Annotated in this window: 93 protein-coding genes and 1 pseudogene (1 of these 94 only partly in view); 39 read left to right on the forward strand and 55 right to left on the reverse strand. The window is 71.1% G+C overall.

Annotated features, from left to right (window positions below; translation table 11 throughout):
- From AC0VYD_RS21625 to gatB, 12 genes are all read right to left on the reverse strand, one after another.
- Positions 1-132: the start of a 3-isopropylmalate dehydrogenase gene (locus AC0VYD_RS21625; protein ID WP_475477242.1), read on the reverse strand. It extends 933 nt beyond the left edge of the window; the window shows 132 of its 1,065 coding nt (coding positions 1-132); it begins with the start codon at positions 130-132; its stop codon lies beyond the left edge, outside the window.
- A gap of 585 nt (positions 133-717) precedes the next feature.
- Positions 718-2,256, reverse strand: coding sequence for a glycosyltransferase family 2 protein (locus AC0VYD_RS21630; protein ID WP_475477243.1), 1,539 nt, complete (start codon positions 2,254-2,256; stop codon positions 718-720).
- A gap of 114 nt (positions 2,257-2,370) precedes the next feature.
- The gene (locus AC0VYD_RS21635; RefSeq protein ID WP_475477244.1) at positions 2,371-3,963 is read right to left on the reverse strand and encodes a glycosyltransferase family A protein; all 1,593 of its coding nucleotides are present in this window, start codon (positions 3,961-3,963) and stop codon (positions 2,371-2,373) included.
- Positions 3,960-5,804: a glycosyltransferase family 2 protein gene (locus AC0VYD_RS21640; protein ID WP_475477245.1), complete on the reverse strand. Its 1,845-nt coding sequence runs from the start codon at positions 5,802-5,804 to the stop codon at positions 3,960-3,962. Before AC0VYD_RS21640 ends, AC0VYD_RS21635 begins: the two co-directional genes overlap by 4 nt.
- Complete coding sequence (locus tag AC0VYD_RS21645) at positions 5,801-7,639, reverse strand: glycosyltransferase family 2 protein (protein ID WP_475477246.1); 1,839 nt, start codon at positions 7,637-7,639, stop codon at positions 5,801-5,803. Before AC0VYD_RS21645 ends, AC0VYD_RS21640 begins: the two co-directional genes overlap by 4 nt.
- Entirely contained in the window at positions 7,639-8,046 is a 408-nt protein-coding gene (locus AC0VYD_RS21650) for a hypothetical protein (protein WP_475477247.1), read from the reverse strand. The genes AC0VYD_RS21645 and AC0VYD_RS21650 overlap by 1 nt, the downstream gene beginning before the upstream one ends.
- 381 nt (positions 8,047-8,427) lie before the next feature.
- Positions 8,428-10,017 (reverse strand): phosphoglycerate dehydrogenase, encoded by a 1,590-nt coding sequence (serA, locus tag AC0VYD_RS21655; RefSeq protein ID WP_473038218.1) that lies wholly within the window; start codon positions 10,015-10,017, stop codon positions 8,428-8,430.
- A 549-nt stretch (positions 10,018-10,566) separates the two neighbouring features.
- Positions 10,567-11,562 carry a ketol-acid reductoisomerase gene (ilvC, locus tag AC0VYD_RS21660; protein WP_475477248.1) on the reverse strand — a complete coding sequence of 332 codons (996 nt, stop codon included), beginning with the start codon at positions 11,560-11,562 and terminating at the stop codon, positions 10,567-10,569.
- A 109-nt stretch (positions 11,563-11,671) separates the two neighbouring features.
- Complete coding sequence (gene ilvN / locus AC0VYD_RS21665; RefSeq protein WP_473038215.1) at positions 11,672-12,196, reverse strand: acetolactate synthase small subunit; 525 nt, start codon at positions 12,194-12,196, stop codon at positions 11,672-11,674.
- Positions 12,197-12,213: 17 nt separating this feature from the next.
- Positions 12,214-13,974 (reverse strand): acetolactate synthase large subunit, encoded by a 1,761-nt coding sequence (locus AC0VYD_RS21670; protein WP_473038214.1) that lies wholly within the window; start codon positions 13,972-13,974, stop codon positions 12,214-12,216.
- 669 nt (positions 13,975-14,643) lie between these two features.
- On the reverse strand, positions 14,644-17,349 hold the full coding sequence (locus AC0VYD_RS21675) for a putative bifunctional diguanylate cyclase/phosphodiesterase (protein WP_475477249.1): 2,706 nt from the start codon (positions 17,347-17,349) through the stop codon (positions 14,644-14,646).
- 357 nt (positions 17,350-17,706) lie between these two features.
- A complete protein-coding gene (gatB, locus tag AC0VYD_RS21680; RefSeq protein WP_475480335.1) occupies positions 17,707-19,200 on the reverse strand; it encodes an Asp-tRNA(Asn)/Glu-tRNA(Gln) amidotransferase subunit GatB in 1,494 nt (497 codons plus the stop codon).
- Positions 19,201-19,501: 301 nt separating this feature from the next.
- Here gatB and AC0VYD_RS21685 point away from each other — a divergent pair, with 301 nt between their 5' ends.
- From AC0VYD_RS21685 to AC0VYD_RS21695, 3 genes are all read left to right on the forward strand, one after another.
- Complete coding sequence (locus AC0VYD_RS21685) at positions 19,502-20,674, forward strand: thioester domain-containing protein (protein ID WP_475477250.1); 1,173 nt, start codon at positions 19,502-19,504, stop codon at positions 20,672-20,674.
- 397 nt (positions 20,675-21,071) lie between these two features.
- Positions 21,072-22,295: a thioester domain-containing protein gene (locus AC0VYD_RS21690; protein WP_475477251.1), complete on the forward strand. Its 1,224-nt coding sequence runs from the start codon at positions 21,072-21,074 to the stop codon at positions 22,293-22,295.
- Positions 22,296-22,635: 340 nt separating this feature from the next.
- A complete protein-coding gene (locus tag AC0VYD_RS21695) occupies positions 22,636-23,859 on the forward strand; it encodes a thioester domain-containing protein (RefSeq protein ID WP_475477252.1) in 1,224 nt (407 codons plus the stop codon).
- Between the two features lie 337 nt (positions 23,860-24,196).
- On the opposite strand, the gene gatA is transcribed toward AC0VYD_RS21695, so the two are convergent.
- The 8 genes from gatA to mnmA all read right to left on the reverse strand — a co-directional run bounded on the left by gatA (position 24,197) and on the right by mnmA (position 34,349).
- Entirely contained in the window at positions 24,197-25,693 is a 1,497-nt protein-coding gene (gatA, locus tag AC0VYD_RS21700) for an Asp-tRNA(Asn)/Glu-tRNA(Gln) amidotransferase subunit GatA (protein WP_475477253.1), read from the reverse strand.
- Positions 25,694-25,993, reverse strand: coding sequence for an Asp-tRNA(Asn)/Glu-tRNA(Gln) amidotransferase subunit GatC (gene gatC, locus AC0VYD_RS21705; RefSeq protein ID WP_191274162.1), 300 nt, complete (start codon positions 25,991-25,993; stop codon positions 25,694-25,696).
- A 162-nt stretch (positions 25,994-26,155) separates the two neighbouring features.
- Entirely contained in the window at positions 26,156-28,192 is a 2,037-nt protein-coding gene (locus AC0VYD_RS21710; RefSeq protein WP_475480336.1) for a putative bifunctional diguanylate cyclase/phosphodiesterase, read from the reverse strand.
- A gap of 176 nt (positions 28,193-28,368) precedes the next feature.
- Entirely contained in the window at positions 28,369-30,618 is a 2,250-nt protein-coding gene (ligA, locus tag AC0VYD_RS21715) for an NAD-dependent DNA ligase LigA (protein WP_475477254.1), read from the reverse strand.
- 61 nt (positions 30,619-30,679) lie between these two features.
- Positions 30,680-31,789: a methionine synthase gene (locus AC0VYD_RS21720; protein WP_475477255.1), complete on the reverse strand. Its 1,110-nt coding sequence runs from the start codon at positions 31,787-31,789 to the stop codon at positions 30,680-30,682.
- A gap of 69 nt (positions 31,790-31,858) precedes the next feature.
- Positions 31,859-32,509 carry an HAD-IA family hydrolase gene (locus tag AC0VYD_RS21725; RefSeq protein WP_475477256.1) on the reverse strand — a complete coding sequence of 217 codons (651 nt, stop codon included), beginning with the start codon at positions 32,507-32,509 and terminating at the stop codon, positions 31,859-31,861.
- A 9-nt stretch (positions 32,510-32,518) separates the two neighbouring features.
- Positions 32,519-33,112 (reverse strand): DedA family protein, encoded by a 594-nt coding sequence (locus tag AC0VYD_RS21730; RefSeq protein WP_475477257.1) that lies wholly within the window; start codon positions 33,110-33,112, stop codon positions 32,519-32,521.
- A 115-nt stretch (positions 33,113-33,227) separates the two neighbouring features.
- On the reverse strand, positions 33,228-34,349 hold the full coding sequence (mnmA, locus tag AC0VYD_RS21735) for a tRNA 2-thiouridine(34) synthase MnmA (protein ID WP_475477258.1): 1,122 nt from the start codon (positions 34,347-34,349) through the stop codon (positions 33,228-33,230).
- A 124-nt stretch (positions 34,350-34,473) separates the two neighbouring features.
- Here mnmA and AC0VYD_RS21740 point away from each other — a divergent pair, with 124 nt between their 5' ends.
- The 5 genes from AC0VYD_RS21740 to AC0VYD_RS21760 all read left to right on the forward strand — a co-directional run bounded on the left by AC0VYD_RS21740 (position 34,474) and on the right by AC0VYD_RS21760 (position 40,082).
- Positions 34,474-35,658, forward strand: a complete 1,185-nt coding sequence (locus tag AC0VYD_RS21740) for a DUF695 domain-containing protein (RefSeq protein ID WP_475477259.1) — start codon at positions 34,474-34,476, stop codon at positions 35,656-35,658.
- Positions 35,659-35,712: 54 nt separating this feature from the next.
- Entirely contained in the window at positions 35,713-36,222 is a 510-nt protein-coding gene (locus tag AC0VYD_RS21745; RefSeq protein ID WP_475477260.1) for a hypothetical protein, read from the forward strand.
- Complete coding sequence (locus AC0VYD_RS21750) at positions 36,216-36,506, forward strand: hypothetical protein (RefSeq protein WP_475477261.1); 291 nt, start codon at positions 36,216-36,218, stop codon at positions 36,504-36,506. The genes AC0VYD_RS21745 and AC0VYD_RS21750 overlap by 7 nt, the downstream gene beginning before the upstream one ends.
- 118 nt (positions 36,507-36,624) lie before the next feature.
- Positions 36,625-37,560: a VanZ family protein gene (locus AC0VYD_RS21755; protein WP_475477262.1), complete on the forward strand. Its 936-nt coding sequence runs from the start codon at positions 36,625-36,627 to the stop codon at positions 37,558-37,560.
- Positions 37,561-37,712: 152 nt separating this feature from the next.
- Positions 37,713-40,082, forward strand: a complete 2,370-nt coding sequence (locus AC0VYD_RS21760) for a tetratricopeptide repeat protein (RefSeq protein ID WP_475477263.1) — start codon at positions 37,713-37,715, stop codon at positions 40,080-40,082.
- 117 nt (positions 40,083-40,199) lie between these two features.
- Here AC0VYD_RS21760 and AC0VYD_RS21765 read toward each other — a convergent pair whose 3' ends face one another.
- The 3 genes from AC0VYD_RS21765 to AC0VYD_RS21775 all read right to left on the reverse strand — a co-directional run bounded on the left by AC0VYD_RS21765 (position 40,200) and on the right by AC0VYD_RS21775 (position 41,538).
- Entirely contained in the window at positions 40,200-40,517 is a 318-nt protein-coding gene (locus AC0VYD_RS21765) for a hypothetical protein (RefSeq protein WP_473038196.1), read from the reverse strand.
- 329 nt (positions 40,518-40,846) lie between these two features.
- Positions 40,847-41,353, reverse strand: coding sequence for a hypothetical protein (locus AC0VYD_RS21770; protein WP_475477264.1), 507 nt, complete (start codon positions 41,351-41,353; stop codon positions 40,847-40,849).
- Complete coding sequence (locus AC0VYD_RS21775; RefSeq protein ID WP_452547234.1) at positions 41,350-41,538, reverse strand: hypothetical protein; 189 nt, start codon at positions 41,536-41,538, stop codon at positions 41,350-41,352. Before AC0VYD_RS21775 ends, AC0VYD_RS21770 begins: the two co-directional genes overlap by 4 nt.
- A gap of 165 nt (positions 41,539-41,703) precedes the next feature.
- Between AC0VYD_RS21775 and AC0VYD_RS21780 the strand changes: the two genes are divergently transcribed.
- On the forward strand, positions 41,704-41,979 hold the full coding sequence (locus AC0VYD_RS21780; RefSeq protein WP_475477265.1) for a GntR family transcriptional regulator: 276 nt from the start codon (positions 41,704-41,706) through the stop codon (positions 41,977-41,979).
- Between the two features lie 114 nt (positions 41,980-42,093).
- Here AC0VYD_RS21780 and AC0VYD_RS21785 read toward each other — a convergent pair whose 3' ends face one another.
- Positions 42,094-42,984: an ion transporter gene (locus tag AC0VYD_RS21785; RefSeq protein ID WP_475477266.1), complete on the reverse strand. Its 891-nt coding sequence runs from the start codon at positions 42,982-42,984 to the stop codon at positions 42,094-42,096.
- Positions 42,985-43,541: 557 nt separating this feature from the next.
- On the opposite strand from AC0VYD_RS21785, the gene AC0VYD_RS21790 reads away from it, so the two are divergent.
- Positions 43,542-44,093 carry a thymidine kinase gene (locus AC0VYD_RS21790; RefSeq protein ID WP_475477267.1) on the forward strand — a complete coding sequence of 184 codons (552 nt, stop codon included), beginning with the start codon at positions 43,542-43,544 and terminating at the stop codon, positions 44,091-44,093.
- A gap of 20 nt (positions 44,094-44,113) precedes the next feature.
- Here AC0VYD_RS21790 and AC0VYD_RS21795 read toward each other — a convergent pair whose 3' ends face one another.
- The 4 genes from AC0VYD_RS21795 to AC0VYD_RS21810 are packed head-to-tail and all read right to left on the reverse strand — an operon-like array spanning position 44,114 to position 49,103.
- Entirely contained in the window at positions 44,114-44,878 is a 765-nt protein-coding gene (locus tag AC0VYD_RS21795) for a hypothetical protein (protein ID WP_475477268.1), read from the reverse strand.
- A 2-nt stretch (positions 44,879-44,880) separates the two neighbouring features.
- Positions 44,881-46,053, reverse strand: coding sequence for a C40 family peptidase (locus AC0VYD_RS21800; protein WP_475477269.1), 1,173 nt, complete (start codon positions 46,051-46,053; stop codon positions 44,881-44,883).
- 4 nt (positions 46,054-46,057) lie between these two features.
- Complete coding sequence (locus AC0VYD_RS21805; RefSeq protein WP_475477270.1) at positions 46,058-46,729, reverse strand: hypothetical protein; 672 nt, start codon at positions 46,727-46,729, stop codon at positions 46,058-46,060.
- 40 nt (positions 46,730-46,769) lie between these two features.
- A complete protein-coding gene (locus AC0VYD_RS21810) occupies positions 46,770-49,103 on the reverse strand; it encodes a TrbL/VirB6 family protein (protein WP_475477271.1) in 2,334 nt (777 codons plus the stop codon).
- A gap of 735 nt (positions 49,104-49,838) precedes the next feature.
- Between AC0VYD_RS21810 and AC0VYD_RS21815 the strand changes: the two genes are divergently transcribed.
- The 5 genes from AC0VYD_RS21815 to AC0VYD_RS21835 all read left to right on the forward strand — a co-directional run bounded on the left by AC0VYD_RS21815 (position 49,839) and on the right by AC0VYD_RS21835 (position 55,788).
- Complete coding sequence (locus AC0VYD_RS21815) at positions 49,839-51,155, forward strand: hypothetical protein (protein ID WP_475477272.1); 1,317 nt, start codon at positions 49,839-49,841, stop codon at positions 51,153-51,155.
- Between the two features lie 203 nt (positions 51,156-51,358).
- Entirely contained in the window at positions 51,359-51,865 is a 507-nt protein-coding gene (locus AC0VYD_RS21820) for a VOC family protein (RefSeq protein WP_475477273.1), read from the forward strand.
- Between the two features lie 273 nt (positions 51,866-52,138).
- On the forward strand, positions 52,139-52,915 hold the full coding sequence (locus AC0VYD_RS21825; RefSeq protein WP_475477274.1) for a MerR family transcriptional regulator: 777 nt from the start codon (positions 52,139-52,141) through the stop codon (positions 52,913-52,915).
- 355 nt (positions 52,916-53,270) lie between these two features.
- On the forward strand, positions 53,271-53,873 hold the full coding sequence (locus tag AC0VYD_RS21830) for a hypothetical protein (RefSeq protein ID WP_475477275.1): 603 nt from the start codon (positions 53,271-53,273) through the stop codon (positions 53,871-53,873).
- A 184-nt stretch (positions 53,874-54,057) separates the two neighbouring features.
- Positions 54,058-55,788, forward strand: a complete 1,731-nt coding sequence (locus AC0VYD_RS21835; RefSeq protein WP_475477276.1) for a serine/threonine-protein kinase — start codon at positions 54,058-54,060, stop codon at positions 55,786-55,788.
- A gap of 2 nt (positions 55,789-55,790) precedes the next feature.
- Here the strand turns inward: AC0VYD_RS21835 and AC0VYD_RS21840 are convergent, their stop codons facing one another.
- The 3 genes from AC0VYD_RS21840 to AC0VYD_RS21850 form a co-directional block, all read right to left on the reverse strand.
- Complete coding sequence (locus AC0VYD_RS21840) at positions 55,791-56,864, reverse strand: hypothetical protein (RefSeq protein ID WP_475477277.1); 1,074 nt, start codon at positions 56,862-56,864, stop codon at positions 55,791-55,793.
- A 320-nt stretch (positions 56,865-57,184) separates the two neighbouring features.
- Positions 57,185-59,647, reverse strand: coding sequence for an ATP-binding protein (locus AC0VYD_RS21845; protein WP_475477278.1), 2,463 nt, complete (start codon positions 59,645-59,647; stop codon positions 57,185-57,187).
- Between the two features lie 260 nt (positions 59,648-59,907).
- Positions 59,908-60,582, reverse strand: a complete 675-nt coding sequence (locus AC0VYD_RS21850; RefSeq protein WP_475477279.1) for a GmrSD restriction endonuclease domain-containing protein — start codon at positions 60,580-60,582, stop codon at positions 59,908-59,910.
- A 617-nt stretch (positions 60,583-61,199) separates the two neighbouring features.
- Between AC0VYD_RS21850 and thpD the strand changes: the two genes are divergently transcribed.
- Positions 61,200-62,105: an ectoine hydroxylase gene (gene thpD / locus AC0VYD_RS21855; RefSeq protein ID WP_475477280.1), complete on the forward strand. Its 906-nt coding sequence runs from the start codon at positions 61,200-61,202 to the stop codon at positions 62,103-62,105.
- 139 nt (positions 62,106-62,244) lie between these two features.
- On the opposite strand, the gene AC0VYD_RS21860 is transcribed toward thpD, so the two are convergent.
- The 3 genes from AC0VYD_RS21860 to AC0VYD_RS21870 all read right to left on the reverse strand — a co-directional run bounded on the left by AC0VYD_RS21860 (position 62,245) and on the right by AC0VYD_RS21870 (position 67,682).
- Positions 62,245-66,291: a TcpE family conjugal transfer membrane protein gene (locus tag AC0VYD_RS21860; RefSeq protein WP_475477281.1), complete on the reverse strand. Its 4,047-nt coding sequence runs from the start codon at positions 66,289-66,291 to the stop codon at positions 62,245-62,247.
- Between the two features lie 18 nt (positions 66,292-66,309).
- A complete protein-coding gene (locus AC0VYD_RS21865; RefSeq protein ID WP_475477282.1) occupies positions 66,310-66,633 on the reverse strand; it encodes a hypothetical protein in 324 nt (107 codons plus the stop codon).
- An 83-nt stretch (positions 66,634-66,716) separates the two neighbouring features.
- Positions 66,717-67,682 carry a conjugal transfer protein gene (locus AC0VYD_RS21870; protein ID WP_475477283.1) on the reverse strand — a complete coding sequence of 322 codons (966 nt, stop codon included), beginning with the start codon at positions 67,680-67,682 and terminating at the stop codon, positions 66,717-66,719.
- A 397-nt stretch (positions 67,683-68,079) separates the two neighbouring features.
- On the opposite strand from AC0VYD_RS21870, the pseudogene AC0VYD_RS21875 reads away from it, so the two are divergent.
- The 4 genes and pseudogenes from AC0VYD_RS21875 to AC0VYD_RS21890 all read left to right on the forward strand — a co-directional run.
- A pseudogene (locus tag AC0VYD_RS21875) lies at positions 68,080-68,376 on the forward strand (hypothetical protein); the annotation flags it as partial.
- An 8-nt stretch (positions 68,377-68,384) separates the two neighbouring features.
- Positions 68,385-68,669, forward strand: a complete 285-nt coding sequence (locus AC0VYD_RS21880) for a hypothetical protein (protein ID WP_475480385.1) — start codon at positions 68,385-68,387, stop codon at positions 68,667-68,669.
- 61 nt (positions 68,670-68,730) lie between these two features.
- A complete protein-coding gene (locus AC0VYD_RS21885; protein ID WP_475480386.1) occupies positions 68,731-68,895 on the forward strand; it encodes a hypothetical protein in 165 nt (54 codons plus the stop codon).
- Entirely contained in the window at positions 68,892-69,593 is a 702-nt protein-coding gene (locus AC0VYD_RS21890) for a hypothetical protein (protein ID WP_475477284.1), read from the forward strand. Before AC0VYD_RS21885 ends, AC0VYD_RS21890 begins: the two co-directional genes overlap by 4 nt.
- Before the next feature lie 413 nt (positions 69,594-70,006).
- On the opposite strand, the gene AC0VYD_RS21895 is transcribed toward AC0VYD_RS21890, so the two are convergent.
- The 3 genes from AC0VYD_RS21895 to ychF are packed head-to-tail and all read right to left on the reverse strand — an operon-like array spanning position 70,007 to position 71,696.
- Positions 70,007-70,309, reverse strand: coding sequence for a HigA family addiction module antitoxin (locus AC0VYD_RS21895; RefSeq protein ID WP_475477285.1), 303 nt, complete (start codon positions 70,307-70,309; stop codon positions 70,007-70,009).
- Entirely contained in the window at positions 70,296-70,577 is a 282-nt protein-coding gene (locus AC0VYD_RS21900) for a type II toxin-antitoxin system RelE/ParE family toxin (RefSeq protein ID WP_475477286.1), read from the reverse strand. The genes AC0VYD_RS21895 and AC0VYD_RS21900 overlap by 14 nt, the downstream gene beginning before the upstream one ends.
- Positions 70,578-70,610: 33 nt before the next feature.
- Positions 70,611-71,696, reverse strand: coding sequence for a redox-regulated ATPase YchF (ychF, locus tag AC0VYD_RS21905; RefSeq protein ID WP_475477287.1), 1,086 nt, complete (start codon positions 71,694-71,696; stop codon positions 70,611-70,613).
- Between the two features lie 282 nt (positions 71,697-71,978).
- On the opposite strand from ychF, the gene AC0VYD_RS21910 reads away from it, so the two are divergent.
- On the forward strand, positions 71,979-72,944 hold the full coding sequence (locus tag AC0VYD_RS21910; protein WP_475477288.1) for an FkbM family methyltransferase: 966 nt from the start codon (positions 71,979-71,981) through the stop codon (positions 72,942-72,944).
- 49 nt (positions 72,945-72,993) lie between these two features.
- On the opposite strand, the gene AC0VYD_RS21915 is transcribed toward AC0VYD_RS21910, so the two are convergent.
- Positions 72,994-73,692 (reverse strand): alpha/beta fold hydrolase, encoded by a 699-nt coding sequence (locus AC0VYD_RS21915; protein WP_475477289.1) that lies wholly within the window; start codon positions 73,690-73,692, stop codon positions 72,994-72,996.
- A 212-nt stretch (positions 73,693-73,904) separates the two neighbouring features.
- Between AC0VYD_RS21915 and AC0VYD_RS21920 the strand changes: the two genes are divergently transcribed.
- Together AC0VYD_RS21920 and AC0VYD_RS21925 are read left to right on the forward strand one after the other, a co-directional pair.
- Positions 73,905-75,242, forward strand: coding sequence for a DNA recombination protein RmuC (locus AC0VYD_RS21920; RefSeq protein WP_475477290.1), 1,338 nt, complete (start codon positions 73,905-73,907; stop codon positions 75,240-75,242).
- 192 nt (positions 75,243-75,434) lie between these two features.
- Positions 75,435-75,974 carry a DUF6542 domain-containing protein gene (locus AC0VYD_RS21925; RefSeq protein ID WP_475477291.1) on the forward strand — a complete coding sequence of 180 codons (540 nt, stop codon included), beginning with the start codon at positions 75,435-75,437 and terminating at the stop codon, positions 75,972-75,974.
- Positions 75,975-76,013: 39 nt separating this feature from the next.
- Here AC0VYD_RS21925 and AC0VYD_RS21930 read toward each other — a convergent pair whose 3' ends face one another.
- From AC0VYD_RS21930 to AC0VYD_RS21940, 3 genes are all read right to left on the reverse strand, one after another.
- The gene (locus tag AC0VYD_RS21930; RefSeq protein ID WP_475477292.1) at positions 76,014-76,256 is read right to left on the reverse strand and encodes an exodeoxyribonuclease VII small subunit; all 243 of its coding nucleotides are present in this window, start codon (positions 76,254-76,256) and stop codon (positions 76,014-76,016) included.
- 2 nt (positions 76,257-76,258) lie between these two features.
- Positions 76,259-77,668, reverse strand: coding sequence for an exodeoxyribonuclease VII large subunit (gene xseA / locus AC0VYD_RS21935; RefSeq protein ID WP_475477293.1), 1,410 nt, complete (start codon positions 77,666-77,668; stop codon positions 76,259-76,261).
- A gap of 97 nt (positions 77,669-77,765) precedes the next feature.
- Positions 77,766-78,497, reverse strand: coding sequence for a hypothetical protein (locus tag AC0VYD_RS21940; protein WP_475477294.1), 732 nt, complete (start codon positions 78,495-78,497; stop codon positions 77,766-77,768).
- Positions 78,498-78,794: 297 nt separating this feature from the next.
- Between AC0VYD_RS21940 and AC0VYD_RS21945 the strand changes: the two genes are divergently transcribed.
- On the forward strand, positions 78,795-79,766 hold the full coding sequence (locus AC0VYD_RS21945) for a 4-hydroxy-3-methylbut-2-enyl diphosphate reductase (protein WP_475477295.1): 972 nt from the start codon (positions 78,795-78,797) through the stop codon (positions 79,764-79,766).
- Between the two features lie 136 nt (positions 79,767-79,902).
- Here AC0VYD_RS21945 and AC0VYD_RS21950 read toward each other — a convergent pair whose 3' ends face one another.
- Both AC0VYD_RS21950 and AC0VYD_RS21955 read right to left on the reverse strand, forming a co-directional pair.
- Entirely contained in the window at positions 79,903-80,556 is a 654-nt protein-coding gene (locus tag AC0VYD_RS21950; RefSeq protein WP_475477296.1) for a DUF4245 domain-containing protein, read from the reverse strand.
- 110 nt (positions 80,557-80,666) lie between these two features.
- Positions 80,667-81,278 (reverse strand): TetR/AcrR family transcriptional regulator, encoded by a 612-nt coding sequence (locus AC0VYD_RS21955; RefSeq protein ID WP_191274648.1) that lies wholly within the window; start codon positions 81,276-81,278, stop codon positions 80,667-80,669.
- 160 nt (positions 81,279-81,438) lie between these two features.
- Here AC0VYD_RS21955 and glpX point away from each other — a divergent pair, with 160 nt between their 5' ends.
- Both glpX and AC0VYD_RS21965 read left to right on the forward strand, forming a co-directional pair.
- Positions 81,439-82,464 carry a class II fructose-bisphosphatase gene (glpX, locus tag AC0VYD_RS21960; protein ID WP_473038155.1) on the forward strand — a complete coding sequence of 342 codons (1,026 nt, stop codon included), beginning with the start codon at positions 81,439-81,441 and terminating at the stop codon, positions 82,462-82,464.
- Positions 82,465-82,656: 192 nt separating this feature from the next.
- Positions 82,657-84,390 carry a hypothetical protein gene (locus tag AC0VYD_RS21965; RefSeq protein ID WP_475477297.1) on the forward strand — a complete coding sequence of 578 codons (1,734 nt, stop codon included), beginning with the start codon at positions 82,657-82,659 and terminating at the stop codon, positions 84,388-84,390.
- 149 nt (positions 84,391-84,539) lie between these two features.
- Here AC0VYD_RS21965 and AC0VYD_RS21970 read toward each other — a convergent pair whose 3' ends face one another.
- Positions 84,540-85,361: an ABC transporter permease gene (locus AC0VYD_RS21970; protein ID WP_473038153.1), complete on the reverse strand. Its 822-nt coding sequence runs from the start codon at positions 85,359-85,361 to the stop codon at positions 84,540-84,542.
- Complete coding sequence (locus tag AC0VYD_RS21975; protein WP_475480337.1) at positions 85,358-86,284, reverse strand: ABC transporter ATP-binding protein; 927 nt, start codon at positions 86,282-86,284, stop codon at positions 85,358-85,360. Before AC0VYD_RS21975 ends, AC0VYD_RS21970 begins: the two co-directional genes overlap by 4 nt.
- A gap of 427 nt (positions 86,285-86,711) precedes the next feature.
- Here AC0VYD_RS21975 and AC0VYD_RS21980 point away from each other — a divergent pair, with 427 nt between their 5' ends.
- The 5 genes from AC0VYD_RS21980 (at position 86,712) to AC0VYD_RS22000 (ending at position 91,942) form a co-directional block, all read left to right on the forward strand.
- Positions 86,712-87,083: an RNHCP domain-containing protein gene (locus tag AC0VYD_RS21980; RefSeq protein ID WP_475477298.1), complete on the forward strand. Its 372-nt coding sequence runs from the start codon at positions 86,712-86,714 to the stop codon at positions 87,081-87,083.
- A complete protein-coding gene (locus AC0VYD_RS21985) occupies positions 87,080-87,523 on the forward strand; it encodes an RNHCP domain-containing protein (RefSeq protein WP_475477299.1) in 444 nt (147 codons plus the stop codon). The genes AC0VYD_RS21980 and AC0VYD_RS21985 overlap by 4 nt, the downstream gene beginning before the upstream one ends.
- 107 nt (positions 87,524-87,630) lie before the next feature.
- Positions 87,631-88,200, forward strand: a complete 570-nt coding sequence (locus AC0VYD_RS21990; protein ID WP_475480338.1) for a DUF1707 SHOCT-like domain-containing protein — start codon at positions 87,631-87,633, stop codon at positions 88,198-88,200.
- A gap of 138 nt (positions 88,201-88,338) precedes the next feature.
- Complete coding sequence (locus AC0VYD_RS21995) at positions 88,339-89,727, forward strand: class II fumarate hydratase (RefSeq protein ID WP_475477300.1); 1,389 nt, start codon at positions 88,339-88,341, stop codon at positions 89,725-89,727.
- A 130-nt stretch (positions 89,728-89,857) separates the two neighbouring features.
- Complete coding sequence (locus tag AC0VYD_RS22000; protein WP_475477301.1) at positions 89,858-91,942, forward strand: protein kinase domain-containing protein; 2,085 nt, start codon at positions 89,858-89,860, stop codon at positions 91,940-91,942.
- 110 nt (positions 91,943-92,052) lie between these two features.
- Here the strand turns inward: AC0VYD_RS22000 and AC0VYD_RS22005 are convergent, their stop codons facing one another.
- Entirely contained in the window at positions 92,053-92,718 is a 666-nt protein-coding gene (locus AC0VYD_RS22005; protein WP_475477302.1) for an aggregation-promoting factor C-terminal-like domain-containing protein, read from the reverse strand.
- A 44-nt stretch (positions 92,719-92,762) separates the two neighbouring features.
- Entirely contained in the window at positions 92,763-93,479 is a 717-nt protein-coding gene (locus AC0VYD_RS22010; RefSeq protein ID WP_475480339.1) for an aggregation-promoting factor C-terminal-like domain-containing protein, read from the reverse strand.
- 456 nt (positions 93,480-93,935) lie between these two features.
- Between AC0VYD_RS22010 and AC0VYD_RS22015 the strand changes: the two genes are divergently transcribed.
- Positions 93,936-98,795: an SCO7613 C-terminal domain-containing membrane protein gene (locus tag AC0VYD_RS22015; protein WP_475477303.1), complete on the forward strand. Its 4,860-nt coding sequence runs from the start codon at positions 93,936-93,938 to the stop codon at positions 98,793-98,795.
- 194 nt (positions 98,796-98,989) lie between these two features.
- On the opposite strand, the gene AC0VYD_RS22020 is transcribed toward AC0VYD_RS22015, so the two are convergent.
- The 3 genes from AC0VYD_RS22020 to AC0VYD_RS22030 form a co-directional block, all read right to left on the reverse strand.
- Positions 98,990-100,348 carry a PhoH family protein gene (locus AC0VYD_RS22020; RefSeq protein WP_475477304.1) on the reverse strand — a complete coding sequence of 453 codons (1,359 nt, stop codon included), beginning with the start codon at positions 100,346-100,348 and terminating at the stop codon, positions 98,990-98,992.
- Positions 100,349-100,654: 306 nt separating this feature from the next.
- Positions 100,655-101,416, reverse strand: a complete 762-nt coding sequence (locus AC0VYD_RS22025; RefSeq protein WP_473038144.1) for an isoprenyl transferase — start codon at positions 101,414-101,416, stop codon at positions 100,655-100,657.
- 93 nt (positions 101,417-101,509) lie between these two features.
- Positions 101,510-102,121 (reverse strand): sigma-70 family RNA polymerase sigma factor, encoded by a 612-nt coding sequence (locus tag AC0VYD_RS22030; RefSeq protein WP_473038143.1) that lies wholly within the window; start codon positions 102,119-102,121, stop codon positions 101,510-101,512.
- A 312-nt stretch (positions 102,122-102,433) separates the two neighbouring features.
- Here AC0VYD_RS22030 and AC0VYD_RS22035 point away from each other — a divergent pair, with 312 nt between their 5' ends.
- Positions 102,434-103,801, forward strand: a complete 1,368-nt coding sequence (locus tag AC0VYD_RS22035; protein WP_475477305.1) for a serine/threonine-protein kinase — start codon at positions 102,434-102,436, stop codon at positions 103,799-103,801.
- On the opposite strand, the gene AC0VYD_RS22040 is transcribed toward AC0VYD_RS22035, so the two are convergent.
- Positions 103,798-105,837: a thioredoxin domain-containing protein gene (locus AC0VYD_RS22040; protein WP_475477306.1), complete on the reverse strand. Its 2,040-nt coding sequence runs from the start codon at positions 105,835-105,837 to the stop codon at positions 103,798-103,800. The genes AC0VYD_RS22035 and AC0VYD_RS22040 overlap by 4 nt on opposite strands.
- A gap of 313 nt (positions 105,838-106,150) precedes the next feature.
- On the opposite strand from AC0VYD_RS22040, the gene AC0VYD_RS22045 reads away from it, so the two are divergent.
- Entirely contained in the window at positions 106,151-106,498 is a 348-nt protein-coding gene (locus AC0VYD_RS22045; protein WP_475477307.1) for a hypothetical protein, read from the forward strand.
- 152 nt (positions 106,499-106,650) lie between these two features.
- On the opposite strand, the gene AC0VYD_RS22050 is transcribed toward AC0VYD_RS22045, so the two are convergent.
- Positions 106,651-106,926 carry a hypothetical protein gene (locus AC0VYD_RS22050; protein ID WP_475477308.1) on the reverse strand — a complete coding sequence of 92 codons (276 nt, stop codon included), beginning with the start codon at positions 106,924-106,926 and terminating at the stop codon, positions 106,651-106,653.
- Positions 106,927-106,931: 5 nt separating this feature from the next.
- Entirely contained in the window at positions 106,932-107,810 is an 879-nt protein-coding gene (mca, locus tag AC0VYD_RS22055) for a mycothiol conjugate amidase Mca (protein ID WP_475477309.1), read from the reverse strand.
- 156 nt (positions 107,811-107,966) lie between these two features.
- Between mca and AC0VYD_RS22060 the strand changes: the two genes are divergently transcribed.
- From AC0VYD_RS22060 to AC0VYD_RS22070, 3 genes are all read left to right on the forward strand, one after another.
- Positions 107,967-108,383: a DUF4307 domain-containing protein gene (locus tag AC0VYD_RS22060; protein WP_452547190.1), complete on the forward strand. Its 417-nt coding sequence runs from the start codon at positions 107,967-107,969 to the stop codon at positions 108,381-108,383.
- 148 nt (positions 108,384-108,531) lie between these two features.
- Positions 108,532-109,032: a transcription elongation factor GreA gene (gene greA, locus AC0VYD_RS22065; RefSeq protein ID WP_191274028.1), complete on the forward strand. Its 501-nt coding sequence runs from the start codon at positions 108,532-108,534 to the stop codon at positions 109,030-109,032.
- A 161-nt stretch (positions 109,033-109,193) separates the two neighbouring features.
- Positions 109,194-109,796 (forward strand): RDD family protein, encoded by a 603-nt coding sequence (locus AC0VYD_RS22070; protein ID WP_475477310.1) that lies wholly within the window; start codon positions 109,194-109,196, stop codon positions 109,794-109,796.
- 31 nt (positions 109,797-109,827) lie between these two features.
- On the opposite strand, the gene AC0VYD_RS22075 is transcribed toward AC0VYD_RS22070, so the two are convergent.
- Together AC0VYD_RS22075 and AC0VYD_RS22080 are read right to left on the reverse strand one after the other, a co-directional pair.
- Complete coding sequence (locus AC0VYD_RS22075; RefSeq protein WP_475477311.1) at positions 109,828-111,213, reverse strand: hypothetical protein; 1,386 nt, start codon at positions 111,211-111,213, stop codon at positions 109,828-109,830.
- Between the two features lie 247 nt (positions 111,214-111,460).
- On the reverse strand, positions 111,461-112,615 hold the full coding sequence (locus AC0VYD_RS22080) for an FIST signal transduction protein (RefSeq protein ID WP_475477312.1): 1,155 nt from the start codon (positions 112,613-112,615) through the stop codon (positions 111,461-111,463).
- A 136-nt stretch (positions 112,616-112,751) separates the two neighbouring features.
- Here AC0VYD_RS22080 and AC0VYD_RS22085 point away from each other — a divergent pair, with 136 nt between their 5' ends.
- Together AC0VYD_RS22085 and AC0VYD_RS22090 are read left to right on the forward strand one after the other, a co-directional pair.
- Complete coding sequence (locus AC0VYD_RS22085) at positions 112,752-114,173, forward strand: sigma 54-interacting transcriptional regulator (RefSeq protein WP_475477313.1); 1,422 nt, start codon at positions 112,752-112,754, stop codon at positions 114,171-114,173.
- Entirely contained in the window at positions 114,173-115,327 is a 1,155-nt protein-coding gene (locus tag AC0VYD_RS22090) for a VWA domain-containing protein (RefSeq protein WP_475477314.1), read from the forward strand. Before AC0VYD_RS22085 ends, AC0VYD_RS22090 begins: the two co-directional genes overlap by 1 nt.
- Positions 115,328-115,343 lie beyond the last annotated feature (16 nt).

The following is a 115,343-nucleotide window of genomic DNA, read 5'->3' on the forward strand; positions in this document are numbered from 1 at the left end:
GTACTCGGTGGTCTCGATGGCCAGGTCGTACTGGGAGGACGCGGCCTCCAGCACCTTGAGGCCTTCGGCGACCACCTCGGAGCCGATCCCGTCGCCGGGGATCACGGCCAGTTTCACGGTGCGCGCTGCCATACGGACTGCCTCTAACTCAGATGCGACCCCACCATGACTTCTCAAATGGCGAGATCAGATGAACAGTAGGTGAGACAACTGTACCGGCCTCCGAGGACCGCCACCGCCGCCCCACCTCCCGTCCAGGACAAGGTGACGCGAACCGCCCCTAGTCGCGGCGGTTGATCGCGTCCTGGAGAGCGCGGGCGATCTCGTCCTCGGAGTCGGGCGTGGACGGGTACTCGATCATGTCGTACATGTGATCCTCCGGATGCGGTACGTGACCGGCGGCGCGTACGAAACGGCCGCGGAGCTCAGGAAACGAGAGGCCAGACCGCGGGGCCCGGTGGTCCCGGGCGGCGCGCTGGCCGCGTGGGCGGCGGTGGCCACGAAAGAGGACTGCCCACCCCGGCGCGGACCCGGTGGGGCCGTCGAAGCGGGAAACGGCGGCATCCGGCGGTGGAGCCGATGCCGCTGACTCTTAGGACGACAGAATATCGGATGTCCAACTATCTGGCCAGGACATCTCATATAGTGAGACTAATTTGCGTTTCCACAGCTCACAGCGGCGCAAGTAAAGCGACTTAACGGACTAATCGCCCGCGTTCACCTCCGCAGGCCCCGCGTGCCGCTCCGCAGACCACAGAGCAGCAGCCACCCGCAGCGCCCCTGCGTCAGCGCCCGGATCCGGCGCTCCCACCTGTCGGACTCCTTCCGCCACCGGTCCGCGTCCCGCTCCGCCCTGCGCATCTTCCTGTGCCAGCCCTTCGGCGGCTTCTCCCCGTCCTCCTCGGCGGCGAGGACCTCGGAGCGGTCCAGCACGTGGACGCCCCACAGTTCGGCCACGACGGCGTCGCGATCCGCCGCGCCCGCCCCCAGGTGTCGCGCCCGGGCGAAGGCCGCCGTGCGCTCCAACCGCAGGGGGTGGGACCGTCCGCCCGCACCCGGCACCCGGACGAGCCCGGCGCCCTCCCGGTCCGCCGCCCCCGTCAGGGCACGCACCGCGCTCCGCCTCGGGCGCACCCCGGGCGAGAGCAGCAGCCGGAAGGGGACGTCCGGGTCGGTCTCCGGCTCGGCCCCGGCGAAGACCACCCTCGGTTCGCACCGGTAGTTCTCGTGGATCAGCCGCACGTCCACCGCCGGATCGTCGATCGTGGCGTGCCGCCCCGGCACCACCAGCCGCCAGTCGCCCACCAGCGTGATCCGGATGTCGGCCACGTCACCGGCCAGCAGCCCGTCCACCGTCTCGGTCACGTCGTCGAACCGGCGGCCGACCGTGTCGACCACCACGTCGACGAAGGGCACCTGCCAGGTCCGGCCGGGGGCCCTGCGGCGGGTGTACTGCCGGGGCAGCCGGTTCTCCGCGAAGGGGCGCCGGTAGCGCGCCGCCTCCTCCCGGCGCCGCTCCGTCGTCGGCCGTCCCAGGTGCAGACCGTGGGCCTCGTGTTCGGGGACGAACACCGCGCCCCGTTGGGAGAGCCGGTACCCGAGTTCGCTGTCCTCCCCCATGACCAGGTCCGGCGACATGCCGCCGGCGGCCTCGAACAGTTCGCGCGGCATCGAGGCCGTGGCCCCCGTGAACACCTCCCAGGCCCGGTGGCCCGCCGACCGAAGACCGTCGGTCCGCTCCAGCACCTCGGTGATCCACTCCATGCCGACCGAGCCCCGGTCCAGGAGGTCGGCCGTCTCCGCCCGGCGCACGCGCTCGTACACCTCGGCGGGGGCGAGCCCGGTCCCCGGATCCTCGCTGTACACGACCCGGCCCAGGACGGTGAGGTAGTCGGCCAGGTGGTGCCAGCGCATCTGCGCCTCGACGTGTCGGCGGCCGACGACCACGTCGGCGTCCAGCCGCAGCACGACCGGCGCCGTACAGGCCGCCACCCCCGTCCGCACCGCGTGCCCCGGTCCCCAACCCCCTTCCGGAGCGAGGACCAGGCGCGTGTGCTCGGGGCGGATCGGCGGCAGCCGCAGCGCCGGATCGCTGCCGTCGTCCACCACCACGACCTCCGTCAGGTCAGCCGGATAGCTCTGCGCCGCCAACGAGGCCAGGGTCAGATCCAGCTTCTCCTGCCCGCCGTAGGCCGGGACCACCACGCCCACCGACAGCTCGGGCCGCCACTCCCCCAACGGCGGCGGCTCCAACACCGAATAGTCGTTGCGGCACAGCCTGGGCTGCCTACCGGGGCCCCTCCCCGTCGGCGCCCCGAAAACGGCCCCCGTGCCCCGTGCGTCATTGCTCGCCATGCGCTGCCCCCGTCCTCAACCGATCATCCGGCGCAGGAGCCGACCGGTGCGGCTCCTGGTCAACCAGTGGAACCGGCCCTCCAGCCGTTCGGCCCGGGCCCGGTGCGACTCGGCCCCGGCCTGGGCCCGCTCCAACAGCACCCTCCAGTCCGGCGGGGGCTCCTCCACCTCTTCCTCCGGGGTGAACAGCACCGACTCGCCGTCGATCCAGTGCACCCCGAAGACCTCGTCCACCACGGCCTCCAGGTCGCCCTCCCCGGCCCCCAGCCGCCGGGCGCGGGCGAAGGCCGCCGTGCGCTCCAACCGGGGCCCGCCCAGGTCGTCACCGGGCGCGGTGGCGCGTACCAGCCCCGCGTTCGCCTCGTTCGCCTTCGCGATCATCTGGCGCACCCCCTGCGGGGCCGGGGCCTGACCGGGAGCGAGCAGCAGCCGGAAGGGCACCTCCGGATCCGGTTCGGGCTCGGCCTGCACGAACTCCACCCTGGGTTCGCACCGGTAGTGCTCGTGGAGGAGCCGTACGTGCACCGCCGGATCGTCCAGGACCGCGTGCCGCCCGGGTGTCACCCGCCACCACTCACCCACCAGCCGTATCCGCAGGTCGCACACCTCACCGGTCAGCAGTGCGTCCACCGTCTCGGTCACGTCGTCGAACCGGGCCCCCGTGGCATCGACCACCGCGTCGACCCGCGGCACCTGCCACTGCCGCCCCGGCAGGGCCCGGTGCTCCCCGATGAGGGGGAGCCTGGTCCCGACGAAGGGGCGGCGGAACCGGGCTCCTTCGTCCCGGCGGCTCTCCATCTGCGGGAGGCCCAGGTGCCAGCTGCTGGCCTCCGTTTCGGGGACGAAGACCGCCCCGTGCTGGGCGAACCGGTACCCCAGGTGGGTGTCCTCGCCCAGGACCAGTTCGGCAGCGGCCCCGCCGGACTCCTCGAAGAACGCGCGACGCACCGACCCGGTACCGCCGATGAAGTAGCGAAACGCCGTGTGACCGACGGTACGCAGACCCTTGGTCCGCCTGTAGGCGCGGCGCAGCCACTCCAGTTCCTCGCCCGGCCCGTCGACCAGTGCCTCCGGCTCCCCCCGGCGCACCGCGTCGAGCACCCCGGCCGGTTCCAGCTCCCCGGGCGTGTGGTCGACGCAGCGCAGATGGCCGGTGACGGCGAGGTAGTCGGCCAGGTGGTGCCAGCGCATCTGCGCCTCGACGTGCTCCCGGAAGGCGATCATGTCCGCGTCGAAGAACAGCAGCACGTCGGCGTCGGAGGCCGCGGCTCCGGAGTTCACCGCGTGTCCGCGCGCCCAGCCGCCGGGCAGGCTCGGCACGATCCGGGTGTGCTCGGGGCGGATCGGCGGCAGCCGCAGCGCCGGATCGCTGCCGTCGTCCACCACCACGACCTCCGTCAGGTCAGCCGGATAGCTCTGCGCCGCCAACGAGGCCAGGGTCAGATCCAGCTTCTCCTGCCCGCCGTAGGCCGGGACCACCACGCCCACCGACAGCTCGGGCCGCCACTCCCCCAACGGCGGCGGCTCCAACACCGAATAGTCGTTGCGGCGGATGAGCGGGCGCGGGGCGGACAGCGTCCGCACGGGGCCGCTCTGTACAAGCGTCATCGGTCGCTCCCCTGTGCTGTCGGGTCAGGTGTCGTCGTGTCCGGTGCCGTGGCGTCGGGTTCCGTGCCGGGCACGTCCCCGGGGTCGGACTCCAGCAGTGCGCTGGGCCGCCAGCCGCGCCACTGGCGCTGGGGCTCCCGCAGGAAGTAGCCGGGCGCCTCGTGCCAGGTGTGGCCCGTTCTCCTCCGGCGGATGACGCATCCCAGACCGTGGGTCCGGTAGATCGAGCCGCCCATGTCCCGTACGTCGTCGAGAAGGGCGTTGTCCTCGCCGAGCCCCATCGGCCGGAAGCCGCCGACCTCCTCCAGGACCGCGCGGTCGGTCAGCATCGCGGCGCCGGCCACGTGCCGGGCGAAGCGTTCGGCGGGGACCAGTCGCCGCACGGTGACACCCAGCTGTTCCAGGTGGTGGTACTCCGGCGCGCAGCCGACCAGGTCGGCGCCGGAGTACCGGCGGGCCAGCACCAGATCCGACAGGTGGTCGGGCCCGTACCAGTCGTCATCGTCCATCTTCGCCACCAACGAACCACTCGCCCGCGCGATCGCCCCGTTGAGCACCGAACCGAGGACCAACTCCTCCCCCGGCTCCCACACCACGAGGGAGCGCCCGCTCCGCCGGAAGTCCGCGACCGCCTCCGCCACCCCCGAAGCGTCCGCCCCGAAGCCGTGCAACGCCAACACGACCTCCACGTCCACACCGCGCTGCCGAGCCACCTGCCGCAACGCGAACCCCACCATCTCCGGCCGCCGCGTACACAACACCACCGACACCGAAGGCTCCACCGGAGCGCCGGAACCGGAGCGATACCACCGCGCGTGCCGCCCGTGCAGCCGCAGCGCCGCCCGCCGCAACCGGATGCTGTGCTCCTCCCGCAGCAGTTCGTCGGCGAGTTCCTCCTCGCGCGACCAGGAGAGAAGGTCGTGGAGTTCCTCTCCCAGCGGCCGTGCCCACATCGGCGGGCGGGCGCCCAGGAGCGGTATTCCTGCCGCGGCGAGTCCGGCCACCGCCCGCACCGCAGCCACCGGCCCGGTGTGCCGACCCCACTCCACCCGCACCGCACGCAAATCACGCAGCGCAGCCACATCCACATCAGTCACAGCACCGTCATCCGGCACCCGCCAACGCACCTGACCGCCCGCAGACAACACCCACCGGCCACCACGCGAAACCAACCGCCCCGCCCTGGCCCCGACCGTCCTGGCAAACCCCATCGGATTCACCACCCGCTCATCCACCGCCGGAACATCCTCCACCGACAGACGAAGGGAGGCCGTGGACCCGCTTACCGCCCCCGGCTCGCCCAGACACCGCCAGGACGGGGCGGCCACCGAACGGTCCTCCGTGCCGGACCGCGCGGGCCCCGCCGGGCCCCGACGGCCCCCCACCAGTCCGCGTGCCAGCGCCGCCAACACCTCGGCCGCCTCGACCGGGTCGGTGAAAGCGAACTCCCACAGCCAGCCCCCGTCCGGCAACCGGCGCGTCCGCGAGCCCAGCAGCCCCTCCCACTGCCCCAGGCCCGGCGGCGAGGGCAGAGGAGGGCCATGGCGCGGAGCGGCGTCCAGCACGGCGACCGCGATTCCGGCCGCCGAGGGGAGGGCGCCGCTCAGGGAGACGATCGCTCGCAGGTCGGTCGGGGTCGCCGCGACGAGCAAGACCAGGTCGACCGTCCGGTCCGGGCCGCCGTCCGTCCCGGCTCCGCCCGGTTCCAGGTCCAGGGCCCGGACCCCGACCGCCCGGGCCACCTCTTCGACGACTCCGGCGGCACCCTGCCCCGCGTGGCCGACCAGGGCCGTCCGTGCTCCGTGCGCCCGCAGCGCCTCGACCAGCAGCGTCTCGATCACCGCACCGCCCCCTCGGCACGGACCCGCCCCTCGTGGAGTTCGGCCAGATCCGTCCAGGTACCGGCCAACCCGGTCGGCGGCAGGTCCTCGGAAGCGGGTTCCAGCAGCGCGCTGGGCCGCCACCCCGGGAGCTGCCGCTGCCCGCACAGCCGTAGGAAGTAGCCCGCGTCGACACCCCAGGTGTGCCCGGACGCCTGGCGCCGGAGCACGTAGTTGCAGCCGTGTCCGCGGTGGATACGGCCGCCCGTGCGCTGGACCGCCGCCAGCAGCCGGGTGTCCTCGGCCGTGGGCACCGGCTGGAAGCCGCCGGACTCCTCCAGTGTCCGGCGGTCCGTCAGCAGGGTGCCCCCGGCGGACTTGTGATGGAGGGCCTCGGTGGTCCCGGCCAGGCGCACGGTCCGGTCGAGGGGTTCCAGGTAGACGAAGGAGGCGATGGTCCCGACCAGGTCGGCGCCGGAGTACCGGCGGGCCAGCACCAGATCCGACAGGTGGTCGGGCCCGTACCAGTCGTCATCGTCCATCTTCGCCACCAACGAACCACTCGCCCGCGCGATCGCCCCGTTGAGCACCGAACCGAGGACCAACTCCTCCCCCGGCTCCCACACCACCAACTCCCGGCCCAGAGCCCGGTAGGCGTGGACCGCCTCCGCCACCCCCGAAGCGTCCGCCCCGAAGCCGTGCAACGCCAACACGACCTCCACGTCCACACCGCGCTGCCGAGCCACCTGCCGCAACGCGAACCCCACCATCTCCGGCCGCCGCGTACACAACACCACCGACACCGAAGGCTCCACCGGAGCGCCGGAACCGGAGCGATACCACCGCGCGTGCCGCCCGTGCAGCCGCAGCGCCGCCCGCCGCAACCGGATACTGTGCTCCTCCCGCAACTGCGGGTCGGCCATCCGCCGTTCCTCGGCGGAGGCGACGAGGTCCGACAGCTCCCCGCCCAGGCACCGGGCCCACCCGGGCACCGGGCCGCTCACCAGGGGGATCCCTGCCGCGGCGAGTCCGGCCACCGCCCGCACCGCAGCCACCGGCCCGGTGTGCCGACCCCACTCCACCCGCACCGCACGCAAATCACGCAGCGCAGCCACATCCACATCAGTCACAGCACCGTCATCCGGCACCCGCCAACGCACCTGACCGCCCGCAGACAACACCCACCGGCCACCACGCGAAACCAACCGCCCCACCCTGGCCCCGACCGTCCTGGCAAACCCCATCGGATTCACCACCCGCTCATCCACCGCCGGAACATCCTCCACCGACAGGTCCAGCAGCGTGCCGCGCCCGGTCAACACGCCGGGTCGACCCAACCCCTCCCAGGTGGGTCCGGCGGCCACGGGAGCGTCCGGGACCTCCTGCTGTGGCGCAGCCTGGTCCCGTCGGCCGCCCACCATCCCCTGGGCCACCGCCCGGAGGACCACCTGCACCTCCACCGGATCGGCGAAGGCGAAGGCGCACGACCACCCCCGGTCCGGCAGGCGGTTCACCCTGAAGTCGAGCAGGCCCTCCCACTGCCCCAGCCCCGGGACCACCGGGAAGGGCGGCCCGCTGTGCGGGGCCGAGGCCGCGACCACCACCCTGACGTCGGTCGCCGACGGCAGGGTGCCGCTCAGGGGGACGGCCGCGCGCAGGTCCGCCGTGGTCGCCGCGAGGACGGCGACACCCGTGACGGGATCCTCGAAGGTACGACCGGCCGCGCTGCGCAGGTCGACGACCTCGGTCCGCGGCTCCGGGCGGGCGGGGCCCGGATCCGTATCCGCTCCGATGTGGCAGAGCAGGAGGTTCCCCGGCCCGCGGGCCCGGAGGGCCTCGGCCAGGGCCCCGTCCATCACGAGGCCGCCCGGGCGGGGACCGAAGCGTTCCCCATCACCTGGACGTCCGACACCCTTCCGCCGGGGTCCGTGCGCAGCTCGGCCACCGACTCGGCCACCGCGTCCAGCCGGTCGGCCAGGTCGTCGGCCCGGCCGAAGAGCTCGGCCCGGTTCTCGCCCGCGATCTCGGCGACCTCGCGCAGCTGCCGGTCGAACCCGCGGCGCAGCTGCCGCATCTGGACGCTGGTACGCCGGATCTGGACGACCAGGAGCAGCACCAGCCCGCAGAGCACGGTCAGCAGCAGGAGCTGCGCCGCCGACCACACGTCGATCAGACGGTAGGCCAGCAGCAGGCCGAGCACCCCGGACACGGCGAGCACGGGAACGGTGGACAAAAGGACGTTACGCCGCCTCAGGAATCGCATTGCAAACCCCATCCATGTCGATGTGGGAACAGCGTTCCACCGAAATCGGGAACACGCCCACAGGACACGGGGCAGACGCCGTTGTTTACCAATATCTGACCGGCCCCGACCAGGCCAGTACGACAACAGCGAAAAGATCGGACCCGGGAAAGCGCATCGCATTCAATGCGATAAAAGCGAAAGTCGACCCTTTTCAAAATGCGAAGAATCGGGAAAAACAAGCCTTTTGCCGAAGGATCTAAAAATCCCGTGATCCCACGGCGCCGCGGAGTCCGCCGACGACGTCACGCGCCGCCCGAAGGACGCGCACCGAACACACGGAGGCCCCGCGCCCCACCGGCTGGTGCCGTGTGGGGCGCGGGGCCGTGCCTCACGGAGGCTCTAGTCCTCCAGGTCGATCTGACGGGCGATCTCCGCGTCGATCTCGGCGGAGATCGAGCCGAGGATCTCGTCCGGCACCGCGGAGTCGACGGTCAGGGCGATCAGCGCCTTACCGCCCTCCTGGTCCCGGATGACCTGCATTCCGGCGATGTTGACCTCGGCGTCGCCGAGCAGCGCGCCGACCTTGCCGACGATGCCCGGACGGTCCTCGTAGGAGAGGAAGACCATGTGCTCGTCGAGGCCGATCTCCATCGTGTAGTTGTTGATCTCCACCAGCTTCTCGGACTGGCGGGGACCGGTCAGCGTGCCCGACACGGACACGCGGGTGCCGTCGGACAGGACACCGCGCACGGAGATCAGGTTGCGCCAGTCGCTGCTGTCGTCACTGGTGACCAGGTTGACCTCGACACCGCGCTCCTTGGCGAGCAGCGGTGCGTTCACGAAGGTCACCGTGTCCTCGACCACGTCGGTGAACACGCCCTTGAGAGCGGCCAGCTCCAGGACCTTGACGTCGTGCTGGGCGATCTCGCCGCGCACCTCGACGTCGATCCGGGCGGCGAGCGCACCGGCCAGCGAGGTGAACACCCGGCCGAGCTTCTCGGTCAGCGGCAGCCCCGGCTTGATCTCCTCCGCGACACCGGTGCCCTGCACGTTCACCGCGTCCGGAACGAACTCGCCCGACAGGGCCAGCTTCACCGACCGGGCCACCTGCGTGCCCGCCTTCTCCTGCGCCTCGGTGGTGCTCGCACCCAGGTGCGGGGCCACGACGACGTTCTCGAACTCGAACAGCGGGCTGTCCGTGGTGGGCTCCTTGGCGAACACGTCGATGCCCGCACCGGCCACCCGGCCGTCCTTGAGTGCCCGGTACAGCGCGTCCTCGTCGAGGATGCCGCCGCGTGCGGCGTTGATGACCCGCACCGAGGGCTTGACCTTGCTCAGCGCCTCGTCACCGATAAGGCCCAGGGTGTCCTTGTTCTTGGGCAGGTGGATGGTGATGAAGTCGCTCTGCTCCAGCAGCTCGTCCAGCGTCACCATCTCGACGCCGATCTGCGCGGCCCGGGCGGGCTGCACGAACGGGTCGTAGGCGATGACCCTGGTACCGAAGGCCAGCAGGCGCTGGGCGACCAGGGCGCCGATCCGGCCGAGGCCGACGACACCGACGACCTTCTCGTAGAGTTCCACACCCGTGTACTTGGACCGCTTCCACTCACCGTTGATGAGGGCGTTGTGCGCGGGGGCGGTGTTGCGCGCGCTGGCTAGGAGGAGGTTGATGGCCTGCTCGGCGGCGCTGATGATGTTGGAGGTCGGGGCGTTGACGACCAGGACGCCGGCCTTGGTGGCGGCGTCGACGTCCACGTTGTCCAGGCCCACACCGGCACGGGCGACGACCTGGAGGCGGTTGGCCGCGGCGACCGCCTCCGCGTCGACCTGGGTGGCGCTGCGGACGATCAGGGCGTCGACGTCGGCCAGGGCCGGAAGCAGCTGGGACCGGTCGGCGCCGTCCACATGGCGGACCTCGAAGTCGTCTTCGAGGAGCGCGATTCCGGCGGGAGAGAGCTTTTCCGCGACGAGTACGACGGGTTTGGTCACAAAGGTTCCTTTACGGGTGGTATGACCCGTTCGCGCAGGTGGAGGCGCTGCCCGAACCGGGTCTGACGGCCGGTCGAAAGTCTACTAGCGGGGTAGGGAAGCCTGTCGGGCGGATCGGACGTAGCCGCCGCGCAAGAAGTGTCACCCTCCCCGCGAACGCCGTCGGGGCGGGGCACACGCCCCGCCCCGACGATTCTCCCACCGGCCCCGGCCGGCGGGGATGCTCCTGTCACCTCAGCCCACAGGGGGAGTGCCCCCGCTCACCTCGGCCGAAGAGGGTGTTCCTTTCCCCCTCGGCCGAAGAGGGCATTCCCGCCCTCTCAGCCACAGCAGGTGCGCCTTCCCACCCGCCTTCACCCCAGGGGGTGTGCTTTCGTTCGAGCGCCGGGGAGGGTTCTACAGGAGGAGTCAAGCCGCCAGCGAGGAACGAGCCAGGCGTAGACGAGTCCGAAGAATCCCTCCGCAAAGGCGCCGAACACGGGCCGAAGCGAAGCGGAGGCCCCAAGCAAGCAGGAACACGGGCCGAAGCGTCAGCGGAGGCCCAAAGAATTACGCCTTGAGCCAGCTCATCAGCGGACGCAGTTCGGCGCCCACCTTCTCGATCTGCTCGTTCTGCTCGGCCTCACGGCGCTTGGTGAAGGTCGGCTGACCGGCGTCGAACTCGTCCATGAGCTCCTTGGCGTAGCTGCCGTCCCGGATCTCGCCCAGGATCTTGCGCATCTCCTCGCGGGTCTGCTCGGTGATCAGACGCGGGCCGCGGGTGTAGCCGCCGTACTCGGCGTTGTCCGAGATGGACCAGTTCATCTTGGAGATGCCGCCCTCGTACATGAGGTCGACGATCAGCTTGAGCTCGTGCAGGCACTCGAAGTAGGCGATCTCCGGCTGGTAGCCCGCCTCGACCAGGGTGGCGAAACCGGCCTTGACCAGCTCCTCGGTGCCGCCGCACAGGACGACCTGCTCGCCGAAGAGGTCGGTCTCGGTCTCCTCGGTGAAGGTGGTCCTGATGACGCCGGCCTTGGTGCCGCCGATGCCCTTGGCCCACGAGAGCGCCAGGTCCCAGGCCTGCCCGCTGGCGTCCTTCTCGACCGCGACCAGGCAGGGCACGCCGCGCCCGGCCTCGTACTGGCGACGGACCAGGTGGCCCGGGCCCTTGGGCGCGACCATGGCGACGTCGACGCCCTCGGGGGCCTCGATGAGGCCGTAGCGGATGCTGAAGCCGTGGCCGAAGAAGAGGGCGTTGCCCGCTTCCAGGTTGGGCGCGATCTCCTGGGCGTACAGGTCGCGGTGGATGTGGTCGGGGACCAGGATCATGATGACGTCGGCCTCGCGGGTGGCCTCCGCGGGGGTGAGGACCCGCAGGCCCTCCTCCTCGGCCTTGGCGCGGCTCTTGGAGCCCTCGGCCAGGCCGATCCGGACGTCCACGCCCGAGTCGCGCAGCGACAGCGCGTGCGCGTGGCCCTGGCTGCCGTAACCGATCACGGCGACCTTCTTGCTCTGGATGAGCTCGAGGTCGGCGGCGTCGTCGTAGTACATCTGTGCTGCCACTTGGGGTTGCTCCTTGTTTCTCACGTTCTTTGGGGGCGGGGGGTCAGCCGTCCGGCCGTGTCCGGACAGCCTTTCAGTTCGGGCTCAGCTCGGTGCCGTTTCCGACACCTCAGGCGCTGCGGTCGACCGCCCGCAGGGAGCGGTCGGTGATCGAACGGGGTCCCCGTCCCAGGGCGACCAGCCCTGACTTCACCAGTTCCCGGATACCGAAGGGTTCCAGGTTCTTGACCAGGGCATCGAGCTTCTCGGGGTCGCCGGTGGCCTCGATGACGACGACGTCCGGGCTGACGTCCACGACGTGTGCGCGGAAGAGCTCGGCCGTCTGAAGCACATGGGTGCGGCTCGACGCGTCGGCTTTGACCTTGACCAGGAGCAGCTCTCGCTGCACCGACGCGGTGGTGTCCATCTCCACGATCTTGACGACGTTGACCAGCTTGTTGAGCTGTTTGGTCACCTGCTCCAAGGGGTGGAGGTCGCAGTTGACCACGATCGTCATCCGGGACAGTCCGGTGTACTCAGTGGTGCTGACACTGAGCGAGTCGATGTTGAACCCACGACGGGAGAAGAGGGCTGAGGCTCGGGTGAGGATGCCCGGGGTGTCCTCGACCAGAACGGAAAGCGTGTGACGGCTCATGGTTGTTCGGCCTTCTCCTAGTCCTGGTGTTCCCAGTTCGGCGCCATGTCGCGCGCGTACTGGATCTTGTCGTTGCTGACGCCGGGGCCGACCATGGGCCAGACCATGGCGTCGTGGTTCACGGTGAAGTCGACGACGACCGGGGCGTCGTTGATCGCCATGGCCTTCTCGATGGTCGCGTCGATGTCCTCGGGGCGCTCGCACCGCAGGCCGACGCAGCCGTACGCCTCGGCGAGCCGGACGAAGTCGGGGATGCGGACCTTCTCGTCCCTGGGCGAGGTCTGCAGGTCGGTGTTGGAGTAGCGGCCCTCGTAGAACAGGGTCTGCCACTGGCGGACCATGCCCAGGTTGCCGTTGTTGACCACCGCGACCTTGATCGGGATGCCCTCGATCGCGCAGGTTGCGAGCTCCTGGTTGGTCATCTGGAAGCAGCCGTCGCCGTCCACGGACCAGACCGTGCGGTCGGGGTCTCCGACCTTGGCGCCCAGGGCGGCCGGAACGGAGAAGCCCATGGTGCCGAGGCCGCCGGAGTTGACGAAGGAGCCGGGGCGCTCGTAGTCGATGAACTGCGCGGCCCACATCTGGTGCTGGCCGACGCCCGCGACGTAGGTGGCCTCGGGTCCGACGACCTGGCCGAGGCGCTGGATGACCGCCTGCGGGGACAGGCTGCCGTCGTCGGGGGTCTCGAAGCCCTTGGGGTAGCTGGTGCGGAGCTGCTTGAGCCGGTGCCACCAGGCCTCGTAGTCGCCCTGGCGGCCCTTCTCCTGGTCGGAGCGGACGGCCACGACCAGGTCGGCGAGGACCTCGCGGCAGTCGCCGACGATGGGCACGTCCGCGTGGCGGTTCTTGGAGATCTCGGCCGGGTCGATGTCGGCGTGGACGATCTTGGCGTCGGGGGCGAAGCTGTCCAGCCGGCCGGTGACGCGGTCGTCGAAGCGGGCGCCGAGGGCGACGATCAGGTCGGCCTGCTGCAGGGAGCCGACCGCGGCGACGTCGCCGTGCATCCCGGGCATGCCCACGTACTGCGGGTGGCTGTCCGGGAAGACGCCGCGGGCCATCAGCGTGGTGACGACGGGGACGCCGGTGAGTTCGGCGAGGACGCGCAGTTCGGCTGCGGCCCCGGCGCGCAGGACGCCGCCGCCGACGTAGAGGACCGGGCGCTTGGCCTCGGCGATCATCCGGGCGGCCTCACGGACCTGCTTGCCGTGGGGTTTGGTGACCGGGCGGTAGCCGGGCAGTTCCAGGCGCTCGGGCCAGACGAAGTCGGTGACGTTCTGGAGGGCGTCCTTGGAGATGTCGACGAGCACCGGGCCGGGGCGGCCGCTGGAGGCGATGTGGAAGGCCTCGGCGATGGTGCGGGGGATGTCCCGGACGTCCTTGACCAGGAAGTTGTGCTTGGTGATCGGCATGGTGATGCCGCAGATGTCGGCTTCCTGGAAGGCGTCGGTGCCGATCATCGGGGAGGCGACCTGACCGGTGATGGCGACCATCGGAACCGAGTCCATGTGGGCGTCGGCCAGGGGCGTGACGAGGTTGGTGGCTCCGGGGCCGCTGGTGGCCATGCACACCCCGGGTCGGCCGGTGGCGTAGGCGTAGCCCTCGGCCGCGTGCCCGGCCCCCTGCTCGTGACGCATGAGGATGTGGCGCACCTTGGCCGAGTCGTAGAGGGGGTCGTAGGCGGGGAGGATGGCGCCGCCGGGAATCCCGAAGACAGTGTCAACGCCGACGTGCTCCAGGGACCTGATCAGCGATTGGGCGCCGGTCATCTGCTCGGTCATCTCAAGATCCTTCAGCGAGGGTCCAGAGCGGTACAGCAGCTCTGGGGATGGTGGTTCCGGTTCTCGGCCTTGGTGCGGCAATAAAAAAACCCCCACCGCCCGGTGGCGGTTGAGGGGTGGCGCGCAGCAGAAGAAACTCAGTGGGCTGCGCGCCGACCAAGTACGAGAATCAGGGAGTTGCTCTGCACGCTGACAACATTGGCCGAAGGAGCGGTGGTCCGTCAACCAGAACTTAATAATGTCTCACCATGTGATACCAAAATGTCAGCATGCGGTGAGACTCCTTCGAACAAGACCGCCCTGACCTGCGCATACAGCAACAGGGCCCCGGACCCGTGTAACGCAGAACACGTGGCAGGGGTCTGACGTTTCGTTCGTAAGCAGGACTTAAAAGCTCATACCGACCAGTCCTCGAAGAGCTCCTCGACCCGCTCGACGTCGACGGACCTGCGCAACAGGGCGTCCAGCACAGCGAGGAGGACGAGTCGTCGAGGCTTCCCAGGGCCACGAGCAGCGCATCCGACGCCGCCTCGCGGATCGGGGCGAGGAGGAGGGCGCGTTCGGGGAAAGGCATGCGCGAAGGCGGCGAACGCACCATCGTTCCCGCGGGTGAACGCCGCTGCCTCCGCCTTGGTCCCGGCCCTCCCCGGAGATTCGCTCCGGCTCGTCCTAGAGGTTCGCCCCGGCCTCGCCGCCGACGAGGGACTCCACGCCGCTCGCGGGCATGGGGCGGGCGACCAGGAAGCCCTGGCCGTGGTCGCAACCCATCACCCGCAGCTGCTCCAGCTGCTCGGGGCGCTCGATGCCCTCGGCGACCACCTGGACGCCCAGATCGCGGCCGAGCTGGATGATCGTGTGCGTGAGCAGCGTGACCGTGTCATCGCGTCCCAGGTCGGCGATGAACGACGGGTCGATCTTGATGGCGTCCACGCTCAGCTCGCGCAGGTGCGCCAGGGAGGCGTACCCCATGCCGTAGTCGTCGATGGCCAGCCGCACGCCCAGTTCACGCAGCTCCCCCAGGCGCTCCACCGAGTCCTCCTCGGCGTCGAGAAGGAGCTCCTCGTCGACCTCCAGGGTCAGCGCCTCCGCGGCCAGACCGGACTCGCCGAGCACGCCCTCGACCGTCTCCACGAACCGCGGCGACAGCACCTGCTTGACGGACAGGTTCACCGACAGGCCGATGTCCCAGTCCGAGACCCGCCACACGGCGACCTTCTCGCAGGCCTCCCGGAGGATCCACTCCCCCAGCGGCACGATCAGGCCCGACTCCTCGGCGGCGCCCAGGAACTCGTCCGGACCCACCGTCTCACCGTCGCGGTCCCAGCGCACCAGCGCCTCCACCGCCCGCACCTGGGAGGTCCCCAGGTCCACGATCGGCTGGTACTCCAGGTAGAACTCGCCGCCCGCCAGCGCCTCGCGCAACCGGATCTGGAGTTCGAGCCGCGACACGACCATGTCGTGCATGTGGGCGGCGTAGACCTCCACGTTCCCGACCCCGCGCTCCTTGGCCCTGGTCATCGCCACGTCGGCGTTGCGCAGGAGTTCACCGCTGTCCGTGGCGGGCTCGGCGAAGGCCACCCCGATGCTGGCGGTCAGCACGATGTCCCGGTCGGCCACCTGGAAGGGTTCGGAGGCGATCACCCGGCCCAGCCGCTCAGCCAGGTCCACCACCTGCTGGGCCCTGGGCACGTCCTCGACCAGAACCGCGAACTCGTCCCCGCCCCAGCGCGCCAGGGTCGCGTTGGTGCCCAACTCGCCGCGCAGGCGCCGGGCGGCCTGGCCCAACATGTGGTCACCGCGCACGTGGCCGGCGGAGTCGTTGACCGCCGTGAACCCGTCCAGGTCCAGGAAGATCACCGCCACGTCCCCCGGGGACTCCTCGCTGATCGCGCGGTGCGCGAGCACGTCACTGGCCCGCTCCTCCAGATAGGCCCGGTTCGGCAGCCCGGTCACCCCGTCGTGGAAGGTCAGGTGCTGCACCTGGTCCTGCAGGGCGACCTGGGCGCTGATGTCACTGGTCGTGACCAGCAGCCGATCGGGTTCGCCCGGCTGCTCGTACAGGGAGACCGTCGAGGAGGTGTGCCGCCAGGTCCCGTCCGCGGCGCGCACCCGCAGCCGCAGGTGCACCCCCTGGCTGGCGCGCTCGGTGAACAGGTCCGTGACGGCCTTGGTCCGCCCGAGGTCCTCGGGGTGGATGAGGGTGGTGACCGGAACCGCGAGGACGTCTTCCAACCGGTAGCCGAACGCCTCCGCCGTGCCCGGGCTCATGTAGTGGACGCCGCCGTCGCGGTCCAGTACCAGGATGACGTCGCCGCTGTTGCGGGCGAGCTCGTTGAAGTGCCCCTCACGGTTGCGCACCATGCGGGCGAGCGTGGAGTTCTCCTCCAGCAACCCGATCACGCGCAGCAGCAGGACCAGTACCGCGGTACCGGCGGCCAGCGGCAGCACCGGGGCGACGCCTGGCAGCCGCAGGGCCGAGACCGTGAGCACCAGGGTGGCCGCGAAGACCGCGCCCACGGCGGCGATCTCCGGAGCGAACCGGTACAGCGCGCGGCCGGTGATCCGGCGCGGGGCGGCGCCCGGCCGGTGCTCCACCAGCCAGGGCAGCGCGCCCAGCAGGCCGAAGCCGAGGAAGCGCACGGGCTGTTCGAGACCGCCCGCCACCGGCGGCCCGGTCAGGCGGGTCACCGCGCCGAGCATGTCCGATCCGGCGATGACGACGAGCGCGCCGATCGCGACGAGTACCGCGCGTCGGGTGCTGTGCGGGGACATGAAGACCAGCGGTATGAGCAGGCACAGCACCACGATGTCGGCGACCGGGTAGACCAGTGCGAAGCCGAGGAAGCCGGCCCCCTCGCCCAGTTCACGGTAGAACGGGGAGAACAGCAGGACCCAGACCACCGAGAAGACCGCGGCGGCGCACACGTAGCTGTCGATGATGTGCCGTACGGCGGTGCGCAGGCCCCCGGGCCAGGGGGCGAACCGGGTGAAGCCGATCACGAAGAGTGGCAGGGCCGCCAGCGCAAAAAGGTCACCCAGAGTGAGGGAGAGGACCGAGGCCCCGCTGAACGACCGGGTCACGGCGTGAGTGAGGCCACCCGCGCACCAGGCCAGCGCGGCCAGTCCGAGGAACCGCAGCGCCGCGGATCCGTCCGCCCCGTCCACGTGGGCGGCCCGGTCGGCACCGGTCCGCGCCCAACGCCGTGAGGCGTACAGCAGGGATCCCCCCGCGGCTCCGGCGACCACTGCGGTGGGCCACTGCCCCATGGCGGCGGCCAGCGTGGACCCGCCCACCCGGACCAGGGTTCCCAAAAGGTAGACCAGGAAGAACGCGCCCAACCCGAACAGCCACAAGCGACGTGCCCTCATACCCATCACTGGCCTCCCAGCGGGTGCGTCGCGAACCGCGCGGCCCTGGGCCGCCGTCGCGCTCTCTGCTCGAACATGGAGCACCCACCTCGTGATCACTCGAATCAGGACGCGGCGCCGTGCCGCACCGCGGGTTGCCGCCCAGGATTCTCGCGGGACCGGGACGAACGGCAGCAGGCGGATTCTGCCCGGACCGCCCACCCCCGTGCGTGGCCACCCTACGCAACCAAGGTCACACAGCGATTGAGGACCGGATGAGAGATGACGACAGAACCGTCACTCCGAGTGATCATCATGCGTTCAGGCATGGGAACGCCGCGGAGGAAGCGCCCCCGGCTCGCGCCGGGGGCGTTTGACGGTGCGCTAGCCCGAAAGCCTCTCCAGGATGAGTTCCCGGGCGCGGCCGGCGTCGGCCTGCCCGCGGGTGGCCTTCATGACGGCGCCCACCAGGGCACCGGCCGCGGCCACCTTGCCGCCCCGCACCTTGTCCGCGGCGTCGGGGTTGTTGGCGATGGCCTCGTCGACGGCGGCGCCGAGGGCGCCGTCGTCGCTGACGACCTTCAGACCGCGGGACTCCACGACGGCGTCGGGCTCGCCCTCACCGGCGAGGACGCCCTCGACCACCTGGCGGGCCAGCTTGTTGGTGAGTGTTCCCTCGGCGACCAGGGCGATGACCCGGGCCACCTGGGCCGGGGTGACGGGCAGGGAGGTCAGCTCGACCTCCTGCTCGGTGGCGCGGCGGGACAGCTCGTTCAGCCACAGTTTGCGGGCCTCCGCCGAGGGCGCGCCCTCGGCCACGGTCGCCTCGACCAGGCCGATGGCGTCGGCGTTGACCAGGTCGCGCAGCTCGGTGTCGGAGAGGTTCCACTCGGCCTTGACCCGGGCGCGCTGGGCGGCGGGCAGCTCGGGCAGGGTGGCGCGCAGCTCCTCGATCCACTCCTCGGACGGGGCGACCGGGACGAGGTCGGGGTCCGGGAAGTAGCGGTAGTCCTGGGCCTCTTCCTTGGAACGGCCGGAGGTGCTGCGGCCGAGGTTCTCCTGGAAGTGGCGGGTCTCCTGCACCACCCGCTCCCCGGCGTCGAGGACGCCGGCCTGGCGCTCGATCTCCGAGCGCACGGCGCGCTCGACGGAGCGCAGGGAGTTGACGTTCTTGGTCTCGCTGCGGGTGCCCCACTCGTCGGCGCCGCGCTCGTTGATCGAGACGTTCACGTCGCAGCGCATGGAGCCCTCCTCCATGCGCACGTCGGAGATACCGAGCGAGCGGACCAGGTCGCGCAGTTCGGCCGCGTAGGCGCGGGCGACCAGGGGCGCGAGGTCGTCGGTGCCGGTGATCGGCTTGGTGACGATCTCCAGCAGCGGGATGCCCGCGCGGTTGTAGTCGACGTTGGAGTGGCTGGCGCCGTGGATACGGCCGGTGGAGCCGCCGACGTGGGAGGACTTGCCGGTGTCCTCCTCCATGTGGACGCGCTCGATCTGCACGCGGAACTCGCGGAGGCCGTCGGGGGTGTCGACGGTGACGTCGAGGTAGCCGTCGACGCAGATCGGCTCGTCGTACTGCGAGATCTGGTAGTTCTTCGGCATGTCCGGATAGAAGTAGTTCTTCCGGGCGAAACGCCCCCACGGGGCGATGGAGCAGTTGAGCGCCAGGCCGAGCCGGATCGCGCCCTCCACGGCCTTCTCGTTCACCACCGGGAGGGAACCCGGGAAGGCGAGGCAGACCGGGCACACCTGGGTGTTGGGCTCGGCGCCGAACGCCGTGGGGCAGGGGCAGAACATCTTGGAGGCGGTACCCAGCTCGATGTGGGTCTCCAGCCCGAGCACGGGTTCGTACCTGGTCAGCGCCTGCTCATAGGCCACCGGGGTGGGGTCGCCACCGGTCTTGGCAGGGCTAGGAGTTACCGCGTGGGCCATCGCCGCAAACCCGTTTCCGTAGAGGACATACCTTCCAGGTCAGCCTACCGAGGCTGAGAGGCCCGCCGGCCCCGTTTCCGGGTGTGGCACACCTGACGGATGTTACGGCCAGTGCACGATTGGGCCGCTGTAGAGGTGTTCTACCGGCGCAGGAAGTGCCGGACCGTTAGTCTTGATTGCTCAGGAACACGATTTCGCCGGTAGGGGCTGTCCGCCTCTTCCACCCTTCGTACAGGAGCGCCCGAGCATGTCCGGCATACTGCGTCGGTGCGTCGCGCTGCTCACAGCCTCCGCACTGATCGGCTCACTGGCCTCAGCGCCAGCCGCAGCCGACGACTTCTCCCGAGTGGACCGCGATCCGGTCGCAGGCTCCTCCCTCGTACTCTCCGACGGGGAGGAGGCCGACACGGCGCTGTTCAGCCTGCGCGTGGCCGACGAGGACTCGGTGCGCGCCTACGCGCTGGTCGCCGACGAGGAACTGCGCCCGCGCACCGCCTACGTGGAGTCGGCGTGGGCCGACCGCCCGGAGTGGACCCGGGCCGGCGGCACCGCGGCGCCCGCGGACCGGGCCAACTGGATCGTGACCAACTCCTACCCCAACCTGGATCTGCCGGACCTGGCGACAGCCTTCGGTGCGGCGGACCTGGACGAGGCGCACGCCATCGCGGCGACCCAGGCCGCCCTGTGGAACGTGTTGGAGGGGGTGGAACTGGACCCGGACAACAACAACGAGGACGTCCTCGCCCTCTACACGCACCTGGTCGAGGGCAGTGCCGACACCGGGGGCGGCGCGACCGCCCGCTCCCTGGAGGTTTCCCCGGCCCAGGTGGAGGCGGTCGCCCCCGAGGAGCCGCTGGGACCGCTGACGGTCTCCACCCCGAGCGAGGCGCCCCTGCGGCTGTCCGTGAACGGGGCCCCGGCCTCATGGCTGGTCGACGCGGAGGGCCGGGAGGTCTCCGAGGCGTTCGACGGGGACCAGGTCTTCCTCGACGTGGATCCGTCGGTCCCGGCCGGTGTGGCCACCCTGAACGTGCGCGGCGACCGGGTCCCCCTGGCGGAGGGCCGCCTGTTCACCGGCAGGGAGGGTGTGCGGACGCAGCCGCTGATCACAGCGGAGGCGGGTTCGGCGACGAGTTCGACCACCGCGACGTTCACCTGGCGCCGCGAGGAGGCCCCCGAGACCCCCGAGGCGACCGAGCCGGAGACGGCCGAACCCGAGGTACCCGAGGCGCGCGGCCAGACCTCGCCCGAACCCACGGCGGAGGAGGAGGCGACCACCCCGGAAACGGATGACCACAACAACTCCGAGGGCGGTCTGGCTTTCACTGGCACCTGGCTGTCCGGCCTGTTGGTTATCGCCGGAGCGTTGGTTGTATCTGGCCTGCTCATCCTGGTTTTGGGCCGCAAACGGCGCGACTGAGCGCCCACGAAGGACGCGCTGAGGCACTTTCAGTTGCACTCCAAAAGGGCACAATTTGGTCAATCTGTGAAGTGATTTTTTTCTGACCGGATCGCGGCATTTTTCAACGAAACGGGTTGGAAGCACCCACGGGGATCGCTAGTATCAGTCCAGCGTTGGCACCCACAGCGAGTAGCCCGTTCCCCTGGCGCCCTGAGCCGTCCTACGCGATCGAACCCACGTTTGCGCAGCGACGCTTCGAATGCCTCGTGGTGACCCATCGAAGACCGCAGAACACGCCATGCGGTACCGACCCCCCGCAATCGCAGTGCTGTGGCCCTCGCTCTTGTTCCTCGGCTGCGCACAGCCGTGCGAACGAAAACCATCCGGTTACCCCTAGAACACACCGGGATACGACTTGAGTACTTTCTCCCTTCCCCGTACCGCCGGACGCGCTGGCTTCGCCGCCTCCGCCGCGGCGCTCCTCGCCCTCGGTCTGGCCGCTCCCGCGGCCGCCGACGAGGAGGTGGAGACCTATGAGGGCTCCGTCGAAGGCCAGTACATCGGCAACGCCGAAGAAGGCCCGACGGTCCACATGGACGGCGCCTCGGCCCCGACCAGTCTCTTCAATCTGCAGCTGAAGGACCAGGACACCGTCCTCACCACGTACTGCATCGACTTCCGGACCGACATCCGGTGGAAGGCCTGGTACAAGGAGGACGACTGGGCCAACTACCCGGGCAAGGGCGAGTTCGCCCAGCCGGGCAAGGTCCACTGGATCCTGCAGAACTCCTACCCGAACGTGAGCGCCGGCGACCTGGGCGCGGCCGCGGGCGTCGAGGGCCTGAGCGACGAGGACGCCCTGGCGGGCACCCAGGCCGCCATCTGGCACTTCAGCAACGACATGGGCCTCGGCGACGGCAACAGCGAGGGCGTCGAGAAGGTCTTCGCCTACCTGACCGAGAACGCCGTGGAGCTCGAGCAGCACGAGGAGCCCGAGGCCGCCCTGAGCATCACCCCGAACGAGGCCACCGGTGAGGCCGGCGGCACCGTGGGCGAGTTCGTCATCCAGACGAACGCCTCCGACATCCCCGTCGACCTGAGCGCCCCCGAGGGCGTCGAGCTGGTCGACGTCGAGACCGGTGAGGCCGTCGACTCCGTGAACAACGGCGACACCGTGGGCTTCTCGGTCCCGGCCGACGCCGACGAGGGCCAGGCCTCCTTCAGCCTCGAGGCCACCTCGACGGTCGAGACCGGCCGCCTCTTCCAGGGCAAGGACCCGGACAAGCCCACCCAGACGCTGATCACCGCCGAGGGCGGCAGCACCACGGCCTCCGCCTCGGCCACCGCCTCCTGGACCGAGGGCCCGGGCGAGACCCCGCCCCCGACCGACGAGCCGTCCGAGACGGACGAGCCGTCGGACGAGCCCACCGAGCCGGAGGAGCCCTCCGAGGAGCCGACCGAGCCGGGCGATGACAAGCCGACCCCGCCCAAGGACGACGAGCCGACCCTGCCGGTGACCGGTGGAGCGCTCGCCGGACTGGTCGCAGCCGGCGTGGCCGCCCTGGGCGCAGGCGGCGGCGCCATCTACCTGAGCCGCAAGCGCAAGGCAGCCGCCGGCGACAGCGAGACCGACGTCTAGGGGACCACCCCCAGACCGGTCCCGCCCAGCGGGTAGTACCAGGGCCCGCCTCCGTGAAAACTCACGGAGGCGGGCCTCTGTCGTTTCCGGGATCCGGAGCGCCCGCGCCCCGCGGCCCCGGGCAGGGAGGACACCGGTGACCGGAACATCACCTCGGGGCAGACTTGGAGGCCACTGAACAAATCAGTAATATCGGTCAGGCACAAACCACTCCTGCTGTGCCATCGGACTCATCCGAGATCCGAAGCCGCTCCGGCCCCTCCAGAGCGTGCCCTCCTCCCTGCCCGATGCCGCACGCCCCCAGGGCTGTGCGGCACAGCACACCACGACAGGACACGACGTGAAGCACTCCCCCCTCTCCCCCTACGCGGGTCGCGCGGGTCTCGCACTCTCCGCCGCGGCCCTGCTGGCCTTCGGCATGGCCGCTCCGGCCGCTGCAGAGCCCGTGGAAACCTACGAGGGCTCCGTTCGCGCGCAGTACGTCGGAAGCCACGAGTCCGGCGAAACCGTCACGATGAACGTCGGCACGGTCGGCACGAACCTCTTCAGGCTCCGCCTGGAGGACGGCAGCGAACTCATCACCTACTGCATCGACATCGAGACGGGCGTCCGCTCCTCCGCCTGGTACCAGGAGGACGAATGGGCCAACTACCCGGGCAAGGGCGAGTTCGCCGAGCCCGGAAAGGTCCACTGGATCCTCCAGCACGGCTACCCGAACGTGAGTGCCGAGGACCTGGCTGAGGCCGCCGACGGCGCCAACGCGGCCCGGGTCACCGACGCCGAGGCGCTCGCCGCCACCCAGGCCGCCATCTGGCACTACAGCAACGGCGCCGAACTGAACCGCGGCCGCGGCAACGTCAAGGGGATCTACGACTACCTGGTCGAGAACGCCGAGGCCATGGCCCAGGAGCCCGCCCCGACCCTCAGCGTGACCCCGGACAGCGCCACCGGCCAGGCCGGTAACACGGTGGGCGAATTCGACATCTCCACCAGCTCCGCCGAGGTGCCGATCGCTCTGGAGGCCCCCGAGGGCGTCGAGCTGATCGACCTGTCCACCGGCGATCCGGTCGGAGAAACCGTCAACGACGGCGCCAAGGTCGGCTTCGCCGTCCCCGAGGACGCCGAGGCGGGCGAGGCCTCCTTCTCCCTGGAGACCACCGCCACCGTCCAGCAGGGCCGCCTGTTCAAGGGCGAGGACAGCCACAAGGCGACCCAGACGCTGATCACCGCCCAGGACAGCGAGGTCACCGTCGACGCGGCCGCCTCCGTCGAGTGGTCCGAGGCCGACGAGCCCGCCCCGGAGCCGACCCCGGAGCCCACCCCGACGCCGGAGCCCGAGCCCACCCCGACCGACGAGCCGGACCCGAAGCCCACCCCGACCGGGCAGCCGGGCGATGACAAGCCGACCCCGCCCAAGGACGACGAGCCGACCCTGCCGGTGACCGGTGGAGCGCTCGCCGGACTGGTCGCGGCCGGCGTGGCCGCCCTGGGCGCAGGCGGCGGCGCCATCTACCTGAGCCGCAAGCGCAAGGCAGCCGCCGGCGACAGCGAGACCGACGTCTAGGGGACCACCCCCAGACCGGTCCCGCCCAGCGGGTAGTACCAGGGCCCGCCTCCGTGAAAACTCACGGAGGCGGGCCTCTGTCGTTTCCGGTGGTCGGGGATACGGGTTCGGGCGGTTTGTGGATGGGGTGCGAGCCACCCCAGGGGGTGTCCTCAACCCCGATCACAGACCGTCTGAACGTGCACCCGCGCAACCCCCGCACCACAACAGGTCTTGAACCCCAACCACAACCCCCACACCCGAACACGCGAAAGCCCCGCGTCCCCTTCCGGGAGCACGGGGCTTTCGGCGCTTGCGTTCGGCGCTTACGTGCGCCGGGCCGCGTGTCCGACCGCTGTCAGGCGACCGCGTACGGGCTGCGGGCGATCAGCGAACCGTCCCGCTCGGTCAGGGCGCGCTCGACGGCGGCCGCGACCCGGTAGGTGCGGTCGTCGGCCAGCGGGGGCGCCATGATCTGGAAGCCGACCGGCAGGTCGTCCTCCGGGGCGAGGCCGCACGGCACCGACAGCGACGCGTTCCCGGCCAGGTTGGACGGGATGGTGCACAGGTCGGCCAGGTACATGGCCATGGGGTCCTCGGAGCGCTCGCCGATCGGGAACGCGGTGGTCGGTGTGGTCGGCGAGACCAGCACGTCCACGTTCTCGAAGGCGGCGTCGAAGTCGCGCTTGATCAGCGTGCGCACCTGCTGGGCGCTGCCGTAGTAGGCGTCGTAGTAGCCGCTCGACAGGGCGTAGGTGCCCAGCATGATGCGGCGCTTGACCTCGGGGCCGAAGCCCTCGGCACGGGTGAGCGCCATGACCTCCTCGGCGCTGCGCGTACCGTCGTCGCCGACGCGCAGGCCGTAGCGCATGGCGTCGAAGCGGGCCAGGTTCGAGGAGGCCTCGCTGGGCGCGATGAGGTAGTAAGCCGACAGGGCCGCGTCGAAGCTCGGGCAGGACACCTCGACGACCTTGGCGCCCAGGGACTCCAGCAGCTCCACGGTCTCGCGGAAGCGCTGGCGCACGCCGGGCTGGAAGCCGTCGCTGTCCAGTTCCTTGACCACGCCGACGCGCAGCCCCTCGACGTCGCCGAGGCGGGCGGCGTCCGCCACCGCGGGCACCGGGGCGTCGACGGAGGTGGAGTCGCGCGGGTCGTGGCCGGAGAAGGCCTCGTGGAGCAGGGCGGCGTCCAGCACGTTGCGCGCGAACGGGCCCGGGGTGTCCAGGGAGGAGGCGAAGGCGATCATCCCGTAACGGGAGGAGCCGCCGTAGGTGGGCTTGCCGCCGACCAGGCCGCACACGGCGGCGGGCTGGCGGATGGAGCCGCCGGTGTCGGTGCCGGTGGCCAGGGGCGCCTCGAAGGCGGCCACGGCCGCGGAGGAGCCGCCGGAGGAGCCGCCGGGGATGCGTCCGGTGTCCCACGGGTTGCGGGTGAGGTGGTAGGCGGAGTTCTCCGTGGAGGAGCCCATCGCGAACTCGTCCATGTTGGTCTTGCCCAGGATGACCAGCCCGGCCCCGCGCAGGCGCTCGGTGACGGTGGCGTCGTAGGGCGGCTGCCAGCCTTCGAGGATCTTCGAGGCCGCGGTGGTGGGCATGTCCTTGGTGGTGAACACGTCCTTGTGCGCGACCGGCACACCGGCGAGGGGGCCCAGGTCGGCACCGGCGGCGCGCCTGGCGTCCACCTCGCGGGCCTGGTCGAGGGCGGTCTCACGGCGCACGTGCAGGAAGGCGCCGATGTCGCCGTCGACCGACTCGATCCGGTCCAGGTAGGCGGTGGTGGCCTCCTCGGAGGAGACCTCACCCGCCTTGATGGCCGCGCCGAGGTCTGCGGCGCTGAGCCTGATGACGTCGCTCATCTACTCTTCCTCCCCAAGGATCCGCGGAACCCGGAAACGCTGGTCCTCCACCGCGGGGGCGCCGGCCAGGGCCTGCTCGGGGGTGAGGCCGGTCCTGGCCTCGTCGGGGCGGTAGACGTTGGTCAGCGGCAGGGCGTGCGAGCTCGGCGGGATGTCGCCCTGGGCGACCTCCTGCACCTTGGCCACGGCGGTGAGGATGTCACCGAGCTGGGCGGCGAGCGTGTCGAGCTCGCTCTCGTCGAGCGCCAGCCGCGACAACCGTGCGAGGTGCGCGACCTCATCGCGGGTGATGGCGGTCATCAGATGAGAACCGTTTCTTCGGCGGACGGATGATCAGCCCAATCCTATTGGCCCCGGCCCGGTCCGCGTGCCCGCTCCCCGTCACCTGAGGCCCATGACACCCGGTTCACCGTCAATCCTGTTCAGGTCCCCGACCGAATCGAAAGCCCATAGGACCGATCGCTAGACGGGGGTGCCGGTGTCGTGGGCGGACATCCAGGCGGGGACGTCGCGGGCCTTCATCGGCCGGGCCAGGTGGTGGCCCTGGGCGGCGTGGCAGCCGGTGTCGCGTGCGGCCTCGGCCAGGGCCCGGGTCTGTACGCCCTCGGCCGTGGTGCGCATGCCCAGGGCGTGGACCAGGGCGATGGCCCCGTGCACCACGGTGCGGCCGTTGGCGGTGCCGTCGACCAGGCGGGCGGTGAACGATCCGTGGATCTTCACCTCGTCCAGCGGCAGCCCGGCCAGTTGGGCGAGGGTGAAGTGGCCGGTGCCGAAGTCGTCCAGGGCCAGACCCACGCCGAGGGAGCGCAGGCGTTCGACCGCCCCGGTGGTGGCGCCCAGATCGGTGATGAGGGTCTGTTCGCTGATCTCCAGGACCAGCTGCTCGGGCGGAACGCCGTGCTCGCGCAGCGCCGCCGCGACGGTCTCGGGGAGTTCGGGGTCCAGGAGTTCTCGGACGCCCAGGTTGACCGCGACGGGGAGGGTGAGCCCCGCCTTCCGCCACTGGGCGACCCGGGCCAGGGTGATGTCCAGGACCTGCCCGGTGAAGGCGCGGAACAGGTTGGAGTGCTCGATCACCGGCATGAACTCGTCGGGGGTGAGCAGGCCCCGGTGCGGGTGGCGCCAGCGGGCCAGGGCCTCCAGGCCGATCGGCCGCTCGTCGGCCAGGGACACCTTGGGCTGGTAGTGCATCTCCAGGGCACCGTCGGCCAGGCCCCTGCGCAGCTCGCTGTACATGCTGAGCCGTGCGGTGGAGTTGCGGTCCTTGCCGGGGTCGTAGCTCTCCACCCCGGTACGGTCGGCCTTGGCGACGTACATGGCGACGTCGGCGCGCTGCATGAGGAGCTCGAAGTCGGGCGCGTCGTCGGGGTACAGGGCGATACCGGTGCTGACCTGGAGGTCGAAGTCCATGCCGTCCATCCGTACCGGTTCGGACAGCGCGCCCCGCAGGCGCAGGGCCACTTCGCGGGCGGACGCGGTGTCGCGCACCTGGGGCAGCAGGATCGCGAACTCGTCGCCGCCGAGCCGGGCCACCAGGTCGGCGGGGCGGACGCTGTGCGTGAGGCGGCGGGCGAGGGTCTGCAGGAGCCGGTCCCCGGTCGGGTGGCCGAGGGTGTCGTTGACCTCCTTGAACCGGTCCAGGTCGAGCAGGAGCAGACCGACCCGGGTGCCGCGCTGGTGCGCCTGGTCGACCTCCTGGCGGGCACGGACGGTGAGGAGTTTGCGGTTGGCCAGGCCGGTGAGTTCGTCGTGGTTGGCCTGGTGGTCGCGTTTCACCGACAGCAGGGCGCTGGTGTAGAGGGCGCCGAGGGGGAAGGCGAACAGCGGGACGTAGAGCACCGAGTGGGTCATCGCGATGACGATGAGCGGGGACAGGCTGAGCAGGACCGTGTTCACGTAGACCTGCTGGCCCAGGCCCTTGAACATGACCTGCTGCAGGGGCACGCGCTCGTGCATGGCCACGGCGGACAGCACCAGGACCCTGTTGACCAGGAACGACGCCGCACCGGCGAGGGCGATGGCGACGAGTTCTCCCCCGGCGGGCAACCAGGGGGAGGTGACGATCCCGGGGAGTGTCAGGCGCAGCACCGCGTCGGCGGTTCCCAGGGTCAGGACGTACTGGGCGGCGTTGAAGGCGGTGCGGTGGGGCGCGTGGCGGCGGGCCGCCCCGGCGACGACGGTGGCGGCGCACTGCAGGAGGGCGGCGACGGGCAACCCGTAGAAGATGACGAGTGCGAAGGTGAAGGGCAGCGAGGTGGGCGCACCGCTGCCGGGCGCCTGGCCCGGCATGGCGATCGGCCTCAGCTCGCCGAGGGTCACCATGCACAGCAGCACCCACACCAGGGGCTCCCCCGCCAGGTTGGCGAGCTGGTCGAGGCCGAGTTCGAGGCTGGAGAAGGCGAGCAGCGCCGCCCCGGCGGTGGTGGCGGCCGTCATGTAGAGCCAGAGCGGCGTCCCGACCCGGGGGCCGATGTCCCGGGTGCCGATGGGGTCCTTCATCAGAATCCTCATGACCGATATCCGAGATATGTCTGTGTCCATATCCGGAGCGTTGTTGCACAGCTTACGGGCTTTCGTCACCAACTGTCGCCCGACAGGAACTATCAGTTAACCCTCTTGTAAGCCGGAAAGGGCAGGGATCCACCGGATCCCTGCCCGCGCGCCCGGACCGCCCCCTACTCGGGCTCCTCCACGGGGTTGGTGCGGAGCTTCTCCGCGGCCTCCGGCCCCTGGGACAGCAGCACCCGGAACCCGGCCTCGTCAAGCACGGGGACGCCGAGCTTGACCGCCTTGTCGTACTTGGAACCGGGCGCGTCGCCGACCACCACGAAGCCGGTCTTCTTGGAGACCGACGCGGTTGAGCGGCCCCCGCACTCGGCTACGGCCTCCTTGGCGCCGTCCCGGGTGAACCCCTCCAGGGAACCGGTCACCACGACGGTGACGCCCTCCAGCACCCGCGAACCCGGCGCCTGACCCTCGTCCTCCATCCGGACCCCGGCCGCCGCCCACTTGCGGACGATCTCGCTGTGCCAGTCCACCGCGAACCACTCGCGGATGGACGTGGCGATGGTCGGGCCGATCCCGTCCACCGACGCCAACTCCTCCTCGGTGGCATTCCGGATCGCGTCCATGGAACGGAAGTGGCGGGCCAGGTCCTCGGCGGCGCGCGGGCCGACGTGGCGGATGGACAGGGAGACCAGCACCCGCCACAGCGGCTTGCTCTTGGCCTCCTCCAGCTGCTCGAACAGCTTCTCGACGGTCTTCTTCGGCTCGCCCTTCATGTTGGCGAAGAAGGAGACGACCTTGGGTTCACCGGTCCTGGGGTCGGTCTTGGGCTCGGTGGTGTCCGGGTCCAGGACGTGCGTGCGGATCGGCAGCAGCTGCTCGACGGTGAGGTCGAACAGGTCGCCCTCGTCCCTGAGCGGCGGCTCGGCGGGCTCCAGCGGCTGGGTGAGCGCGGTGGCCGCCACGTAGCCGAGCGCCTCGATGTCCAGGGCCTTGCGACCGGCGATGAAGGCGATGCGTTCGCGCAGCTGGCCGGGGCAGGAACGGGCGTTCGGGCAGCGCAGGTCGACGTCGCCCTCCTTCTGCTGGCCGAGCTCGGTGTCGCACTCGGGGCAGCGCTGCGGCATGACGAACTCGCGTTCGGAGCCGTCCCGCCGGTCCAGCACCGGACCGACGATCTCGGGGATGACGTCGCCCGCCTTGCGCAGGACGACGGTGTCACCGATCAGCACCCCCTTGCGGGCGACCTCCTGCGCGTTGTGCAGGGTGGCGAACTCGACCTCGGAACCGGCCACCACGACCGGCTCCATCACCCCGTAGGGGGTGACCCGGCCGGTGCGGCCCACACCCACCTTGATGTCGACCAGCCTGGTGGTGACCTCCTCCGGGGGGTACTTGTACGCGATCGCCCACCGGGGCGCGCGGCTGGTGGAGCCCAGGCGGCGCTGGAGGGCGAAGTCGTCCACCTTGACGACGATGCCGTCGATCTCGTAGGCGGGGTCGTGCCGGTGCGCCTGGTAGTAGGAGACGTACTCGCGGACCTCGTCCATGGTGGACACGACCCGGTAGCGGTCGCTGAGCGGCAGCCCCCACTCGCCGAGGAGCCGGTAGGTCTTCGACTGGCTGGTGAGTCTCACCTCCTCCGGCGCGCCCGCCGGGGCGTCGACGCCCCGCTCCCCTTCCGCCTCGCTGTACCCGGCGGGGACGTAGGCACCGACCCCGTGCACGATCATCGACAGCGGCCGGGTCGCGGTGACCCTGGGGTCCTTCTGCCGCAGCGAGCCGGCTGCGGCGTTGCGCGGGTTGGCGAAGGGCGCGTGGCTGCCGTCCTCGGTGATGCGCCGGTTGAGTTCGGCGAAGTCCTCGACCGGCAGGAAGACCTCGCCGCGCACCTCCAGCAGTTCGGGGGCGGGCCGCACGCTCTCGTCGAGCTGTTCGGGGACGACGCCGATGGTGCGGACGTTGAGGGTGATGTCCTCACCGACCCGGCCGTCGCCCCTGGTCGCGGCCCGGATCAGGCGGCCCCTCTCGTAGACCAGGTCCACGGCCAGACCGTCGATCTTGAGTTCGCACAGGTAGGCGTCGACGGGCACCTCGGCGGAGGCGCGGTCGGCCCAGGCGCTGAGCTCCTCGGAGTCGAAGGCGTTGCCCAGGCTCTCCATCCGGACGAGGTGTTCGACCTCCGCGAAGTCGACGCTGATGGGCGCGCCGACCTTCTGGGTGGGCGAGTCCTGGCTGACCAGGATCGGATACCGGTCCTCGATGTCGCGCAGTTCGAGCATGAGCCGGTCGTACTCGGCGTCGGAGACGATCGGTCTGCCCAGGTAGTACCGGTAGCTGTGGTCGTCCAGCTCACGGCACAGCTCGGCGTGGCGGGCGCGTACCTCGTCGGGGACGGTGGTGTTGTCGGGCGCGCTCACAGCCTGCCTTTCATCGTTGCTTTCGCGGAGGGACCTGCGGAGGGGTCCGGTGGGGAGGGGGCTACTTGCGGGGCTCGTCCCTCAGGACCCTCGCCCCGGCTCGGACGGCTTCGAGTGCCGCTCTGGCGTGCCGGGGTGAGGCCCCCGCCAGACCGCAGGTGGGCGTGGTGACCACCGCGGCCGACAGCAGGTCGGGGCTGAACCCCAGCCGGTTCCAGAGCTCGCGTACGGGGTCGACGATAGCCGCCGGGTCCGACATTCCGGGGGCCTGAGCGGGCCCTGACGGGCGGGTTCCGGCAGGGGACGAGCCGGGTTCGGCGGCCGGGCCGGAGACGGGCGGGTCGGTGGCGGGGACGGTCCCCAGCAGGAGGCCGACGCCGTCCTCCACGGCGTCCCCCACCATCTCGTCGTGGGCCCGCTCCAACAGGAGCGCGTTCATGCTCAGGGCGCGGGCCCCGCTGCGGCGCAGGAGGTCGACGGGCACCCCGGGCGCGCAGCAGTGCGCGGCGGGCACGGCCCCGGCCCCGGTGATCGCGGCGAAGAGCGTGCGCAGGACCGCCTCGACCTGGATCCGGTCCACGGCGGGCAGGACGCCGAGACCGCTGGCGGTGGGGAGGGAGCCGAGCAGGACGGACGGCAGGGACGGCTCGTCGACCTGCACGAGGAGCCGGGCGCCGGGGACGCGCCTGCGCACCTCGGCGATGTGCGCGAGGGCGCCCTCCAGGTGGGACTCGGCGAGGTCGCGGTGGGCGCCGGGGTCCGAGACCAGGCGCTGGCCGTTGCGGAGTTCGATCGAGGCGGCCAGGGTCCAGGGCCCGGCCAGCTGGATCTTGAGCGGCCCCTCGTAGGTGTGGGCGTGGTCGGTGAGGGCGTCGAGGTCGTAGGAGAGGAAGCTTCCGGCGCGGGCGAGGTCGCGGCCGGGGGTGTCCGCGACCCGCCAACCGGTGGGCTGGACCTCGACGGGTAGGTCGACGAGGAGGCCCGCTGTACGGCCGATCATGTCGGCGCCCGCACCGCGGCCGGGGAGTTCCGGCAGGTGCGGCAGGTCGGGGAGCTCGCCGAGGACGGTACGCATCGCTTCGTCGGGATCCTCCCCCGGCCAGGATCCGACACCGGTGGAGGACGCGACGGGCCAGGGGTAGGACTGCTGCTGTTGACTCACGTTGCCCAAGGTTAGAGCAACCGGGGGCGGGCGGTGCTGCGGCCGACACACGCCCGGGCGCCCCGCCCCGGGCCCGGGTCAGGGTGTGCTGAGGACCAGGCCGTCGGGGCCGGTCTCCAGGGAGCACCGGGTGAGGTTGTCGACGACCTCGGTGGCGCCGAGCCCCTCGATTTCGAAGCGCTCGTGGGAGGTGGCCACGGCCAGTACGGCGGCCCCTGCGGCCAGGCCCGCCCGGATCCCCGCCGGGGCGTCCTCGACGACCAGGCAGCGGGCCGGGTCGTGGCCGAGCCGGGCCGCGGCCCTGAGGTAGCCCTGCGGGTCGGGTTTGCCGACGGTGACGTCGTCGGCGGTGACGAGCACGCCGGGCACGGGCAGGCCCGCGGCCTCCAGGCGGGCGGTCATGAGCCTGCGCGTCCCCGAGGTGACGGCGGCCCAGCGCGTGGCGGGCAGTGCGGCGAGGAGTTCGGCCGTGGCGGGGAGGGCGGTCACGCCGTCGAGGTCGGCGAGTTCGAGCTCCTCCAGCTCGGCGGTGGCCTCGGCAACCTGTTCGTCGGGCAGGAACATCGCGATGGTGTCCTCGGAGCGCCTGCCGTGGGAGACCTCCAGGATCTCGTCCGGGTCGGCGCCGTGGGCCTCGGCCCACAGGCGCCAGGTCCGTTCCACGGCGCCGGTGGAGTCCACGAGTGTGCCGTCGATGTCGAACAGGACGGCGTCTACGGAGATGCGCATGGTCCCACGCTAGCTATTGGAGCCCTCCGCGGTGATCCTGCCCGTGCCGCGGGTCCAGTCGGACGGCCCGGTTTCGGGCGCGGTCGCCGCCTCGGGCGCGGTCGCGGCGGCGGCTCCGGGCGCGGCCCCGCGGGAGCGGTGTGCCAGCCGGGCGCGCAGCACCAGGGCGCCCACGGCCAGCACGGCCGCCGCGACCACACCCGTCGCGGTCCACGGCGACCGGAGGAAGAGCTCCAGCCAGGTCCCGACCAGCCCGGCGATGACCGTGCCCCACAGGCCCGCCCAGGCCAGACCGCCGACGAACACGGCGGCGAAGTACCGGGGGAAGCGCATACGCACGGCCCCGGCGGAGAAGTTGACCGCCGTCTGCATGCCCACGGTGAAGAAGCTGAGCGTGACCACTGGCGCGCCGTAGCGGTCGATGCGCCGTTTGGCGGCGTCCAGCTTCGGTCCGAGGCGCTCGCCCATGCGGCTGCGGGTGACACCGGCGCCCAGCCCCCGGCCGATCCAGTAGGTCGCCGGGGCCCGGAGCAGGATCACCACGAGCAGCGTGCAGTAGATGACCCAGAAGGGCTGACCCTCGAGAAACGCGAACTGCGGCATGGACCGGACCCCTTCAACACCTCGACCACCCAACTTTGCATTGCCTTACCTAACTTCGGCAAGGGGCACGGGGCGGAAAAGGCGTGTGGTGCGTCCTACCTCGGCCGGTTCACCGTCACGCCGGAGCGCTGCGCGAACCCGCCGTGTCCGGAGCCGCCTCCCGCGAACGCGCGGTCGAGCGGATGGTCGCCGAGCCCAGCACCGTGTCGCCGTCGTAGACCACCACGGCCTGGCCCGCGGCCACACCCTTGGCGGGCTCGGCCAGCCGGACCAGCAGCTCCGGGCCGTCCTCGGCCTCGCGCTGCACCACCGTGGCCGGGTACACCTCGCCGTGCGCCCGCAGCTGGACGCGGCACTCGGTGGGTTCGGCGAGCGGCTCGCTGCCGCTCCACACCGGCCGGGTGCCCACGATCTCGTCCACCCGCAGCGACTCGCGCGGGCCCACCGTCACCGTGTTGTTCACCGGTTCGATGGAGAGCACGTAGCGCGGGTTCGGGGCACCGCCCAGGCCCAGGCCCTTGCGCTGGCCGACCGTGAACGCGTGCGACCCCTTGTGGCTGCCGACCACGTTGCCGTCCTCGTCCTGGATCGGACCCGGCTTCTCGCCGAGCCGACTGTTCAGGAACCCCGCGGTGTCGCCGTCGGCGATGAAGCAGATGTCGTGGCTGTCCGGCTTGTCCGCCACCGAGAGCCCGCGCCGCTCCGCCTCCGCGCGCACCTCGTCCTTGGTGCAGTCCCCGAGCGGGAACATCGCGTGGGCGAGCTGTTCGGCGTTGAGCACACCCAGCACGTACGACTGGTCCTTGCCCTCGTCGACGCTGCGCACCAGGCGCCCGTCGAGCTTGCGGACGTGGTGCCCCGTGGCCACCGCGTCGAAGCCGAGCGCGACCGCGCGGTCGAGCACCGCCTCGAACTTGATCTTCTCGTTGCAGCGCAGGCACGGGTTGGGGGTGTTGCCCGCCTCGTACTCGGCGACGAAGTCCTGGACCACCTCGCGGTCGAACTCCTCCGACATGTCCCACACGTAGAAGGGGATGCCGATGACGTCCGCGGCACGGCGGGCGTCGTGGGAGTCCTCCACGGTGCAGCAGCCCCGCGCACCGGTTCGGTAGGACTGTGGGTTCTTGGAGAGGGCCAGGTGAACGCCGGTGACGTCGTACCCCGCCTCGGCCACACGGGCCGCGGCTACCGCGGAATCGACCCCGCCGGACATGGCGGCCAGTACACGCAAAGTCATAACGCCCCCAGCCTATGCGCCCGGCGGAGGGCGGGGCCACGGCACGGTCCGCACGGGGGTGTGCTTTGGGACGCGCCCGGCTCCGGGGGACGCGGTGGTCGTCCGGTTCTGCGAAAATCGGGGTATGGCTCTGTTCCGTCGTCGCCGCTCCGCCGGCTCCTCCGACTCCGCCGAATCCACGGCCGCCGTCACCGCGTTCTGGGACGCCTGGCCCGCCGTTCGCTCGGCCCTGGCCGACTCCGTCGAGTCCGGGACCCCCGCCCCCTCCGAGGTGTCCGAGCGGGTCTCCGCCCTGGTCAGGGAGATCCACCCCGACCTCGACTGGGAGGTGGGGCAGGCACCCCGGCCCCAGGGCGGACTGGACGAGTTGGACCTGTCCCCGGACGTCGACCCGGCCAAGCTCCTGGAGCAGCTCGCCGCCCTGGACGACCCGTCCGGGCTCACCGATGCGCCCCCCTACGCGATGACCCTGCGGCCCGGCCCCTCCGAGGAGGCGCGCATCCAGTCCGAGCGCTGGTTCCGGTCCGCCCCCGAGGACACCGAGTGGCGGTTCCTCCCGGTGCGCCCCGCCGACCACGAGCAGCTGGGCAGCACGGTGCGCTGGGACGACCACGAGCTGGACCTGTCCCACGTGTCGGTGTCGATGCGGGTCAACCAGGGCGCCGGCAAGATCGAGGTGGGCGTCTACCACCCCGACAACATGTTCCTGTCCGGCGAGGCCCGCCAGGGCGTGGCCGACCACGTCACGATGCTGGCGCTCGGCGAGGACGAGGTGGTGCGCTGGGTCGGGAAGGTGACGTCGCTGGACGAGCGGCCGCTGGACCCGCTCCCGCCGACCTCCATGCCCGCCGTCGCCAAGCAGATGGGCGACCTCCTCGGCGGGACCGACGGCTGGGTGACCCTGCACGGCAGGCTTCCGCTGCAGGGCCCGGTGGAGATCCTGCTCCGTCACCCGGTGACCCGCCGCGACCTGCCCGCGCTGTCCCTGTTCGTCCAGGTCCTGGTGCCCTACGCCGACGCCGACTCCGACCGGCTCCCCGAGGAGACCTCGGCGGCGGCCCTGTCCGACCTGGAGGCCCGGCTGTCCGGGATCCTCGGTGAGAACGGGGCGCTGTTCATGCAGCAGACCGCGGGCGGGCAGCGGATGTACGTCTACTACCTGGATCCGGACTCCGGTGTGCTCCCCGAGTTCGAGAACGAGCTGATGGACTGGCCCGAGGGGAAGGTGCAGCTGCGCACCCAGATGGACCCGAAGTGGCAGCAGTTCAACCTGGCCCGCCGCCCCTACGTACGCAAACTGGGTCTGTAGCGCGATGCCCGCTGCCCCGGCCGGAGGCCCGACGCCGGGTCAGGGACGATTCCCGTGGACGGCCTGCTCCCGCGAACGCCCGCGGGCCGGTCCCGGGCAGCCGCGGTCGGCGAGATCCTCGTCCTGCGCCTTTTGGCAGCCCCGCTGATGTCGCTGTTCCCCGTCGCTGTCCGGGACCTGACCCACACCCTGACCACGGTCGGGGCCGGATACGGGTCGCTGCTGGTCGCACCGGTGGCGGTCGGCGGCATCCTGCTGATGCTCCTCCTCTCCGCGTACTGGCTGAGGAGCGCCGGGGTGGCCCGTCCGACCTCCTGCGCCTCCCTGGCGGTCGGGGTCTCGATGGCCACACCCGTGGTGATGGGTTTCCCGGCGCCCGCGTTCACCCCTCTGCCCGGCGGCCCCGTGGCGAACATCGCCGCGGTGAGCGCCCTGTCGTCGACCGCCGCGCTGGGCGTGTGCGTGCTGTCCAGCCGCCCGGAGGGGCGCCGCCAACCCGGGGTTCTGCCGGGAGCGGAGGGGCACCGGAGGACGGCGAGGGGGCCGCGGCCGTCCACGTGCTGAGCTGGACTCGGGAACGGGCCGCCGAAGGAGGCCGCGACGGCTGCGGGTTCCCCGAGGTGGAGTGTTCGGAGGAGGAGAGCCTGCTGGCCGTGTACCGAGGCACGGACGGCCGGGACGGCAGTGGCCTGAGCGAGGTTCGCACCCGGCTCGACGACGGAACCGTCGCGAGCGTGCACCCCGCCGGCTCCCTCCTCCCGAACCAGCTGTTCACCGTGGCCCGCTTCCTGCGCGCCGAACACCCCGGCGAGCGCAACACCCTGGTCGACACCGTCCTCCGACGCTGATCCCGCTCCGGGCCTGGGCCCCGGGACACCTGGTCGAGGACTCCCGCAGGAGCGTTTCCACGCGGCGACGCTCCGTTAGCCTCTACGCGACCCGGTCCCCTCCCTGTGGAGTCGCCCCGTGTGGCAGGTGCTGTTCTACGTCAACCCGACGACCATCGCCGTGGTTCTCGCCCTGTGCCTGGCGGCCGCGGCGGCCCTGGCCTGGTGGCAGCACCCGGACCCGGCACGGTTCCGGCAGCCGGTGCGGGTGCTGCTGGCGGTGGCGGGCGCGGTGTACCTGGCGGTGCTGGCGGCTCCGGTGGGCGGTACGGGGTTCGCCGAGAGCGGCGGCCGCGCGGTGGTCTGGGACCCGATGCTGTCCTTCCGGGACATCGCCGGGTTCGGTGAACCCTCCGGCCCCCGGGCGGGGTTCGGCCGGACGCTGGAGGACGGCCGCATCGTCTGGTACGCGCCCGAGGAGGTCCCCCTCGCCGAGCGGACCGGGGAGGGCCGGGGCGAGGACTGCCTGTACGTGCACGACGCTCCGGACGGGGACCTGGCGGTCACCGACGCCGAGGGCGGGCCCGCCCCGCAGGAGGAGGCCGCCCTGGCCGAGCGGGTGGTCACGGAGGAGCTCGCGCTCAACGCCGAGCACGAGGCCCGGCTGGCCGCCGAGGGCCCGTGGGGCACGAGCGGGGGCCTCGCCCTCCAGGAACGCACCCTGAACACGCTGCTGTTCGTCCCGGTCGGTGTGCTCGCCTTCTTCGCCTTCGGTTCCTGGACCGCCCGGGTGCTGTTCGGCCCGGGGCTGTCGCTGGCCGTCGAGGCCGCCCAGTGGGCCCTGCCGTGGAACCGGACGGCCGACACCGGAGACCTGCTGGTCAACAGTGCGGGGTCGGTGGCCGGAACGCTGTTCGCCCTGGCCGCGGTCGGAGCCGTGGCGGTGGCCCGGCCCGGAGGCGCGGCCGGGACCAGCTCCGGGGGCGCCCCTGCGATCGCCCGCACGGGTCGGGAACGGATTCCCAGGGGTCCCGGACAACCCCGGAACCAACCTCGCAGCACTGACCTGGGATAGCGCAAACGATGGGGTTGACTCCCCTCTGTGATGGGAACTGGATCGTCCGAAACCCCTTTGCCCCCGGGGTTCCCGACACACGGTCGGGGCATACGACACGTAGGTGCGATGGGCGCGCGCGGCTCCCCCAGACCCCGGGAAGGGTGTGGCTGTTGAACTCTGGCCACGAACACGGCAACGGCACGACCGCGGACGGCAACCCCCTCGGTCCAGGCCCCGACCACTCGCCCCCGAAGGACACCCCCTCCCAGGAGGACGACTTCCACACCAGCCGAAACCCGGTGAACTGGCCGATCAGGGTGGGGCTGGTCCCGGAGCCCGCAGCACACCTGCGGCGACGCTCCCTCTCCGACGTCCTCGACGAGACCCTCTCCTGTTTCGGCGCCCCCGCCGCGCACCAGGTCCTGTCCGGGGCCAGCGGTGTCGGCAAGACCCAGCTCGCCGCCCAGCACGCCCGTTCCCTGCGCGAGCACCCCGACCCCGACCAGCGCCCGGAGGTCCTCGTCTGGGCGGACGCCGCCACCCGCGAGGGGGTGGTCTTCGCCTACGCCCAGGCCGCCCGCCAGCTCTTCGCCCGGGTCTCCGACGACGCCGAACTGGCCGCCGGGCAGTTCCTCGCCTGGCTGCACGAGCCAGTGGAGGCCGAGGGCCGCCGCTGGCTGGTGGTGTGGGACGACCTCACCGACCCGGCGGAGGTCGAGGACCTGTGGCCGCCACCGGGCACCGGCCACGGCCGGACGGTCGTCACCACCCGCCGCCACGACGGCACGCTCGACCCGTGCGGCCGACGCCTGGTCACCGTGCACGGCTTCTCCGCCCCCGAGGCGCACGGTTACCTGCACGCCTCACTGGTGGAGGCCGAGATCGAGCACACCGACGACGACCTCCGCTCCCTCGCCGCCGATCTGGCCCACCTCCCCCTCGCCCTCGCCCAGGCCGTCGCGTACATGGCGGACCTGCAGCTCTCCCCCGCCGCCTACCTGGAGCTGTTCCACGAGCGCACGGCCGGGCTCGCCGACTCCTTCCCGCGGTGGGCCACCCGTTCCCCCGCTGCCGCCACCTGGGAGCTGGCCGTGGAGCGGGCCGACGCCCACCGCCCCGAGGGGGTGGCCCGCCCCCTCATGGGCCTGATCGCCCTCCTGGACTCCGCGGCCGCCCCCGAACAGGTCGTCGTCTCCCGGCCGGTCCGCAACTACCTGGGACGCCGCACCTTCCCCGCGCGCACCCTGACCAGGCACGAGGTCCGGTTGGCGCTGGCCTCCCTGGAGCGCCTGAACCTGGTCACCCGGGACACCCCGCTGGTGATCAGCGCCCACCACCTCGCCCAGCGCGCGGCCCGGGAGCACACGCGCAGCCGCCCCACCCGGGAGGCGGTCCGCACCATCGCGGACGCGCTGGTGGACGTGTGGCCGGACACCGCGCGCGACTCGGCTCTGGGGCGCCGGCTGCGCTCGAACACGGCGGTGCTGCGCGAGCGGACCGCGGGCCGGGTCCGGGTGTGGAGCTGGCTGTGGGAGGAGGGCATCCACCCGGTGCTGTTCCGGGCGGGCCGCGGCCTGGACTCGTCCCGGCAGGTGGAGTGGGCGGTGACGTACTGGGAGGTGCTGGCGGAGGCGGTCGCGCACGCCCTGGACCCCGAACACCCGGAACACCCCGGCGGGTCCGGGACACCCGTCAACGTCGACCCCCTGGCGTACTGGACCGGGGCGACCGGAGACCTGTCGCAGGCCCAGCGGTTCTTCGAGGAACTGTACGAACGCCAGCTCCGGGTGCTCGGCCCGGACCACCTCGACACCCTGCGCACCCGGCACGGGCTGGCCTACCTTCGGTCCCGGGCGGGGGACACCGCGGGCGCGATCGTCCGGTACCGGCACCTGCTGTCGGACCTGGAGCGCGTGGTGGGCGCGGACCGGGTGGAGACCCTGAGCACCCGCGGCAACCTCGCGGTGTGCCGGGCCGAGGCCGGGGACCTGTCGGCGGCGGTCCAGGCCTCCCAGGAGCTGCTCGCCGACCAGCGCGCCCACCTGGGCCCCGACCACCCGAACACCCTCAACACGCTGCACAACCTCGCCCACTGGCGCGGGGTCGCCGGGGACCGGGAGGGAGCGGTGGCGGGGCTCCGGGAGCTGGTCGCCGTCCAGGAGGACGTGCTGGGCCCGGAGCACCCGAGCACCCTGGTCAGCCGACACAACCTGGCCTGTTGGCGGGCCCGGGCCGACGACACCGGCGGCGCCGTCCGCGCTTTGGAGGACCTGGTGGAGGATCGCAGCCGGATCCAGGGGCCGGAGCATCCCGACACCCTCACCAGCCTGCGGCAGTTGGAGCGGCTGCGCCGGGAGTTCCGGGCCCGGGCGCGGAACCGTCCCAGCGGGCGGGCCCCGGACGACAGCGGTGCCCGCGAGAGCGAGGCCCACGGGAACGGGAACGGCAACGGTGGGAGCGGGGGGAACGGTGGTTCCCACGAGGTGGATCCCAACGACGAACCCACCGGCCCCCAGGCCCTCAACCAGTCCTGGGGGTAGGACTCGGGAGGAGGCGACGGGCCTCGGAACCGGTCGGCCGACACGGTTCGCCCCGCACGGGCGGGGCGGGGCCCGCGTAAGTCCAGTGACCGAGGAGCCCGGTCAGGGGCCCGCGGTTCACCTGCCGTACTTGGCCTTGAGCTGGTGGGCCAGCTTCGGGTACTCCTCCAGGATCCGTTCCTGTTCGGCCACGGGCAGCAGGAAGACGGTCTTGGCCACCTCACTGTGGTGGCGCCAGAGTTCGTCGAACTCGCTCCACTCCTGCGAACCGCGTTCCGCCCGGTACCGCAGCGACTGGTAGATGCGCCGCACCTCGGTCACGCACCCCTCGAGCCGTTCACGGCGCTGCAGCCTGGCGACGTGGTCCCGGTACTTGCGGTCCCGGTCTCGCTGTCTGGGGGTCCGGCCGTCGTCCTCTTCAGGCTCAGCGCTCATCAGTGTCCGCTCTCTCAGGGGCAGGTGTTCAGGCGGGCGGTCTCTCGGGGCCCCTGGGGTTCGGGGCCCTTCCGATCTTCGCACCCCTGATGTTCCTATCCCGATTCCAGGGTTGGGAACAGAGAAAACCCGAGATCGAAGCCCGTGCGCGACCTCACGGCCGTGATCGGCGAGTGTGCCCGGCACGGTTCGGGTGGGCGATCCCGGGCCGGGGCCGCCCACCCTCCGTGGTTCCGCCGCACCCGCCCCTGCGCCCGTGCCACCGGGCGCTGTTGACGCGCGGTCGGCGGCTGCACACAGGGGAGCGAGTGCGGCGGTCAAGGCGGTTGCTACTCGCGGAGCCACGGTTCGGGGAGCGGGGACCGTTCGACGAGGGCCCGGTCCAGCCGTTCCCAGGCACGGGCCGCCTCCCGGAGCGCCCGCCAGGCGACGACCACTCCCCCGGTCTCCCGCAGGGCCTCGCTCACCGAGTCGTAGCACTGGGTGGCGTACTCGTAGGCGATACCGCGCCGCGACGGCGGCGGTGCGGGGCGTCGTGCCGCCAACCAGGCACCCGGCAGCGGTTCACCGGACCTGATCCGGTGGTCGAGTTCGGCGAACAGCCGGTCGGCCCGCGCGAGGGTACGGGCCGCGTGCGCCGACCGACCCGGGTGGTTGAGGATCCCCGTGATCTCCAAGACCAGCTCGTCGGTGCGGCTGGCCAAAACCATCTGGGGCCGGTTCGGTGCCCGGGTGGCGGGGGTGTCGGCGTTCGGAGTCCTGGTGGTCGGGATGTCAGTGGTCGAAGTTCCGGTAGCCGGAACCCGGACGTTCGGGGTGTGGGAGTGGGCGTTCATGCGCAGCACGTCCTCACGGCCTCGGGGAGGTTGTGGGCGTACCGGCGCACCCGCCGGGAACGGCGGCGGATCTCGGAGGCGAGCCCCCAGGCGTAACCGTAGGAGGAGGCGTGGAGGCCCCGCGTCGGGCGTGCGAGCCGTACGGGTACGGCGAGCACGGCGATGAGGGCAAGTAGGATCTGCATCGTCGTCCTGTCTGGTTCAGGTCGGCCATGGCCCCGGGGCGTGTGTCCGCACGTCGCCGGGGTTCCTGGGTTCAGGTGGAAGTAACCATACCTTGACCTTGTCATGGCTAGCCATAGCCTACTCCAGATTAATCCGCTAGACCATCACATGTCAGCCTCGTTTACATGGCAGATGCAAGCATTCCCGCTGGTTACGGCCCTGATAGCGAGCTGGACTACGAGGGCCCCGACCCCGTGTGGCTTCAGCTCGCCGCGGTACTGATCGCCAGGATCGAGCGTGGTGACTATCCCCCGCAAAGACCGATCCCAAGCATCGCAGGCCTTGTCCAGGAGTTCGGCCTCGCCAGAGGGACCGTGCGCAAGACGACCGCCTTCCTGGCAGAACGCGGTTATGTCCGCATCGTCAATGGAAAGGGAGCATTCGTCCTCCCCCGCGACTGATCCGCGCCAGAATCTTCCGAAAAAAGTGGGGCGGATTCACGAGAATCCGCCCCACTCCACACCGTGGTTCCCCATAATCATTGGCGAGGGCAGGAACACCGCCCGTCGAGGGTTCTACTCCCCTCGACGGGCACCTGTGCCCTCCGCCCCGCTCTCACGAGCCTCCGAGTTCTCGCGCGGCCGGCTGCCGTCGCCGGAGACTTCAGCGGCTATGCCATCCACGCTCTGGACAACACCGTTTTCCTGTGCCCGGAGCCGGTCCTCAAGTCGACGCACCTGGTCGCTCAGTTGCACGAGGTGCTCCATGACCGCGTGGTGCTGAACCAGCTCCAGCTCCTGGTCCTCCTCCCAACGCCCCTCGTTGAACTCGCGCTCCATCGACGTGACGATCACACCGATCACCAGGTTCAGGATGATGAACGCGGTCAGGACGATGTACAGGACGAAGAAGAGCCAGCCGTACGGGTGCTGCTCCAGTACCGCCTCCGACACGTCGGGCCAGTTCTCCGTGGTCATCAGCAGGAACATCGTGTACAGCGAGGTCCCGAGGTCCCCGAAGAACTCCGGGACGTCCTCGCCGAACAGCTGCTGCGCGAGGATCGCGGACGCGTAGACGACGATCAGCAGCAGCCCGATCACCGTGCCCATCCCCGGGACCGACTTGAAGAGGGCTCCGATGATCTGGCGCATCTGCGGGACGGCGGTGATCACCCGCAGGATCCTGAGCACCCGTAGGACGCGCAGCACGGCGAAGGGCCCGGTCGCCGGAACCAGCGAAACCGCGACCACCGCGAAATCGAACCAGTTCCACGCACCCTTCCAGAAATCCCCGCGCCAGGCGTACAGCTTCAGCGCCATCTCGACCACGAACAGGCCGACCACGACCCGCTCGGCCACAACGAGATACGGAAGCACGGGGCCCCCGTAGGTCGCCCACCCCAATATGGCGGCATTGACCAGAATCACGACGAGCATCGAGTTGGAGAATCCGCGACTCTCCACCATTCGAGTGGCCTGATCACGCCGCAACGTCACTTCTCCCTCGCGTTCGCACCTTGAATGGGAACAAGGCATGCCCAAATATAGCGAAACATTTCTGGACAGCCCAAAGCGCGTCATAGACCGCAGCGATTGACTTCCGGTCAGGCCCAGTATCCCCGCCCATTTCCATCGTGCCCTCACCGGTACGCCCGTGTCCGATTCCCACGGCGATCCCGTCCCAACTGGTGGTATCGCCCGCAGAAGGCACGCCTGCGGACCCGTCCGAGGAGTGATGAACGGGGTCCCCCGAACCGGCATCGTCCCGTGCGACTTCCCACACGCCCCCTGCGCCCCGGTTCCGGCCCGGCCCTATGTAGTGCCGACCGTTCACCGGAGCCAGCCCGTTGCCCCCGGAGAGGGCCCGACCCGAGCCCCGGAGCCCGTGCCCGGGAAACCCCTTCACGCTGGTATCTTCTCTGCTGGCCTCGGCCGCGTTCAGCGGCTCCCGGTAGCTCCCCGAGAGTTCCCCCGAGGGCCGCCCCCACCCACCGCCCGCGACCGATGACGACCGAGGAAGAGTCATGGCGGAGTTGAAGTACTTCACCGGTTCGATGAACTCGGGCAAGAGCACGATGGCCCTCCAGGAACACCACTCACGCGGCGGTGAGGGCGTCCTGTACACGAAACAGGACCGCGCGGGCTCGGGGATCATCTCGTCCCGTCTGGGCCTGACCTCCCCCGCGATGGAGGTCGGAGACTCCCTGGACCTGTACGACGACATCGCCGACCGCAAGGCCCCCTACGTCATCTGCGACGAGGCCCAGTTCCTGTCGTACAAGCAGGTGGGGCAGTTGGCGGGGGTTGTCGACGGCATGGGCATCGACGTGTACTGCTACGGGATCCTGACCGACTTCCAGGGACAGCTGTTCCCGGGGTCGAAGAGGCTGGTCGAGCTGGCCGACAGGATAGAGGTTCTGCCGGTCTACGCGCGCTGTTGGTGCGGGAACCGGGCCACGCACAACGCCCGCGTGGTCGACGGGGTCATGATCTACAAGGGCGAGCAGGTGCACATCGGCGGCAACGAGTCATACACGACCCTGTGCCGCCACCACTTCATGGCAGGCGTGGCGTAGATCAGCCGAATCCCCGTTCGCTACTCGGGAATGTAGATATTTAGATCCTTCTCGAGCCTGCCCTCAAACTTAAGGACAGCACCCTCAAACACTTCAGAGGAAACACTATCAACAGACCTCAGGTCGAAACTAACTATACTACTCCTCTTTCGGGCAACAGCATAGTAAAAACTACCAGAATCACCACCCCCTTCACCATGGTAGTAATAGGCCTCATCAAGCATATCGAACTCTCCTGAAGTAGAAACAGGGAGCTTCAGAGCTTCAAAATCGGCCCTCCAGGACTCCATTTCTGAACTAGCGACGCCATCCTTTCCATCACCAGGATGGAAGACTATTGACCTATAGGAAAAATTGACACCCAAAGGCCCATAGGATTCTGCGCCCAGCGCAATACTTCCCGTGCATTCACCAGATCTCACGAGGTCGTCGCCAGTTGGCGCTCCTCCTCCGATAGCAGAATCCACCGGATCCGGATGCTCATCCAGGGTAAACCCAGCCCGGGTAATAGAATTTATGATTGCACAGAGGTCAAACTTGTCCCCGAGGAACTCTTCCCTCGGTTCAGATGTACCGGCTATGGAGGGAACAGGGTTGCTTCCATCCGTAGATATACCTTCTGAGACAGTCGAGACAAGCGAGCTTAGCAGCAGCACCACAAGCCCAAATACCCCGAAGGCTGCGAGCGTTCCGCAACCGAAGACCGCTCCCGCGGCCTTCCAGCCATGCAGACCCTTCTTCGCTGGTGCCCTGCGCTCAGGGTCTGCTTCTCTCGTGTCTGCCACGGTTAAGCCTGCGCCTCCAGCTGAGCCTTCACTTCGGGGTGCTCAAGCGGACGGGTGAAACCCACGATGTCCGCGCGATTGGGGTCATCGTACTCCCGCACCGCGATCGGTCCACAGTTGGTGCACCAGGCCTCGACCATCAGGCCGTCACCGATGACCATAGCCATATGCCCCGGTCCCGGCGGTTCACCTGCACGGGTCACGTCAAAGAAGACCAGGTCGCCGGGCTGCTCTTCACCCTGTGGAATCTCCGGGCCGAAATTCCACTGGTCCTGGGAGACCCGGGGCACCGTCACCCCGATGCTCTCGTAGGCCTTCATCGTCAATCCGGAGCAGTCATATCCGGCCGGTCCGGTGCCGCCCCAGATATACGGCTTTCCCCGCTGGTCCAGTGCCCAGTCCACCACTGCCTGGGTCAGATCGTCGGGAGCTCGACCGATCGGTACCCCTTGTTCATCCAGCTCGCAGAGCACCGCGGTCCGGATCGAGTCCGAGGTGTTGAAATCCCCGTCGGCGTACCGCTCGGCCCACTCCATCACGTCGTCCACGTACCACCAGGCGTGGTTGTAACCGAAAATCGCCTGACGCACGTCATCCGCGAGACCGTGCGCCAGAAGGTAGTCGGCAGCGGCCGGAATCGCGTCGGCCGGATCGTAGACATTCACGATCCCGTCGCCGTTGCCGTCCACCCCGTAACCCTCTTCCGGACGTTCGTCCACCGGCTGGATCGGCTCCCCGCCCCAGCTGTTTCCGGCTGCCGAACCGTCCAGAGAGCCGAACTGCATGGGCCCCGCCGCACCCCAGTCATTGTGCCCTTCCGTGATCCCCGGGCCCTCCCAACGGCCGTGGTGCGACTCCACCTGGCCGACCCCGGCCAGGATGTTCCAGGGGATACCCCTGTCCTCCCCCACCTCTCGGTACAGCTCCAGGTAGTTCTCCGGGATGGTGTCCATGGCGTACGCGCTGCTGTCCGGTTGGTTCGCGTCGGCGTTGGGTGCGCAGACCACACCGGAGGCCAGCCAGGAACCCACCCGGGAGTTGTCGGTGATCGCGGGGATCACCATCAGGGTCAGAAAGACCAGGCCCGCCACCCCGACAGCGGCCAGTACGGCGACCCTGGTCAGACAGGAGCCGCTGCGCCCGTCGGGGGCGGGGGTGCGCAGAGCGGAGATCAAGGGGTCACTCCTCCCCGAACTGTCCGACGTCGGCGGGCTGGAAGTCGAAGACCGCCCAGGACCCGCCCTCCCGGACCACGGTGACGGCGAAGTCTCCCAGATCCTCGTCGAACTCGGCGTCCCCGGTCTCGGTGATGGACTGGGCGGTGACCACGAAGGTGACGGAGTCACTGCCGAAGGTCCGGACCTCCTTGACCTCGGCACGCCCCTCGGCGACCGCCTCCGCCTGGCTCATCTCCTCCCAGAAGGCCCCGGCCCGGTTCGCGTCGGAGAGCACCTCGGCGTACTCGTCGGTGGCCAGAGCCTCCATCGAGGCGTAGTAGTTTTCGGGTTCCTGGGAGTAGTCGATGGTGCCGTAGGCCTCGGCGAAGGCCTGCGCGGTGGCCCCCGCCGCCTGGAACTCCGCCTCGCTGAACGGGAACCAGCCGAGGACGTCAAGGTCCTCCGCTCCTGTGGTCGGAATGGGGCTGGGCGGCACGGTGGCCAGCACATCGGGCTCAGAGAGCGGTTCTTCCGCCGTGCCCAGGGTCGCCCCCGGGTCACCGGGCGGGACGGTGCGTCCGTCCTCGTCGCTGCTGAATCCACCGAGGCTGAAGTAGAGCCCGAACCCGGCCAGGACTGCGATCAGGCCGATGACGACCATTCGCTGGGTGCGTTCGGGGAGAGGGTTGGGCATGGTGCTCGGTTGCCTTGTCGTCTGCTCGGTGGCTCGGTCGCTAGTCGTCGTTCAGCCAGAAGGGGACATCGCGCTTGCGGTCCCTGGTGGAGTTACCGCCCTCTCCCCAGAAGGGGGTGATGGGGGCGTCGTCTTTGCTCTTACCGGAGCCGGTCAGCCAACCGCCCTCTCCATCGCCACGCCTTCCGTGATCGGTGGGGGCGGGACGCGCGGGGCGTTGCGGGGCGGGACGGTCGCGCTTCTCCTTCGGACCTCCCCAGCGCGAGCGCCGACTGCCCAGGTTCCCCTGGGCCGGAGTGTCCTCACGGCCGCCGAAGATGCCGCGTCCGGTGCTTGGCTCAGGGCGTTCGGCGCTGGCCGCACGCGAACCGCCCGCCGCGCCACCGAACATGCCGCCGCCCGAACCTGCGCCACCGCTGTCGCTACGGGTGGGGCTGCCGCCTCCCCCGTTGGTACCGAAGACCGAAGCCCAACCACTGTCGCCGGTTCCGGTGTAACCGCCGGTGGGCCTGGGCGGGATGGACCCGCTACCGCCGCCGCTGGTGTTGCCACCGCTCTTTCCGCTGAGGCTCGGGGCCTGGTCAGAGCTCCGATTGGCTGCGTTGGCTCGGCCCGCACCCGAGGTATTGGTTCGGCTGACGTTGAGCGGCGGAGCGGACTCGTTTTCACGGACACGCCCGTAACCAGCGGTCCCCCGAACACGAGCGCCATCTGCGCGGGCACTCCCTCCCTCAGGAGCTTCTTCGACGCCTTCAACGGAACCTGCTGGTACGCCCCCGCCCGCAGGAACCCCTGCGGCCGCGCCCGCGATCATCGCTCCACGGCGACGACCCCAGTTCTGGCCCTTGAGGTAGGCGACCGGCGGTAGAACCATCGAGCTCTTGTCCAGCGCCTGGCTCTGCGCGGCATCACTGACGATCCGCGAAGTGAAGCTGTTCGCGTTGACCGAGGCGAAGAGGTAGGCGAAGGTCTTCCGATAAATGAAGAGCGCCAGGGTGAAGAGGGCCAGCAGGATCATCTGCAAGCCCCAGCCCAGAGTGGTCGACATGACGATGCCGTAGCTCATGACCAGCAGAGCGATCAGTAGTACAACGAAGATCTGTTTGAGCAGGAAGCCAACCATCAACTCGACCCATCGGAGTAGAACCATACGTCCATATCCTGGATGGATTCCAATAAGCAGAAATACTGGGGAGAGCATGAAGAGCAGCATGAATCCGATCTTCAGCACGATAAGCGCCACAGACCCGGCGAGGATCAGCCCACCAGCGAAGACCGAGGAAAAGAGCGCAAGCGTCGCTACCCCAAGCCGACTCCCCTGATCATCGCCCGCAAATAGTGGATAGACACTAGGATAGTATTCTTCGATATCTGCTGAAATTACCTCGTAAGATTCCTGCTTTTCCGCAATCAAATCATTCGCATCAAGATCGCCATCAGCGATTTGCTGCTGCTCAATACGGCTTATGCCCTGAGCGGCCATCAAGTCAGAAGCATGGGCAAAAGCTGCCGATTCAGCGACATCCCCACTGCCGAACTGCCCTGCCATCCAAGGCTGGCACACGAGACTTGACCACATCATGTCGGCGTTACGGCGCACTTGGAAATCTGCTTCTGATTCCCAGTCAGCACGCTCTGGAGGTTCGACTCCGGCCGGACAAGAACCCGATCCACCCCCGTATGGAACTTGCCCGATTGCACTGGTTACAAGCTGGGTTCCAGAATTAACCAGGGTGTTCCCCAGCCCCATCACCTGAGCCGGGTTAATCAGAATCCACATACCGAGTGCGGTCGCGGCAACCATCCATACGGAGGATTCAATCGTGAGGGTCATCCTCTTGCGGATAAGCCCGTACCAACCAAGCCAGATGGCACCCAGGATGACTATTGTCGGGATCAAGGGGCGCCAGACGCCTTCTCTCAGAGCAACAATGACATTCTCGACTGTTTCAGTGAAACTGGCGAGAAGCCCATCCGAAGTGGCAGCCTGATAAACAGTGATCGTCGACTGGTTGATGGTCTTGGAGAGATCCCAGGCAGAGTTCGTGATGGTCGCCTGGGCCCCCAGGCCCATTTTGTCGACACAGGACTCGGTAATCATGTGCCACTGTTGTCCAGCCGTCCCGTACTGGCCGTACATACTGGCGTCCGGCGGCATCCCGTCAGGAGATCCCTCGATGGCCGACTGGGACCGGGGTGGAACCAGCAGCCCGTCTGCGCCGCTTCCCGCGGACTCGGGCAGAGGCGCGGGGTTGCCCGAGCAGATCGGGTCAGCCTGCGCCGAGGTCAGCGGTAGCAGGATGAAGGTGCTCAGCATCAGGAACGTCATCAGTAGTCGGCGCCAACCCCGCCGGTGGACGTGCTGATGCGTCATCTGCTGAGCTCCTGCGTCGTGGTTCGGGCGGGGAATCGGTTGCAGACACCAGGGCCCGGACCACGCACACACGCCACCGCACCATCCGGCGTGCGACCGCGCGCGGCCACAAGGCCCCCGCATGTCTTTACCCCATCCTCTATGGTGCGCCATCACCGGGTTGAGGGAAGGCCGCAACGCGACCGGTTTTCCGGTTGTCACCCCAAGACTGACCGGAAGCAGGGGCACAAACCGTATAGTTCTTCCTGTTTACGCAGGTAACAGGCTTGAACGGGCGACCGGAACACCCAAAAACCGCAAGGCCACAATTTGCTGTCCACATGCGGACTATGAGGCGCGTCACAGAACTTTTCACCTCGAAAAGTGGACATACGGCAAGCAAGCGGACTGGTACTCAGTGCCAATCCTGTCTTCCGTGGTACCCGGAGACCCTATTGCTGGCGGGCCGAAACGGTCCGCCCTCCCGAACCCCCGCCCCGAGGCCCTCCCGGAGGCATCCCTTCCGCTTCCCGGCGCGCTGCCCAGGAGGAAGTACTCCGCACACTCAGCTCCGGCTGCCCGCGAAGCCGGGCACACGGTTCGGGTACGGGCCGCATCCGAACAGGCTCGTCCCCCGGAGCGTCCCAGTTTCCAGAGCACGGGACCACCACGCCCTCTCCGCCTGCCCCTCTCCGCCCTTCCTCCCGCACCTGCTCACCCGCCCTCCTTCCCGGATCCCGAACTCCCGGAGACGCCTTGTCCACCCGCCAGAACACCGACTCCCCCGGCGCCCCCGAAGCACCCGGACCACCCAGGCCCCCAAAGCCGCTCGCCTTCGTCGCGCTCGGGGCCCTGGCTCTCCTCCTGCCCTTCCTCGTCCTCCTCTTCGTCTTCACGCCCGTGTTCGTCCTCTCCTTCGTGCTCTCCTTCGAGTTCTCCGGACCGGGCAGCTCCGACGCGGTCCTCCCGATCGTTCTGGTGCTGGGCACAGCCGTCGTCGGGCTGGTGGTCCTGGCGGTCCTGCTGTCCTTCCTGCTGCGGCGCGCCGGATGGCCCCGACCGGTGGGGACCAGCCTGCTCCTGCTGTTCGCGCTGCTTCCGGCACTGCTCCAGGCCCCGGCCCTGGCCCTGTTGTTCGAGGGCGAACGCGGAGCGGCCCCGGGCGTGGAGATCGGCCCGGCCGAACTGGGGATCTTCTCCCCGGGGATGCTCGGACCTGCGGGATACCTGCACCTGGCCGCGGTGGTCCTGGTCCTGTTCGCGGTGCGGTGGCGTGCCCGGGTGTCCCGCAGGGCCGCAGAGCGCCGGACGGGGTTCGGGTGGGCGTGCGCCGCGCTGGCGGTCGCCGTCCTGGTGTCGACCGCGTTCACCTTCGTCGACCTGCGGAACGACACCGCGCGGCGGATCCAGGAGTACACGGAGTCGATCGAGGGGTACCCGTACCCGCTCGCCGTACTCGACGCCCCCGGATGGCGGCCCTGGCACCTGAAGTTCCACCACGAGCACAGCCTCTTCACCGCGGTGTACATCAACGACGACGACCTCCAACTGGAGTTGGCCACCCGGCCGCAGTACGACCCCCTGTACGAGTGCTCCGGCCCCTCGGAGGACACGGACGACCACGGCAGCGGGAGCTCCGGCGGCCAGGAGTGCGACGAGGGCCGGGTCGAGGTGTCCGGGCTGAACGGCGGTGCCTCCGGTTTCGAGGCCTTCGAGGCCCGACTGGTCGTGTACGACCCCTACGAGGGATCTCCGGACCTGGACTATCCCGGGCTGTCCGAAGTCCGGGTGGACCTGCGGGGTGCGGGTTCTCCGGGCTACGCGGAGGCCGCCGCCGCGACGGAGGACGAGGGCTGGCCGGACTCGGGCCCCTGGGGCACGGGGGCCGACCCGGGCCCGGTGGCGCTGCTGGCTCCCGCCGACAACCCCAGGGAGAGCTTCCTCCAGGGCGAGGTCGGGTTCGACATCCCCGCGTCGGAACTCCGGAAGGCAGCCGGACACGTGCGCCTGCTGAACCCCGGCGACAGTGCGGCGGTGCGGGACCTGGCCGCCTCCGCCTACCTGGCGCAGTGACGCGGACCGGGACCGGGGACCGGGGCTGGCGGGCCAGGAGCGGAAGGACTGGGCCCGGACGGCCCTGCGGTGGGGCGGCGACAGTGCCGGGCACGTGCGGGACGGGGGCAGGGGCGCAGCGGAACCCCTACCCCACCCGGCCCGCGTTCCCCCGCCCGGTTCCGGCTTGACCCTCACGCGGCGTGAGGCTCCACGATGACCGCATGAGCGAAAACTTCCCCGCGTTCAGCATCAGCCCCGTCCCGCAGCCCGGAACCGACACCGCTCCCCCGGAGCTGTTCCGGGGCATCTACGGCATGCCCGTGTTCCTGACCGTGCCGACCGACGACCTGGAGGCCTCCAAGGCGTTCTGGACCGGCGGACTCGGCTTCTTCGACCTCTTCTCCGTGCCCGGCCAGGTCGTCCACCTGCGCCGGTGGGCGTTCCAGGACGTCCTGCTGGTGCCGGGTGAGCGCCCCGCCGAGGCGCCCGCGGTGAGCATCACCTTCTCGTGTGTGCTGAACCAGATCGACGGGATCGTGGCGGCGTGCGAGAAGGAGCTTCCCGGCTCCACCATTGGGCCCCGGCAGATGCCGTGGAACACGGTGGACGTGGGGGTCACGACCCCGGAGAACACCCGAGTGATCATGACCGCCGCTCGCCCGTTCGACCCGGAGAGCGCGGAGGCCCAGTTCCTCCGGGACTCGGGGATCGACGTCCCTGAGGGGTAGAGGGGGCACGGAGATGACGGTTGACGGGTGGTCTGTGTGCGGCTTGTGGGCAGCATGAGGTGGGCGGGACCCGAAGCTCCCCCGAATCCGAGTCAACCCGGTGGGGCGGGGTTGTGCCAGAGGCACGCTCCAGCCTGTGGACGACCCGCCTGCGGTGACGCGTCGGGTCCCGGTGGCACGTCGGGTCCCGGTGGCACACTGGCCGGTGTGACAGACCGACCCCGCCGATCCCGTTCAGCTCACCCGGAGACCGCTGCGGACCGGGGCGGGACGATGACCGTCGGCGCGGTGGCCTCCCTCGTGGGGGTCACCGTCAGGACGCTGCACCACTGGGACGAGATCGGGCTGGCCGGTCCCAGTGACCGCACCGCCGCCGGTTACCGGCTCTACACGTCCTCGGACGTCGCCCGCATCCACCGCGTGCTGGTCTACCGCGAACTCGGCGTCTCCCTCGGGGAGACCGCGCGGCTGCTGGAAGCGGACGCCGACGAGGCCGCCGAGTCCCTGCTCCGGCGGCGCGACCAGCTGCGCGAACGCATCCGCAGACTGGAGCGGACGGCGGACTCCCTGGACCGGATGGCCGAGGCCAGACGGGAGGGGGTGCTGCTGTCGGCGGAGGAACAGGTCGAGATCTTCGGTGGGCACTGGCAGCCCGCCTGGGCGGCGGGGGCGCGTGAGCGGTGGGGCCACACCCGCCAGTGGGCCCAGTTCACCGAACGTGCCGCGGAGCGGACGGCCGAGGACTGGCAGCGGATCTCGGAGAACGTCGAGGCGCTGAACACGGACCTCGCCGCGGCCCTGCGGGCGGAGGTGGCGCCCGGAAGCGAGCGGGCGAACGCCCTGGCCGAACGGCACCGGGAATCGATGGCCGCCTACTTCGACTGCACACACTCCATGCAGGTGATCCTGGGACGCATGAACGTGGACGAGCCGGGGTTCAGGTCCCACTACGACGGCATCGAACCCGGTCTGGCGGTGTGGCTGAGCGAGGTCATCGACGCCAACGTGCGGGCGCGCGGTGTGGACCCGGAGACGGCGACCTGGGGGTGAGGCAACCTCCGGGCCGTCCCCTCCCGGGGAGGGGGAGGCGGGCGGTAGGCAGCGCGGATCACGCCGCCGTGGTTCGTCTCCGGCGGACTGTGGGAAGGAAACCGGATCCGCCCCCGGGGCCCGGGTCCCCGCCGGGCCGGGCCAGATCCGAGGAGGACGTTTGCCCCCGGAAGAACCCCCTCAGCCCTCCGGGTCCGCAGAGGACCCCGGACCCTCCGGACCCTCTGGTCCCCCCGGCTCCACAGGCTCCACCAGCCCGACCGGGCCCTCCGGTTCCACCGGTACCAGCGGCCCCGGCGAGGCCCCCGAGACCTCGCGGTACGGGGGCGGCAGGCCCCTGCCCAGGGGTGCCGTCGTGGCGGTTCTCCTCCAGGCGGTCATCTACCCGACCCTCGTGGTCTTCGGGACGCTGGCGGTCTACGTGCCTGTCCTCGTGGTCGTGGTGGTGTTCGGGCTCCACTACGTGTTCTCCCCCCTGTTCTTCGTGGTCCCCCTCACGGTGCTCCTCCTGCTGTCCACCATGCTCCTGCGGCGGCACCTGGGGTCGGCCGGGTTCCACCGCCCGGGGAGCGCCACGGCCCTGATGGTGGCGGCCGTGGTGGTGGGGGTCGTCCACGCGCCCCTGTCCGCGGCACTGGGCTGGCGGGGCGGCGACCCGGTGGTCGTGGCCGGGGTGTCCGTCTACGTGATGGTCGTCGCGGTCGCGTCGGTGCTGCTGTGGACACGGGCACTGACCTGCTCCGGGTACCGCATGCGCTGGGCCGTGCTCGCCCTGGCGCTGGCGGTGCCGCTGACCACCTCGGTCGCGTGGGGGTACACCAGGGTGTCCTGGGAGCTGGAGCTGGACCGCAGGGTGGAGGAACACGTCGGCTACGACCAGATGCACCCCGCCGACCGGGAGGTGCTTCGACGGGAGTACGAGGAGGGCCTCGGACAGCCGGGCCGGGGGCCGCGCTGACCGCTATCGGTCACCCGTGGTTGGCTCCGAAGCCGCCGTAGCGGGCAGGTTTACGGTTGGAGTCCTGCTGGAACAGGTTCAAGAACGGCGGTTCCCCTCGCTGTCGCCCCAGACGGCGGGCGGCCCCCTCCGGGCGTGACCGGCCCGGGCGGGCCCCTCGCACCGCCAGAAGGGAAGCCACCCCATGCCGACCCCCGGGCAGACCCGCATCGGCCGCTACGAACTGCGGAAGAGGCTGGGCGTCGGCGGGATGGGCACGGTCTGGCACGCCTGGGACCCCGCCCTGCGACGGGACGTCGCGGTCAAGGAGGTCCTCCTCCCCGACAACATGGGCCCGCGGGAGCGTGCCGAGGCACACGCCCGCACCATGCGCGAGGCCCAGGCGACCGCCCGGATCAGCCACAGCTCCGTCGTCACCGTCCACGACGTGCTCGAATACGAGTCGAGCCCGTGGATCGTGATGGAGCTGCTCGACGGGACCTCACTCCAGGACCGCCTCGACACCGGGGGGCCGATGCCGGTCGAACGGGTCGAACAGGCGGCGCGTGCGCTGCTGGGCGGGTTGCGGGCCGCCCACGCGGCGGGGGTCACGCACCGCGACGTCAAACCCGCCAACATCATGTCCACCAGCGACGACCGGACGGTGCTGACGGACTTCGGGATCGCGAACGTCGACGGGGGCACGGCGCTCACCCAGACCGGTGTGTACATCGGTTCGCCCGAGTACATGGCGCCGGAGCGGTTCGAGGGCGCGCGGGCGCTGCCCGCCTCGGACCTGTGGAGTCTCGGGGTGACGCTGTACGCGCTGTTGGAGGGGCGTTCGCCGTTCAAGCGGGACAGCATCACCGGCATGATCAGCGCGGTGCTGACCGACCCGATGCCACCGCCGCTGACCCGGAACCAGGACGCACGGGCTCCCGAGGGAGCGTCCCTGCGCGCGTTGATCGCGGCGCTGCTCACCCGGGACGTGGCGGCCCGGCCCGGACCCCGGGCCGCCCTGGAGCTGCTGGAGCGGGAACGCCGGGCCGCGCAGCGGGATGTGGTCACGCACAGGGCGCCGCTGCCGCCGAGCGGGCCACAGCAGCCCCGGCCCCCGGCCGGACCCGGTCAGGCCCCGGTCGGCGTACCGCGGGTACCGGGCGTTCCCCGGCGTCCGCCGAGCGGACCCCAGCAGCCCCAACCGCCGAGCGGGCCGCATCGGCCTCAGCCTCCGAGCGGACCCCATCGTCTCGTGTACCCGCAGGCGGCTCCACCCGGACCGACCGGGCGTATCGCGGGCCCCGTAACCGGGTCCACCGGTCGGTTCGCGGGTCCCGCTCCCGGCCGGACCGGCGGCTTCACGGGTCCCGTCCCCGGACTGGGAGGGGCCAGCGGACCGGCGCCCGGCGGCCCAGTGCCCGGCGGACCGGTGCCGGGCCGGGCGGTCCCGGCCGACGCGGGCCTGCGGTTCCTGCACGGGGTCGGGCACACCGGCCCCCGTCCCGGGGCCGCGGCGGCTCCCGGCCACGGCCGCTCCGGCAGACCGGACACGGCCAAGCCCGCACCGCTGCTCACCGCCATGGTAATGCTGGGGCTCAACGCCCTCGCCCTGTTCGTGTTCACGGCCCTGGCCGCGAACCGGGCAAGCGAGGACGGCTCCGGCGCCGGGTGGGGCAGCGTGGTGTTCCTGGGGCTGTGGGGGGTGGTCTCGGCCTTCGCCGCCTTCGGGCTGCTCACCCGGTCCCGGCTGGTGTACGCGCTGGTGGTGATCGTGCAGGGGATCGCGGCGGTCTCACTGGCGATGAGCATGTTCACGGTGTTCGTCCACAGACCGGAACTCATGGTGCTCTACGCGCTGATGCTGCTGTACACCCTGGCCGTCGGCGGGCTCCTGCTCGTCCCCGCCTCCTCCCGCGCCTACTTCGGGCTGGGTTGACGTCAGCCCGGGCCCGCCGACGCCGGCCCCTCCGGGCCGAGTCCGGCGAGGCCGGTCACGGCGGCGCGGACCCTGGCCCCGCTCTCCTCACGGACCCGGCGGGCGGCCTCAGCGGTGTCGGCGAGCTCCGCGACCTCCGGGGAGCGGACGGACAGCAGGGAGGCCTCGGCGCGCAGGTCGGCGTAGGCCGCGGTGGCGTCCAGGGCCTCCTGACACTGCTCCCACTCGCGGTGCGCCAGGACCGCGGCGTCCACCAGCCGCCCGTACTCGACGATCTGGCCGACCCGGTCCCGGATGTGGCCCTCCACCGCGGCCAGGTGCCGCCGCTGGGGTTCGAGTGCCTCGCGTACCCGGGGCGAGGCCGCCCGCTGCCACCGCAGGACGTACCCCCGGCGCAGTTCGCGCTGGCGGGCCAGCAGGGAGGCGACCCGCCACTCCTGCTCCCGCAGGACCGACAGCCCGCGGGCGAGGTCCAGACCGTCGGACCGGCCCAGTTCCGCCCGGGCGTCGACGACCCCGTCCACGGTCCGCTGAACCGCCGCCAGCAGGCCGTGGTCGGCCGTGCTGATGTCCTCGGGCCACAGGACCCGGTCCCGGTGGCGTTCCTTCGGGGGCTCCTTCGTCCCCGCGGTGAGGGTGTCCGCGGTGACCAGGCCGACCAGCAGCGCGAACAGCAGCCAGGGGGCGCCTCCGAGCGGGTCGGGCGGCAGGACGCCGAACAGCCACGGGGGCGCGGACACCAGGACGGCCCCGCCCACCGCGGCACCGGCACCGCGGACCGCCGGTGCGGCCTCCCTGCGCAGGGCCAGTGCGGTGACGTAGGCGACCAGGCTGATGCCGGCGATCACCATGGCGAGGTACCAACCCGCGGTGAACAGCGCCAGGAACAGGGTGAACCCGACCCCGAGCAGTTGGATGCCGCCCTCGCGCAGGCGCAGGGCGCGGCTGGTGTCCTCCCGGTCGGTGCGCGCACGGCGCGGTGCGGGGGCGTCGGCGCCCCGGAGGAGGCCCTCGCGCAGTTCCTCGGGCAGGGCGGGGTCGACGACGGGGCGCGGCCGGATGACGTCCTCACTCATGGGCGTTCCCTCGTGAGTGGTGGGTGTCGGTCGGGATGCGGGGTCGTCCGGAGGGGCGGGGAGGAGGTGTGAGGAGGCGGTGGTCGGGGGTGACCGTCCGGGGATCCGGGGCCGGGCGGTCGCCCGGGTCGGGGCGGGCTGCGGGTCGGCCGGGACCGGGGCCGGGGCGCGGTACGGAAGGGCGGACGACAGTCTCCTCGTTCCCCGTCCGCGGGGCGCCCGAACCCGGCTCCCCGCGCCCCTTCGGCGCCGGTGGCCCGCCCGCGCCCGCCTCCCGCCCTCCCGAACCGCCGCTGAACTGCGCCTACACGAGGAGGCCGCTACTGGTCGCGGCCGTTAACGGACACCAGGGAATCTCCCGCGGGCCGCTCGCGGGTGGGGTTGGTGTCCAGCCAGTGCAACAGACCCTCGGAGACCAGGTCGACACCGATCCGCCCGGTCCGGCCGTCGAGGTCGCGGAAGAGGCACTCCCCGTTCCCGAGGTTGCGGAGCACCGCCATGTGGTCCTCGTTGGAGTCCACCCCCAGCAGCGCCATCACGTCCGCCACCTCGTGGGCCTCGCTGGACCGGAAGGCGAACACCGAGGACAGGCAGTTGGTGACCTGCTCGTTGAGCATGTCGCCCGCGTTCTGCGACACCAGGATGAGCGCGGTGTTGCGGGACCGGCCCATCCGGGAGACCTCGGGGACGAGTTTGGCGCCCTCGGGGGTGGAGGTGACCGCCCACGCCTCGTCCAGGAAGATCGCCTTGGGCAGGCGCCGGTCGAGGCCGTTCATCAGGCGGCGGGCGAACTGGGAGACCAGGTAGAGGAGTGCGACGGACAGCCGCTGCTCGTAGGAGTAGTCGTCGCGGTTGACGCCGGAATCGGGCAGGGTGAGCCCGCCCAGGGTGAACACGGTGGTCCACCCCTCGGTGTCGATGCGCGCCTCGCCCTGGGGGTCGAAGCACAGCGAGGCCAGCCGCATCTCCGACATGGACCCCAGGACCGCCCCCAGGTTGCGGGAGGCGGCGTCCTCGGAGGAGACCAGGTGGTCGACGACCTTGGCCAGGGAGGGCTGGGGCTGGTTGGCGACCGTGGCGACCGCCTGGATCATCGCCGACTCGCGCTCCTCGCTCATCCGGGGCAGCAGCAGGCGCAGCGTCTCGGTCGCCATGGTCTTCTTGGCGGCGAGGTCGTCACCGAACGCGAAGGGGTCGAGCAGACCGGGCTGGGCCGACCCCAGCGACATGATCCTGGCCTTCCGGCCGCGGTGCTTGAGCAGCTCCACGAGGGACTCGGCGTCGCCCTTGGGGTCGATGGCGGCGACCGTGACCCCGCGCAGCGCCAGCTGGTAGATCATCAGCAGCGCGAGGGTGGTCTTGCCGCCGCCGGGCTCGCCGGTGATGGCGATGGCCGTGGGGCGGTTGCGGGCCGCGGCGACCATCGGGTCGAAGTGCACGATGGACCGCGCCCGGCCGATGGTCTCGCCGACGTAGGGGCCGACCCAGCCCCCGCCCCGGCCGTCCTCGCGGTCGCCGACGTCGACGGTGGCGGTGGGCATACCGCCCGCGATGGTGCGCAGCGGCTGGCGCTGGGCGTAGGCGTTCAGGCGGATGCGGTCGCCCGGCAGGGACTCGTTGAACAGGGAGAACTGGTCGCCGGTGGAGTTGATGACGTCGATGCCGATGTCGCGGTAGTGCTCAACGACCGCCTCGACGTGCTGGCCGAGGAGGCGTTCGGTGGGCGCGGAGACCATGAGCCGGTGCCAGCCGTACACGAACGGCAGCCGCTCCTTGGTGATGCCGTGCTCGAGCATGCGGGCGGCGTCGATCTGCTCGGCGAGCGCGATCGGCGCCTCGACCCCGGCCTCGCGGATGTGGGCGTCCATGTCGCGGGCGTGCGCGAGTTTGCGGCCGACGTCCTTGGATGCCTTCGCCGGCGGGATGAGCTTCATCCGGAGCGAGATCTCGACGGGGAAGGGCAGCGCGTCCGCGTGGTGCAGCCAGGGCTCGCCGTCGGGGAAGGGCATGAGGTCCGGGAAGCGGGCGAACGACAGGAACGCCACGTAGGTGGACCCGGCGGGCTGTTCGAGGCGGAGCATGGAGCGGCCGTTGTGCACCACCCCGTCCACCAGCGCCTCGATCTCGCCCCGGCCCCAGGTGCGGCGGCCCGCGGCGGAGGGTCGGGGCTCCTCGGCGGTGCCGCTGACCGCGTGCCGGATGAGCCAGGCGACCTCGTCGGAGGTGGCGTGCCGGGCGTGCAGGGAGCTGGCGGCCAGGGCGCGGCCCAGCCGCTCGGACTGGTCGGTCCAGCGGGCGATCTCCTTGTCGTCGATCGCGTCGTCCTCGATCCCGAGGATCTGCTCGGTGCGCTGGTAGGCGCCGAAGAACTGGGAGAAAAGGCCCAGGCCGACGCCCGCGTTGCGCAGCCCCAGGCGCACGCCCAGGTAGACCTCCTTGGTCCAGAAGTCCTTGGCCCACACGTGCCGGTACATCTCGTCGAGGTAGTCGTACCAGCCGGGTCCGGCGTCGGCGGTCCCGTCCAGCCGGGTCGCCCACTGGGCGGCCGGGTAGGTGCGGTGGGCGACGCGCAGGTGCACCTCGGCGTCGTTCATCCGGATGGCGGCGAGGGCGATGGTGATGTTGGTGGCGAGCGCCTGGCGTTCCTCGGGGGTGGTGAACTCGTAGGACACCGTGGGGAGCCGGAAGTAGGCCCAGGCCTCGTTGTCGCTGAAGAGCACACGGTCGTCGAAGTAGCGGACCGCGAGGCGGGTCGCCCCACGGGTCCCCCTGGTGCCGGTCATCTGCTCGCCCTTCCTCGTGACAGCGCTGGCGGTTCCGCCCGTGAACCATCACCCATAGTGCTGCATCCGGCTGTGGCTGAGAAGCCGGGACCGTTTCGGCGCGCCAGAACCCCGGGCACGGGGCGGGCCGCCGGGGTTCCGCACGGGTCCGGAACCGGAATCGGCCCGGCCCGTGCGAGGGGCCGGGCCGAACCGCACGCCGTCGGCGGGTCAGCGCCGTCCGGGCCGCTGGGCGGCGTCCGGCCAACGTGCGCCGTCCGCTAGCAGGCGGTGTCGAGGGTGCTCTGGAGCACGGACTCCTCGGAGGAGGTGACGGTGAGGTCGTAGACGTACTTCACGTTGATCCAGGACTTGGCGTAGTCGCAGTGGACGGCGGTGTTGGTCGGCATCCACTCCGAGGGGTCCTTGTCCCCCTTGGTGCTGTTGCTGGACGGGGTGGCCAGCCACAGCTGGGAACTCGTGACGTCGTTGGCGAAGTCGGCGCGCCGGGAGGTGGACCAGTCGGCGGCGCCGGTCTTCCATGCCTCGCTGAGCGGGACCATGTGGTCGACGCTGATGTCGCCGGGGACGTCGTACACCCACTCGTCGTCGAAGGCGCTCCACCAGCTCCCGGCGGTGGGCTGGCAGCCGGAGTCGGTCACGACGCCGTGGCCGTCCCGCTGGAGCACGACCTGGCGGGCCGTGCAGGGGCTGTCGACCACGTACCAGTGCGGGAAGAGGCTTCGGTCGTAACCGGACTGCGGGCCCTTGGGGGCCACGGTGAGCGAGTTCAGCTGGGACTGGGCCGCGGAGTCGCCGGGGATGTTCGGCGGAAGGGTGTGGTCGGCGGCGGCCGGGGCGGACCAGCCGAGGACGATCGCCACCACGGCGGCCGAGACCGCGGCTGCGGCGCGGGCGAGCACACGGGGGGAGGGGGGCCTGGGCGGAAGGGGCACTGAGTTCTCCTCTTGAGCGGGTCGAGGAAATACGGACCCCACCACTGTGGGGTGGAGAAGCCTTTCATGCCAGTACCCGCGAGGGTAATTCCGCGTGAACCGGAGGGCACGGGGAGAGAACTCCGAAGACACGCGCGACGGCGCGTGGAGTAGCGTGCAAAGTCGCGTGCGGGAGCACGGGCAGGGACGCGCGCCCGGACCCCCGACAGCGGTGGAAACACCCCTCGACATTGCACCGCGAGCCGCACCAGATGCATGTGAAATAGATCACATAGACAGATGCGCCGAAGCGGCTCGGAGCCTGAGATCCGCCTCCGCAACTGGACGACCTGGGATGATTACAAACAGACGGCGATCGGAGGGCTGGACGATCACCCTCCGCGACACCGTGCAGGTGAACACCACCGAAAGGCGGAGCGGGGGCACCGAAAACCCGCAGGCAAAGCCGCCGAGAAATATGTTTTCGCCCATATAGTATGGCTGTACTACCCAGCGTCCCGATTCGTAAACCCACGCCGAAAAGGGTGCCGGATATCCTCCTCCCGCAAGTTTGTTAAGTTCGCATGTCGTACGGAGAACCCGATTCTGAGAGGAGCACCCTCACCGAGGGGAACGGCATGACTCTGCAAATGGATCTTCCGACCGCGGACGAGTACCCGACCCGAAAGGCCACCGAACCGTCCCTGCTCTACCGCAGGGACCCCGTCGTCTGGCAGGGCTCCGAAGGAGGCCCGTTCACCTCAGGGGAACTGGAGGGCTACGACCGCCGCGGCTACACACAGGTCGAGTCGATGGTGAGCCCGCAGGAGGTCGAGGCCTACCGCGCCGAGCTCCGCCGACTCAGCTCCGACCCCGCGCTGCGCGCCGACGAGCGCGTGGTCGTCGAACCGTCCTCCGACGAGGTGCGTTCGGTCTTCGAGGTGCACAAGGTCAGCAAGGTCTTCCACGACCTCGTGAACGACCCGCGCCTCGTCAACCGCGCCCGCCAGATCCTCGGATCCGACGTGTACGTGCACCAGAGCCGCGTCAACTACAAGCCGGGCTTCGGCGGCGGTTCGTTCTACTGGCACTCGGACTTCGAGACCTGGCACGCCGAGGACGGCATGCCCCGTATGCGAGCGGTCAGCTTCTCCGTGGCGCTCACCGACAACTACACCCACAACGGTGCCCTGATGATCATGCCCGGGTCGCACCGGACCTTCGTGTCCTGCGTGGGCGAGACCCCGGACGACCACTACCGCTCCTCGCTGAAGAGCCAGCACGTGGGCACCCCGGACCAGGCGTCCCTGACGATGCTGGCCGACCGGCACGGCATCGACGTGCTCACCGGCTCGGCGGGCGGCGTGACCGTGTTCGACTCCAACTGCATGCACGGCTCCGGCGGCAACATCACGCCCTACCCGCGCTCCAACGTGTTCATCGTGTTCAACAGCGTGGACAACGCGTGCACGAAACCGTTCAGCGCCAACGGCGCCCGCCCGGAGTTCCTCGCCGCCCGGGAGAACGCACCCGTCGGCCGGTAACTCCGAACCCGACCATGATCTTGCCCCCAGTGCAGTCCTCGGTCGTCGAGCCCTGCACTACGGGCAAGATCACTGCTGTGGAGGCGACGGCACGGCGGGCCCGCCCCCGACCGGGGGCGGGCCGCCGTGTGCGTCCGGCTCAGGTGGCCGTGGAGGCGGGGGCCAGGGCGTTGACCAGAACCCCGCCCAGAGCCCCGTGGGCGCGTTTGGTGGCCGGGCGGAGGGCACCGACGTCGATCTTCGTGTAGGAGGAGCCCAGGTGGTCGTCCCACGGGATCCGCACGATCGCACGGCAGCGGCCGCGGGCCACCCGCTCGGCGGCGTCCACGTCCTGGAGGCTGCGCTTGCTCACACCGTTGACCACCAGGACCGAGTTGGCCCTGAGGGCGCCGTAGCCGTTGCCGTCCAACCACTCGAAGGTCATGGAGACCGCGCGCTCGGCGTCCGCGCTGGCCGGGGCCACCAGGACGAGTCCGTCGGCCACCGGCAGGGCCCGGGCCACACCCGTGGCGGCCGGGTCCAGCAGCGTCACACCGTAGAACCCGCCGAGCAGACCGGTGAGCTGGCCGTAGTCGCGGTCGTCCAGGGTCTGGACATAGGGGTCGTCCAGGGTCTGGACGACCTCCAGCCCGGTCCCGGCCCGGCCCGCGTAGGAACGCATCCGGTCGTACTCGTCCACGGAGTCGGCGTTGGCCAACAGTGCGGTGAGGGTCTCCGGGGCCTGCGCGCCGACCCGGCGGGACAGGCCGTTCGGGCCGGGGTTGACGTCGACCGCCACCACCCGGTCGTCGCGGTGCGCGGCGAGGGTGTGCCCGACCATCAGGGCGGTCACCGTCTGCCCGGCGCCACCGGTGCAGCCGAGGACGACCAGGGAGCGCGGTTCGGCCAGCGGGGTGCGCAACCGCTCAATGTCGCTGGCGGGCAGGTCCGAGCGGACCGGCGCCCCTCCCCCGGTGACGACCTTGGCCAGACGGCGCCAGCCGCGGGTACCGCCGGAGTCGGCGGCGGGTTCCTCGGCCTGTCCGGCCGGCTCGGGTTCGGGCCGTTGCGAGGGCACCCCGTTGGGGGTGTCCCCCAGGCGGGCCTGTTCGCCGGTGCCGTGGTCGAGTTCCAGTTCGGGCTTGGCCGGGTCCGTGTCGGCGGACGCGGGTCCGGAACCGCGGGGCGGGTCGGGTTCCTCCCCCGGAGCGGGCTGGCCGAAAAGCTGGCCGATGCGCCGGGCGTTCTGGGCGACCCGGTGGAAGACCCCGTCGTGCAGGTCGTGCTCCCCCGGGGCGCCCCGGGGGGCGTCCGCCGCGGTCTCCCCGGCACCCGGAGCGGTCGGCTCCGCACCCGCCTGCGCCGCCCGGGCCCGTGGCTCACCCTCCCCTGCGGCCGGAGGGTCCATCGGGGCGGCCGGAGAGTGCGCAGAAGCGGTCGGGGCGGTGGAGGCGGCCCGCATCGTCCGGGACAGCCGGTCGGAGCGGGCCGGGGCCTCCGGTTCGGTCCTGGCCGCCTCAGGGGTCCGGCGGGAGCGGAGCGCGGCGGCCTCCGCCTCGGCGAGCTCGGCCTCGGTCCTCCTGGCCGCGGACTCGGACGTGGACTCGTCCTCGGAACCGGGTGCCGGGGCCGCGGGCTCGGGGGAAGCCGTCCCGGCCCCGTGACCGGAAGCGGCGGGGGCGGGGTCCTTACGGACCTCCGCGAAGCTCACGAGCTCACCCGTGCCGTGGTCCAGCTGTGTGGGCGGCTTGGGCCCCTCGTCCGGCTCGGCGGCGGCCCCGGCCGCACGGCGCTCGGCCTCCGCCGCCTCCTCCCGAACGACCCGTTCCCGGTCCTGGCGCTCCCGCGCACGCTGTTCGCGGGCCTCCTGTTCGCGGGCCTCCTGTTCGCGGGCCTCGGCAGCGGCTCGGCGCTCCTCGCGGAGCTCGCTGACCGCGATCACCGGGTTGTCGCGGTCCCCCACCTTGGGCTGGTCCGGGTGGCGGCGCTTGCCGTCGTCGAACCACTCCGAGGGGTCCCTGCGCTCGTCCGCGCGCTCCCCGGAGGGCACGGCGTCGGCGAACTTGGGCCGCGGCGGGGCCGGGGTGTCGGCCTTGATCAGATGCTGGTCGAGCACGGACATGTGCTCGGACCATTCCGGGCCGCGCTCGGCGGGGTCCTCCTGGGCGGGCTCCACCGGCATGGCCTCGTGCTCGCCGGTGCCGTGGTCCAGCTGTAGCGGTGGTTTGGCGGCACCGTCCGCCGGGACCGGGACGGGTTCGGTCCCCACCGACGGATCGGAGCCCGCCCCGGCCGCTGGTTCGGTCGCAGCCTCCGGTTCGGGCTCGGCCTCCGGTTCGGATCCGTTCCGGGGGGCGGCTCCGAGGCTGGTCGCGGCGTGGGAGGTCTGCGGCCCGGCCTCGGAACGGCCGATCCCGGCGTCGCCCCCCTCCTCGCGCGGCCCCCGCCCGCTCTGCCTCCGGTCCTGTTCCCCGTCCGGTGCGGCCTCCCCGGGCGCGCCGGAGGCCGGGGGCAGCCACGGGGCCGCGGACACCTCGTCGGCCGCCGTGGGGCGTCCGGTGGCGGCGGCGTAGCGGGCTGCGTAGTCGGACAGGTCCGGGTAGTCGGTCCCGCCGACGGCCCTCGGCCGGCTCCCCTCACCGTCGGCTTCGAGCGCCCACGGGGCGGCGTGCGGACGCCCCTGGCGCCGGGTCTTCGACGACCGCTCCGGACCGGCTCCCCCGCTGTCCGGGAGGGCCTGCCCCCGGGCCCTGGTCCTGGGCTCGGGCTGGGCCGGGCGGAGGCGTTCGCGCACCGGAGCAGGTTCCGGGCCCGCATCCGCGACGGGCTCCTCCTCGTCAACGGTGCGCTCACGTCGGTCCGCGAGGTCCTTGGCCACCCTGATGCCCTGGACCCGGCCGCGCAGGCGGCGCGCGGCGGCGGACTCCTCGTCCGTCCCCTCCGCTCCCGGAGCCGCCGCACCCTGCTCGGCAGGGTGCCGCTCGTCCGCGTCCCGCGCGGGGACGGGTGCGTCCGGGGTGACCGCGTCGGCGAGTTCGGCGCTGCTCATGGCGCCCGTCTCGCTGGCGGCGTAAGCGCCCTTGGAGGTCAGTCCGAGGGGGGTGTGACCGGAGGAGGCGCGCAGCTGGGCGAACCACGCGTCGCGGTCGCGCTGCTCGTCATCCTCGGTGACGTAGAGCGGTTCGTCGAAGCCCTCACCGGTGTCGTCGGCCTCGGGCAGGTCCCGTCCCGGTCCCCGGCGGCCTCGGCCCTCGTCGGTGCCGTCGGTGCCGTCGTCACCGTGGTGTCCGCCCCCGTCCGGACCGGGACCGTCGGCGCCGGGTTCCGTCCCCAGGCCGAAACCGAAGTAGTTGAGGACACGGCGGCCCACCCCGGAGCGGGCACGGTCCTCGTGCTCGGGGGTGTCGGCGGCCAGCGCCCGGTGCCCGAGCCCGTCCTGCTGCTCCGCCACGGCACCCTCCGCCCCGATCGGGGCGGGGCCGTGGCCGCCCGGGCCGGGACCGCCCGCAGTGGCGGCGGCAACGGCCGGGACCCTCCGGGCGGAGGTTTGCTCACGGACCGGGGCGTACTCGACGGAGTCGTCGGTGTCGGGGCCCGGGTGGGACACGGGTTCGGGGGCGGGACGGGAGGCGGCGCCCACGGGCACACCGCGCAGCGGCGGCGCGGCCTCGGGGTCGGCGCGCAGACCGCTGCTCCCCGCGGCCGGCTGCTCCTGCGCGGCCGATGCCTGATCCGCGTCCTCGGAGACGGCGGCGAGCCCCCTCCCGGCGGCCTCCTCCGCCTGGACGCGACGGGCCGCGCTCCGGGTCAGGGGCAGGGGCCCGGCGTCGGGGTCCCGGTGCCACACCCGGGCCGAGACCCGGGCCTCGGCGGGCTCGTACTCGGGGGCCAGCCGGGTGTAGACGCGGGCCTCGACGAGGAACCGCGCCTGCGAGATGAGCAGTTCGGTGAGGCGTTTCCCCTCGACCACCGGCCGGGTGGCCAGCACGGTGATCACTCCCGGCGGAACGACCCACAGCACCAGGTGCCAGCCGTTGCCGAAGTCGAACGGGGCGTTGAGGATGCTCAGCAGCACCACCCACAGCGCGAACACGCCCAGGGCGACCCCGAAGGTACCCACCGGGAGCGGCATGGGCAGCCGGAAATCGTAGAGCTTGTACAGCCGCTTCTCGATACGCCAGATGTTGGTGTACGTGGGCAGATCCACGTTTCCGGCCTCCCTCGCCTATTCCGTCGATACGCCCATCGCTCGGGCGAGCGCCACGGCGATGACCTCGATGATGCCGGGGACGTAGAAGACGATCCCGATGAAGATCGCCAGGATGATGAACTGCATGAAGCGGGTGATCTCCCTGGTGAACAGGAAGAAGATCGCCACGATGGACACGATGACGAGGAAGAGCGGTCCGAAGAAGCCGCGCAGGAAGTCCGCGAGTCCACCGGTGTCGGGGGCGTTCTCCGCGGGGGTGGTCCCGTTCGCGAGGGAGATCGGGTCGGCGCTGCCGAGGGCCGTCATGGCGTCGGCTGCGGTGGACAACAGGGGGAGCATGTCAGGCGCCTTCCTCCGCTGTCGGTGCTGGTGTGCACATGGTTTCTCTCGTCTCCTTGCCTACGGGCCCCGTCACCGTCCGGTCACTCGCCGAAGGAGTGCGGGGCGCCCTGGATGTCACGCACGTACCACTCGTTGCCGGAGTCGACGATCGTGACCAGGTAGTTCTGCACCACCTGACCGGTCTCGCCCGCGCCGTCGTCGGAGTCGGCGGAGGGCAGGGACCAGACCACGGTGGTCGCCACCTGTCGTACGTCATCATCCCCGGTCGAGGACTGGGATGGCACCGTCAGATCGGACAGTTCGTGGAATTCCAGGCTGTTCGCCGGAAGCGGGGCGATCGCGGCACCCGGTTCCACGTAGCGGTCGAGGTGACCGGGCTCCTGCGCGTAGGCCTCGAAGAAGCCGGGGAGCACCTCCCAGAGCTGGTCGGCGACCTGCGGGTCCTCCTCGAACGAGGAGCCCGCGGGCAGCTCGGCCAGGTCGGGTTCGGCGAGCAGGGCGGGGCGGCCGGAGAGGACGAGGGAGTCGCCGTCGCTGTAGACCGGCACCTGGAGGCTCATGGTTTCGCCGTTGACGTCGGCGCGGACGACCACGAGGGCGTTGTACTCGTCGCTGACGTCGACGGCGACCACGGTCAGGTTGTCCCCGGTGAGGCTGTCCGCGGGGACGTTGAGCAGACCCGCCTCGCCCTCGGGGACGAAGGCGGCCAGGGCGGCCTGCCGGGCTTCGGGGTCGGAGGTGTCGAGGTAGGTCTCGGCGAAGCGCAGCGCGAAGGCGGCCGCGGAGGTCTCGGGGAAGTCGACCGTTTCGGCGGTCTCGGGTTCGGCCGCGGAGGTGGGGAGGGAGAAACCGTTGCGGATGGGGAACCAGATGCCGTTGAAGACGACGACGATGATGAACGCCCACAGCAGGACGCGCCCCACGCCGACCCACCAGCGCCCGCCCGCGCCGGCGCGCGGCCTGCGGGGAGGCGGAGCGTCGAGTTCGCGGTCGGTGTCGTCCGCCCGGTCACGCACCGCGGTGTCGCGCCGCGACGTCTTGGCCATCCCCGCCTCCTCCACACAGTGACGCGCCGGCTGGTACGCCGACGCCCGAACATCATCGCGCCGTCGCCGACGCTTCCGCCATGCCCTTGTCTACCCCATCCCTATAGTGAGGCATTGTGCGGGTTGGGAGCCGCCAGGGCGAGTCCGCGTTTCCCCGTCGGGTGCACATTGTCCCCCATGGAAGAACTTCGCAAAAAGCGCAGAATATGGCAATGCGCCACTGAACTCACCCTATGGTTGTGCACGTCAGCGTATTTCTGGCCAGACCGTAAAGGGATTAGTCACCGTTCGGAGAGCAAGACCTGCCCCCGGAGGACAGGAAACCGTTGACCGGATGTAACCGGGATCTCCCCGAAGGTATCCGCCGACGCGACCGGCCGACGGCCGAACCGCTAACGTGGGGACATGGCCGCGCTGCCCGAATGGATGCGTCCGCCCCGGGAGGAAGGCTGGTTCGCGGAGGACCTGGACCACCTCCCGGAGGCCCCCGGCACACCGAGCTCATCGACGGAGCACTCGTCTTCATGACGTCCCCCAGCGCTCCTGGCACGGCCGTCTGGTCACCGGACTGACCACCGCACTGACGGACCAGGCTCCCCGGGGCATCGAGATCGAACGGGAGATGACCGTTCGGCTCGACGCGCGCAACCGGCCCGAACCCGGCCTCCTGGCCACCAGCGCCCCTTACGAGCCCGATCGCACGTGGTACGCCCCCGAGGACGTCCTGCTGGTCGTCGAGGTCGTCTCACCCGAGTCCCCGCCCACCGGGACCGGACGGTCAAGCTCCGCAAGTACGCGGAGGCCGGGATCCCCCACTACTGGTGCGTCGAGGAGGAGAACGGGGTCCCGGTCGCCCACGTCTACGAACTCGACGGGCCCACGGGCGCCTACGCCCCGGCCGGTATCTTCCGGGGCGCGCTCCAACGGCCCCTGCCCTTCGGCCTCGACCTGGACCTGGCCGGGCTGCTGCCCCGGCGCCGGACCTGAACGGCGGTTCAGCCGGTACCGGGCTGCGGGCACAGCGGTACCGCGGCGTAGGGTTCCCGGCATGGAACAACGACTCCCCCCACTCACTCCGGGCGTGCGCGACGCCGCCGCGGACCGCTACGGGACGGTGGGCTCCGAGCGCCGCTCCGCCCCGGGCCGCACCGTCCTCCCCGGCGGTGCCGGAAACACGGAGCAGGGCGCAGGAAGGCCGGTGACGAGACCGTGAGCGGTAGGAACGGATCCGTCCGGCGCAAGGTGGGCAGGGCACACCCGGCCCGGCGGATGGAGCGGGTGTTCGGGTACGGCGCTCTGGCGGGGCTGGGGCTGTTGCTGCTGAGCATCCCGATCGGCATCGTGACCAACCTGGTCACCGGCGAACTCGAAAGCCCGGTGTTCCTGGTGCCGCTCGGCCTGGGCACCGTACTTGCCTGCGCGGGCTGGGTCATATGGGGCTCGTGGTCGGCGACGCTGGACCAGTACACCGAACCCCTGAGCACCACGGCGAAGCTCACCCTCGCCGGTACCACCGCGGTCATCCTGAGCGTGCTGCTGTTCTTCGGCGCCGGAATCCCCGTGGTCATGTACGCCGACGCCGACCCTCCGCCGGGGTGGGTGATCCCCACCGTGATCGGCATCGGCGGCACGGGGGTATTCCTGTTCACCGCCACCCTCGTCGGCTCGGCCGTCTACGGAGGCGTCGCGCTGGGCGGGCCGCGCTGGTGGTGGGTGGGGGTACTCCTGTGCGCAGGCATCGCGGCGACCAGCGCCGGCTGGGCGGTCGGGCACGTGCCGACCGCCGTGCTGGGTGCGCTCAGCCTGGTGGGGGCGATCGTCGGCTACCGCCGGGCGCTCAAGTCCGGCCTCCGGAAGGGCAGGCCGGACGCCGTGGAGGCGGACGGCCACCGCAGGGGGCGCGGCCGGTGACCGCGGACCGGACACGGCGAGGGGCGGGCCGAGTATTCGGCCCGCCCCTCGCGTGAATGCGTGGATTCGAAGGGTCAGACGTTGAAGCGCAGCTCCACCGCGTTCCGGGACCGGGCAAGGTCTCGTCAGCACCTCATCTCGTGTCCGCAACGACTCAGCCGGACATCAGAGCTTCACGTCAGCCCCGTGCCGCCGCTCCAGCAGGCGACCCCCATGCGTCGTACCCAGTCGCGAAGATCCGCGTCCACGGCGGTTGGCTGTTCGAGGTGAACGGAGACCTGGCGTACGGCGATGCCCGCGAACTCCTCGCGTTCAATCGTCGAGCGCGCGCAGCAGGCGGTGATCGAGGCCGTTGCCGTGCACGGCGATCACTGGTGCCCCTGCACCGCGCCGGAGGACGTTCGGCTCAGGCGTCATACTGCTTGCAGAGGCGTGATCGCCTCGATCTGCTCGGCAACGCGGTCTTCCACCAGATCGAGCTCGTAGCGCGTCTGCAGGTTGAACCAGAACTGCGCCGACGTTCCGAAGAACTTCCCGAGACGCAGCGCCGTGTCGGCCGTGATCGCACGCTTGCCGTGCACGATCTCGTTGATGCGGCGCGGGGGTACTCCGATCGACACCGCAAGCTTGTTCTGCGTTATGCCGAAGCCCTCGATGAAGTCCGCCATGAGCACTTCACCTGGGTGAATCGGCGCGATCTTGTCAGTGGTAGTCAACGATCTCGACCTCCTCGGGGCCAGCGTTGGTCCACACGAAACAGATCCGCCACTGGCTGTTGATCCTGATGCTGTGTTGCCCAGCCCGGTCACCTTTCAGTGCTTCGAGCCGGTTTCCGGGTGGCACGCGGAGATCGCTGAGCGACTCCGCAGCCCCCACCTGGCGGAGCTTGCGCAACGCGACCCGATGGATTCGAGAATCGATCGACCGTACGCGCTCACGACGCCACAACCGTTCAGTGTCCTTGTTGCCGAACGACCTGATCACAGCATGAGCATATAACGTGATACGTCAATAACGCTAGACGTTAAATCGGAACTCCACCACGTCGCCGTCGGCCATCACGTAGTCCTTGCCCTCGATGCGGACCTTGCCCGCGGAGCGGGCGGACTGCATGTCCCCGGCCTCGACCAGGTCGTCGTAGGAGACCACCTCGGCCTTGATGAAGCCGCGCTGGAAGTCGGTGTGGATGACGCCGGCCGCCTCGGGGGCCGTGGCGCCCTGCTTGATCGTCCAGGCGCGGGCCTCCTTGGGCCCGGCGGTCAGGTAGGTCTGCAGGCCCAGGGTGGAGAAGCCGACCCGTGCCAACTGGGCCAGGCCGGACTCGGTCTGGCCGAGGGACTCCAGCAGCTCCTGGGCCTCGTCCTCCTCCAGCTCGGCCAGCTCCGCCTCGATCTTGGCGTCGAGGAAGATCGCCTCGGCCGGGGCGACCAGGTCCTGGAGCTTGGTGCGCAGGGCCTCGTCGGCGAGCTCGTCGCTGTCGAGGTTGAACACGTAGATGAACGGCTTGACGGTGAGCAGGCTCAGCTCACGCAGCCGGTCCAGGTCGATGTCCTTGGCCTGGGACAGGGAGACGCCCTCGTCGAGGATCTCCTGCGCGGCCCGGGCGGCCTTGAGGAGCTCCTGGGCGTTCTTGTCCTTGGCGTTGCGCTTGGCGTCCTTCTCCAGGCGCGGAACGGCCTTCTCCAGGGTCTGGAGGTCGGCGAGGATCAGCTCGGTGTTGATGGTCTCGATGTCGCGGGAGGGCTCGACGTCACCGTCGACGTGTGTGACGTCGGCGTCCTCGAAGGCCCGGATGACCTGGCAGATGGCGTCGCTCTCGCGGATGTTGGCGAGGAACTTGTTGCCCAGGCCCTCACCGGTGGAGGCGCCGCGCACGATGCCCGCGATGTCGACGAAGTCCACCGTCGCCGGCAGGATCTTCGCCGAGCCGAAGATCTCGGCCAGCTTCGCGAGCCGGGCATCGGGCACGCCCACGACTCCGACATTGGGCTCGATGGTCGCGAACGGGTAGTTCGCGGCCAGAGCGTCGTTCTTGGTCAGCGCGTTGAAGAGGGTGGACTTGCCAACGTTGGGCAGGCCGACGATCCCGATAGACAGACTCACAAGGTCAGAGTCTATGCGGACCAAGGGGGCGGCCGGTCCGTCCCCGTCGGAAAGCAGACGCGGGTGCGAAACCCCAGCCAGCGAAACCCAACCACCCAAACCCAATCACCGAAACACAGTGCACTCATGACACTACCCAGAGTAGGTTCGGTGTGCGGCCGGGCTCCAGGGGCGGGAACCGGGCACACACCTGCGGGCCACAGGAGCGCGTCCGAGGGGCGACGGAGCGTTCGCCGCCCCGGCAGCAGCCACCACGGCACCGTTCTTTGGGGGGAAGACACTGTGGTCCAAGACCAGCTGCGCGCGTTCGTGCACCGATACCCGATCGTGCGCTTCGCCACCCGGCAGATCCGCGTCCACCTGCCCAGACGGTTCGGCGGCCTGGACCCGTCCAGGGTCCCGCCGCGGAACCGCCGCTTCCGCCTGGACCTGCCCCGGCCCGCGGACGACCGGCGCAGGGTCGGCCCGGACACACTCACCCTCCAACTGCCCGGAGACCTGACGGTTCCCCGGCGACTGGCCACCTCGGGCCTGTCCAGACACGAACCCGGCAGCCTCGCCAGCTTCATGGCGATCCTCGACCACACCCGTCCCGGCGCGGTCCTGGACATCGGCGCGGGCGTGGGGGTGTACTCGATGCTGGCGGCCGCGCGTTCCCGCTGCCCGGTCTTCGCCTTCGAGCCCACCCCGGAGCTCGCCTCCGCCGCAAGGTCCCTCTCGGCCTCCGCCGACCTGGGCTTCAGCGTCGTGGACCTGGCACTGAGCAACCACAACGGCACCGGACACCTGCGCCGGGCCCTGCACAACGACATGTGCAACCGGCTCGTACCCACCGCCCGGCTGGGGTTCGCGCACATCACCGTGCGCACGGCCACCCTGTCGCGCTGGAACGAGACCGCCGCCACCTACCCGACCGTGGTGAAGATCGACACCGCCGGAACCGAACCGGACGTGGTCGCCGGGGGCCTGGAGGTCCTGCGGCGCTACCGCCCCTGGGTGATGACCAAGGTGCGACCCGACCGGGGAGTGGAGGAGCGCCTGATGGCCCTCCTCGACCCGCTGGAGTACCGGTGGTTCCCGATCAGCGGCGCCCCGCCCTACGAGGCCCGCACCGAGATCTCCGGCAGGGCGTCCCCCGCCTGGGAGCGGATGTGGATGCTCGCGCCGGAGGAACCTTCGAGCGGGTTCTGGGATTCGGTCACCGTGTGGCGCGAGGCCCTGGAGAGGTGTCGGAGCGGACCCGCCTGATTCCCGGGGACGGTGTGTATCCGCTCGGCCCGCACGTGTCGGGACCGGCTCAGATCCAGCCGTCCAGAGCGGTGAGCAGCCCCGGGAGGTCGTCACGGTGGATGCAGTGCCCGGCCCCTTCCACCGTGCGGACGGTGAAGCCGCGGTCGGCCAGGGTGCGGGCGCCCTCGGGCCCGACCGGCGAGCCCACCCCCGCGACCACCGCGAGTGAGGGCACCTCGGCGGTTTTGGGGAAGTTGTCCAGCCCGGCGACCTGTTCGGCCACCCAGGTGTGGAAGTCCGGGTCGGCGGCCGCGAAACCCTCCAGCTCGATCCGTACGTCCTCGTCGCTCCACAGCGGGTGGAGTTCGCGTACGCGGGCGGCGTCGGCGGTGGCGTACACCCGGCGGATGCGTTCCGCGGTCCCGTCGGGCAGGGGCGGGACGCGAAAGGCCGGGTCCAGGTATACGACCCGGGCCGGGCGCAGGTGCTCCAGCGCCAGGGACACGGCCACGCAGCCGATGGAGTGGCCCATGACCAGGTCGGCTCCGGCGGGCAGCGTGTCGACGAGGTCCTGGCGGAGCGCCTCCGTGGAGTACTCGCCGCGCGGGCTGTCGCCGTGCCCGCGCAGGTCCACCCCGACGACCCGGTAGCCGCGGCGGACGAGTTCGTCCTCCACGGCGTGCCAGGTGCGGTGCAGGGCCGACCCGCCGTGCACGAGGAGTGCGGTGCGGTCTCCGTCTCCGCTGGTATGGGTGGCGAGGCGCATGTGGGGCCTTTCTCCGGGGGCCGCGGATGTCACGGGGGTTCCGGAAAGCGTGAGTCTTCGACTCCGCCCCGGCAACCCCCGCCGGTGGCCGGTTCCGGTCAGGGGCCGGGTGTCGGCGGGCCCGCCCCGGACCGCGGCCTCCGCGCCGCCCCGCCGTCCGGGATCCTGCGCGTTGACGACACGGGGCGACCGTGGATTGAGAACATGGCGCCATGGACGCCCTCGCACTCGTACTCACGCTCCTGGTCGGCCTGGCGGTCGGCACCGCCCTCGGATGGACGCTCGCCCGCGGCCGCGGCGCCGAGGCCCGAGCGGACGCCCGAGCGGCCCAGGAGCGCGCCGCCTACGTGGAGGAACAGCTCGCGGACCGGTTCCGGGCGCTGTCCGCGCAGGCCCTGGACCAGACCAACCAGCGTTTCCTCGAACTCGCCGAGGGGCGGCTCCGGGCCGTGAGCGCCGAGGCCGGGAGCGATCTGGACGAGCGGCGGCGGGCCGTGGAGCGGATGGTGGAACCGTTGACGGCGACTCTGAACCGGGTGGAGACGCAGCTGAGGGAGGTCGACGCCGGGCGGGCCGCCGCGCACGCGGAGCTGGCCAAGCAGGTCGAGTACGTTCGTGAGGGCTCGGATCGCCTGCGGGACCAGACGCGGTCGCTGGTGACGGCGCTGCGCAGGCCGGAGGCGCGCGGCCGGTGGGGCGAACTGCAGTTGCGTCGGGTGGCGGAGCTGGCCGGGATGGCCGCGCACTGCGACTTCGAGGAGCAGGCGGTGTCCGGGGCTCAGCGGCCGGACATGGTGGTGCGGTTGGCGGGCGGCAAGAACGTCGTCGTGGACTCCAAGGTCCCGTTGGCCGCGTACCTGGACGCGGTCGAGGCCGGAGAGGGGCCCGGGACGCGGGACAGGCTGCGGACGCACGCCAAGCACGTGCGCACCCACGTGGACCAGCTGGCGGCCAAGTCGTACTGGGCGGCCTTCACCCCCGCGCCCGAGTTCGTGGTGCTGTTCATCCCCGGTGAGGCCTTCCTGGCCCCGGCGCTGGAGTACGATCCGGAGCTGCTGGAGTACGCGATGGCGCGACGGGTGCACATCGCGACACCGACCACGCTGATCTCGCTCCTGCGGACGGCGCAGTACGCGTGGCAGCAGGAGGCACTGAGCGAGAACGCCCGCGAGGTGTTCGACCTGGGCAAACAGTTGCACGCGCGGTTGTCGAAGCTGGGCGGGCACGTGGAGGGGCTGGGCCGGGCGCTGAACCGGACGGTGGGCGCCTACAACCAGACCGTGGGATCGCTGGAGAGCCGGGTGCTGGTGACCGCGCGCAAGTTCGGGGAGCTGGGCCTGGTCGAGGGCGATCTGGGGCGGCCCTCGGGTGTGGAGGAGCGCCCGCGTACGGTGACGGCACCGGAGTTCACCGAACCCGCATCGGTCGAATCGGATATGTCGGAACTCGGAATCACGGGCACCGCTGGTTTCGACGGTATTCGGCATGGGGGTAACGGCCGCAACGGTTCGACCCAAAAGAAACACGACGAGGCCGTTCACGGAGAGTGACTTAACGGTCAACCGTCCGGAACCGGCCAGAACCAGCCGGGGAGATCCCGGCGTCCAAGGGGTGGAAGCCGCGTTCACCCCGGAAGGGGCAAGTGGCCGAAATGACGACACGATCCCAGGAAAGACCCCCGAACATTCACGAGAAGTGACACACTAAACACTGTGAGTAACAAACTTGGGAGGCGCACGACCATGCCCCCGCGCAAGACGGACGGTCCGGCGCCCGGACAGGCCCCGTACTTCGTGCGGTCCAGCGGTCGCAGCCGGGAGGCACCCAGCGCGGACGGGACGGCACGCAGGCAACCGAACACGGCCCCGGCGGCCCCCCGGCGCCCGCCCCGGCTGACCGGGCGCGGCGGGGTGCTGCTGATCGTCGTGTTCAGCTTCACCGGAACCATGATCGCCCACCTGGCCTCCGTGACCACCGCCCCGGGCCTGGCCTTCACACTCGCCTGCCTGGTCACGGCGTCCCTCGTCCGGCCCGGCGACCTGCTGTCGCTGTCGGTGAGCCCGCCGATCGCCTACTTCGCCGCCGTGGTCGCCGCCGAGAGCCTGCTGGCCCTGGGCAACGAGGGCTTCGCCCGCGTGCTCATCCTGGGCTTGGCCTCCCGGCTGGCCGAGGTCGCGCCGTGGCTGTTCCTGGGCACGGCGCTGGTCCTGGTCATCGCGGTCTTCCGCGGCCTGCCCGGCAACCTGCGCACCCTCGGCGACGAGCTCAACGGCCGCGAATAACCCCGCTGCGTTCCGGGGCCCGGAGTAGGGCCGCCGGGGTCAGAAGGGCGCGTCGGCGTCCTGGGGCTCGTCGCCCCGCCGCTCGTCCATGGCGGCGGCCAGCTTGGCGCGAGCGCCCTCCAACCAGCGCTCACAGATCCGGGCCAGTTCCTCGCCGCGCTCCCACAGCGCCAGGGACTCCTGGAGGGTGAGACCGCCCGACTCCAGTTTGCGGACGACGTTGTTCAACTCCTCCCGGCTCTCCTCGTAGCTCAGTTCCGGGGCCTCACTCGTGTCGGCCATACCTACTCCCCCTCGGGCTGTGCGGTGTCGGTCTCGGGACCGGTGTCCTCGACGGTGCCGGTCTTCCTCGCGGCACCGGCCTTCCTCGCGGTACCGCCCTTCCCTGCGGCACCGGTCTTCCCGGGTGCGGCGGACCCGCGCGGACCGGCCTTCTCCGCCGGTGCGGGCTCCGCGTCCGCCCCGACCGCAGCGGTCTCCTCCTCGCTGTCCACGGAGTCGACCGTGGCCCTGAGACCGTCCTCCGCGAAGCGCAGTCGCAGGACCTCCCCCACCTCGGGCTCGGTCGCCGAACGGACCACCGAGCCGTCCTCGCGCTGCACGATGGCGTAACCGCGCGCCAGGGTGGTGGCCGGGGACAGGGCGTGCAGCCGGGCCTCGGTGTGGCCGAGACCGTCGGTGGCGCGGTCCAGCGAGACGGTCAGGCTCCGCCGGGCCCGGTCGCGCAGCTCCAGGACCTGCTCGGTGAGCCGCTCCGTCTCCCGGACCGGGTCGGCCAGGACCGGGCGGGCCCGGATGCCCGACAGCCAGGTGAGCTCCCGGTCGAGCCCGCCGCCGATGACCCTGCGGCCGCGGTCGCGGAGCTGACGGATGATCTCCAGCTGCTCGCCCACGTCGGGAACGGTGCGCTTGGCGGCATCGGTGGGGGTGGAGGCCCGCACGTCCGCCACGTGGTCCAGCAGGGGCGCGTCCTGCTCGTGACCGATCGCGCTGACCACCGGGGTGGCCGCGGCGGCGACGGCGCGGACCAGGGCCTCGTCGGAGAAGGGCAGCAGGTCCTCCATGGAACCCCCGCCCCGGGCGATGACGATGACGTCGACCTCGGGGCGCGAGTCCAGTTCGCGCAGTGCCTCGATCACCTCACGGGTGGCACGCTCGCCCTGGACCGCCACCTGGCGCACCTCGAAGCGCACGGCGGGCCACCGGCGGCGGCTGTTCTCCAGCACGTCGCGCTCGGCGGCCGAGTCACGGCCGCAGACCAGGCCGACGGTGTTGGGCAGGAACGGCAGCGGGCGCTTGCGGGCCGGATCGAACACGCCCTCGGCGGTCAGGGTGCGCCGCAGCTGTTCCAGACGGGCCAGGAGTTCACCGATACCGACGTGCCGGATCTCCCTGGCCCTCAGCGAGAAGGTGCCCTTGAGCTGGTAGAAGTCGGGCTTGGCGTGCATGACCACGCGGTCTCCGGGCCCCGGGGCCGGTTCCTGCCTGCGTAGCACGGAGGTCTCGCAGATCACCCGGATGGAGGCGTTGGCGACCGGGTCGCGCAGGGTCAGGTAGGACATGCGGCCACGGGAGTTCAGCTCGGCGATCTGGCCCTCGACCCAGATGGCGCCCAGCCGGTCGATCCAGCCGCCGACCGCTTGGAGTACGACCCTGACCGGCTGCGGTGACTCCGCGGAACTCTCCATGCCCATGGCTCCAGAGCCTAGGCCAGGGTGGTGACAGTTCCGGGCAGGAGCGGCCGCGCGGCCCCGGCGCCGGGCGTGCTCCACGGAGCACGCCGCGGCGCGCTCAGGCCCCGGCCTCGAGCTTGGCGATGCGGTTGTCGTACATCTTCACGAACTCGGGGCGGCTCTGGTGCGCGACCTCGTAGGCGCGCAGGTCGCGGACCTGATCGATGGTGAGCTTGCGCAGGCGGGCGCGGACGGAGGGCAGGGTGAGCTCGTCGTAGGTGGGCACGGCCAGGTCCTCGGCGGCGGGGGCGGCCCCCTTGCGGACCTTCTCCAGGACCTCGTCGCTGGCGACCCTGGTGTGCGCCTCGGCGGCCTCGATCTCCTCGGCCAGCGCGGAGCCGTCCTCGGGAACGTCGGCGGTGGCCGGGGCGGAGGGGCCTTCCCTGCGCTCCTCGACCAGCCTGGCGGCCTCGGCGGCGGTGGACCCGGCCTCCTCCTCGGCGCCGTCCCCGGGCCGCGACCCGTCGGACTGAGCGGCCTCGGCGGGAGCGGCCCCGGACTGCTCGGCCCCGGCAGCAGCGGCACCGGTGTCAGGAGCGGCCTCGGGCTGCTCGGGCTCGGCGGGAGCCTCCTTCTCCTCCTTCCTCTCCACGGGGGTCTCGGTCTTCTCCGAAGGAGCCTCAGCGGCGGCCTCGGCGGCCGGGGACTCGGTGCTCTCCGCCGTCTCCGCGGTCTCCGCCGTGGGGGTCTCGTCCTTCTTGTCCTGCACGGTCGTGACGACCGGTTCCTTGCGTCCGAAGACGCCCTTGAAAAGGGAGGTCAGCTTCGTGACGATGGTCGGGTTCGACATAGGACGGGGGCTCCTGATGCTCTCGGCGTTGGGCCGGCGGCGCGCGTCCAGCAAACCAGGCAAGGCCGAGTTGAGGGCGAACCGCCTCATAACAGATGCGATGGTGAACCAGGATAGAGGAGGGATTACCAGCATGAGCGGGTGGGAAGTGAACGATTTCGCCACTTCGCAGCCCGGCCGGGAGCATTCCGTTGCCCTGTCGTCACCTGCCTGTGGCCTCACCGATAGGTGAGCCCCGACAGGTGCCCTATCCCACACCCGGACGCACAGCCCGAGATCACACCTAGGATGTGTCCCATGAGTGCGATGACGACTGCCACGAACCAACGCCGTGTGCTACTCGCCAACCCCCGGGGTTACTGCGCCGGTGTCGACCGGGCGGTCATCACCGTCGAGAAGGCCCTGGAGCAGTACGGCGCCCCGATCTACGTGCGCAAGCAGATCGTGCACAACACCCATGTCGTACGCACCCTGGAGGAACGCGGCGCGATCTTCGTCGAGGAGACCGAGGAGGTGCCCGAGGGCGCCATCGTCGTCTTCTCCGCCCACGGCGTCTCGCCGGCCGTCCACGAACAGGCCGAGCGGCGCCAGCTCAAGACCATCGACGCCACCTGCCCGCTGGTCACGAAGGTGCACAAGGAAGCCCAGCGCTTCGCCGGCCAGGACCGCGACATCATCCTCATCGGCCACAACGGCCACGAGGAGGTCGAGGGCACCAGCGGCCACGCACCCGAGCACATCCAGGTCGTGGAGAGCCCGGAGGAGGTCGACAAGGTCGAGGTCCGCGACCCGGACAACGTCTCCTGGCTGTCCCAGACCACCCTGTCGGTGGACGAGACCAACCAGACCGTGGACGCGCTCCGGAAGAAGTTCCCGAACCTGCTCGCGCCGCCCAGCGACGACATCTGCTACGCCACCTCCAACCGCCAGGAGGCCGTCAAGGCGATGGCGCCCGAGTGCGAGCTCGTGATCGTGGTCGGCTCCGACAACTCCTCGAACTCCGTACGGCTGGTCGAGGTGGCCCTGGACTCCGGTGCGGACGCCTCGTACCTGATCGACAACGCCTCCCTGATGGAGGAGGCGTGGCTGGAGGGCGTCACCACGGTGGGTGTGACCAGCGGCGCCTCGGTCCCCGACATCCTGGTCCGGGAGCTGCTGGACAAGCTGGCCGGTCACGGCTTCGGCTCGGTCAGCCCGGTGACGACCGCCGACGAGACCCTCACCTTCTCGCTGCCCAAGGAGCTGCGCCGCGACCTGCGCGCGGAGTAGGGCCGGGCCGCGAACGACGAAACGATGACGGGGCCCCGGAGGGCCGTCCCTTTTCGGGGGCGCCTCCGGGGCCCCGGCGTGTGCGGGGTGCCCCGGCCTTCGGGTGCCCGGGCCGCCGGATGCCCGGGGCGGTTCCTCAGGAGTCGGTGTCCTCCGACCCGCCCTCCCCGGCGGCGCCGTCACCGTCCCCGGAGCCTTCGCCACTCGCGGAGTCCTCGTCCGAACCCGCTCCGGTCGCCTCGCCGCCGTCGGCCTCCTCGGCCTCCCGGGCCGGGAAGGTCTCCAGGTGCTCGGCCAGGACGGCGAACTCGTCGACGGAGGTGCTGCCGGAGATCACCAGGGTCCGGTCCTCCTCGCGCAGCACCAGGGCTCCCCAGTCCTCGGACTCCAGGTGCTCCCACTCCTGACCGCCGACCATGACGGTGCCGACCGGCTCGGCGTCCTTGACCTGGTCCTCCAGCACGTCGTCAGGGTCCCTGTCGCTCTGCGTCAGCCTGGCGTGGCTGTCCTGCGGGGTGGCGAACCCGACGGTCCACTCGACCGGGCCGGTCAGGTCCAGGGTGGAACTGGTGGGCGTCCATCCCTCCGGGAGGTCCTCGGAGGGCGCCGTCACCGGGTAGTCGGCGGCGTCCCGGAGCACCTCGATGTCCGGGCGGTACTCCACGGTGGGGATGTGTTCACCCGATCGGGTGGAGACCACGAACACCATCACCAGGAGGATCGCGACGACGACCCCGAGGGAGATGGCGTAGTTCTTGAAGGTGGCGTTGGCCCGGCTGTATGCACTCATGACAGTGTCCAGCTTGCCCCAGACCCCGGCCCGCTTCGACCTGGGGGGCGGTTAGGGCACGTGAGCGGGCCCCGCCCCCGCGGCGGGCACGGGACGCGAACCCGCCGGGCTCAGTCCCGGAGGCGGTTGCGGGGCTCGAGTTCGGTGAGCAGACCGGTGATCTCGTCGGCCAGCCGGTGGGCGTCGGCGTCGTCGCGGCGGACGACCTCGGCGACGGCGAGGAGCATGGAACCGCTCACCACGATCAGCAGCGCCTCGTCCACGGGCTCGTCCGCCTTGCGGAACAGGGCCACGTTGCGGTCGGTCCACTGGGTGAGCCGGGACCGCAGCTGGTAGTCGAACCCGGGCGGCCCGTCCCCGCTGAAGAACAGCCGGGCGGTCTCCCGCTCCTCGATGCAGCCGAGGAGGTAGGCGTGCGCCGCGATGTTCATCAGCCGTGTGGGATCACTCTCACCGCTGGCCCGTGCCTCGCGGACCGCCTGGTGCGTGCGCTCCTGCTGCCGCTGCTGGAACTCCTCGTACAGGGCGATGTACAGATCCGCCTTGCCGGTGAAGTGGTGGTAGAGGCTGCCGACGCTGGCCCCCGCGACCGAGACGACCTCGCTCACACCGGCCTTCGCGAAGCCCACCGTGCGGAACACCTGGGCCGCGGCCTTCAGCAGGGCACTGCGGGTGGCCGCGCCCCGCGGCGAGACCCGCGCGGGCTTGTCCGTCTTGTCCACTGTCACGCCCTCACTCCTGTCCGGGTCCCCGCCAGCGTAGACCGTAACGCCCCCGCCGCGGTCGCCCTCCCCCACAGGGCCCGTGACGACCGGGGCTCACCTCGGGTGACTACCCTAAGAGGTGAACTCCACCCTGTTCCCGACGGAAGGTGTCACGTCCATGTCGCAGCCCAGTGGTCAGCCCGCGCAAGCCCCGGCGCCCGACCGCAACCTCGCGCTGGAACTGGTCCGCGTGACCGAGACCGCCGCGCTCGCCGCGGCCCGCTGGGTCGGTAAGGGTGACAAGCTCGGCGCCGACGGCGCCGCGGTGCGGGGCATGCGCCACATGATCAGCACCGTGTCGATGAACGGCACCGTGGTGATCGGCGAGGGTGAGAAGGACAACGCCCCCATGCTCTACAACGGCGAGCGCGTCGGCGACGGCGGCGGCCACGAGTGGGACGTGGCGGTCGACCCGATCGACGGCACCACCCTCACCGCCATGGGCATGCCCAACGCCATCGCCGTGATCGCGATGAGCCCGCGCAACACCATGTTCGACCCGTCCGCGGTGTTCTACATGGAGAAACTGGCCACCGGCCCCGAGGCCGCCGACGTGGTGGACATCGCCGCCTCGCCCGCGGACAACATCCGCGCCGTGGCCCGCGCCAAGGGCAAGTCTCCGCAGGACGTCACGGTCGTGATCCTGGACCGTCCGCGCCACAAGCAGATCGTGCAGGACGTGCGCGACGCGGGGGCCCGGATCAAGTTCATCAGCGACGGCGACGTGGCCGGCGCCATCATGGCCGCCCGCCCCGGCACCGGTGTCGACCTGATGCTGGGCATCGGCGGCACGCCCGAGGGCATCATCACGGCGTGCGCGATGAAGTGCCTGGGCGGGGTCATCCAGGGCCGTCTGTGGCCCAAGGACGACGAGGAACGGCAGAAGGCGGTCGACGCGGGCCACGACCTGAACCGCGTGCTGTACACCGACGACCTCGTGTCCTCTGACGACGTGTTCTTCGCCGCGACCGGTATCACCGAGGGCGAGCTGGTCGGCGGGGTCCGGTACGAGTCCACCGGCGCGACCACCGACTCGCTGGTCATGCGCGGCCGCAGCGGCACCGTGCGCCAGGTCCGGAGCGAGCACCGCCTGACCAAGCTCTCCGCCTACAGCGGCGTCGACCTCACCTCCGCCCCGGAGTAGAACCCCTCCCCCTCTGCGCGGCCCGCACCCGGTGCCCGAAGCCCACGGCGCCCCGCCCACCCGGCGGGGCGCCGTGGCACGCGGACCCGAAACCGTCCACGTGTGTGCGAACCACCCGGGTCACCACGGCATCAGACCCATCACTGGCCCCGCGGCCGCGCCTGTCCCGTGAACACCCTCGTCGGAGGTCCGATGTCCTATCCAGATCCCCAGCAGCAGCCCCAGTGGCAGCCGCCGCAGCAGCCTGGGCAGCCCGGTCAGGGGTTCCCGCCGCAGCAGGGACCCGGGCAGCCGCACTTCGCCCCGCCGCCGGGGCCCGGAGCGCAGTACCCGGGCCCCGGCGGCCCCCACCCCAACAACCCGGGTGCCCCCATGGGCCCCGGAGGACCGGCCGGACCCATGGGCCCCGGAGGCCCCGGCGGCCCCGGGCAGCCGCCCTACGGCGGCCAGTACTCCGGCGGCCAGGTGCCGCCGTCCGGTGGCGGAGGGGGCCGTAAGTGGCTGATCCCCGCGGCCGCCACGGCCGCCCTCGTGGTCATGGGCGGCACCCTGTGGGCAGCGGCGTCCCTGGTCGACTTCGGCGGCCCGCAACCCGAGTCGGTCCTGCCCGGCAACTCCGTCGCCTTCGCCAAGATGGACCTGGACATCGACGGGTCCCAGGTCATGGATCTGCTCCAGTTCTCCTCGAAACTCCCCGACGAGGTCACCGAGGAGACCGGTGAGGTCGAGGAGGACACCTCGGGCGTCTTCGCCGAGATGTTCGCGGACACCTTCGACGTGGAGCAGGCCGAGGTCGAGGAGTGGGTCGGGCAGAAGGGCGGGGTCTCCGTCTGGCCGGCCTCGGACCCCGAGGCCGAGGCCTCGGACGGCATGGCCGCCATGGTGGCGTTGGCCGTCGAGGACCCCGAGGCGGCAGAGGCGCAGTTCAGCGAGATCAGCGACTCCGAGGACCTGTACTACGAGCTGGCCGACGACTTCATGGTCTTCACCGACAGCGAGGCCGGGCTCAACGAGTACCGGGACCAGATGTCGGCCCACGGCGACCTGGAGGGCAACGACACCTACAGCGGTGACCTCCAGGGCGTGCCCAACGGCAGCATCGCCCTGGGCTGGGTGGACTTCGGCGCGCTCAGCGAGGCGACCGGGCTCGACGAGGAGTTCGCCGCCGAATTCGGCACCGGGGCCCAGAGCATGGAGGGCCGGGCGACCGCCTCCATGCGGGTCGACGGCGACTACCTCGAGGCCAGGATGGACGTGTTCGGCTTCGAGGTCGAGAACGAGAACCTGGCCTGGCTCGCCGACGCCCCCGGCGCGAGCGTGGACGCCATGGGCGGCCTGTCGGAGGACTCCGTGATGGCCTTCGGCGGCAGCGGCCTGGACGAGGCCCTGAGCACCGCGTGGGAGGACGGGCTCCCGTTCGTCGGGCAGAGCGAGATCTCGGAGGCGGAGTCGTTCTTCAACTCCGTCGGCGCCCCGCTGCCGGACGGGTTCACCTCCCTGCTTGGCACCTCCACGGCCCTGGGCCTGGGCGACTTCGACCCGGACGGGTTCACCGAGCCGTCCTTCGAGTACCGCGCGGTCGACGGCGACCAGAGCGCGGTCGAGGGGCTCGTCGACGAGATCGCCAACGACCCCTACTCCTCCTCCCCCGTCCCCGACGTGGGCACGGACGGCGACACCGTGGTGGTCACCTACGGGGACGGCGGTTCCTCGGCCCGGCTGGGCGAGGACGAGGTCTTCCAGCAGACCATGCAGGATCTGGACGACGCGGTGATGGCCGGATACTTCGACCTGCGCCAGGTCCTGGGCCAGGACGAGGTGGAGGCCCCGGACCAGTGGGGCGCGGTCGGCATGGGGCTGAGCGTCGTCGACGGCGGCGAGCGCGCCGTGGTCGAGCTGCGCTGGGCGCCCAGCGGCGACCGGTAGCCGACTGGCCGGACAGGCGTGTCGACGGCGCGGGAGGGGCGGACCCTCCCGCGCCGTCGCGTTTCGCTCGGCCGGGAACGCTGTGCGGCCGATCGCGTCGGGCGGCGGGGCGGGCGCCCGCCCCGCCGCCCGGGTCCCGGGCCGACGCCCTAGTTCACGACCCGGCGCCGCATCTGGAAGGAGGCGAGGTTCCACATCAGCGCGACGAAGACCAGCAGGACGCCGACGTGGACCAGCACCGCGAGGACGTCCAGCCCGCCGAAGACGGAGCCGCGGATCAGCTCGACGGCGTGGTAGAGCGGGTTGACCATGGCGGCGGTCTGGACCCAGCCGGGCAGTTCGGTGAGCGGGAAGAACGTGCCCGCGACGAGGAACAGCGGGGTGAACAGGCCGCTGAACACGTAGTCCATGGAGCGCACCGAGGAGATCACCGCCGAGATCCAGATGCCGAAGAGCGCGAAGGCGAACCCGGCGAGGAAGGCGATGAACGGGACCAGCAGCATCCCGGGGCCGGGCCGGAGCCCGAAGCCGATCGCGACCAGCAGCGGTACACAGCCGTAGACCCCCGACCTCAGGGCCAGCCAGAGCGCCTCCCCGGTGACGAGTTCGCGCACGTCGACGGGGGCGGCCAGGATGCCCTCGTAGGTGTGCAGGAAGCGGCGTTTGATGAAGGTGTTGATGACGGCCGGCATCATCGACTGGAACATGACCGACACCGCGACGATGCCGGTGCCGAGGAAGTCGATGTAGCTGTATCCGGCGAGGGTCCCGATGAGGGCGCCCATGCCGAAGCCGAAGCAGAGCAGGTAGAGGGTGGGCTCGACGACGGCGGCGAAGGTCGTGGCCCGCCAGGACTGCCCGTACAGGATCCATTCCCGGGCGACCACGCCCATGACGGCGTCGGCCTCGAAGCGCCCCGGCCGGGCGTGCCGTTCCGGTCGGGCGTCGTCGCGGCGTTGTGACAGGCTCATTCCACGGACTCCCCGGTCAGGGTGACGAACACGTCCTCAAGGTTGCTGGCCCGGCGCTCGGGGGCGCCCAACCGCTCCCGGACCGACTCCGGGATCTCCTCGGCCCGCAGCACGGACAGGGTGGTCCCGGTACGGCGTGTGGTGAAACCGTGCCCGTTGACCAGGCTTTCCATTTCGGCCATCCCTTCGCCGTCGGGGGTGTACTCCTCGACGGTGGAGCCCGCGTACTTGGCGACGAGGTCCGCGGGGGCGCCCCGCTCGATGACGCGGCCGCGGGCCATGAGGGCGACCTCGTCGGAGAGGCGTTCGGCCTCCTCGATGTAGTGGGTGGACATGAGGACGGTGGCACCCTCGTCGCGCAGGGCGGAGATGACCCCCCACAGCTCCTGGCGCACCTGCGGGTCCAGCCCGACGGTGGGTTCGTCCATGAGGACCAGCTCGGGCCGGTGCAGGAGGGCGCGGACGATGAGCAGGCGGCGGCGCATACCGCCGGAGAGGTTGTCGACGGGGGTGTCCCCGCGGTCGCTGAGCTGGGCCAGGCGCAGGGTGCGGGCGATGGCCTCGCGGCGCCGGGAGCGGGGGACCCGGTAGAGGAACGAGAACATCCGGAGGTTCTGTTCGACCGTGAGTTCCTCGTCGAGGTTGTCGTGCTGGGGGACGACGCCCATGCGGGCCCGGGCCCACTTGGACTCGGCGGGGACCTCGTGGCCGAGGATGCTGATGGTGCCCTCGTCGGCGATGGACTGGGCGGTGAGCATCTTCATGGTGGTGGACTTGCCCGCACCGTTGGGCCCGAGCAGGCCGAGGACGATGCCCTGGGGCACCTCCAGGTCGAGGCCGTCAACGGCGGTGAGCGAGCCGAAACGCTTGACGACGCCGCTCAGGCGCAGGGCCGGCACGGCGGAGGGGGCCCGGGAGGTCATGGCGGCGCTCCCGGGGACGGCCCGTCCGGGCTCTGGTGTGGTCATGGGAACACGTTAGGCAGCGGGACGGACGTTTTTCCAACGGTTTTCGCGGCGGCGCGGACCCGGGAGCACCGCTCTGGCCAGGTCTGTCCACGGGAGCACCGCTCTGGCCAGGTCTGTCCACAGGCGGAGAAAACCCGTTGCGCCCGCGCCCGCCCCGTACCTAACGTCGAGGGGTCGGATCCGGACACGTGATCGGGGCGGAGACGCCCCCGAAAAGGGATGGGTGAGTATGCCCCGGACTGCGCCGAGCGCGCCTCACAACCGCGCGGGCCTCCGCCTGCCCCGAAACCCTTCGGCCGCCTGAGCGGACCCCGCCCACGTCGAGAACCGCTCGGCGCTCCTGCTGTTGACCTCTTACCCTCTCCAGCAAGGAGTCCCCGGGTTGTCCTTCACCGACCCCGACACCACCGAGAACACCCGCCCCACCGCCTTCCGCTGTGTGCTCTGCGGCCTGTCCGTGCCCGCCACGGGTCCCGACGGCCCGCAGCGCGGCCACTGCCCGAGCTGCCTGAGTTCCCGGCACGTCCACGACCAGGTCGGGGGCGGCGCCTCCGACTGCGAGGGGCGCATGACGCCCATCTCCGTGGTCGTCCCGCGCGACCACCGGTGGAGACTCGTGCACCGCTGCGTCCGCTGTGACGAGTTGTCCGAGAGCGCCGTAGCCGCCGACGACAACCCGCTCGTCCTCATGCGGATCGCCGTGCGGCCGCTCGCCGAACCGCCCTTCCCGCTGGAACTGCTCGGGGAGGTGTGAGCGTGGGACGGCGCAACAACGACCGGCGGACCCGGCGCAGACGGCAGCGCCCCAAGGCCGTCCTGCGGGCCCGCGGCGAACGGGGCCGCCGGTCCGAGCCGACCGCGGAGTCCTTCCGCTGCACCGGATGCCGGCTCGACGTTCCCGTGCGGGCGGTGGGCACCGCGCACCGCAACCACTGTCCGCACTGCCTCACCAGCCTGCACGTGGACGCGCGGGTCCCCGGCGACCGGGCCGCCGACTGCCGCGGCCGGATGGTGGCGGCGGGTGTCAGCGCACGGCCGGACGGCGAGTGGCTGGTCATCCACCGCTGCCTGTCGTGCGGCGAACTCAGCGCCAACCGGATCGCGGGCGACGACAACGCCCGTGCCCTGGTGCGGATCGCGGTGCGTCCGCTTTCGGCCTCCGCCGCGGCCAGGCGGGCACTGGTCCACCTGTGACCGGGAACGGCCGCGGGACCGGGTCAGTCCCGGGCCCGCGGCCCCGCCCCCGGGACTGCTCCTCCTCTAGGCTTACGGGCGTGAGTGAGGATGTCTCCCCCGCCCGGATGAGGGCCTCGAACAGTGACCGTGAACGCGTCAGCGAGGTACTCCGCGCCGCCGTCACCGACGGCCGCCTCGACATGGAGGAGTTCGAGGAGCGCCTGAACCGGGCGCAGGAGGCCAGGACCCTCGGTGAGCTCCCGGCGATCACCGCCGACCTCCTGCCCCCGCAGGAGCAACCCGTCCGGGTCGACAGCGAGCCGATGGTCAGCTGGTTCAGCACGCTCACCCGCAGGGGGCGGTGGGTCGCGCTCCCCGACGAGCAGGCCGGAGCGGTCGTCGGGCGCACCGAGATCGACATGCGCCAGGCCCTGCTCACACGCAACCACCACCGGATGACGGTCAGCACGTTCTTCGGCCGCGTCGTCATCGACGTCCCCGAGGGGGTGGAGGTGCGTATCAGGGGCTGGTCCTTCCTGGGCAGACGCAGCACCAACGCCCGTCGCAGCACCATGTCCGACCCGCCGGTCCTGGAGATCGACGGGTTCTGCCTGTTCGGCACCGTGCGCGTACGCGCCCCCAGGCGCCGCCTCTTCCCGGGCCGACGGCGCGCCCGCCCGCAGATCGACCGATGACCTCCCCTGTGCCGCCTGTGACCTGGACCGATGTCAACATGACACGTGCAACACCGGGAAGTGCGGGTGAGGTGCGCTGTGCTCTGCCGCGTCTGGCAGGCTTTAGGTCACAGGTTTTCCCAGGAAAGACGGGTTGCAATGAGTGAGTTCCGTATCGAGCACGACTCGATGGGTGAGGTCAGGGTCCCGGCCGAGGCCAAGTGGCGGGCCCAGACCCAGCGTGCCGTCGAGAACTTCCCGATCTCGGGCCAGGGTCTGGAGAACGCCCACATCGCGGCGCTCGGCCAGATCAAGGCCGCGGCCGCCAAGGTCAACGCCGAGCTCGGTGTGATCGGGGACGACCTCGGCAAGGCCATCCGTGAGGCTGCCCTCGAGGTCGCCGACGGCAAGTGGAACGACGAGTTCCCGATCGACGTCTTCCAGACCGGTTCGGGCACCTCCAGCAACATGAACACCAACGAGGTCGTGGCGACCGTCGCCAAGGAGCGCACCGGCCTCGACGTTCACCCGAACGACCACGTGAACGCCTCGCAGTCGTCCAACGACGTGTTCCCGTCCTCCATCCACATCGCCGCCACCTCGGCCGTGCAGAACGAGCTGATCCCGGCGCTGCGCCACCTGGAGGGCGAGCTCACCCGCAAGTCCGTCGAGTTCGCCTCGGTCGTCAAGAGCGGCCGCACCCACCTGATGGACGCCACTCCGGTCACCCTGGGCCAGGAGTTCGCCGGGTTCGCCGCGCAGGTGCGCTACGGGGTCGAGCGCCTGGAGGCCGTCCTCCCGCGCGTGGCCGAGCTCCCCCTGGGCGGCACCGCCGTCGGCACCGGCATCAACACCCCCGAGGGCTTCTCCGCCCGGGTCATCGCCGAGATCGCCGCCAACACCGGCCTGCCGCTGAGTGAGGCCCGCGACCACTTCGAGGCGCAGGGCGCCCGCGACGGTCTGGTCGAGCTCTCCGGGCAGCTGCGGACCATCGCGGTCGGCTACTGCAAGATCGCCAACGACATCCGTTGGATGGGTTCGGGCCCGACCACCGGCCTGTCCGAGATCTTCCTGCCCGACCTCCAGCCCGGTTCGTCGATCATGCCGGGCAAGGTCAACCCGGTCCTGTGCGAGGCCATGCTCCAGGTCTCCTCTCAGGTCGTCGGCAACGACGCCGCGGTGGCCTTCGGCGGCGCCTCCGGCAGCTTCGAGCTCAACGTCCAGCTGCCGATGATCGCGCGCAACGTGCTCGAGTCGATCCGCCTGCTGGCCAACGTCTCCACGGTCTTCGCCGACCGCTGCGTGGCCGGGATCAGGGCCAACGAGGAGCAGTGCCGCACCTACGCGGAGTCCTCCCCCTCGATCGTCACGCCGCTCAACCGGTACATCGGCTACGAGGAGGCCGCCAAGGTCGCCAAGCAGTCGCTGGCCGAGAAGAAGACCATCCGAGAGGTCGTGCTGGAGCGCGGCTACATCGAGGACGGCAAGCTCACCGAGGAGCAGCTCGACGCCGCTCTCGACGTCCTCAAGATGACCAACTCCCAGTAGTAGTCACCGGCGACGGGGCACCTCGCGGACGCGGGGTGCCCCGTCGCGCGCGATCCCGCCCCCGCTCCCGTTCCGTGCCCCACACGGCAGGAGCCTCCCCCGCACAGAGCCCGCTCCGAGAGGGCGACAGATGCCGAGCAACAACCACCCCGCCATCGCGAACCGCTACGTCCTGCGCCGGGAACTCGGCCGCGGCGGCATGGGCATCGTCTGGGAAGCCCACGACACCGCCCTGGACCGGGTCGTGGCGATCAAACAGGTCCTCCTGCCCGGCCACTTCACCGCCGCCGAACGCGCGGACGCCCACGCCCGCGTCCACCGCGAGGCACAGTCGGCCGCACGGATCAACCACCCCACGGTCATCACCATCCACGACGTGTTCGAGTTCGAGCACGACCCCTGGGTGGTCATGGAACTCGTCGACGGCGACTCCCTCCAGGACCTGCTCGCCGAGACGGGGGCCCTGCCCCCGGCCAGGGTCGCCGACATCGCCGAGTCCCTGCTCCAGGCGGTGCGCGCCGCCGACACGGCCGGAGTCCTGCACCGCGACATCAAGCCGGGCAACATCATGATGTCCGCCGACGGGCGGGTCCTCCTCACCGACTTCGGTATCGCCACCATGGAGGGCGGACCGAGCATCACCCGCACCGGGGCACTGGTCGGCTCACCCGAGTACATGCCGCCCGAGCGGCTGGAGGGCGGCCCGGCCGAGCACCGGGGCGACCTGTGGAGCATCGGCGTGACGCTCTACGCCGCCGTGGAAGGGGTCTTCCCCTTCCGCCGCGACTCCATCACCGCCGCGATCGCCGCGGTCGTCTCCGCCCCGCTCCCTCCCATGGCACGGGCCGGGTGGCTGGAGCCGGTGATCACCGGCCTGCTGGAGCGCGACCCCGACCGGCGGCTCACCGCCGACGGGGCACTGGAACTACTACGGCGCTGCCGTGACGGAAACAGGCGGGGTTCCCCTCCGGGCCGCAGGCGCGGAACCCCGGCGCGTGGCAGGCGCAGGTCCGGTGGCCGCAAGGCCGCGGACCGGCGCAGGGGTTCCAGGAGGACCGTGATGGCGCTGGGCGCGAGCGCGCTGGCGGTCCTGGCCGTCGGGGCCACCGTGGTCGTGCTGTCCCTGCCCTCCGGCAGCAGCGACGGACCCGCAGCCTCCACCACCTCCGAGTGCGGGGTGGGAACCTTCGACGCCGAAGCCGACCTGGACGGCGGCACCTGGACGTCACGCCAGGGCGGCGACGTCGTGTACGAGGGCGGCGACATGCTCCAGGCGATGCGCGCGGCGGTCGACAGCCTGGACCCGCAGCGCACGGAACAGCAGAGCGTGGCCGTGCGCGGGTCCGGCGTGATGCCCGCCGACGCCTCCCTCGACCTGCCCAGCCACACCTCGCTGGAGGTCTGCGGCACCATCGACGTCACCGGCGACTCCACCGACGACAGCGCCGCCGTGCGGATCCGCGACGCCCGGGACGTCTCCGTCCCCCATCTGTCCCTGACCGGGGCGCCCAACTTCGGGGTCCACGTCCGGACCTCGCAGGACGTACACCTCGGACAGGTCGACCTACGCCTGTCCGGCGGCCTCGGCGTACGCGTCGACAGCCGTGACGACGACTCGGTCCGCCAGGCGCGCGACATCACCATCGACGACGTCCACGTCTCCGGCACCAGCGACCACGGCGTGGAGACCTACGGAGTCGACGGGCTCACCATCGGCACGGTCACCGCCCGGGACACCGGCTCTTCGGGGCTGATGCTCAACGACACCGTCAACGCCACCGTCGGCGGTGTCGACGCCGAGGGGGCCGGCACCGGCACCGGGTACGCGGCCCTGCGCATGGCCAACCGCACCGGCCGCCTGGACGGCGGTTACGACACCAACATCCGGGTGGGCGAGGTCCGGGCGCGCGGCGGCGGCCGCGGGATCTTCTGCCTATCCGAGAGCGGCGGCGCCGTGATCGAGAACGTGGACATCGCCGAAACCGGCAACAACGCCGTCCTGTTCGAGAACTGCCACAACGTCACCGTCAGGGGCGGAACCGTCGCCGGTCCGGGGGGCATCCGGCTCGCCGCCCGCTCGGAGTTCGCCGACACCTCCGACATCACCTTCGAGGGCCTGACCCTGATCGACACCCAGATCGTCGAGAGCCCCTGCGGTGTGAACACGAGCGTCCGCGACGTCACCTGGCAGAACAGCCAGGACAACACCTGCTGATCCGGGCGCGCCCGGGTTCGGCCCCCGGTGTTCCCGGGTTCGGTGAACTGTCCGGGCAAGACGGGAGGCGGTCCCGGGACCGCCTCCCGTGGTCCGGAGGGGCCGGCCGCCTAGTACCAGCCGACGGACTGGGAGTGGGCCCAGGCCTCGCAGGGGGTGCCGTAGCGGCCCTTGATGTAGTCGATGCCCCAGGCGATCTGGGTGGCGGGGTTGGTCTGCCAGTCGGAGCCGTGGGAGGCCATCTTGCTGCCGGGAAGCGACTGCGGAATGCCATAGGCACCGGAACTGGGGTTCTGGGCCGTGTGGTTCCAGTTGCTCTCCTTCTCCCACAGGGGCTCGAGGCAGCTGTCGAACTGGTCGGAGCCCCAGCCCTGTTCCGCCACCATCTGACGGGCGATGCCCTTGGCGTCACCCGTGAACTCGGGCGTCTCCTCCGGCTCCTCCTCTTCCTCCTCTTCCTCCTCAATGTCGCTCCCGGTGGCCTGGGCGCTGCGCACCCCTTCGCCACTGGCAGCGTCACGCTGGGCCTGCGCGTCCATGCGCAGGTCCTGGAGTTCCTCTTCGGTCAGCGGTTCCGAGGCGGCGAAGAACTCATCGCCTTCGGTCTCGTCGGTGTCGGTCGCGGGTTCCTCGGACTGCGGCACGGCGGCACTGGCCGCCATGTCCGGTTCCACACCGTCGTCCGCGAAGGCGGAGACGGCGAACGTCGCGCCGGCGACCAGGGTGGCCGCACCGACCGCCGCGGTACTGCGCAGCGACATTCGGTTGAGTAGCACGGTCGCCTTTCCCAAAAGGGGGGTTATTGGCAGGGAAAAAACTATTAATACCAGTTGTTCGCCTGGGAGTGGGACCAGGCGCCGCACGGGTCCCCGTAGCGGCCCTTGATGTAGTCGATGCCCCAGGCGATCTGGGTGGCGGGGTTGGTCTGCCAGTCGGAGCCGTGGGAGGCCATCTTGCTGCCGGGAAGCGACTGCGGAATGCCATAGGCACCGGAACTGGGGTTCTGGGCCGTGTGGTTCCAGTTGCTCTCCTTCTCCCACAGGGGCTCGAGGCAGCCGTGGAACTGGTCGGAGCCCCAGCCCTCGTCGAGGACCATCTGGAGGGCGATCTCCTTGGCGGAGCCCGCGGGGACGGGGGCACCGCCGCCCGAGGAACCGGAACCGCCCCCGGAGGAACCCCCGGCGGTCTCACCGAAGGCCTCCTCGGGCTCGGGTTCGGGCTCGGGCTCGGCGATCTCCGAGCCGCTGCCGCTGGCGGACTGCACGGCCTCCTCGGCCGCGGCCAGCACACCGTCCCGGTTCTGCTCGCGCCGGTTCTCGCGCTCGGTGTCGTCGACCGCGGGCGGGCTCGCGAAGAACTCGTCCTCCGCTGCCGACGGTGCCTCCGTCGGCTCCGGGAGCGTTGCGGCGGAGGCGGCCTGCCGGGGGTCGAGTTCGCCCGTCTCCGCGAAGGCGGAGACCGTGAACATGCCGCCCGCGACCAGCGCGGCGGCTCCGACAGCACTCATCTGGCGCAGTGAGATCCGGTTGAGTAGCAAGATCGCCCTTTCACGTTGGCGCACGCGGAACAGCCCGGGGGTGTTCGCGTGGTGTGGGTGGCCGCCGTCGGACCGTGTGGCCCGTCAAGGTGCCGCGGAGGGGACGGAGGTGCCGTTCGACCGGCCGCGGAGCGGGGCTGCCACACGGGAGGGGGTCTCAGTGCAGCGAACTCAGCCTGCATCATCATCACGGTAAAGTAACGCCAGTTTTACTATGCCCTGGCTCACATCACGGAATGTGGGCATATGGCACAGCCCTGACCTGCATTCCGACACGAAGGGTAAACAGAGCGTCAATGCCGAACAGGTCTTTGTCACCCCCGCCCCAAGTGTTCGGGAGAGAGCAGGGTCACTGCCCCGGCAGTGCTCGCCCCCCGCTCCGGAGCGGGTCCGCGCCCGGGCGTGGCGAGTACCTGAGTATCCGTACCGATGCACCGGGTCCGGACAGCGGGGAGCATGGGCACCATGAACGCCCGAGGACTCCCACATCCCCCGCCGGGAGCACCGCGACACTGTCCGGACTGCCAGGCGGCGCTCACCCACTCCGCTCCCCGGTGCCAGCGCTGCGGGCTGGCCCTGGTCGGACCGACCGCACAACGCCTGTGGTGGATCGACTCCGAACTGCGGGCGCTGCGCGGGCGCGAGCGCGTACTGGCCCGGGAACGCCCCGGCGTGCTGGCCCAACTGCGCCGGGAGTCCGAGGCGCGTTCCCGGCCCGAGGGCCCCGAGCACCCCGCCCCCGCTCCGGCCCGGGCCCCGGCCCCCGTGCCGCACCCCGCAACGGAACGGCGCTCCGCGCCCGCGAACGCCGCCGAGGCCGAGGTCAGCCGACGCTCGGCCCAGAACGTCATCCTCGCCCTCGGCGGTCTCCTGGTCGGCATCGCCGCCCTGGTCTTCGCCATCTGGACGTGGAGCGACATGGGCACCGGCGCCCGTGCCTCCGTGCTGGGCCTGACCACCCTGGCCTTCGCCGTCCTGGCCCGCCCGCTGCACCGGCGCGGGCTGCACGCCACCGCTGAGACCTTCGGCGCCGTGGCCGCCGGGCTGCTCTGCGTGGACGCGCTCGCCCTGTGGCTGCTGAGCGACCGGCTCACCAACGGCCCCGGGTACACCGGTGCGGCCCTCACCGTGATCAGTGCGCTCCTGGTGCTCTACCCGGCCCTGGTGCCGCTCCGCTCACCCCGGATCCTGGCCGCCCTGTTCGCCCAGCCGGTTCCGGTGCTGCTGGTCATCGCGCTGCCCACCGACGGGAATCCCGGCTGGCTGCTGGCCCTGCTCGCCACCACCGCGCTGGTCGACGTGATGGTCGTCCGCCGGCTCGGCCTCCCCCGCCGGGGCGTACCGGTCCGGACCCTGCACGTGTCGGCCCTCATCCTGTGGGGTCTGGCCCTGGCCGTCACCGGTGTGGTCGTGCTCGCCAGCACCTCCTCCTCCGGTTCCGATCCGCTGGGCTGGTGGTCACTGGCCGCCACCCTGCTATTGGCCGGGGCCACCGGTCTCCTGCTGGACCGCTGGCGGGGCCCGGGACGAACCGGCCCGGGGCAGGACGTCACACCCCGCCCCCTCTCCGTGTACGCCGTCATCGGCCTGGGCGCCCTGGCACTGGTGCCGCTGGTCGCCGGACCCGCGCACCTGCCGGTGCTGCCCCGTCTGCCGGTCCTGCCGTGGAGCCTCGAACCGGCCGCGATGGCCGCCCCCGCCGTGGAACTCCTCCAGCTGGACCGGGCGAGCACACTGCCGCCGCTGAACCTCGTGTACCTGGCCGGGATCCTGGTCGCCACGGGGCTCGCACTCGGCACGGTCCGGCTGCTGCGCCGCTCCGCCCTGTCCGTCACGCTCTCCCTGACCGCACCGACCACGCTCCTCGCCCTCACCCTGCTCCTCGGTCTGCCGCAGGCCGTGGCGGCCGTGTGGGCTCTGGTGGTCGGCGGCTGCCTGGTCCTGGGGTCGGCGGTACTGCGCAGGTGGACGGGCTCGGTCCAGGTGGTCACCGGGACGCTGACCCTGGCGACCGGCCTGGTCTGGGCGCTGCCCGAGCGGTACACGACCCTGGCCTGCCTGCTGTTGCTGGCCGTCACCGCGCTGGTCTGCGCGGCCGGGGCACGCCGGTTCACGGAACCGGGGCGCAGCCCAGCACCGGGCGGCCGCGCCGCGACCCTCTACATGGGAAGCGTCCTGCTGTGGGGGCTGTCCCTGCTGCTCGGTACCGCCTACCTGCTCGGGAACCGGGGTGCGGACGGCACCGTCCAGGCCCAGTGGTGGCTGCTGACCGGGGCCGTGCTGCTGTGCGGGACGACCGCGCTGCTCCTGAGCCGGGTACGGGCCCCGTCCACGCTCCCGGTGTCCTCCCCCGGTCAGGACCGGCCCGCCGACCCGCGCCCGCTGTTCACCCTCGCGGGCCTGGCCCTGCTCCCCGGGGCAACGCTCCTGGCACTGCCCGAACGCTCACCCGCCCTGGCGCTGTTCTCCCCGCGCGCCTCCTGGTCGGAGCCGGCCGAGGCGATGTGGGAACCGGTGAACACCGTGCTCGGCCTTCCCGCGCAACCCGGGGTCCTCTCCGCGGTGGGTTCGGCCCTCGGCGTCCTGCTGGTGGGCGCGCTGGTGACCGGCCTGGTGGCGTTGATCGACCGCCGCCGGCTCCCGGCAGCGCTTGCACTGACCGTGCCGCCGACACTGGTCCCGCTGCCGGTACTGGCGGGGGCACCGTTCGCCGCGGCGGTCGTGTGGACACTGCTCGTGGGCGCCGCACCGTTCCTGTGGGCCTCCCGCCTCCGGCCGGGCGCCGCCTGGCTGCCCGGGGTCACCGGCCCGGCCACGATGCTGCTCGCCCTGGCCTGGTCCCTGCCCCAACAACACACCACGCTGCTCGCACTGCTCCTGGCCGCGGCGGTGGTCGTACTCTCCGCGCTGGCCCACCGCAACGCCTCCGCCGCCCCGGCGCGCTCCGACGCGGTCTCCACAACCGCCATCGTGTACGGGCTGACCATCGTCGCCTGGGGCGCGGTCCTCGCCTTCGGGTCCACCGCACTGATCGCCTCCGCGACCGCCGGAGCCCCCGGCCAGTCCCCGTCGTGGCTGCTCGGCGCTACCGCACTCCTCCTCGGCGCGGCCGCACTGGTACTCGGCCGCACCCGCGGGGAGGGAACCCCGAGCCCGTTCGGCATCGCGGCCCTACTCCTGCTGGCCGCCGTGCCGCTGGTCGCGGGACCGCGCGGCCTCCCCACGGTGCCGGCGCTCACCCGGGCCCGCGGCGTCTTCGAGGCACCGGCCTCCGCGATGCTGGAACCCGCACGCGCCTTCGTCGGACTCCCGGTCCCGGCCGACACCCTGACCGCCCTGGCGGCCGCCGCCGGGCTGCTGATCGCCGGAATCCTGTCCCTGGGTGCGGTGCTGCTCCTGGACCGCAGGCTGCTGGCCCCCGCCGTCGCCCTGGTCGGCCCGCTCACCCTGGTCCCGCTGCCGGTACTGGCGGGCGCGCCGTTCGCCGCGGCGGTCGTGTGGACGCTACTCGTGGGCGCCGCACCGTTCCTGTGGGCGTCCAGGCTGCGCAGCCCCGACGCCTGGCTGCCCGGGGTCACCGGCCTGGCCACGATGCTGCTCGCCCTGGCCTGGTCCCTGCCCCAACAACACACCACGCTGCTCACACTGCTCCTGGCCGCGGCGGTCGTGGTGCTCTCCGCACTGGCACGCCGACGCCTCTCCCCCTCCGGCGGGGCCGCTCCCGCTTCCCTCGCCGAGGAACGTCTCCTGACGCAGCTCACCTACGGGCTGACGGCCATCGCGTGGGGCGCGGTCCTCGCCTTCGGGTCCACCGCGCTGGTCGCCTCCGCCACCGCCGGAGCCCCCGGCCAACTCCCGTGGTGGCTGCTCGGCGCGGCCACCCTCCTGCTCGGCGCGGCCGCACTGGTACTCGGCCGCACCCGCGGGGAGGGAACCCCGGGCCCGCTCGGCATCGCGGCCCTACTCCTGATGGCCGCCGTGCCGCTGGTCGCGGGACCGCGCGGCCTCCCCGCCCTCGCCGCCTTCTCACGAACCCACTCCCTCCACGAAGCACCGCTCTCCGCGCTCCTGGAGCCCGCGCACGTGTTCGTCGGACTGCCCGCCCCCGCCGACACCCTGAGCATGTTCACCGTCCCGCTCGGGCTCCTGGCCGCCGGAGCGCTCGCCCTGGGCACGGTCCTGCTCCTGGACCGCAGACTGCTGCTCCCGGCAGCGGCACTGGTCGCCCCGCTCACCCTGATCCCGTTGCCGGTGGCGCTGGGCGCACCCTTCCTCGCCGCCCTGGTGTGGACCCTCGCGGTCGGTGCCCTGCTGCTGACCGGGGCCGCGCTGCTCCGCGGGAACCGGATTTCCTGGATGCCGTGGCTGACCGGGCTGTGCACACTCGCGCTGGCACTGAGCTGGGCGCTCTCGGAGCGCTACAGCACCGTGGGGGTTCTGCTGGCGGCCGCCGTGATCACGTCGGTCAGCGCCGCACAGGCCCGGACCCGGTTCGTGGCGACGGCCTCCACCTCGGCCGCCACGGCCGCCACGGCCGCCTTCTCCCTCACCCTGCTGCTGGCCCTGGACGCACCGGTCGAGTACGCGGCCTTCGGCCCCATCGTGGTGGCTGCCGCCGTCGCCGCGGTCGCCCCGCGTCTACGCGGTCCGCTCGTGGCCGCCGCCGAGATCCCCGCCGCGCTGTGGGCCGCCGCGGCCCTACTGCTCACGGTCCTCTCCCCGGCCCGCCCGGAACTGGTGGCGGTGGCCCTGGCCTCGGTCGGCGTGGTGAGCCTGGCCAGCGCGATCAGACCGGGCCGCCGATGGCTCGCGGTGGTCGGCGGTCTGCTGATGCTCCTCGCCCTGTGGACCGCGCTCGCCGCCTGGGACGTCGGCGTCCCCGAGGCGTACACTGTGCCGCCCGCGATCGCCTTCCTGGTCATCGGTTGGGAATGGTCGCGCAAGGCCGACCCGGCCCCGTCCAGCTGGCTGACCCACGGCGGCGGACTGGCTCTCCTGCTCGGGCCCACGGTGTGGCAGGTACTCATCTCCGACGACACGCTCTGGCGGCTCCCGGCCGTACTCGCGACCGGCCTGGCCGTCACCCTGTGGGGGCTGCGCCAACGCCGCCAGGCGGCCCTGTTCCTCGGCGGCCTCACCCTGCTCACCACCTCGCTGCGCGCCTTCGGGCCGCCCCTGTGGGAACTGACCCGGCTGATGCCCAACTGGCTTCCGTTCGCGGTCATCGGCCTGGTGCTGCTGTACGTCGGCGCCCGGTACGAAGCCAGCCTGGCCCGGCTGCGCCAGGTCGGAAAACTGCTGTCGCAGATGCGGTAGACCGTTTGAAGGCACCACCCACGCAGCCCCCGCACCACGGCGGGTCTCCCGCACCCTTCAACCAACAGCACCCCGGGGAGATCCCCAACCCCCACCCACACCCGGTGCGCCCGCCCACTGGGTGTGGGCGGGCGCACGTGTACGGGTCAGGGCAGGCAACCAGCGCCCAGCGCTTCGCGCTCAGCGCCCCGTGCCTAGTTCTCCAGCATCTCCGTGACGAGTGCGGCGATGGGTGAGCGTTCGGAGCGGGTCAGGGTCACGTGGGAGAACAGCGGGTGGCCCTTGAGCTTCTCGATCACCGCGACGACCCCGTCGTGGCGCCCCACCCGCAGGTTGTCGCGCTGGGCGATGTCGTGGGTGAGCACCACCCGCGAGTTCTCACCCAGCCGGGACAGCACGGTCAACAGCACACCGCGTTCCAGGGACTGGGCCTCGTCGACGATGACGAAGGCGTCGTGCAGCGAACGCCCCCGGATGTGCGTGAGCGGCAGGACCTCCAGCATCCCGCGGTCCATGATCTCCTCGATGACGTCCTCGCTGGTCACCGCGGACAGGGTGTCGTACACGGCCTGGCCCCAGGGCGTCATCTTGTCGTTCTCGTTGCCAGGCAGGTAGCCGAGTTCCTGGCCGCCCACCGCGTACAGGGGTCGGAACACCATCACCTTGCGGTGCTGGCCGCGTTCCAGGACGGCCTCCAGGCCGGCGCACAGCGCCAGCGCCGACTTCCCGGTGCCCGCGCGGCCGCCCAGGGAGACGATGCCGACGTCGGGGTCGGTGAGCAGGTCCAGGGCGACCCGCTGTTCGGCGCTGCGCCCCTTCAGACCGAACACGTCCCGGTCCCCGCGCACCACCTTCACCGACTTGTCCGCCTGGACCCGGCCCAGCGCCTTGCCCTGTTCGGAGACCAGCACCAGACCGGTGTGGCAGGGCAGGTCCCGGGCCTCCTCGATCTCGCTCTCCCCGGCGGAGAACAGTTCGCCGATGTTGTGGGCGGGCACGTCCAGTTCCGCCATCCCGGTCCATCCGTGCTCGATGGCGAGCTCGGCCCGGTACTCGTCGGCGGGGAGGCCGATCGAGGAGGCCTTGATCCGCATCGGCAGATCCTTGCTCACCAGGACCACGGAGTCCTCCTCGGCGCGCTCCTCCTGGATGTTGCGGGCCACCGTCAGGATCCGGGTGTCGTTGTCGCCGAGCCGGAAACCCGCCGGAAGGATCGCCGGATCGCTGTGGTTGAGCTCCACCCGCAACGTACCGCCCTGTTCGTTCACCGGAACGGCGACGTCCAGACGGCCGTAGGAGACCCTGAGGTCGTCCAGGCGGCGCAGCGCGTTGCGCGCGAAGTAACCGAGTTCCGGGTGGTGACGCTTGCTCTCCAACTCGGTGATCACCACCACGGGGATGACGACCTCGTGCTCGGCGAACCTGGCCATGGCCATCGGGTCGGCGAGCAGGACGCTGGTGTCGAGCACGTAGACGCGCGTGCCCTCTCCTACCTCCGCTCGGGGGGTGCTGGGGGGCTGGGTGTCACGGCGATCGGTCGAGGAACTAGCCACTCGTTCTCCCCTTGGGCACCACGGGGGTGCCCTGCTGTCACGGGATCATGGAGGACCGGGACCAGGCCCACGAGGGCCGGCTCCGGCCCTCCTCGCTGAAGTTCCGCTGTGACGCCGAAGTTCAATGAGACGGGGCCTCCCGAACGGGTGGACGAACACCACCCGCTGTTTCCGACGCTACGCGCCCAGGAGCCCGTTTGCCAGAGCCCGCACCCAGCACCCGGTGAACACCGCGTTACGAACCTGCCGTCGACAGACACGGCACGCTCCGCGGAACGGGTGCGGGAGGGGGGACCGGATCGGGGGTCAGGAGCCGAAGCGCCGGTTGCGCGCGCCGTAGGAGCGCAGTGCACGTAGGAAGTCCACCCTGCGGAAGGCGGGCCAGAAGACCTCACAGAAGTAGAACTCCGAGTGCACGCTCTGCCACAGCATGAAACCCGAGAGGCGCTGCTCGCCCGAGGTCCGGATGAGCAGGTCGGGGTCGGGTTGTCCGCGCGTGTAGAGATGCCGAGCGATGTCCTCGATGTCCAGGCGCTCTGCCAACTCCTGGATATCCGTGCCCTTGGCCGCCTCCTCGTGCAGGAGGGACCGAACCGCGTCAGCGATCTCACGTCTACCTCCATACCCGACGGCGACGTTGACAACCAGGCCCGGGTTACCGGATGTGGCCTCCTCCGCCTCCTTCAGGGCACGGGCGGTCGAGTCGGGCAGGACGTCGAGCGCCCCCACGGGCCGGGTGTTCCAGCCCTCCTCGCGCAGTCGGGCGATGGTCTCCTCGATGATGCGCACCAACGGGCCGAGCTCGGTCTCGTCACGGGTGAGGTTGTCGGTGGAGAGCATCCACAGGGTGACGACCTGCACACCGATCTCGTTGCACCACCCGAGCACCTCGAAGATCTTGTTCGCGCCGGCCTGGTGACCTTGCTCGGCGCCCGGGAGGCCGCTGCTCTTGGCCCAGCGCCGGTTGCCGTCCATGGCCACACCGACGTGCCTGGGAATCTCCTGACTGGTCAGGCGGCGTTCGAGCCGCCGTTCGTACAGCCAGTACAGGGGGTCACGGAGCCCCATTGGCGGAACCTCTCAGAGCTTGATCAGAAGACGGCGCACTCCTGTGGCGGATGTGCCGACGGGGATGCCTCCAGAGTAGTTCGCCCGGGGACGTCACGTCACGGCGAGCGACTTCCGCACGTGCTTACGGCCCTGGTGGATACGGGACTTCACGGTCCCCAGCGCGAGGTTGAGCTCCGAGGCGATCTCGTTGTAGTCCATCTGGCACAGGTCCCGCAGCACCAGCGGCGCCACCAGGTTGGGGCGGTCCTTCTCCAGCTGGTCGAGGGCCTCCAGCAGGTCGATCCGCGAACCGGCGATGACGCTGGTCGTGCGCGGGTCGCGCTGGTGCGGCATCCGCTCGGCCTCGGTGGGGAACTCGGCGGAACGGCGCTTCATGGAGCGGTAGGTCTGCCGGGCCGAGTTGGACACCACGGTGTACAGCCACGTGGTGAACAGGGAGTCGCCCTTGAAGCTGTCGATCTTGCGGGCCACGCGCAGGAGGGCGTCCTGGCACGCCTCCTCCGCGTCCTGGCGGTAGGGCAGGAACCGCGCGCAACGGCGCAGCACCTCGGGCTGGATACGCCTGAGCAGATCGTCCAGGGCCACGGCGTCACCGTGTTTGGCCCGTCGGGCGAGCTCCTCCAGCTCCTCGTCGACGTTGCTCGCCACCCTGCGACGGGGGGCGGGGGTCTCCTCGTGGTCCGAGTGGTCACTACTGCTCATGGCTCATCTCTTCCTGGCTTGCGACAGACGTCCGGTCCGTCCACACGGACGCGTGCGCGCCCGCTCCGAGAGGGTCACACGTCGATTCGACGCCCACGGGTCCCGTTCGGCTCCGACCTCACGGATCCTCACCTTCACCGTTCCGCCGTTCGCATGACGCGACCGGCCCCGAAGGCTCCTCCAGTTTCCATGCCCCGAAGGGGACGGCACCACCCGGAGAGGGGATCATATCCACGGAAGCCAACGTGAAGGCGCAGATGGTGTATTAGTGGGCAACGAACGCGTATTAACCCCCAACAGACCGAGGCGGAAATGAGCCAACCGGAGGCCTTCGGACGTTACCGCGTCATCCGGCGCCTGGGTTCCGGTTCCTTCGCCACAGTCTGGCTGGCGCAGGACGATCTGCTGAACTACCCGGTGGCCATCAAGGTACTCGCCGAGAACTGGGCGCACCAGATGGACATCCAGCACAGGTTCCTGGAGGAGGCGCGAATCCTCCGCCAGACCGACTCCACCTGGCTGGTCGCGGTCCACGACGTCGACGTGCTGCCCGACGGCCGCCCGTACATGGTGATGACCTACGCCGACCAGGGCAGCGTCGCCGACCTCGTCCACCGAGGTCAGCTGCCCCTGGACGAGGCGCTCCGGCTGCTCACGGAGATCGGCCAGGGCATCACCGTGCTGCACGGGCACGGCACGATCCACCGGGACATCAAACCGTCGAACGTGCTGCTGCAGTCCTCCCCGGTCGGCCAGCGCGTCCTGGTCGCCGACCTCGGTTTCGCGAAGTCCATCGACGAGGCCTCCGGCTTCACCGCGGCCGCCGGAACACCCGGCTACATGTCCCCCGAGCAGAGCATTCCCGGCGGTGACCTGGACGTCCGCTCCGACGTGTACTCGCTGGGGGCCGTCGCCTACGAACTCATCACCGGCCGCCCGCCCTCGCGGCCGCCGGTTCGCGTCGCACCTGGCCGGATCCGGCCAGGTTTGCCGCCCGCGCTCGACGAGCTGATCCTGTCCGCGCTGTCGGTGGACCGGGAGAGCCGCCCCGCCGACGCCAAGACGTTCACCGACCGGGTCAGGGCGATCCGTATGGCGCCCAACCCCCCCGAGAACTCGTCCTGGTGGAACCGCTACCGGATGCCCTGGCAGCGGGCGGGCGCCCTCGCCCTGGCCTGCGGAATCCTCGCCACCGTGGCGACCGCGTCCTTCGGCGCACCAGGGGTCTCCCTGGCCTCGGTCCGCAACACCACGGAGGAGATGCGGGTCGGCGTCCCCACGGCGTGGGCCCGCGAGTTCCACAGCGGCCAGGAGGCCCGCCCCGCCCTCGCCGCGGCCGGGGCGGGACCGGGGCTGCTCGCCGCCACCGACGCCGACGACTGGCACTCCACCGACATCCCCTCGTACGGGGTGTACGCCACGGTGGTGCCCGGCACCCCCGACCTGCGCGGTGTCGCCGACACCGAACCCTGCGCGGGTGCGCCGGAGGAACGCGGCTTCCACAGCGACGGCTGGGAGGGCACGGTCTGGGAGTGGCCCGAGTGCAACGGCAACGGGGCGTACAGCACCGTGGCCGTGCACCCGCCGGGCACCCCCAGGACCGTGTACCTGGAGGTCCGCCAGCCCGAGTACCGACCGGACGTGGTGGACGAGATCATCGAGAGGGTCGAGTTGCGTTAGGGAGTCCCGCTCAGCTGGGCCCTGAGCTCCTCCGGGGTGGTGACGGGGAGCTTGCAGACGAACCCCTCGCAGACGTAGGCGGTGGCCCGGCCCCCGACCGGTGCGCGCCCCTCCAACAGGGGCACTCCCCCGCTGTCGCGGCCGTCCCCCCGGGACAGCACGGTCCCCAGGGGCGCCCACCGCAGCACCGTACGCACCAGCTCCTCGGTCTCCGGTGCGCCCGGCTCCCCCACCACGGCGACCGCACGCGGGCCGGTGAGCAGGGCCTCGCCCGCGGCCAGCCCCCACCCGGCGAAGCGGGGTGCCTTCTCCGCGAGCAGCGGCACCACCGCGAGGGCGCCCTCCGCGGCGGCGCGGTGGCGTTCGCTTCCGGTCAGCGCCGCGTACGACAGCAGTGCCGAGGCGGCGGCGAACCGGCCGGAGGGGGTGGCGTTGTCCGTGGGGTCCTGGGGGCGGCTGAAAAGCCTCTCCGCGTCGTCGGCGGTGTCGTAGAACCCGCCCTCCCCGTCGCCGAAGTGGTCCAGGACGGTGTCCAGCAGCCCTCCGGCCTCCCGTACGTAACGGGCCTGTCCGGTCACGCCGTGCAGGGCGATCAGCCCCTCGGCGAGGTCGGCGTAATCCTCCAGGACGCCGTCGCTGGGGCCGGGGCGGCCGTCCCGGGAGGTGCGCACCAGGCGCCCGTACCGCAGGTGGGTGCCCAGGACCAGGTCGGCGGCCTCGCGGGCCGCGGTGACCCACTCGGGCCGCTCCAGCAGCGCACCCGCCTCGGCCAGCGCGGCGATCGCCAGACCGTTCCAGGCGGCGACCACCTTGTCGTCGCGGGCGGGCGGCACCCGGCCCTCACGGGCGGCGAGCAGGGCGGCGCGCACACGGTCGTAGCGCTCGGGGTCGTCGGGGTCCTCGCGGAGCTGAAGCACCGAGGAGCCGCGTTCGAAGGTGCCCGCGTCGGTCACCCCGAACAACTCCGCGGCCCAGGCGCCGTCCTCCTCACCCAGGACCTCGCTCAGTCGGGCGGGGGACCACACGTAGTAGACGCCCTCCTCCCCCTCGCTGTCGGCGTCCAGCGCCGAGGCGAAGCCGCCCTCGGGCGTGCGCAGGTCGCGCAGCATCCAGTCCGCGGTCTCCTGGACGACGCGCAGCAGCAGCCCCCTGCCCGCGGCGGCCTCCGGGTCCCCGCCCGCCGGTTGCCGGGCCATCCGGGTGTAGGCGCGCAGCAGCAGGGCGTTGTCGTAGAGCATCTTCTCGAAGTGCGGGACCACCCACTCGCGGTCCACCGAGTAGCGCGCGAACCCGCCGCCGATCTGGTCGTACATTCCGCCCCGGGCCATCGCCACGGCGGTGCCGCCCGCCATCAGTGCGGCGGGGGTGGGCTCGTCCGCGGTCTGGAACGGGAGGGTGCGTTCGTGCTGCGCGGTGAGGAAGGACAGCAGCATCGACGGCGGAAACTTCGGCTCGTCGCCGAAGCCGCCGTTGGCGGCGTCGTAGTCACGGACCAGCGCCTGCACGGCGAGGTCCAGGTCGGCCGCGGTGGGCGGGGGCGAGGACGCCAGACGGCGCGGAGCCCCGAGCGCCTCCACCACCCTCCTGCCCTGGTCCAGCAGGTCGGCACGCTTGTCCCGCCAGGCGTTCGCGACGCCTTCGAGCAGCCGCCGGAAGTGGTCGCGCGGGAAGTAGGTGCCGCAGTAGAACGGGGCGCCGTCCGGGGTGGTGAACACGGTCATGGGCCAGCCGCCCTGGCCGGTCATGGCCTGGGTCGCCTCCATGTACACGGCGTCGACGTCGGGACGCTCCTCCCGGTCGACCTTGACGTTGACGAACAGGGAGTTCATCAGGCTCGCGGTGGCGGGGTCCTCGAAGGACTCGTGGGCCATGACGTGGCACCAGTGGCAGGCGGCGTAACCGACGGAGACGAGGAGGGGCACGTCGCGGCGGCGGGCCTCCGCGAAGGCCTCCTCGCCCCAGGGCCACCACTCCACGGGGTTCTCGGCGTGCTGCAACAGGTACGGGCTGGTCGCGTCGCTCAGGCGGTTGGACATACCCCCACTCTGCCAGCCGGCCGCACGCCGCACCGCGCGGTCGGCCCGGGGCCGGTCGGGGGCCTCTGGGACGGCGGGGTTCCGGGGACGGCGACCTCCGTACCCGGCCGCACCGCCGGACCATCAGCACCGTCCGGCGCGACAAGCCGGTCGGCAGAGGGCCACTACCAGCGACAACACACCGAAAGTTCTGCAAGATATTTCAGGCACAGAAAGCCCTCTGGACTGGAGGTTACTGTCGCGTATCAGTAGATTACTGAAATTATTTGCAGATACTTGCGCAAGATTGCCGCGCCCCTGAAAGATGGCGGGCATGACAACCCCCACTCACAAGCCCCGTACGTCACGCCGTATCGCCCTCGCCGCCGTGGCCACGGGCGGTCTCCTGGCCCTGGCCGCCGCCCCCTCCGCCGCGGCGGACACCGCCTCCCCGCCGCCGGAGTGCGTGCAGTACCACTCGACCTGGCGCTACACCCACGTCACCAACGGCTGCGAGTCCACCGTCGCCGTCACGGTCGAATACACCGACGGCCAGGACGCCTCATGCCGCGTCATCGAGCCAGGCGGATGGGCGACCTTCAACGGTTACGGACCTCAGCTCAACTACGTCACGGGGCTGCGGACGTGCGACCCGGACTCCACCACGACAAGCGGCGGCTGAGCACCAGCGCCTCCGGAAGCGGGTCGGCGCGGGGCAGCGGACCTGTTTCCGCCCCCGCGCCGCACCCGAACGACCCCGCCCGGCGTGACCGGGGGATCCGGCGGGCCCGACCCCGCGGGTACGCGGCGGGGCCGGGTCCGACCGGACGCGGTCTATCCCCTGGCGGAGGGGTCCTGCTCCGGGGTCGCCGCGGTGTCCGCTGCGGCGACCGCCTCCCGTCCGCCCCCGTCCGCGGTCCCGGCGGGACCGAACTCCTCGGCGCGCGCCGAGACGCCGCGCAGCTTGCCCACGAGGCTCCTCATCAGGAAGTACAGACACACACCGATCGCGAAGACGGCGAGGAAGCCCAGCACACCGGGGGTGACGGTGTCCTTGTCCAACGCGAAGTCCCCGGCGAGCACCGTGGCGGACGTGAGAAGGGTGTTCATGCCGTTCATACTCTCATTGCCTCGCGCACACCCGCGAAGAGGTCCTTCTCCGGGACCTCGGTGTCCACCAGGGAGCGGACGAGGTGGTAGTCCTCGGTCGGCCACGCCTCGGCCACGACCTCGTTGGGCACGGCGAACCAGAAGCCGTCCGGGTCGATCTGCGTGGCGTGGGCCCTGAGCGCCGCGTGCGCGGTGTCGAAGTGCTCACTGCAGTGCACGCGGGTGGTGATCTCCCAGCGCGGCCGCTCCCGCTTCCTGATCCGCTCGGTCCACTCCGCGAAGGGGTTGTCCAGACCGCGTTCGGCGAGGATCTTGGCGAGTGCCTCGAAGCGCTCCGGCGGGAACGAGACGAAGTAGTACAGCTTGAGGGGCTGCCAGGGGTCCCCCGCCTCGGGGTAGGCGTCCGGCTCGGCGGCGGCGTCGAAGGCGTGCATCGACACCTTGTGGGTCATGATGTGGTCGGGGTGGGGGTAACCGCCGTTCTCGTCGTAGGTGAGGACGACGTGCGGGCGGAACCGGCGGATCGCCGCCACCAGGGGCTCGGCGGCCTCCTCCACCGGCAGGGTGGCGAAGCAGCCCTCCGGCAGCGGGGGCAGCGGGTCGCCCTCGGGCAGACCGGAGTCGACGAAACCGGCGAACTCCTGTTCCACACCGAGGATCTCGCGGGCGCGTCTCATCTCCTCGCGACGGACCTCGGCGATGTTCTCGCGGATCTCGGGGCGTTCCATCGCGGGATTGAGGATGTCGCCGCGTTCACCACCAGTCATGGTGACGACCAGCACTTCCGCGCCCTCTTGGACGTAACGCGCCATGGTGGCCGCGCCCTTGCTGGACTCGTCATCGGGATGGGCATGAACGGCCATAAGCCGCAGGCGCTCGGACAACGAAGGCTTCTCCTTGGCTCGGTCGACAGCCGCTGGACGCGGCCGTCCGCCGCCGCCCCGGTGCGCGGCGCGGACGACTCACGTGCGGGCCGCGTAGGGGGGCTGTCAGGTCGGGGATATCTTAGACAACACCGTCCCCTTGCTCGGAGATTCCCAATGTCAGCGACCCCGGAAGATGATGCCGTGAACAGTGCCGACACCGCGCCAGCGCTACGCAAGCGCCACGGCAACGGGCCCGTCTTCTTCGTCGTCGCGACCGTCTTCGCGGTGGCCGTCACCATCGGCTGGGGGTACTCGGTGATGAGCTACAGCGGGCTGGGCGGTGGCGTGTACCACCAGGTGATCTCGGTGTCCGCGCCCTCCGGCAGCGAGGCCCGGATCTCCTTCGAGGTGAACAGCAGGGAAGGGGCGGAGTGCCTGCTGCAGGCGCTCGACGACCAGATGGTCCTCGTGGGCGAGGAGAAGGTCGATGTGGAGAGCGGGAACCGCATGGTCAACAGGACCGTTGAAACGGTTCGTCAGGCTTCCACGGTAGAAGTGGCCTCGTGCAGGGAACAAGGTTCGCAGGACTGATCCACCGAACCCTCCCCTGGACGGTACCGGAACCGGAGCGGAACCCCCGGGAACAAGGGCACCGATGCGCGGTCGCGCACGGTGATATTCTCGTAAGTTCAGCTCTGGCCGCCTGGTGGCCTTTGCTACTAGTACACAAGGAGTTCCCGTGACCCAGACCCGCGATGACAACGTCACCTGGCTCACCCAGGAGGCGTACGACCGGCTCAAGGGAGAGCTGGACCACCTGTCGGGGAGTGGGCGTATCGAGATCGCGGAGAAGATCGAGGCCGCCCGGGAAGAGGGTGACCTGAAGGAGAACGGCGGCTACCACGCCGCCAAGGAGGAACAGGGCAAGATGGAGGCCCGCATCCTCCAGCTCACCGAGATCCTGCGCACCGCGCGGGTCGGCGAAGCGCCCCGCACCGAAGGCGTGGTCGGCCCCGGCATGACCATCACCGTCAGGTTCGACGGCGACGACGAGGAGGTCACCTTCCTGCTCGCCTCACGTGAGGAGAGCGGCTCCCCCATCGACGTGTACTCCCCCAAGTCCCCGCTCGGCTCCGCCATCAACGGCAAGCGTGTGGGTGAGACCGTCAGCTACAACCTGCCCAACGGCAAGAGCCTCGGTGTCGAGATCATAGAGGCGGTCCCCTACAGCGGTATGTGACCCACCGCTGCACGGCCGTTCGGCGGGCCGGGACCGAAGCACGACAGGGGCGGCTGCGGCCGCCCCTGTCGTATGCGCGGTACCCGGCGACCGTGTGCCCTGGGTAACCTGCTCTTGTCCCCGCTCTCCACGACCTCGTCCACCCAGGAACTGGCGGCCGCATGTCCTCGCCCCACTGGAACCCCCACCACCCCCACCGGGGAGGTCAGCCCCCGCACGGTGGGGGATGGTCCTACGGTGGGCCACAGATCCCCGCGCCCGTTCCCCCCGGTCCGGGGGCTCCCGGCGGCCCGTGGCCCGGCCCCCCGACGGCCGGTTTCGGCGTCAGGCTCCTCGCCCGGCTCATCGACTACGTCCTCGCCTTCGTCACGGCGGCGGCGTTCTTCTTCGTCATGGCCATCGTGACCGTACTGCTGACCGGGAACACGGAGACCACCGACGCCGAGGGTGAGCTCTGGACGTACCTGTTCGTCTTCGGCTGGGGCGTGCTGCTGTTCTTCTACGACTGGCTCTACCTGGTCACCTGGGGCCGCACCCTCGGCAAGATGATGGTGGGCGTCAAGGTGGTGAGCGCCTCGGGCGGGGGCGGGCTCAGCCAGGGCCAGGCGGTGGGCCGCGCCGCCTTCTTCTGCCTGCCGCAGTCCCTGCCCTGTGTGGGCCACCTGTTCTCGACCGCGGAGTCCATGGCCATGCTGGGTGACACACGCGGGCGCGCCCTGCACGACCGGGTGGCGGGCACCCTGGTGATCCGCACCCGCCCCTAGCGGGCTCCGGGGCGGTCCGGCCGGCCCGGTCCTACCCCTGCCCGGCCCGCGCCCCCTCCGCGTCCCCGACGCACTCGGGGGCGTCCTCCCCTCCGTCGGCGAAGGCCGCCGGAACGTAGTGCCCCGCACCGATGCGGTACCAGACGTCGGTGGTACCGGAGGGGCCCGTGGCCTCGTCCCCGGTGGTCCGGCAGGCCACGTCCACGTTGGCCTTGTGGGCGGCGAGCCCCACGGTGTCGTGGTCAGTTCCCGGTCCGTCCCGGACGATCACCGGGTCCACCTGGGTGGCCGTGACCATCTCGGCACGGGCCCGGTACTCGGCGGTCCACAGGTAGTCGACCTGCACCCAGCCGTTGGTGGGAAGTTGGAGGCCCTCGTTGAAGGCGCCGTCGGCGAGGTCGATGCCCGCGGGGTTGCGCACCCGGCGCCCGAACCCGTCCAGGCCGCTGTTGTGGTTCTCGGTGTAGGCGGCCTGGGCCTGGGGCCTGCCGCGGTCCAGGTCGCGCCAGGACTCACGGTCGTCGTTCCAGTGGTCGTCGGTGATGTTCCAGGGGCCCACGTCCCACACCGGCAGGTAGGCGCAGCGCGGTTCGTGGTTGTCGGTGTCGCCGACCGCCTCGGGGCCCAGTTCACCGGTGCTGCACACCCGGACGGTGTACTCGCCGCCGCCCCGGTTGGCGAGCCCCCGGCGGGAGGGCAGGGCGGCGAAGTGGTCGTCGGGGCGGACCGTGTGCCCGTTCGCGGTGGTGTTGCCGACCAGTCCGATCCGGGTGGCGAAGAGCCGCGCGGAGAAGGGTTGCGGTACGTCGTCGCCGGACGCGGGGCCCTGCGAACCCTCCGTGCCCTCCTCCTCCGTCTCATCCGTCTCCTGCGGACCACCGCCGTCCGAGTCACCGACGGACGGCGAACCCTCGACCGGACGGACCCGCACGTCGGTGACTGCGACCTCCGTGTCCCCGGGCGCCGATTCGACCCCGATCCGCAACTGGACCTCGATGACCGCCTCCGCCAGGGTCACCCGGCCGCCGCCGGGGGCCGTGGGGTACCACTCGGTCCACATCCCGTCGGCGCGTACGCCCCGGGCCTCGGTGAGCACCTCCTCCGCGTCCCCGGTGGCGCGCACGTCCACGTCGAGGGTGTCGGTGGGCTCCTCCAGCTCCTGTTCGGGGAAGACCGCCAGGCCGGTGCGGCGTGCGGCGGGGTCCAGGCGCGGCGATGCGCCCAGGGCGGAGCCCCCGGCGGTTTCCAGGCGCAGCGCGCCGGAGTCCAGGGCCAGGCCGACGCGGTCGGTCGAGGCCAGGTCCTGTTCCAGCCAGGAGGAGTCGGCCAGGGCCGCGGTGGGTGTCGCCAGCGGGGCCAGCAGTGCGAACGCCCCCAGTGCCGCGAGGGACGTGGTCGTGCGCCGGTTGTCGGCCATCGTTCCTTCTCTCACCAAACACACAAAGTGACAATATCCGTCACTCTTAGTAATAGCCCTGGTGTGGGCACACTCAAGGAGCTTGTGGCGAGTGTTGGCGATCCGACGGTAAAAGTCCGACTCGGGGATGTTCGCGACCGTTTTCGGCCCTCCCTTTCGCGGGATCTTGCTCCCAGGAGTGATCTCGGCGCCGAAATCACCCCTGGGAGCAAGTCACCGGGGCAGCCCAGCCGGGGGCAGCGGATATTCAGGGAGCGAAGGCCAGCAGGCAGGCGGTGAAGCCGTGCACGTGGTTCACCCCGGAGACCGGACCGATCTCCCCCACCCCGAAGAACCCCGTCACCGGCCCCACCCCGAGGATCCTCCGGACCGCCAGGACGTCGTGGTCCGCCTGGGCGAACAGCGTCGCGCCCCGGCCGTTGCAGGAGAAGAGCAGTCCCGCGCCCACGGCGTGTTCGGCACCGAACTCGGACAGTTTCCGGGCCAGGTCCTCGTCGGCGGTACCGGCGTCGCGGACCTGGAAGCGGACCGTCTGACCGACATCCACCATGTCGTCGATGGTGAGCGCCCCCAGGTCGGGGTCGGCGCCGCTGAGCGTACGGATGAGGAAGTCGCCCTGTTCGTGGTGGTCGGCGTACTCGTCCATCGCGATGCCGATGTGCAGCCCGCGCTCGGCCAGTTCGCGGTCCTCCTCGGGGAGCTCCTCCACCAGGCTCTCCAGCTTCTCGTAGGCGTTGGCCCCGGCCAGCTCCAGCACCAGGTTGCCCTCGGCCTTGGTGACGGTCATGCTCGGGCCGACGGGGCGGCAGCCCTGACTGACCACCGTGCCGAGCACCCCGTCCCCGCCGAGCAGCACGCCGATGGCCCCGTTCGGTGCCACGTCACCGTCACAGAACAGCCGGACCGAGTCCTCGCCGCGCATACCGTCGGCCATCCCGCCGACCAGCGGCAGGCCGTCCAGGGCCGCGGTGGTCTCCCGGACGAACGCCTGGGTGGGGAACTCGTAGGGGTTGGCGAGCAGGATCCCCGCCCGGTCCCGCGGGGTCGGCTCGCGCATGCCCACGACCGCCAGCTGGTCGGCCTCGATGACGGTGTCCAACTGGAACGGGGTCAACTCGACCCCGGGCAGGCGTGCGCTCCACACGCTCACCGCGCCCTGGTCCTGCACCCCGCGACCGCCGCCGATCACACCGGTCGCGCTGCACCCCAGCGTGACCGCGTCCCCGGCCAGCTCCATGACCCGTTTACCGGCGAGCGTGACCTCCTCCGGGTCCGCACCGCTGACGAAGAAGCAGACCAGGTCGGCGGGGCCGTCCATCTGCTCCAGGGCCTGCAGGACGGCACGTTCGGCCGCGTTCACGAGGTCGGCCCCCGTCGTCAGAGCATCGCCGAACCTAACCACCAGCTGCCACCCCCGCCTTCACCGGCCACCGGGGCCGGGCCTGGGAACCTTGCCGTCCCATTCTTCCATCCGAACTCCAAACAGGGGCTTTCCTCCAGCTGGCCCCTCAAACGCCCCCACCTCTAGACTCCTGCCTGTGACCCACGCCGCCTCCCCGCCGAGCGGGCTCCCGCGCACACGCGCCGCGCTGCGCGAGTCCGGCCACGTGCACCGCTCCACGGCCGTCGAGGTCCGGGAGAACCTCCTGGCCCGCATGGCCTCGGGTCGGCCCCGGTTCCCCGGTGTGCACGGCTTCGACGACACCGTGCTGCCCCAGTTGGAACGGGCCCTGCTCGCCGGACACGACGTCGTCCTGCTGGGCGAGCGCGGCCAGGGCAAGACCCGGCTGATCCGCACGATCGCCGGCCTGCTCGACGAGTGGTCGCCCGCCGTCGCCGGATGCCCGGTCAACGACCACCCCTACGCTCCGGTCTGTCCCTCCTGTGTACGCCGCAGCGCGACCGAGGGGGACGACCTCCCGGTGGCCTGGCGGCACCGCGACGAGCGCTACGGCGAGAAGCTGGCCACCCCCGACACCGGCACCTCGGAGCTGATCGGCGACGTGGACCCGGCCAGACTCGCCGAGGGGCGTTCGCTCGGCGACCCCGAGACGGTGCACTTCGGCCTGCTGCCCCGCGCCAACCGCGGCGTGTTCTGCGTGAACGAGCTCCCCGACCTGCCCGCCCGCGCCCAGGTGGCCCTGTTCAACGTGTTGGCCGAACGCGACCTCCAGGTGCGCGGGTACACCCTGCGCCTACCCCTGGACCTGCTGCTCGTGGCCAGCGCCAACCCCGAGGACTACACGAGCAGGGGCCGTATCGTCACCCCGCTCAAGGACCGTTTCGGCGCCCAGGTGCGCACCCACTACCCGCCCGGCCTCGAAGACGAGCTCTCCCTGGTCCGGCAGGAGGCGCACCTGCCCGCCGGTACGACCGTCCCCTCGCACCTGGTGGAGGCGGTCGCCCGCTTCACCCGGCTCGTCCGCTCCTCCAACCGGGTGGACCAGCGCTCGGGCGTGTCCGTGCGCTTCTGCGTGGCCGCGGCCGAGACCGTTGCCGCCTCGGCGCTGCGCCGGGCCGCGCTGGTCGGCGAGGAGGTGCCGGTGGCCCGGGTCTGCGACCTCTCCGGGGTGGCCGAGCCCCTCCTTGGCAAGGTCGAGTTCGAGACGGGGGCCGAGGGGCGTGAGGCGTCGATCCTGGAGACCCTGCTGCGCCGGGCGGTCGCGGAGACCTTCCGGGCCCGCCTGGGCGGGGCCGACCTGGAACCGCTCAGCGACCGGTTCGCCGGCGGCGCCACCGTGGAGAGCGGAGACCTGGTCGGCGCGGCCGAACTGTTGCGCAGGGTCGGTGCGGTGCCCGGGCTGGCCGGGCTGATCGAACGGGCGGCGCCGGAGGCGTCGGACGGCCCGCCCACCCCGGGGCTGGCCGCCGCGGTGGTGGAGTTCGCCCTGGAGGGCCTGTACCTGGAGCGCCGGCTGTCCAAGGACACGGCGCCCGACGGGGGTGTCTACCGCTTCTGATGCGATTCCGGTACCGGGCGTACACGGGCGGCCCCGACCCGCTGGCCGAGCCCGATCCCCCTCCCGAGGAGGCGGTGCGGGCGGCCGCCGAACTGTTGTCCCTGGTCACCGGGGCACGCTCAGGCGACGCGCTTCCGGAGGAGGCCCTGGAGGCCCTGGCCGGGGCCGAGGAAGCCCTGAGCCGTTACGCGGACGGCGACCGGGCCGCGGTGGACGGGGTGGACGCCGGGTCGCTCCGTGGGCTCCTCGGGGCCGCCGCACGCGGCCCCCTGGAGCGCCTGGACGCCGCAGACCACGAGCTGACCCCGCGTGAACTGCGCAGACTGGGCGAGGCCGCGCTGGCGGAGATCGAGTCGGCGCGGCGGGCCGCGCCCGGAGGGCACCGGGGCGGTGAGGGCGCCGACGGGGAGCCCACCGGCGCCGCGGTACCCCGCGACGGCCTCGACCGGGCCCTGGACCCCGTTGCGACGCTGCGCGAGGCGATCGTGCGCCGGGCGGCACAGGGCGGGCTCCCGGGGGACGGCCGTGACTCCGGGGTCACGGACGCGCTGCGCCCCGAGGACGTCCGGTACGCGGAGACCGAGCCCGCGGGGGCCGCCGCCGTGTGCCTGCTCGTGGACCTGTCCCACTCGATGGTGGCCCGCGGCCTGCACGAGGCCGCGGTGCGCACCGCGTTGGCCCTGCACACCCTGGTGCGCACCCGGTACCCCGAGGACCGGGTGCTGCTGGTCGGCTTCGGCGACCGGGCCCGCGCGATGACCCCCGCCGACCTGGTCGGGCACGACTGGCGGCGGACTCCGGGCACCAACCTCCAGCACGCCCTGCACCTGGCGCGGCGGTATCTGCGCCGCCACCGGGGGTTGCGGCCGGTGGTGCTGGCCGTCACCGACGGCGAGCCCACCGCGCACCTGGGCGAGGACGGCGACGCGCGGTTCTCCTGGCCGCCGACGCCGCGCACGGTGGAGCTCACCGCGGCCGAACTCGACTCCGTCCTGGGTGAGGGCGCCGAGGCCACGTTCTTCCTGCTCTCCGAGGAGCCCGGGCTGCGCGCCTTCCGGGAGCTCCTCGAACGCCGCCGGGGCGTGCGCGTGCTGCACGCCGACGCCGGGGCGCTGGGACCGCTGGTCGTCGACCGCTACCTGCGGCGGCGCTGAGCCGGTCGCGCGCCCG

Source organism: Nocardiopsis sp. iso_40, assembly GCF_056173285.1.

Excerpts from the sequence above, each read along its gene's own strand:
- AC0VYD_RS21635 (WP_475477244.1), bottom strand. The coding sequence starts at position 3,963 with ATGACGCTTGTACAGAGCGGCCCCGTGCGGACGCTGTCCGCCCCGCGC.
- AC0VYD_RS21645 (WP_475477246.1), bottom strand. The coding sequence starts at position 7,639 with ATGGACGGGGCCCTGGCCGAGGCCCTCCGGGCCCGCGGGCCGGGGAAC.
- AC0VYD_RS21650 (WP_475477247.1), bottom strand. The coding sequence starts at position 8,046 with ATGCGATTCCTGAGGCGGCGTAACGTCCTTTTGTCCACCGTTCCCGTG.
- ilvN (WP_473038215.1), bottom strand. The coding sequence starts at position 12,196 with ATGAGCCGTCACACGCTTTCCGTTCTGGTCGAGGACACCCCGGGCATC.
- AC0VYD_RS21670 (WP_473038214.1), bottom strand. The coding sequence starts at position 13,974 with ATGACCGAGCAGATGACCGGCGCCCAATCGCTGATCAGGTCCCTGGAG.
- AC0VYD_RS21675 (WP_475477249.1), bottom strand. The coding sequence starts at position 17,349 with ATGGGTATGAGGGCACGTCGCTTGTGGCTGTTCGGGTTGGGCGCGTTC.
- AC0VYD_RS21685 (WP_475477250.1), top strand. The coding sequence starts at position 19,502 with ATGTCCGGCATACTGCGTCGGTGCGTCGCGCTGCTCACAGCCTCCGCA.
- gatA (WP_475477253.1), bottom strand. The coding sequence starts at position 25,693 with ATGAGCGACGTCATCAGGCTCAGCGCCGCAGACCTCGGCGCGGCCATC.
- gatC (WP_191274162.1), bottom strand. The coding sequence starts at position 25,993 with ATGACCGCCATCACCCGCGATGAGGTCGCGCACCTCGCACGGTTGTCG.
- AC0VYD_RS21710 (WP_475480336.1), bottom strand. The coding sequence starts at position 28,192 with ATGAAGGACCCCATCGGCACCCGGGACATCGGCCCCCGGGTCGGGACG.
- AC0VYD_RS21725 (WP_475477256.1), bottom strand. The coding sequence starts at position 32,509 with ATGCGCATCTCCGTAGACGCCGTCCTGTTCGACATCGACGGCACACTC.
- AC0VYD_RS21730 (WP_475477257.1), bottom strand. The coding sequence starts at position 33,112 with ATGCCGCAGTTCGCGTTTCTCGAGGGTCAGCCCTTCTGGGTCATCTAC.
- mnmA (WP_475477258.1), bottom strand. The coding sequence starts at position 34,349 with ATGACTTTGCGTGTACTGGCCGCCATGTCCGGCGGGGTCGATTCCGCG.
- AC0VYD_RS21740 (WP_475477259.1), top strand. The coding sequence starts at position 34,474 with ATGGCTCTGTTCCGTCGTCGCCGCTCCGCCGGCTCCTCCGACTCCGCC.
- AC0VYD_RS21765 (WP_473038196.1), bottom strand. The coding sequence starts at position 40,517 with ATGAGCGCTGAGCCTGAAGAGGACGACGGCCGGACCCCCAGACAGCGA.
- AC0VYD_RS21770 (WP_475477264.1), bottom strand. The coding sequence starts at position 41,353 with ATGAACGCCCACTCCCACACCCCGAACGTCCGGGTTCCGGCTACCGGA.
- AC0VYD_RS21775 (WP_452547234.1), bottom strand. The coding sequence starts at position 41,538 with ATGCAGATCCTACTTGCCCTCATCGCCGTGCTCGCCGTACCCGTACGG.
- AC0VYD_RS21780 (WP_475477265.1), top strand. The coding sequence starts at position 41,704 with ATGGCAGATGCAAGCATTCCCGCTGGTTACGGCCCTGATAGCGAGCTG.
- AC0VYD_RS21785 (WP_475477266.1), bottom strand. The coding sequence starts at position 42,984 with ATGGTGGAGAGTCGCGGATTCTCCAACTCGATGCTCGTCGTGATTCTG.
- AC0VYD_RS21790 (WP_475477267.1), top strand. The coding sequence starts at position 43,542 with ATGGCGGAGTTGAAGTACTTCACCGGTTCGATGAACTCGGGCAAGAGC.
- AC0VYD_RS21805 (WP_475477270.1), bottom strand. The coding sequence starts at position 46,729 with ATGCCCAACCCTCTCCCCGAACGCACCCAGCGAATGGTCGTCATCGGC.
- AC0VYD_RS21810 (WP_475477271.1), bottom strand. The coding sequence starts at position 49,103 with ATGACGCATCAGCACGTCCACCGGCGGGGTTGGCGCCGACTACTGATG.
- AC0VYD_RS21820 (WP_475477273.1), top strand. The coding sequence starts at position 51,359 with ATGAGCGAAAACTTCCCCGCGTTCAGCATCAGCCCCGTCCCGCAGCCC.
- AC0VYD_RS21825 (WP_475477274.1), top strand. The coding sequence starts at position 52,139 with ATGACCGTCGGCGCGGTGGCCTCCCTCGTGGGGGTCACCGTCAGGACG.
- AC0VYD_RS21835 (WP_475477276.1), top strand. The coding sequence starts at position 54,058 with ATGCCGACCCCCGGGCAGACCCGCATCGGCCGCTACGAACTGCGGAAG.
- AC0VYD_RS21840 (WP_475477277.1), bottom strand. The coding sequence starts at position 56,864 with ATGAGTGAGGACGTCATCCGGCCGCGCCCCGTCGTCGACCCCGCCCTG.
- AC0VYD_RS21845 (WP_475477278.1), bottom strand. The coding sequence starts at position 59,647 with ATGACCGGCACCAGGGGGACCCGTGGGGCGACCCGCCTCGCGGTCCGC.
- thpD (WP_475477280.1), top strand. The coding sequence starts at position 61,200 with ATGACTCTGCAAATGGATCTTCCGACCGCGGACGAGTACCCGACCCGA.
- AC0VYD_RS21865 (WP_475477282.1), bottom strand. The coding sequence starts at position 66,633 with ATGCTCCCCCTGTTGTCCACCGCAGCCGACGCCATGACGGCCCTCGGC.
- AC0VYD_RS21870 (WP_475477283.1), bottom strand. The coding sequence starts at position 67,682 with ATGGCCAAGACGTCGCGGCGCGACACCGCGGTGCGTGACCGGGCGGAC.
- AC0VYD_RS21885 (WP_475480386.1), top strand. The coding sequence starts at position 68,731 with ATGGAACAACGACTCCCCCCACTCACTCCGGGCGTGCGCGACGCCGCC.
- AC0VYD_RS21915 (WP_475477289.1), bottom strand. The coding sequence starts at position 73,692 with ATGCGCCTCGCCACCCATACCAGCGGAGACGGAGACCGCACCGCACTC.
- AC0VYD_RS21920 (WP_475477290.1), top strand. The coding sequence starts at position 73,905 with ATGGACGCCCTCGCACTCGTACTCACGCTCCTGGTCGGCCTGGCGGTC.
- AC0VYD_RS21925 (WP_475477291.1), top strand. The coding sequence starts at position 75,435 with ATGCCCCCGCGCAAGACGGACGGTCCGGCGCCCGGACAGGCCCCGTAC.
- AC0VYD_RS21930 (WP_475477292.1), bottom strand. The coding sequence starts at position 76,256 with ATGGCCGACACGAGTGAGGCCCCGGAACTGAGCTACGAGGAGAGCCGG.
- xseA (WP_475477293.1), bottom strand. The coding sequence starts at position 77,668 with ATGGGCATGGAGAGTTCCGCGGAGTCACCGCAGCCGGTCAGGGTCGTA.
- AC0VYD_RS21940 (WP_475477294.1), bottom strand. The coding sequence starts at position 78,497 with ATGTCGAACCCGACCATCGTCACGAAGCTGACCTCCCTTTTCAAGGGC.
- AC0VYD_RS21945 (WP_475477295.1), top strand. The coding sequence starts at position 78,795 with ATGAGTGCGATGACGACTGCCACGAACCAACGCCGTGTGCTACTCGCC.
- AC0VYD_RS21950 (WP_475477296.1), bottom strand. The coding sequence starts at position 80,556 with ATGAGTGCATACAGCCGGGCCAACGCCACCTTCAAGAACTACGCCATC.
- glpX (WP_473038155.1), top strand. The coding sequence starts at position 81,439 with ATGTCGCAGCCCAGTGGTCAGCCCGCGCAAGCCCCGGCGCCCGACCGC.
- AC0VYD_RS21965 (WP_475477297.1), top strand. The coding sequence starts at position 82,657 with ATGTCCTATCCAGATCCCCAGCAGCAGCCCCAGTGGCAGCCGCCGCAG.
- AC0VYD_RS21970 (WP_473038153.1), bottom strand. The coding sequence starts at position 85,361 with ATGAGCCTGTCACAACGCCGCGACGACGCCCGACCGGAACGGCACGCC.
- AC0VYD_RS21975 (WP_475480337.1), bottom strand. The coding sequence starts at position 86,284 with ATGACCTCCCGGGCCCCCTCCGCCGTGCCGGCCCTGCGCCTGAGCGGC.
- AC0VYD_RS21990 (WP_475480338.1), top strand. The coding sequence starts at position 87,631 with ATGAGGGCCTCGAACAGTGACCGTGAACGCGTCAGCGAGGTACTCCGC.
- AC0VYD_RS21995 (WP_475477300.1), top strand. The coding sequence starts at position 88,339 with ATGAGTGAGTTCCGTATCGAGCACGACTCGATGGGTGAGGTCAGGGTC.
- AC0VYD_RS22000 (WP_475477301.1), top strand. The coding sequence starts at position 89,858 with ATGCCGAGCAACAACCACCCCGCCATCGCGAACCGCTACGTCCTGCGC.
- AC0VYD_RS22015 (WP_475477303.1), top strand. The coding sequence starts at position 93,936 with ATGGGCACCATGAACGCCCGAGGACTCCCACATCCCCCGCCGGGAGCA.
- AC0VYD_RS22025 (WP_473038144.1), bottom strand. The coding sequence starts at position 101,416 with ATGGGGCTCCGTGACCCCCTGTACTGGCTGTACGAACGGCGGCTCGAA.
- AC0VYD_RS22030 (WP_473038143.1), bottom strand. The coding sequence starts at position 102,121 with ATGAGCAGTAGTGACCACTCGGACCACGAGGAGACCCCCGCCCCCCGT.
- AC0VYD_RS22035 (WP_475477305.1), top strand. The coding sequence starts at position 102,434 with ATGAGCCAACCGGAGGCCTTCGGACGTTACCGCGTCATCCGGCGCCTG.
- AC0VYD_RS22040 (WP_475477306.1), bottom strand. The coding sequence starts at position 105,837 with ATGTCCAACCGCCTGAGCGACGCGACCAGCCCGTACCTGTTGCAGCAC.
- AC0VYD_RS22045 (WP_475477307.1), top strand. The coding sequence starts at position 106,151 with ATGACAACCCCCACTCACAAGCCCCGTACGTCACGCCGTATCGCCCTC.
- AC0VYD_RS22050 (WP_475477308.1), bottom strand. The coding sequence starts at position 106,926 with ATGAACACCCTTCTCACGTCCGCCACGGTGCTCGCCGGGGACTTCGCG.
- AC0VYD_RS22060 (WP_452547190.1), top strand. The coding sequence starts at position 107,967 with ATGTCAGCGACCCCGGAAGATGATGCCGTGAACAGTGCCGACACCGCG.
- AC0VYD_RS22070 (WP_475477310.1), top strand. The coding sequence starts at position 109,194 with ATGTCCTCGCCCCACTGGAACCCCCACCACCCCCACCGGGGAGGTCAG.
- AC0VYD_RS22075 (WP_475477311.1), bottom strand. The coding sequence starts at position 111,213 with ATGGCCGACAACCGGCGCACGACCACGTCCCTCGCGGCACTGGGGGCG.
- AC0VYD_RS22090 (WP_475477314.1), top strand. The coding sequence starts at position 114,173 with ATGCGATTCCGGTACCGGGCGTACACGGGCGGCCCCGACCCGCTGGCC.